The sequence below is a fragment of the Trinickia caryophylli genome (assembly GCF_034424545.1).
GTDB lineage: Bacteria > Pseudomonadota > Gammaproteobacteria > Burkholderiales > Burkholderiaceae > Trinickia > Trinickia caryophylli.
Window position 1 is genome coordinate 1774243 of sequence record NZ_CP139970.1, and the last position, 115343, is coordinate 1889585.

Sequence of the window (115343 nt, forward strand, 5' to 3'; positions counted from 1 at the left end):
GTTGCCGGTATCGACGCCTTCGGCAAAACCCAGGACGTTCGAAACGATGGGCGTGTTGTCGAGCCAGTGACCGAAGTTCCCTCCGGTCCGTGCGTCGTTCTCCCTCACGAAACGCATGGCGCACCCGTAGGTGTTCGCCATGATCTCGATCGGCGAGCAATGGTCGAAACCGCCCGGGTCCGCGGGTGTCGCCGTGGGCCCGGTATCGCTCGTCTTTGCTTCGTTCTGAAGCTTTTGATACTCCTTCGCGAGTTCCGCCGCCTTGGCCTGCACGGCCGTATCGGTCTGCGGGAGCCGATCGATGCGCAGCCGCAGGCGGGCCCATGCCATGAAGTAAGGGGCGCTGGACTGGTCTTGATCCTTGAACGCCGACTCGGCAGCGATCACGCGATCCGCAACCGGCGGCATCGATATTCGCGTACCGTTATCCGTGGCGACGAACCCGTCCGGACGCGGCCCCTTTTTGCGCTGATCGAGGAAGGTATCGAGCACGCTCTTGCCGGTTGCCCGCAACGGCACCGTGAGCTGCGCCCTGCTCAGCCCGCTCTCTTGCACCAGGCTATCGAGCGCCGCCGTGCGCTCGTCGAAGCGCGGAGGCCCGCCGTACTCGGTCAGGACGTCGTTGACAAAGCGGCTCAAGTCGGCGAGCCGTTCTTGCGGGGTATTACCGGAGAAGACAATGCCGGCTGCTTTGGCGAGGTTGAGCCCGAGAAGTATCCGCGGGTCGATCACGCTCCCGTGCGCGCCCTCCCAATCGTGCACCAATGCAACGAAAGCCCGACACAGCTCGGCATCGCTGAGGTATCGGTTCGGCGCCGGTTTGCCTCGCGCGAGCAGCGAGGCTTTAAGCACGCTGGCCATGGCGTTATTGACGCTGCCGAACGTGTATTGGCTGTCCAGCCCACGCTCGTCCAACCATTTCGTGACCAACGCGAGCCGCTCGGGCGCATTCAACTCCGCATACCCGGGCAAGCGCATGAGCGACGGCTCCTGCGCAAGATCCTCGACGCGTTTGCCGAGGACATTGACGAGCGCGTTGCCATCGAAATAGATGGCGCCTTGCTGCGTTTGTTCCGGTTGGAGGTGACGATCGAACATGGAGCGTCTGAGCGCTTCGCTCTTGAGCTCGGCGGCAAACGCCTGGAGCGCGGCATGCAAATTGAACGACATCTGCGTGGTCGAAGGCCTCGCATGGCGGCCGACGAGGTACAGCATGCCCGCCCGCTCGAGCATGGAGCCCATTTCGCGATTGACGATTTGCGAGATTTCGGGTGCAAGTGGCGGCTTTCGCTCAGAGCCGGGGTTGGCCAATCGCTCGACGATCGCCTCGGCAACGAGCGTACCTTTCGATTTATGCTCCGCGACCGCCACCGCCAGCAAGGCCTGTGTCGCCGTGCGAACGGTCTGGCGCACCCTGTGCAAGTCGTCCGGGCGCATACGCTCCGTCAGCCCCTTGAGGCGTTCTGCCCCATCAACTGGCTGATCTTGCCCTTCGCCGCCGATGAGGGTCAATAGCGCTTCGGTTGCCCGCAAAAGCAAGGGATGCGGCCCGACGCTCAAGGACAGACCACCAACGTCGCGCTTCGTGCGCAGCGACATCTCCGCGATATGTGTCTTGATCCTCGTGTCGTCGGTGGCGAGATGCGTGAACCCGGCGGGATCGGATGGGTCCTGCTTCGAATCGGTGGAGCGATGCTCCGCGTCTTCGTTGGCTTGTTCGCTCAACGAATGGGTTTCGCCCTCATTGACTTCGAGGTAATCAACTCTGGGGGACGGTTGGGAAATTCTCATGGCAGCAATCTTGAGTTAGTGCGTCGTTTTGACGACTGCGTACCATAATCGAGCGATAGCGTGGATGCTTTCGGGAATCGGTTCTTGCTTCCGATCTTCAGCCGAGAAGCAAGACAGAAGGGCTTTGGGGGGGCTGCGTTGAACCGATGCGATTACGCACGGGCTTCGGGCGGTGCGTGATCTCATCGGACCTGCCGAGCGCAATCGGCCAAGGGGGCAGCCAATAAGCCAGGCCCCTGCCACACCCCCTGACATGCGGGTCGGCACCGGGCCGTTCGAAAAGTTGTAGTCAGAGACAGGGCATGCCGAGGCAGTCGCCTACCTAGACTCTCCGCGGGTCGAGCACGGCGAGAACCCGTTCGAATTCCGCTCTTTGGGCTGCCCCATTTCCGATGCTTTCGGCAAGGCTTGTTCCATTCGAGCGAGACGCGGCAAACAGTGAGCTTTCGAGCTTTCTACAAAGGCTCAGACGATCGTCGTGCCCGAGCACCTCCGGAAGAAGCTCCAACAACTTGGAAAGGACGACCGCCCTTGCGGCCAGCGATACCGAGTCAGACACAAGCAAGCTGATCGAATACCCCGTTGAACCTGTGCGTCTTCTCATCTCTCTGACACCTTGCAACGCGCATCCAGAATTCTCCTATCGATGCCGTACGGCGGTTCCATCGAAAGAGCCCATTGCCTCACGGCTTCATAAAGATAATCTCCGATGCGAAGGCGGCTACTGATCGGAATCAAAAAGAGAGGTCGGAGGGGCCTGGCCTCGTGGCGCGTCCCTTCCTCTCGCTCGACAACGCGGGAGAACGACGGGGCGCGGCACGTTGGACAAAGAACGGCGATCTGCCTTACCAAGCAATGGTGATGAGGTGGGTGCAAAAAAAACGCGCCCCTTGCGGGGCGCGTTTTCCGGGGAGGTGTCGGCGGCTCACGCCGCCCGCACTTACTCGGTCGGGTGCTGCTGATGCGGCTCCTCGACAGGCGCGTCCGTGGCCGGCGACTCTCCCGCCGGCGTACCGAACTCGAATGCCTCTTCGGCCGCGATCTGATCGTAGCGCTCGCGATCGGACGCTTCCTTCGTCTTGCGGGCCTTGTGGAACGCGAGACCCGTACCGGCCGGAATCAGACGGCCGACGATCACGTTTTCCTTCAGGCCGCGCAGATCGTCGCGCTTGCCCATGATCGCCGCCTCGGTCAGCACGCGCGTCGTTTCCTGGAACGATGCCGCCGAGATGAACGAGTCGGTCGACAGCGACGCCTTCGTGATACCGAGCAGCACGTTTTCGTACGACGCCGGGCGCTTGTCGTCCGCGGTCATCCGATCGTTCTCGTCGAGCATGTCCGACCGCTCGACTTGTTCGCCCGGAATGAAACGCGTATCGCCGTTGTCGGTGATCTGCACACGGCGCAGCATCTGACGCACGATGACTTCGATGTGCTTGTCGTTGATCTTCACGCCCTGCAGACGATAGACGTCCTGCACTTCGTCGACGATGTAGCGCGACAGCGCCTCGATACCTTGCAAACGCAAGATGTCGTGCGGATCGGCCGGGCCGTCCACGATCATTTCGCCCTTGTTGACGACTTGACCATCGTGGACGAGCACCTGCTTTTCCTTCGCGATCAGGAACTCGTGCTGGTTGCCCTCGAGATCGGTGATGACGAGACGCTGCTTGCCCTTCGTGTCCTTACCGAACGACACGGTACCCGTGACTTCGGCGAGGATGCCCGCATCCTTCGGCGAGCGCGCTTCGAACAGTTCGGCCACACGCGGCAGACCACCGGTAATGTCACGCGTCTTTTGCGATTCCGTCGGAATCCGCGCGAGCACCTCACCGACTTGCACTTGCTGGCCATCCTTCACCGTGATCAGCGCGCCGACCTGGAAGCCGATCTGCACCGAATGCTCGGTGCCGGGGATCTTCACTTCCTCGCCGCTTGCGTCGAGCAGCTTCACCTGCGGGCGAACGCTCTTGGCCGCCTGCGAACCGCGGCGCTTCACGTCGATCACGACGAGCGTCGAAAGACCCGTCACGTCGTCGATCTGCTTGGCAACCGTGACGCCTTCCTCGACGTTCTCGAACTTCACCGTACCGCCGTACTCGGTGATGATCGGACGCGTGAGCGGATCCCACGTCGCGAGCTGCGTGCCCGCCTTGATCTGCGCACCGTCGAGCTGCAGCAGCGTCGCGCCGTACGGCACCTTGTGCCGCTCGCGCTCGCGGCCGTGATCGTCGGTGATCATCGCCTCGCCCGAACGCGAGATGACGATCTGCTCGCCCTTCGCATTCGTCACGTAACGCATCGTCGACGTGAAGCGCACCGTACCGTTGCTCTTCGCTTCGACCGACGAAGCCACCGCCGTACGCGATGCCGCGCCACCGATGTGGAACGTACGCATCGTGAGCTGCGTGCCCGGCTCGCCGATCGACTGCGCGGCGATCACACCGACTGCCTCGCCGACATTCACGAGCGAACCACGGCCGAGGTCGCGGCCGTAGCACGAGGCGCACAGGCCATAGCGCGTTTCGCAGGTAAGCGGCGTACGCACGCGCACTTCGTCGATCCCGAGGCGCTCGATCTCTTCGACCGCCACTTCGTCGAGCAGCGTGCCCGATTCGTACAGCGTTTCCTGCGTCTCGGGGTTGACGACGTCCGCCACCGCCACGCGGCCGAGAATCCGGTCGCGCAGCGCTTCGACGACTTCACCGCCTTCGACGAGCGCCTTCATCGCCACGCCGTTCGACGTGCCGCAATCGTCTTCGGTCACAACGAGATCCTGCGTCACGTCGACGAGACGACGCGTCAGGTAGCCCGAGTTTGCCGTCTTCAATGCCGTATCGGCCAGACCCTTACGCGCGCCGTGCGTCGAGATGAAGTACTGCAGCACGTTCAGGCCTTCGCGGAAGTTCGCCGTAATCGGCGTCTCGATGATCGAGCCATCCGGCTTGGCCATCAGGCCGCGCATACCGGCGAGCTGACGGATCTGCACCGCGGAGCCGCGCGCACCCGAGTCGGCCATCATGTAGATGGAGTTGAACGACTCCTGGCGCACTTCCTTGCCATCGCGATCGACGACGGGCTCCGTCGAGAGCTGCTCCATCATCGCCTTGCCGACCGCTTCCGACGTGGCCGACCAGATATCGACCACGTTGTTGTAGCGCTCTTGCGAGGTGACGAGACCCGACATGTACTGACGGTCGTACTCCTTCACCTTCTTCGCGGCGTCGCCGACGATCACTTCCTTCTGCGGCGGCACGAGCATGTCGTCGACGCAGATCGAGATGCCGGCGCGCGTGGCGAGGCGGAAGCCCGACTGCATGAGCTGATCGGCGAAGATGACCGTTTCGCGCAGCCCGCAACGGCGGAAGGCCGTATTGATGAGGCGCGAGATTTCCTTCTTCTTGAGCGGCTTGTTCAGCACCGAGAACGGCAGCCCCGGGGGCAGGATCTCGGACAGAATCGCGCGGCCGACCGTCGTCGCGTAAAGCGAGATCTTCGGCACGAACTTGGGCGCGCCCTCGGAGGTGTCCTCGTTGGCCACCATCTCGGTGATGCGCACGTTCACACGCGAAGCGAGCTCGACTTCCTTGTTCTCGTACGCGCGCAGTGCTTCCGACACGCCCGTAAACGACATGCCCTCGCCCTTGCCGTTGACGGCTTCGCGCGTGGCGTAGTAAAGACCGAGCACGATATCCTGCGACGGCACGATCGACGGATCGCCGTTAGCCGGGAAGAGCACGTTGTTCGAGGCGAGCATCAGCGTGCGCGCTTCCATCTGCGCTTCGAGCGACAGCGGCACGTGAACGGCCATCTGGTCGCCGTCGAAGTCGGCGTTGAACGCCGCGCAAACGAGCGGGTGCAGCTGAATCGCCTTGCCTTCGATCAGCACGGGCTCGAACGCCTGGATGCCGAGACGGTGCAGCGTCGGCGCACGGTTCAGCATGACCGGGTGCTCGCGGATCACCTCTTCGAGGATGTCCCACACCACCGGCGTCTGGTTCTCGACTTCCTTCTTCGCGGCCTTGATCGTCGTGGCCACGCCCATCACTTCCAGCTTGTGGAAAATGAACGGCTTGAAGAGTTCGAGCGCCATCAGCTTCGGCAGACCGCACTGGTGCAGCTTCAGCGTCGGGCCCACCACGATGACCGAACGGCCCGAGTAGTCGACGCGCTTGCCGAGCAGGTTCTGACGGAAGCGGCCGCCCTTGCCCTTGATCATGTCGGCGAGCGACTTGAGCGGGCGCTTGTTCGCACCGGTCATGGCCTTGCCGCGGCGGCCGTTGTCGAGCAGCGAGTCGACGGCTTCCTGCAGCATGCGCTTTTCGTTGCGCACGATGATCTCGGGCGCCTTGAGCTCGAGCAGACGCTTCAACCGGTTGTTACGGTTGATGACGCGGCGATAGAGGTCGTTCAGGTCGGAGGTCGCGAAGCGGCCGCCGTCGAGCGGCACGAGCGGACGCAGCTCGGGCGGCAGCACGGGCAGCACCTCGAGCACCATCCACTCGGGCTTGATGCCCGAGCGCTGGAACGCCTCGAGCACCTTCAGGCGCTTGGCGATCTTCTTGATCTTCGCTTCCGAGCCCGTGTTCTTGAGCTCGGTGCGCAGTTGCTCGACCTGCTCGTCGATGTTGATCGCGCGCAGGAGCTCGCGCACGCCTTCCGCGCCCATCTCGGCGCGGAATTCGTCACCGTACTCCTCGACCTTGTTGTAGTAATCCTCTTCGGTCATGATCTGCCGCGCCTTGAGCGGCGTCATGCCCGGTTCGATCACCACGTACGCTTCGAAGTACAGCACGCGCTCGATGTCGCGCAGCGTCATGTCGAGCACCATGCCCAAACGCGACGGCAGCGACTTCAGGAACCAGATGTGCGCGACGGGCGAGGCCAGTTCGATGTGGCCCATGCGCTCGCGGCGCACCTTGGCGAGCGTGACTTCCACGCCGCACTTCTCGCAGATCACGCCGCGGTGCTTCAAGCGCTTGTACTTGCCGCACAGGCACTCGTAGTCCTTGATCGGGCCGAAGATCTTCGCGCAGAAGAGGCCGTCCCGCTCGGGCTTGAACGTGCGGTAGTTGATCGTCTCGGGCTTCTTGACTTCGCCGAACGACCACGAACGGATCTTGTCGGGCGAAGCGAGACCGATCTTGATCGCGTCGAAAACTTCTTCTTGTTGGACTTGCTTGAATAGATCGAGCAGAGCTTTCATTGCCTTCTCTCCGTAGTCCGATTAGTTGCGGTCGAGGTCGATGTCGATGCCGAGCGAGCGGATTTCCTTCACCAGCACGTTGAAGGATTCCGGCATGCCCGCGTCGATCACGTGGTCGCCCTTCACGAGGTTCTCGTACACCTTCGTGCGGCCCGTCACGTCATCGGACTTCACCGTCAACATTTCCTGCAGCACATACGAAGCGCCATACGCCTCGAGCGCCCACACTTCCATTTCACCGAAGCGCTGACCACCGAATTGCGCCTTACCACCCAGCGGCTGCTGCGTGACGAGCGAGTACGGGCCCGTCGAACGCGCGTGCATCTTGTCGTCGACAAGGTGGTGCAGCTTCAGGTAGTGCATGTAGCCAACCGTGACCGTGCGCTCGAACGCCTCGCCCGTGCGCCCGTCGTACAGACGCACCTGGTTCTTCGACGGCGTCATGCCGAGCTGCTCCGCGATCTCGTCGGGGAACGCGAGGTCGAGCATCTTCGACATTTCCTCTTCCGTCGCCCCGTCGAACACCGGCGTCGCGAACGGCACGCCTTCACGCAGGTTCTTCGCGAGTTCGAGGATCTCGTCGTCGCCGAAGCCATCGAGCTCCTCGGCGTGGCCCGACTCGTTGTAGAGCTTCGTCAGGAATACACGCAGCTCTTCGATCTTGGCCTGACGCTGCAGCATTTCGCCGATACGCCAGCCGAGACCCTTCGCGGCCCAGCCCAGATGCACTTCGAGCACCTGACCCACGTTCATCCGCGACGGCACGCCGAGGGGGTTCAGCACCACGTCCGCGGGACGCCCGTCAGCCATGTACGGCATATCCTCGATCGGAACGATCTTCGAGACCACGCCCTTGTTACCGTGACGGCCGGCCATCTTGTCGCCAGGCTGCAGACGGCGCTTGACGGCGAGATAGACCTTGACCATCTTCAGCACGCCCGGCGGCAGTTCGTCGCCTTGCGTGAGCTTCTTGCGCTTCTCTTCGAAGGCGAGGTCGAACTGATGACGCTTTTGCTCGATCGAATCCTTGATGGCTTCGAGCTGAGCAGCAGCTTCCTCGTCCGCGAGGCGGATGTCGAACCAGTGATAGTGGTCGAGGTCCTCGAGGTAGGCCTGGTCGATCTTCGTGCCCTTCGCGAGCTTCTTCGGACCACCGTTGGCCACCTTGCCGACGAGCATGCGCGCGAGACGCTGGAACGCATCGCCTTCCACGATACGCAGCTGGTCGTTGAGGTCCAGGCGGTAGCGCTTCAGTTCATCGTCGATGATCTGCTGAGCACGCTTGTCGCGCTGGATGCCTTCGCGCGTGAACACCTGCACGTCGATGACCGTGCCGCTCATGCCCGAGGGCACGCGCAGCGACGTGTCCTTCACGTCCGAGGCCTTCTCGCCGAAAATCGCGCGCAGCAGCTTCTCTTCCGGCGTGAGCTGCGTTTCGCCCTTCGGCGTGACCTTGCCGACGAGCACGTCGCCGGCTTCCACTTCCGCGCCGATGTAGACGATGCCCGACTCGTCGAGGCGCGAGAGCTGCACTTCGGCGAGGTTCGAGATATCGCGCGTGATTTCCTCGGGTCCGAGCTTCGTGTCGCGAGCGACGACGTTGAGCTCTTCGATGTGGATCGACGTGTAGCGATCGTCGGCCACGACCTTCTCGGAGATCAGGATCGAATCCTCGAAGTTGTAGCCGTTCCACGGCATGAACGCGACGAGCATGTTCTGGCCGAGCGCGAGCTCGCCCAGATCGGTCGAGGCGCCATCGGCCAGCACGTCACCGCGCGCGACCTTGTCGCCGACCTTCACGATCGGACGCTGGTTGATGTTCGTGTTCTGGTTCGAGCGCGTGTACTTGATGAGGTTGTAGATATCCACACCGACATCGCCGGCCACGGCTTCGTCGTCGTTCACGCGAATGACGATACGGCCCGCGTCGACATAGTCGACCACGCCGCCGCGCAGTGCCTGCACGGTCGTGCCCGAGTCCACCGCGACGGTGCGCTCGATGCCCGTACCGACAACCGGCTTTTCCGGGCGCAGGCAAGGCACGGCCTGGCGCTGCATGTTCGAGCCCATCAATGCGCGGTTCGCGTCGTCGTGCTCGAGGAACGGAATCAGCGAGGCTGCGACCGAGACGATCTGCGACGGCGCCACGTCCATGTACTGGATACGGTCCGGCGTGACCATCAGCGTTTCGCCGGCTTCACGCGACGAAACCAGTTCGTCGGTGAGCGTGCCGTCGTCGGCCACCGCCGCGTTCGCCTGCGCGATCACGTAGCGACCTTCCTCGATCGCCGAGAGGTAATCGATCTGATCGGTGACCTTGCCGTCGACGACCTTGCGGTACGGCGTCTCGAGGAAGCCATACTCGTTCAGGTGCGCATAGAGGGCGAGCGAGTTGATAAGACCGATGTTCGGACCTTCCGGCGTTTCGATCGGGCACACGCGGCCGTAGTGCGTCGGGTGCACGTCGCGCACCTCGAAGCCGGCGCGTTCGCGCGTCAGACCGCCCGGGCCCAGGGCGGAGACACGGCGCTTGTGCGTGATCTCCGACAGCGGGTTCGTCTGGTCCATGAACTGCGAGAGCTGCGACGAGCCGAAAAATTCGCGAATCGCCGACGAAATCGGCTTCGAATTGATCAGGTCGTGCGGCATCAGGTTCTCGCTCTCGGCCTGACCGAGGCGCTCCTTGACCGCGCGCTCCACGCGCACGAGACCGGCGCGGAACTGGTTTTCCGCGAGTTCGCCAACGCAGCGCACGCGCCGGTTGCCGAGGTGGTCGATGTCGTCCACTTCGCCCTTGCCGTTGCGCAGCTCGACGAGGATCTTGATCGTCGCGAGGATGTCGTCGTCCTGCAGCGTCATCGGGCCCGTGATTTCGTCACGGCCGACGCGGCGGTTGAACTTCATGCGGCCGACCTTCGAGAGATCGTACGCGTCTTCGCTGTAGAAGAGACGATTGAAGAGCGCCTCGACGGCTTCTTCCGTCGGCGGCTCGCCCGGGCGCATCATGCGGTAGATCGCGATGCGCGCGGCGGTTTTGTCGGCGGTTTCGTCGATGCGCAGCGTCGACGAGATGTAGGGACCTTGGTCGAGATCGTTCGTGTAGAGCGTCTGGATGTCCTTGACCTTCGCCTCACGCAGCTTCTCGAGCGTGCTTTCCGTGATTTCGTCGTTCGCGTTGGCGATCACTTCGCCCGTCTCGGCGTCGACGACGTTCTTCGCGAGCACGCGACCAAGCAGATAGTCCTCGGGCACCGAGATGAACTTCGTCTTGGCGTTGTCGAGGTCGCGGATGTGCTTGGCGTTGATCCGCTTGTCCTTCTGGACGATGACGTTGCCGTCGCGATCGGTAATGTCGAACCGCGCGACTTCACCGCGCAGACGCTCGGGAACGAACTCCATCTGCGCGCCTTCGCCCATCAGGGTGAAGTTGTCGAAGACGAAGAAGTTGGCGAGGATCTGCTCGGGCGTGAGGCCGATCGCCTTCAGCAGGATCGTGACCGGCATCTTGCGGCGACGGTCCACACGGAAGTAGAGGACATCCTTCGGATCGAACTCGAAATCGAGCCACGAGCCGCGGTAGGGGATGATCCGCGCCGAGAAGAGCAGCTTGCCCGAGCTGTGCGTCTTGCCCTTGTCGTGCTCGAAGAACACGCCGGGCGAACGGTGCAGCTGCGAGACGATCACACGCTCGGTACCGTTGATGACGAACGAGCCCGTCGGCGTCATGAGCGGAATTTCGCCCATGTACACTTCCTGCTCCTTCACCTCCTTGACGACCGGCTTCGTCGGCGATTCCTTATCGAGGATAACGAGCCGCACTTTCGCGCGCAGGGCCGAGCAATAGGTGAGGCCACGCTGCTGGCATTCCTTGATGTTGAATGCCGGCGGCGACAGCGCGTAGCTCACGAACTCGAGGCGAGCGAAGCCGTTGTGCGAAACGATCGGAAAAACGGACGTGAACGCGGCCTGCAAACCTTCGGGTTTGCGCTGAGACGCGGACACCTCGGCTTGCAGAAACGTGCTGAATGATTCAAGCTGGGTGGCCAGCAGGAAAGGTACTTGGTGAACGATGGGGCGCTTCGCGAAACTCTTGCGAATACGCTTCTTCTCGGTGAAGGAATATTGCATACGATCTCCGAATCACGGCGGGCAGGTGGTCGAGGCAGGGGGCCAAGATCTGGAAAACCCGAGTGTTCACCGACTGAGACCCGATGGCCGTCCTGAGGCTTGAACGAGCCTAGAAGCTTGGTGGTTGGCCGCTACCAACCGCTGGCTGACGGCAGCAGATGCCTGTGTTGCCTGCTGCCCGACCAAACTTGCCTTCTGCAGTCGCTTCAGAAGACAAAGAAAAGTGCGCCTCGCCGTTGCTGAGGAGCCATTTCTTTGGCCTCTGTTCCAAGCTTTGATGGGACCGTATCCACTCGCCGCAGCGTAGCAAAACACGGGCCCCACAAAGCACAAAAAGGCCGGCGGTGGAAAAACCGCCAGCCTTCGCCGAGCGAGACGGATATTACTTGATCTCGGCCTTCGCGCCAGCGTCTTCCAGCTTCTTCTTCGCCTCTTCGGCAGCGGCCTTGGGCACCGCTTCCTTGACGGGCTTCGGTGCGCCGTCGACGAGGTCCTTCGCTTCCTTCAGGCCCAGGCCCGTCAGTTCGCGAACGGCCTTGATGACGGAAACCTTGTTCGCGCCGGCTTCGAGCAGGTTGACCGTGAACTCGGTCTGCTCTTCAGCAGCGGCAGCAGCGCCGCCGCCCGCCGGGCCCGCGGCGACTGCGACAGCCGCAGCCGACACGCCGAACTTCTCTTCGAACGCCTTCACGAGGTCGTTCAGTTCCATCACCGACATCGTGCCTACGGCTTCGAGGATGTCTTCTTTTGCGATTGCCATTTGAAATACTCCTAAATTGAATTCGGATACAGCCAGCGATCGGTTACGCCAGGCTGAAGTGCGCCATGCGCGGCCTGTGTGAAATCAGGCCGCTTCGCCCTGCTTCTTCTCCGCGAGCGCGGCGAGCGCGCGAGCGAAGCCCGAAACAGGTGCCTGCATGACGAACAGCAGCTTGGAGAGCAGTTCTTCGCGGCTCGGGATGCTGGCAAGCGCTTGCACGCCGGCCTTGTCCATCACCTTGCCTTCGTAGGAACCGGCCTTGATGACCAACTTATCGTTGCCCTTGCTGAAGTCGTTGACGACTTTAGCGGCAGCGACGGCATCTTCCGAGATGCCATAGATCAGGGGACCGGTCATCTGCTCAGCCAAAGGAGCGAACGGGGTACCTTCGACGGCGCGACGCGCCAGCGTGTTCTTCAACACGCGCAGATACACCTGCTGCTCGCGCGCTTTCGCGCGCAGCTTCGTCAGATCGCCAACCGCGATTCCACGATACTCGGCCAGCACGATGGTCTGAGCTTTCGCGACTCGCGCGGAAACCTCAGCCACGACCGCCTGCTTACCTTCTTTGTTGAGTGGCACGGTTAGCCTCCAGATTCGACACGCCTGACTTCTCGCCCTGCGTGCCGCGTTCAACAACGGCGTCCGAGCTGTTAGGAGCATTTCGACCGCCTGCCCCTGCGCATCGCTGCACCGGGCAAACCATCTCATCACTACTAAACTTTTTCGGGTTCGCCATCTGCGTTGGCTTCATTAAGGGGTCACCCAACTACGGCGGCCCCACCAACGGTCTTTGACAACCGGCCGCGAGAAGCAACTGCCTTCTCGCGACCGCCCAAAGCACTTGAAACCGCGCCGGCGAACCGACGCGGTCGATTCATTACTGCTGTGCGGCGAGCGAGGCCTGATCGACGCGAACGCCGACGCCCATCGTGCTCGACACGGCGACCTTGCGCAGGTACACGCCCTTGCTCGTCGCCGGCTTAGCCTTTTGCAGCGCTTCGATCAGCGCCGACAGGTTCGTACGCAGCGCGGTCGGCTCGAACGAAGCACGGCCGATCGTTGCGTGGATGATACCGGCCTTGTCGACGCGGAACTGCACCTGACCAGCCTTCGCGTTCTTGACCGCGGTGGCAACGTCGGGCGTGACCGTGCCGACCTTCGGGTTCGGCATGAGGCCGCGCGGGCCGAGGATCTGACCAAGCGTACCGACGACACGCATCGTGTCGGGCGACGCGATCACGACGTCGAAATTCAGATTGCCGCCCTTGATCTGCTCGGCGAGGTCTTCCATGCCGACGATTTCGGCGCCGGCGGCGCGAGCTTGCTCAGCCTTGTCGCCTTGCGCGAACACGGCGACACGCACCGACTTGCCGGTACCGGCGGGCAGCACGACGGAGCCGCGAACGACCTGATCCGACTTCTTCGCATCGATGCCGAGTTGCACGGCAACGTCGATCGACTCGTCGAACTTCGCGGTTGCGCATTCCTTCACGAGCGCGAGTGCGTCATCGATCGGGTAGAGCTTCTGACGGTCGACCTTGGCGGCGAATGTCCGCAGACGCTTAGAAAGCTTGGCCATTTACACGCCCTCCACGGTGATGCCCATCGAGCGGGCGCTGCCTGCGATCGTACGAACAGCTGCGTCGAGATCCGCAGCGGTGAGATCGGGCATCTTCGTCTTGGCGATTTCTTCGGCTTGTGCGCGCGTGATCTTGCCGACCTTGTCGGTGTGCGGCTTGCTCGAGCCCTTGTCGAGCTTCGCAGCCTTCTTGATCAAAACCGTTGCCGGCGGCGTCTTGAGGATGAACGTGAAGCTCTTGTCCGCGAACGCGGTGATCACGACGGGCACGGGCAGGCCCGGCTCCATCGATTGGGTCTGCGCGTTGAACGCCTTGCAGAACTCCATGATGTTCAGGCCGCGCTGGCCCAGCGCCGGACCGACCGGCGGCGACGGGTTGGCTTTACCTGCAGGGATCTGCAGCTTGATAAAGCCGATGATTTTCTTTGCCATTTCGACAAACCTCTTAGGAACGCATGAAGCGTTCGGTGAGTGATAACGCACGTTCGCCTACGAACTTCGACGGCTACTGGCGCTCCTCAACGGTCAACGATGCGGACCGTAAGCGCAGAAAACGGACCGCCCGCTGTTGGGCGATCCGCCATATTTCGATCAAAGCTTTTCGACCTGGCCGAATTCCAGCTCGACGGGCGTTGCACGTCCGAAGATGGTGACGGAGACGCGTACGCGCGACTTCTCGTAGTTGACTTCTTCGACCGTGCCGTTGAAGTCCGTGAACGGACCGTCCTTGACACGCACCATCTCGCCGACTTCGAACAACGTCTTGGGGCGCGGCTTTTCGACGCCCTCTTGCATCTGCGACATGATCTTTTCGACTTCCCGGGGGGAAATCGGGCTCGGGCGGTTGCGTGCGCCGCCAACGAAGCCGGTTACCTTCGCCGTGTTCTTCACGAGGTGCCACGTCTCGTCGGTCATTTCCATTTCGACGAGCACATAGCCCGGGAAAAACCGACGCTCGGTCACGGACTTGTGACCGCCCTTCACTTCGACCACTTCCTCAGTCGGAACGAGGATCTGGCCAAACTTGTCCTGCATGCCTGCGCGCTCGATGCGCTCCTGAAGCGCGCGCTGGACGCTCTTTTCCATGCCCGAGTAGGCATGGACGACGTACCAACGCTTACCGCCCGGAGAGGCTGGAGTATCGCCGCTCATATCATTTCCAACCCAGAATCGCCGAGAAAATGGCCCACTCGATGGACTTATCGCTGACCCAGAGGAACACAGCCATGACGAGCACGAAGCCGAAGACCACGAGGGTGGTCTGCGTCGCTTCCTTGCGAGTCGGCCAGACGACCTTGCGGACTTCCTTGTACGACTCTTTGGCGAATGCGATAAACCCCTTGCCGGGGGAGGAGAAGAGACCGACCACCACACCTGCGGCAACACCGACCGCGAGCGCGGCTCCGCGCACATACCACTGCTGGCCACTCAGCCAGAAGAACGCAACGAATCCGGCCAAGACCAGCAATACACCCGCGATGAGCATCAATTTGTCGCTGGAAGTATCCACAGCTTCGACGGAAGGATTCGCCATAACACCTTAACTTACGCGCAACGCGCGCAGAAATTTTGGCAGGGGCAGAGGGAATCGAACCCCCAACCTTCGGTTTTGGAGACCGACGCTCTGCCAGTTGAGCTATACCCCTAAACCATTTGGGGTTGACCGTCAGGCCAACCCCGAAACCGCTGACCACCGAGTACTAACTGGCTTACTTTACTCGATGATCTTTGCAACGACACCTGCGCCGACGGTACGGCCGCCTTCACGGATAGCGAAGCGCAGACCTTCTTCCATGGCGATCGGGGCGATCAGCTTGACCGTGATCGACACGTTGTCGCCCGGCATCACCATTTCCTTGTCCTTCGGCAGCTCGATCGAGCCCGTCACGTCCGTCGTACGGAAGTAGAACTGCGGACGGTAGTTGTTGAAGAACGGCGTGTGACGGCCGCCTTCGTCCTTGCTCAGCACGTACACTTCAGCCGTGAAGTGCGTGTGCGGCGTGATCGAACCCGGCTTGGCCAGAACCTGGCCGCGCTCCACTTCTTCACGCTTCGTGCCGCGCAGCAGGATACCCACGTTGTCGCCTGCCTGACCTTGGTCCAGCAGCTTGCGGAACATTTCCACGCCCGTGCAGGTCGTCTTCAGCGTCGGCTTGATACCGACGATTTCGATTTCCTCACCGACCTTGATCACGCCACGCTCCACGCGACCCGTCACCACCGTGCCGCGGCCCGAGATCGAGAACACGTCTTCCACCGGCATCAGGAACGCACCGTCCACTGCGCGCTCCGGCGTCGGGATGTACGTGTCCAGCGCGTCGGCCAGGTTCATGATCGCCACTTCACCCAGCTCGCCCTTGTCGCCTTCCAGCGCCAGCTTCGCCGAGCCCTTGATGATCGGCGTGTCGTCGCCCGGGAAGTCGTACTTCGACAGCAGCTCGCGCACTTCCATTTCCACCAGCTCGAGCAGTTCCGCGTCGTCCACCATGTCGCACTTGTTCAGGAACACGATGATGTACGGCACGCCCACCTGGCGCGCCAGCAGAATGTGCTCGCGCGTTTGCGGCATCGGGCCGTCAGCGGCCGAGCACACCAGGATGGCGCCGTCCATCTGCGCCGCGCCCGTGATCATGTTCTTCACGTAGTCCGCGTGACCCGGGCAGTCCACGTGTGCGTAGTGACGGTTGGCCGTCTCGTACTCGATGTGCGCCGTGTTGATCGTGATGCCGCGCGCCTTTTCTTCCGGTGCCGCGTCGATTTCGTCGTACTTCTTCGCTTCGCCGCCGAACTTCGCCGACAACACCGTCGCGATCGCCGCCGTCAGCGTCGTCTTGCCATGATCGACGTGACCAATCGTGCCGACGTTCACGTGCGGCTTGGTCCGCTCAAACTTCTCTTTAGCCATGTTCGACTCCTAAGAGGATTACCGTATGTTGCGCCGCACGCAAACTATCACAGACAAACTTGCTGGTGCCCATGGGCAGGATCGAACTGCCGACCTCTCCCTTACCAAGGGAGTGCTCTACCACTGAGCCACATGGGCGCTACTTCTTGGCATATTGGAGCGGGTGAAGGGAATCGAACCCTCGTCGTAAGCTTGGAAGGCTTCTGCTCTACCATTGAGCTACACCCGCTAAGGCTTCACGATCGTGCCTTTACGATTCCTGCCGCACCACAGCTTGCATATTCTGGTGGAGGAGGTTGGATTCGAACCAACGTAGGCGTAAGCCAACAGATTTACAGTCTGCCCCCTTTAGCCACTCGGGCACCCCTCCGCAGAGAACGGATGATTATGAAGGCGACGCTTCACAATGTCAAGCACCGTGTGCAAGCCGCCTCGATCAACCCTCTCACTTATTAGGGGCGGACGGCAAAGCAAAAACCCCCGCGAGCTTGGAGCTGGCGGGGGTTTTCAGAAGAAGGGAGCCTGACGATTACCTACTTTCACACGGGCAATCCGCACTATCATCGGCGTGGAGTCGTTTCACGGTCCTGTTCGGGATGGGAAGGGGTGGTACCAACTCGCTATGGTCATCAGGCATGACTTGTTGCTGCGCAGCGGTGTGGGCTGCGAAGCCAATCTGGGAAGAAGTATCGCGTAATGTTTGCTGTGCCTTGACCGGCGTGATGCGCTGAAGCGCACACTCTGGCGGGCGGGGTAGTGCTTGTACGGCACTGAATCGCGAGTCAACCTGAGCGCGCCTGTCACACACTGAACGCGGTGCGGGGCACGCGCGATCAGAGCGAAGACGCTCCGGTTATAGGATCAAGCCTTACGGGCAATTAGTATCGGTTAGCTGAGTGCATTACTGCACGTACACACCCGACCTATCAACGTCCTGGTCTTGAACGACCCTTCAAGGGGATCGAGTCCCCAGGGAAGTCTCATCTTGAGGCGAGTTTCCCGCTTAGATGCTTTCAGCGGTTATCTCTTCCGAACATAGCTACCCGGCGATGCCACTGGCGTGACAACCGGTACACCAGAGGTTCGTCCACTCCGGTCCTCTCGTACTAGGAGCAGCCCCCCTCAAACTTCCAACGCCCACGGCAGATAGGGACCAAACTGTCTCACGACGTTTTAAACCCAGCTCACGTACCTCTTTAAATGGCGAACAGCCATACCCTTGGGACCGGCTACAGCCCCAGGATGAGATGAGCCGACATCGAGGTGCCAAACACCGCCGTCGATATGAACTCTTGGGCGGTATCAGCCTGTTATCCCCAGAGTACCTTTTATCCGTTGAGCGATGGCCCTTCCATACAGAACCACCGGATCACTATGACCTGCTTTCGCACCTGCTCGACTTGTCGGTCTCGCAGTTAAGCACGCTTATGCCATTGCACTATCAGCACGATTTCCGACCGTACCTAGCGTACCTTCGTACTCCTCCGTTACACTTTGGGAGGAGACCGCCCCAGTCAAACTGCCTACCATGCACTGTCCCCGACCCGGATCACGGGCCAAGGTTAGAACCTCAAACAAACCAGGGTGGTATTTCAAGGACGGCTCCACCGAAACTAGCGTTCCGGTTTCATAGCCTCCCACCTATCCTACACAGATCGGTTCAAAGTCCAATGCAAAGCTACAGTAAAGGTTCATGGGGTCTTTCCGTCTAGCCGCGGGGAGATTGCATCATCACAAACACTTCAACTTCGCTGAGTCTCGGGAGGAGACAGTGTGGCCATCGTTACGCCATTCGTGCAGGTCGGAACTTACCCGACAAGGAATTTCGCTACCTTAGGACCGTTATAGTTACGGCCGCCGTTTACCGGGACTTCAATCAAGAGCTTGCACCCCATCATTTAATCTTCCGGCACCGGGCAGGCGTCACACCCTATACGTCCACTTTCGTGTTTGCAGAGTGCTGTGTTTTTATTAAACAGTCGCAGCCACCAGTTTATTGCAACCCCTTCACCCTCCTGGCGCGAGCCAGTCAAGCTACAAGGGCGTACCTTATCCCGAAGTTACGGTACCAATTTGCCGAGTTCCTTCTCCCGAGTTCTCTCAAGCGCCTTAGAATACTCATCTCGCCCACCTGTGTCGGTTTGCGGTACGGTCATCGTGAGACTGAAGCTTAGAGGCTTTTCTTGGGACCCCTTCCGATTGCTTCGCGGCTTATAGCCACTCGCGCCACACCCTTGAATTACGCGCCCGGATTTGCCTAAGCGCCTTCTCCAATGCAGCGACCGGGACTTCCAACACCCGGACAACCTTCCGCGATCCGTCCCCCCATCGCATCTCACGACGGTGCAGGAATATTGACCTGCTTCCCATCAGCTACGCATTTCTGCCTCGCCTTAGGGGCCGACTCACCCTACGCCGATGAACGTTGCGTAGGAAACCTTGGGCTTACGGCGAGGGGGCCTTTCACCCCCTTTATCGCTACTCATGTCAGCATTCGCACTTCCGATACCTCCAGCATCCTTTACAAGACACCTTCGCAGGCTTACGGAACGCTCTCCTACCACACGTACTTACGTACGCATCCGCAGCTTCGGTATATGGCTTAGCCCCGTTACATCTTCCGCGCAGGACGACTCGATCAGTGAGCTATTACGCTTTCTTTAAAGGGTGGCTGCTTCTAAGCCAACCTCCTGACTGTTTTAGCCTTCCCACTTCGTTTCCCACTTAGCCATATTTGGGGACCTTAGCTGGCGGTCTGGGTTGTTTCCCTCTTGACACCGGACGTTAGCACCCGATGTCTGTCTCCCGTGATTACACTCTTTGGTATTCGGAGTTTGCTATGGCGAAGTAATCCGCAATGGACCCTTCAACCATGACAGTGCTCTACCCCCGAAGGTGACACACGAGGCACTACCTAAATAGTTTTCGGAGAGAACCAGCTATTTCCAAGTTTGTTTAGCCTTTCACCCCTATCCACAGCTCATCCCCTAACTTTTCAACGTTAGTGGGTTCGGTCCTCCAGTACGTGTTACCGCACCTTCAACCTGGCCATGGATAGATCACTTGGTTTCGGGTCTACGCCCAGCAACTGAACGCCCTATTCGGACTCGCTTTCGCTACGCCTGCCCTAATCGGTTAAGCTTGCTACTGAACGTAAGTCGCTGACCCATTATACAAAAGGTACGCCGTCACCCCTTACGAGGCTCCGACTGTTTGTATGCATGCGGTTTCAGGATCTATTTCACTCCCCTCCCGGGGTTCTTTTCGCCTTTCCCTCACGGTACTGGTTCACTATCGGTCGATCACGAGTATTTAGCCTTGGAGGATGGTCCCCCCATCTTCAGACAGGATTTCACGTGTCCCGCCCTACTTGTCGTACACCTAGTTCTTCCTCGCTGTTTTCGCCTACAGGGCTATCACCTGCTATGGCCGCACTTTCCAGAGCGTTCGGCTAACAACAAAGATAAAGAGTACAAGGCTCATCCCATTTCGCTCGCCACTACTTTGGGAATCTCGGTTGATTTCTGTTCCTGCGGTTACTTAGATGTTTCAGTTCACCGCGTTCGCTTCGCATGGCCTATGTATTCAGCCATGGATGACCCATACGGGCCGGGTTTCCCCATTCGGACATCTCCGGATCAAAGCTTGTTTGCCAGCTCCCCGGAGCTTTTCGCAGGCTACCGCGTCCTTCATCGCCTGTGATCGCCAAGGCATCCACCACATGCACTTGTTCGCTTGACCCTATAACGAGAGCGTCTCTCTTCGAGCCGCTTGCGCTACAGGTTGAGTTCTCGCGCTTGTGCCGTATTCCAAGGGCATCTTTCGATTCCCTTTTCATACTTCGATACAATCACTACCCATTGATATCTTCCACGTCCATCTCATCAGACGCTTCCAATATCCATTACTACTTCTTCCAGATTGTTAAAGATCGACAGCCGACTTGTTCAGTCGCTCTGACTGGCTCTATCGCCAATGACAAAGGCTCGAGCGGATGCGCTCACGCACTTGTCATTGGGGACCCCCCTTCGGCGATCGCACCCACGTACGCGCTAAAGCGCCAACGTGGGCGGGGATGGTGGAGGCAGACGGGATCGAACCGACGACCCCCTGCTTGCAAAGCAGGTGCTCTCCCAGCTGAGCTATGCCCCCAGGCACAACCAATTTGACACTCAGATAACTCCGTCGCTTATCACCACCGCTTAACTCCCTTCGGGAGTGAGATGCTCGTAAGTGCTAAAGCACTAACGATCATCGCAATTGGTGGGTCTGGTTGGATTCGAACCAACGACCCCCGCCTTATCAAGACGGTGCTCTAACCGACTGAGCTACAGACCCCTGAGTCTGTCAATCTTCACAGCCGATAAGCGTGAGTACTTAATCTTGAGCGCGCAAGCTCTGGAAAGGAGGTGATCCAGCCGCACCTTCCGATACGGCTACCTTGTTACGACTTCACCCCAGTCATGAATCCTACCGTGGTGACCGTCCTCCTTGCGGTTAGACTAGCCACTTCTGGTAAAACCCACTCCCATGGTGTGACGGGCGGTGTGTACAAGACCCGGGAACGTATTCACCGCGGCATGCTGATCCGCGATTACTAGCGATTCCAGCTTCATGCACTCGAGTTGCAGAGTGCAATCCGGACTACGATCGGTTTTCTGGGATTGGCTCCCCCTCGCGGGTTGGCGACCCTCTGTTCCGACCATTGTATGACGTGTGAAGCCCTACCCATAAGGGCCATGAGGACTTGACGTCATCCCCACCTTCCTCCGGTTTGTCACCGGCAGTCTCCTTAGAGTGCTCTTGCGTAGCAACTAAGGACAAGGGTTGCGCTCGTTGCGGGACTTAACCCAACATCTCACGACACGAGCTGACGACAGCCATGCAGCACCTGTGCGACGGTTCTCTTTCGAGCACTCCCACCTCTCAGCGGGATTCCGTCCATGTCAAGGGTAGGTAAGGTTTTTCGCGTTGCATCGAATTAATCCACATCATCCACCGCTTGTGCGGGTCCCCGTCAATTCCTTTGAGTTTTAATCTTGCGACCGTACTCCCCAGGCGGTCAACTTCACGCGTTAGCTTCGTTACTAAGGAAATGAATCCCCAACAACTAGTTGACATCGTTTAGGGCGTGGACTACCAGGGTATCTAATCCTGTTTGCTCCCCACGCTTTCGTGCATGAGCGTCAGTATTGGCCCAGGGGGCTGCCTTCGCCATCGGTATTCCTCCACATCTCTACGCATTTCACTGCTACACGTGGAATTCTACCCCCCTCTGCCATACTCTAGCCCGCCAGTCACCAATGCAGTTCCCAGGTTAAGCCCGGGGATTTCACATCGGTCTTAGCGAACCGCCTGCGCACGCTTTACGCCCAGTAATTCCGATTAACGCTCGCACCCTACGTATTACCGCGGCTGCTGGCACGTAGTTAGCCGGTGCTTATTCTTCCGGTACCGTCATCCCCGCCCGGTATTATCAGGCAGGATTTCTTTCCGGACAAAAGTGCTTTACAACCCGAAGGCCTTCTTCGCACACGCGGCATTGCTGGATCAGGGTTGCCCCCATTGTCCAAAATTCCCCACTGCTGCCTCCCGTAGGAGTCTGGGCCGTGTCTCAGTCCCAGTGTGGCTGGTCGTCCTCTCAGACCAGCTACGGATCGTCGCCTTGGTAGGCCTTTACCCCACCAACTAGCTAATCCGCCATCGGCCGCCCCTTGAGCGCGAGGCCCGAAGGTCCCCCGCTTTCCTCTCCCGAGCGTATGCGGTATTAATCCGGCTTTCGCCGGGCTATCCCCCACTCCAGGACACGTTCCGATGTATTACTCACCCGTTCGCCACTCGCCACCAGGGTTGCCCCCGTGCTGCCGTTCGACTTGCATGTGTAAAGCATGCCGCCAGCGTTCAATCTGAGCCAGGATCAAACTCTTCAGTTCAATACCTGTTACTGTTTTCGACTCTCTCGAGTCGGTCGCTCACTCAACGTACTGACAGGATTCATCCATCTCTCGACGGACAAACCTTACTCTCAATACAGCGTGAGACTTGATACTTTCGCTTCATCGAACCCCGAAGGATTCGACTGCGCTCGCCATCAAGTACCCACACTTATCGGCTGTGAATTGTTAAAGATCACGTCGCTCAACACCGCGGCACCTACCTTCCGTACCGCCCGTCTTGCGTTGCTGCATCAGCAGCAGAGAAACGAGATTATGCAGAGCGTTTCGCTTTTCGTCAACAGGTTTTTTCGCACTCCGCTTAAAACTTGTTGCCGCCGCTCCCGCTACGACTTCCTCGTCGCCCTCATTCCAAATGAGGAAGCGAATAGTAGGCCAAACACCGCGTCGTGACAAGCGCATGACGCCACTTTATTTTTGCGCTCGGCCCATACCTCCCGTCACCGCCTCGAGCGGAACCGCCCGGGCCATCGCGGCATAGCCTTCGTCGCCCGGATGAATGTGGTCGCCGCTGTCGAAACGGCGGTCCAGCCGCTCCGGATGTGCCGGATCGCGCAGCGCGGCGTCGAAGTCCACTACGCCGTCGAACGCTCGGCTCGAGCGGATCCAGTCGTTCACAGCCTTGCGCGTCGCTTCTCGCTCCGGCGGCAGCGACGCCGGCGTAAGCGTCGCACCGAAGATGCGCACGCCCCGCCGATGGGCTTGCTCGATCAGCCGGCGGTAGCCATCGATCAGATCGCGCGCCGTGACGGCGGTGTGCGGGAAATCGCAGTCTAGCCCGGCGCGCGGCGGCATCGCCGCGAAATTGATGTCGTTGATACCGATGAGCACGATTGCGGCGCGCACCCCGCTCACCCCGAGCGCGTCGCGCTCGAAGCGCCGCTCGAGCGCCTCGCCGTAGCATGGCGAATCGCTCAGCAGGCGATTGCCGCTGATTCCGAGGTTGACCACCGCCGTAGGCGCGGCGCCGGCAGCCGCGAGCCTGCGTGCGAGTGCATCGGTGTAGCGCCGGTTGCGCTCCAGGCTCGAGCGCATGCCGTCCGTGATCGAATCGCCGATCGCGACAATGGCGGCGGCACTCGGCGCCCGCACGTCGAGCGCGCTGACCCACACCGATTCGGTGAACTTGCGTGGGTATTCGAGCGCGGCCGCGTCCGCAGTGTGATCGCCGGGGGTCGACACGTAATTGAGCTGGCTTGCCACACGGTGCCATGCGCTCAGCTTCTGGCGAGCGCCCGTCGCAAGGCTGATCGCGTATGGCTCGCCGGCGCTCACCGGCACCTCGATCGGATCGCTCTCGGTTTGTGCTCCTGGACCGAGCGTGACCGACGCGCGCCCGCCGAACGTCACCCGGACCGACGTGCCAGGGCGTATCGCCGCTCCGCCCGCGGAGCGCGCGAACGCGACGCTGGTCAGCGTCAGCGGCCCACGCCCGTAGGCGTTGCTGATGCGAAGCCGAACGCCTCGCCCCGAGAGCGTCGGATAAACGATCTGCCGCACGGTGCGGCCCGCCACATCCGGCCCGCTATAGAGCGGCGGCGGCGACTCGATCTCCGGAATCGATTGCATGGCCGTTGCCCAGGCGGTCACCCAGCCACCGGCATCGGGCGCCGCGGCCTGCACAGGTGCGCCGGCGACAGTCGCGGCCATCAGCATCGATGCGATAAAAGCGCGGCGGGCGCGCGAAAGAAGACGAGCGGACATCTGTGGTCGAAAAAGGGAACGCGATGCGGCGATTTTGCCCGACGAATCCGACACGTGTCGAAAAGGGCCTCCGTCTCGTTCGCGCGCTTGTCCTGCTCGTCCCGCTCCTCCCGCTCCTCCCGCTCCTCCCGCTCCTCCCGCTCCTCCCGCTCCTCCCGCTCCTCCCGCTCCTCCCGCTCCTCCCGCTCCTCCCGCTCCTCCCGCTCGTCCCGCTCCTCCCGCTCCTCCCGCTCGTCCCGCTCCTCCCGCCGGCTGCTCACCCGGCATGCGAAGCCCCGTCGGTGTTTTCCCGGTATTCGCTTTCGTCGGTTTTAATCATCGGCCCCTGGCTGCCGATAAGGCATTTTTCGGGTGATGGAGACCGACTTGAAAGCACTCGTGAGTCTGCTTGTCGTGGCCGCCCTCTCGGGGTGTGCCCAGTTACAAGCCCTGCAGTCGAACAGGCAGCCTTCACCGGCCGCGTCGCCTCAGCCGCCCGCCCCGCTCGTCGACATTACGATTCCCGCCGATGCGCTGGGCGCCCGCGACCCTCGCTTGACGGACGTGCTTGCGAAGGTGGGCATGCTCGCTTCGAAGCAGCCGCAGTCCACCACGGTCGTAATCGCGGCGCTCACGCAGGATTTCGCGTACCTGAATCAGTCGGTCCGGCGCGGTATCGCGCCCTCCCGAGCCAGTTCGGTGCGGCTCGAGAACATCGCCGCGGGCAGTTGCCAGCCCTACAGCGTGCAGGTCAAACCCGCCGAGTAGCCCATGGAAACCGTCATGATTCCGCGTTTCGCCCCGGCCACGGCCGGCGTCGGCCTGTTCGTCCCTTTCGTCCCTTTCGTCCCTTTCGTCCCTTTCGTCCCTTTCGTCCCTTTCGTCCTTCTCGCGACCGCGCTGCCCGCGCGCGCCGAGACGAGCCGATCCGGAGGCGCATTCACCCCGCCCGCCAAGGTCGCCACGGAAACCGCAGGCCCCAGCCAGCTCTTTCCGCCGCTGCCGCCGCTTGCGTCGCTGCCGCCATCGGCCGCCCAACAGCTGGAAGAAGGCGCCCCGGCCGCCGGCGAGCGCAAGCCCGGCAAGAAGACGCACCGGGGCGCGCCGCGCAGGACTGCGGAGACGAGCGTGCGAATGGTCGTCAGCGACGATTCGATCGCCTACCTCGCCGCAGTAGACCGCAAACTCGACGACGCCCTGCGCCATGCGCCGCGCGATCCGCACGCAGCGCCCGGTGTTGTCTCGGTCGCGCTGTCGCGATAGCGCGGAACACGGATACCGGAGCCGACGACGATGCCCTTGTCCCCCACCGCCCTTCCCGCTGCCCGCCTGTGGCGTCGGACCGCCGTGCTGGCGCTCCTCGGGGCGTCGCTGGCACCTTGCCTGGCCCGTGCCGACGACGATTGCTTCGCTCGCGCGGGAAGCTACCAGGGGGTGAACCCGCTCGTCTTGCGGGCGATTGCCTGGTACGAGTCGAAGGGCAACCCCAATGCGATCCACCGCAACGCGGACGGCAGCATCGACATCGGCCAGGCCCAGATCAACTCGGTGCACTTCGCTGAGTTGCGCCGCCATGGCGTGCCGCCGGCCGCGCTCAAGGATCCCTGCGTCAACACCTACGTGGCCGCCTGGATGCTCAAACAAAAGATGATCCGCCACGGCAACACGTGGCAGGCGATCGGCGCCTATCACTCCGAGACACCGGCCCTGCGCGATCACTATGCGCGCGGCATCCACGCCGTGCTCGTCTCCTGGGGCGTCGCGCCATAGGGGGCGGCTGGCGATTGCCCGAAGGCAATCATGAATAAGACGAAAGACGAACGGCCGCCTGCCCCGGCCGGGGCCAGGGCACTCCGCGTGCGCTCCTCCATTCGACCCGATAAATTTATTTATTAACCGACCGGTCGGTTGATTTATACTGACGTCCACGCCAATCCCCTGTCAGGACGACCCGGTTCGCCATGTACACGCAATCTCTGGATCTCCCCGGCAATGTCGCGGCCGCCGAAGCCGGACCAGCCACGCCCGAGCAGGAACGCTTCGATGCGGTGATCGCGACCGACGGCAAGATCGAACCGCGGGACTGGATGCCGGAGGCCTATCGCAAGACGCTCGTGCGGCAAATTTCGCAGCACGCGCACTCTGAAATCGTCGGCATGCTGCCCGAGGGCAACTGGATCAGCCGCGCGCCGAGCCTCAAGCGAAAAGCCATCCTGCTCGCCAAGGTTCAGGACGAGGGCGGCCACGGGCTCTATCTCTATAGCGCCGCCGAGACGCTCGGTGTCGCGCGCGATGCGCTCGTCGATGCCCTTCATGCCGGCCGCGCCAAATACTCGAGCATCTTCAATTACCCGACGCCTGCCTGGGCTGACGTCGGCGTCATCGGATGGCTCGTGGACGGCGCCGCGATCATGAACCAGATTCCGCTGTGCCGCTGTACCTACGGCCCCTATGCGCGCGCGATGATCCGCATCTGCAAGGAGGAATCGTTCCATCAGCGCCAAGGCTTCGATGCCCTGCTCGCGATGATGCGCGGCACCGACGCGCAACGCGCCATGGTGCAGCAGGCCGTGAACCGCTGGTGGTGGCCCGTACTGATGATGTTCGGCCCGAGCGACAAGGATTCCGTGCACAGCCAGCAGTCCGCCCAATGGGGCATCAAGCGCATCTCGAACGACGACCTGCGGCAAAAGTTCGTCGACGCCACCGTCGAGCAAGCCAAAGTGCTGGGCGTGAGCCTGCCCGATCCGGATCTGAAATGGAACGAGGCGCGCGGCCATTACGACTATGGCGCGATCGATTGGGACGAGTTCTGGCGCGTCGTGAACGGCGACGGGCCGTGCAACAAAGAGCGTCTTGCCACGCGCGTGAAAGCGCACGAGGAAGGCGCATGGGTGCGCGAAGCCGCGCTTGCGCACAGCGAGAAAGTGCGCGCACGCGAGCGGCAGCGGGCAGCCTGAGGCCCGCCGCTTCCTACACCGTCTTCACGAGGGAGAGAATTTCGATGAACAAGGAATGGCCGATCTGGGAAGTCTTCGTGCGCAGCAAGCAGGGGCTCGACCACAAGCACTGCGGGAGCCTCCATGCGGCGGATGCGTCGATGGCACTGCGCATGGCGCGCGACGTCTATACGCGGCGCCAGGAAGGCGTGAGCATCTGGGTCGTTCCGGCAGCGGCCATCACCGCATCGGACCCCAACGAAAAAGGCGAGTTCTTCGATCCCGCCGGCGACAAGATCTACCGCCACCCGACGTTCTATACGTTGCCCGCAGAAGTCGATCACATGTGAGCCGCTCATGACCATTACCGCGGAACACATCGCCTACGTGCTGCGGCTCGCCGACAATGCACTGATCCTCGGCCAGCGCAATGCCGAATGGTGCGGGCATGGGCCCGTGCTGGAAGAAGACATCGCGCTCGCCAATATGAGCCTCGACCTCATCGGGCAGGCGCGCCTGCTCTACACGCATGCGGCGGCGCTCGAAGCGCAAGCTGGCGGCGCGCCGCGCACCGAGGACGACTACGCCTACTTTCGCAGCGAGCGCGAATTTCGCAACTACACGCTCGTGGAGCTGCCTCACTGCGGCCCGCTCTGTGCCACGGCCCGAACCGAGCGCGACTATGCCGTCACGATCGTGCGCAACTTTTTCTACGCGGCGCTGATGGCACACCTGTGGCCGGCGCTCGAAGCGTCGCGCGACGAAACGCTCGCCGCGATCGCCGCCAAAGCGATCAAGGAGACACGCTACCACTTGCATCATGCGCGCGAATGGCTCGTGCGCTTCGGCGACGGCACCGATGAATCGCATCGCCGCGCACAGGCAGCGCTCGACTATCTGCTGCCGTATACGCGCGAGTTTTTCGCCTCCGATCCGATCGAGCAGGCCGTCGCGCGCGCCGGCATCGGCGTGGAGGCGGCCGATGTCGAAGCGGCGTGGTCAGCCGATCTCGCCAGCGCACTCGACGAAGCGACCCTCGCGCGGCCAGAGCCCGCGCAGTACGTGACGCAGGGCAAACTCGGCGAGCACTCGGAGCACATCGGCTTCCTGCTCGCCGAAATGCAAAGCCTCGCGCGTCAGCACCCCGGCGCGACCTGGTAGGCGTGGGCACCGTGCCACCTCAAGCCCCTGCGGCATCGGCAACATGTTAAGCACTCCACAACTTCAGGCCGACGAGCGCCTCGCGCAGGCGTGGGCGGTGCTCGAATCGGTGCCCGACCCGGAGATCCCCGTCGTCTCCATTCGCGAACTCGGGATCCTGCGCGGGCTTGCTCGCGACGAGGATGGCCTGCTGCACGTCACGATCACGCCCACCTATTCCGGATGTCCCGCAATGGCGCAGATCGCCGAGGATATCGGCGCGGCACTCGATCAGGCAGGACTCGCGCCTTATCGCATCGAGACCGTGCTCGCGCCGCCCTGGTCGACCGATTGGATCAGCGAAAGCGCTCGCGCGAAGTTGCACGCCTACGGCATCGCGCCGCCTGCCGGCCATTGCGCCAGCACGCCCGCCGCCGAGCAACCGGTCCGTTTCGCTGCGCCCATGGGCGTGGCCCCGGCCTGCCCGCGATGCGGCTCCGCGCAAACGGAACGACTGGCGCAGTTCGGCTCGACTGCCTGCAAAGCGCTTTACCGATGTCTTGCCTGCCGCGAGCCGTTCGACTACTTCAAACCGTATTGATCAGATTGGATATGGCGATTATGGCGACCCCGCAATTTCATTCGCTGCGCATTCGCGAGGTGCGGCCCGAAACGGCCGATTCGGTCTCGGTCTCGTTCGAGGTGCCGCCCGCGCTGCGCGAGCACTATCGCTTCACGCAAGGCCAGTTCGTCACGCTGAAGGCCCACGTCGACGGCATCGAGTTGCGGCGCTCCTATTCGATCTGCGTCGGCGTGACCGATTACGAGCGCGACGGCGAACTGCGCATCGGCATCAAACGCGTGCGCGGCGGGCGTTTTTCCAACTTCGCCTTCGATACGCTCGAACCGGGGCATACGATCGACGTCATGACGCCCGACGGGCGTTTCTTCACGCATCTGAATGCCGAGCACGGCAAGCGATACCTCGCTTTCGCCGGCGGTTCGGGTATCACGCCCGTGCTCGCCATTGTCAAGACGACGCTCGAGCTCGAGCCGCGCAGCACGTTCACGCTCGTCTACGGTAACCGCGACGTGGCCTCGATCATGTTCGCCGAAGCGCTCGAGGATCTGAAGAACCGTTATATGGATCGCTTCGTCCTGTACCACGTGCTCTCCGACGATCTCCAGGATGTGGCGCTCTTCAACGGCGTGCTCGACGAGGCCAAATGCACGGCCTTCCTCCAAACGCTCGTACCCGCCGACTCGGTCGACGAGGCATTCATCTGCGGTCCCGCGCCTATGATGGACGCCGCCGAAGCCGCACTGAAGGCCGCCGGCCTGGCCGAAACGAAGATCCACGTGGAGCGCTTCGGTACCCCGCTGCCGCAAGCAGGCGCCCCCGTCATCGAGATCACCGATGCGACACCGGCGGCCGAACTCGAAATCGTCCTCGACGGTAAGCGCCGCAAGCTGCGCCTGCCCTACGAAGGCGCGAGCCTGCTCGACGTCGGCCTGCACGCCGGCCTCGCGCTGCCTTACGCCTGCAAGGGCGGCGTTTGCTGCACCTGTCGCGCGAAAGTGCTCGAAGGGCAGGTGCGCATGGACAAGAATTACACGCTCGAGGACCATGAGATCCGCGATGGCTTCGTGCTTACCTGCCAGTGTCATCCGGTTAGCGAACGCGTGGTCGTCAGCTACGACGAACGGTAAGCCGTAACCACAGACCGGCCCGATTGCAGGACAGTCCGGACAGTCCGGCCGGTCGAGCCGGCCCGGCCGCGTTGGTTTCGCGTAAACTAGCGCCGCGCAGCCGCCGCACCTCTTACGGGCGGCAGGCCGGCGCGGCCGCAGGCCCACGCCATCGCGTGCGGCCGCACCTCGCGGCAAAACGACAAAAACGCTTTCCTGATCGACCGACGCCATGGCCCGCACACGAGCCCCCGACCACGAAATCCAGCGCGACCAGATCCTCGAACTCGCCGCCGCCAAATTCGCGCAAACGAGCTACCCGAGCACGTCGATGGCAGACCTCGCCAATGCGAGCGGCACCTCCAAAGCGCGGCTCTATCACTATTACGACAGCAAGGAGGCGATTCTTTTCGATCTGCTCGACCGCTACACGAAGCGGCTCATGTTGATCATCGCCGAAGTCGAAGGCTCGAGCCAGCGCCGCGGGCTCTCGGAGCGCGAAACCTTTGCGGAACTCGTGCGCGCGTTCCTGACCGAGTACGAAACCTCGCACAGCCGGCACGTGGCGCTGCTCAACGACGTGAAGTATCTGGTCGACGCACAACGTGAAATCATCCTCGACCGGCAACGGGACATCGTGGCCGCATTCTCCCGCCAACTTGCCCGCGCTTATCCGGAGCGCGTCGACAAGGACAACCAGACTCCGCTCACGATGATGGTCTTCGGCATGATCAACTGGACCTTCACCTGGCTCAAGCCCGGGGGCCAGCTCGGCTATCAGGATTTCGCCCGGCAGGTGGTCGACGTGCTCGAACACGGGCTCGCTCAGGGCGCTCCCCCGAAATAGCACAGCGACATTGCGCCGCAGCATCGGAAATGGGGCTACCCGCTCCGCCGAGCGGCCGTTTGCTCAAATGCAACACCCCCGACATCTCCTTACAGATCAGTCAGTTAGGTAGCAATTTTCTGGCCATTAGAGGCAGTCCTCAGCCATAGTACGGGTTTTCCCTAGTGCGCACGATGCGTTTCGGATAGAATTCGCACTGCATTGCAGCAGAATCGTGCAGCAGGCAGCACACAGGAGAACCACATGAACGACCACCGCCCCCGGGCCGCCGCACCGATCGACCTCGGTACCCGGCGCACGCACGACGCGAACGGTCGGGAACCGGCTCTCGCCCGCGAATTGACGGCGCGCGACCGCTGCAAGCTGCTCGATCACTTCCTCGCGCTTGGCGAGGACGACCGCTTCCTGCGCTTTGGCCAGGCCGTTCCCGATCACGTGATCGAAAACTATGTGCGCACGATCGACTTCGATCGCGATACGGTATTCGGCGTCTTCGACGAGGCGCTCGAACTCGTGGGCGTCGGTCACCTCGCCTACCTGCCCGACAACGGCGGCAAGCGCACGGCCGAGTTCGGGGTATCGGTGCTCGAACGCTCGCGCGGCAAGGGCATCGGCACGAAGCTCTTTGAGCGCGCCTCGATGCACAGCCGGAACACGCACGTGACGCAGCTCTATATGTATTGCCTTTCGCGCAATACGACGATGATGCACATCGCCAAGAAGGCAGGCATGCGCATCGAGTACGCCTACGGTAGCGCCGACGCCTATCTGTCGCTCCCGCCAGCGGATCAGGCCAGCATCCTGACCGAGATGCTGCTCGAGCAAGCCGCCGTATTCGACTACGCGATCAAGCGTCAGGCGCGGCGTACGACGCAGATCATCGAAGCGCTGATTCCATCCGACGCCGTCGCCTGAGGGTGTGCGGGGCGAACGGCGGTCGAACGCCATACCGAAGGGGTCCAGGGCGGCGAAAGCCGCCTTTTTTTTCGCCGTCGCGCCGGCGCGGGCCCCTGGCCGATCCGCCTCGAGGCGTCAGAGGATCGGCAGCGCCGTCGTTTCCTTGAAGCTTTCGAGCGAGAAGCTCGTCTTGACGTCGATTACCGACGGATGGTGTAGCAACTGATCCTGCACGAAGCGCGAGAAGTGCACCATGTCCTTCACCTGAACCCGCAGCAGATAATCCATCTCGCCCGTCATCGCGTGGCAGGCGACGACTTCGGGCCACGCCTGCACGGCCGCCCGGAACAATTCCGCATGCGTCGTGCCGCCGTGCCCGGTCGTGCCGCCGCGCTTTTCCAATCTGACGTTGACGTAGGCAAGCAGGCCCAGCCCCAGCTTCTGCGGATCGAGCAGCGCTACGTAACGCCGGATCACGCCCCCTTCCTCGAGCCGGCGAATGCGCCGCAGGCACGGGCTCGGCGAGAGATTCACGCGCTCGGCGATCTCCTGATTCGACGCGCGCCCGTCCTCCTGAAGGATCGCGAGAATGCGCCGGTCGACGGCATCGAGTTCGATCTCGGCCATTTTCCCCACCTTGTAGGCCACACATTGGCAGCAAATTGCGTCATCGTAGGACAGCGCGTTTTAGTTCGCAACATTTTGCCGCACCCCGCGCTATACACTTGCGTAATTGTTCATCGAGACGTGGTGCACGCCCGAGAAGGAGACACGCATGCAATTTCAGACGTGGGACAACCCCGTCGGTACCGACGGGTTCGAGTTCATCGAGTACACGGCGCCCGACCCGAAAGCGCTCGGCAAGCTCTTCGAGCGCATGGGCTTTACCGCCATCGCGCGCCATCGTCACAAGGATGTGACGCTCTATCGGCAAGGCGGAATCAACTTCATCGTCAACGCGGAACCCGATTCGTTCGCGCAGCGCTTCGCGCGGCTGCACGGTCCGTCGATCTGCGCCATTGCATTTCGCGTGCAGGATGCGGCCAAGGCCTATCGGCATGCGCTCGAACTCGGCGCCTGGGGCTTCGACAACAAGACCGGGCCGATGGAGCTCAACATTCCCGCGATCAAGGGCATCGGCGATTCGCTCATCTATTTCGTCGATCGCTGGCGCGGCAAAAACGGGGCGGCACCCGGCAGCGTCGGCGACATCGACATCTACGATGTCGACTTCGAACCGATCGCGGGCGCCGCGGCGGACCCGGTCGGGCACGGCCTCACATACATCGACCATCTGACGCACAACGTGCACCGCGGCCGCATGCAGGAGTGGGCCGCCTTCTATGAGCGGCTCTTCAACTTCCGCGAGGTCCGCTATTTCGACATCGAAGGCAAGGTCACCGGCGTGAAATCGAAAGCGATGACCTCGCCTTGCGGCAAGATCCGCATTCCCATCAACGAGGAAGGCTCGGAAACGCCTGGGCAGATCCAGGAGTATCTCGACGCCTATCACGGCGAAGGCATCCAGCACATCGCACTCGGCTCGGGCGATATCTACCGCACGGTCGATGGGCTGCGCGCCGCCGGCATCAAACTGCTCGATACGATCGACACCTATTACGAACTCGTCGATCGGCGCATACCCGGGCACGGCGAGCCACTCGAGGCGCTGAAGGCGCGCAAGATCCTGATCGACGGGGCCCACGACGATTTGCTGCTGCAGATCTTCACCGAGAACCAGATCGGGCCGATCTTCTTCGAAATCATCCAACGCAAGGGCAATCAAGGCTTCGGCGAAGGCAACTTCAAGGCGCTCTTCGAATCGATCGAACTCGATCAGATTCGCCGGGGCGTCGTGCACGACAACGTCTGACGCATTCCGGGCCGCCCCAAATGCAAAGGGCGAACCGTGGTTCGCCCGCGTGGTTCGCCCTCTTGCTCCTTGTGGCCGGCCGCGCTCGCATTCGGCGGCGCGGCAGCGTTCGATCAACGCTTGACGGAGAATTCGTCGCCCTTGGTTGCGGCCGTGTCCGGCTCGTTGCCAACCCCTGCGGAGGCGATCCGCGCCGCATGCGAAACCGCGGCGGCCATTCTATCCGCGGTCGCCGCCTCCGCAGCGCGAACCGGCAGGTTCATGGCGAAAAAGGCAGCGGACACCATCAGAAAGCTCTGAACGTTGCGCTTGTTCATCTGTACTCCTTATATTGCTGTCGCGCCCGGTCCGGCGGCGCGTGATTACGACGCTCGCTTCGTCAGCGAGAACGACATTAGACGATACCTGCCCCGCGGGTTCCACCTTCCGAACAACGCGTTACCTCGGTTACAGATCGATACGCCTGGGCAGGCCGCCGTTCAATTCGCGTTCCCGGCCCCGCGGCAGACGCGCGGGCGCCCAGCCCGCTTGGGCGTGCGCACAGGTTCGACGACATTGCGCCACCATCTTTCACCCCGATGCGGTTCGGCGAGGCTCAGCCGCTCACCCATGCGGGGCGTACAAAGCGCGATGCTCTGCGCGACGCTCAGCGACGTCACGCGTTCGAATGGTTCATGCCAGTGATGCATCGCAAGATCGAACGTGCCGTTGTGAACCGGCACGAGCCATCGCCCTTGCAAATCGATATGCGCCTGTACCGTCTCTTCGGGTTGCATATGGACGTACGGCCACTGAGCGTCATAGGCTCCCGTTTCGAGCAGCGTGACGTCGAACGGACCGAGACGTTCGCCGATGGCCTTGAAGCCCTCGAAGTAGCCCGTGTCTCCGCTAAAAAAGAGACGCAGGTCGTCATCGACGATCACCCACGATGCCCAAAGCGTGCTGTTTCCGTCGAACAGGCTGCGCCCGGAAAAATGCTGCGCGGGCGTAGCCGTGAGTTCGAGCCCGTCGATCTCGGTGCCCTGCCACCAGTCGAACTGGCGCACCTTCGCGGCATCGATGCCCCACTCGATCAGCCGATCGCCCACGCCGAGGGGCGCCAGGAACACGCCCGTCGTCGCCGCGAGCGCCAGCACCGAGTCGCGATCCAGGTGATCGTAGTGGTCGTGAGAGAGAATCACGCCCCGCAGCGGCGGCAGTTCTTCGAGCGCAATCGGCGGTGCGTGGAAGCGCTTCGGGCCGAAACGCCGAAACGGCGACGCCCGCTCGGCAAACACCGGGTCGGTCAGCCAGAACTGCCCGCGCAGTTTCAGCAACATCGTGGAATGCCCAAGACGGTACAGGCTGCGTTCAGGCGCGGCTTCGAGCTCCCCGCGCGTCAAGGCGTCCACCGGTACGGTGCCTGCAGGTACGGTGCCGCGCGGCTTGTTCAACAGGACGTTCCAGGCGATCCTCAGCATCTTGCCGATGCCCTCGACGGGACGCGGCTTGACGTTGCGAAAGCGCTCGCCGTCGTGTTGCGGCGAGGAACGCGACAGCGCCCGCCCGCGGTTCGCCGCCGCAACGCCGAGCGTACGGCCAAGAAAATCGGAGATAGATGACATGCGGGCGGCCTTCGGAACCAGAAGTAGACTAGCCAGTGTAGTTTATTTTCAATCAAAGTAAACCGCCCGGTGTAAAATTTCGCGATGGAACCCGCCACACCCGCTTTGCGCCTGACCGACCGGAAGCACGTCGCCATCATCGATGCGGCGATCGAGGAGTTCCGCGCCGCTGGCTTCGAGGCGACGAGCATGGACCGTATCGCGGCCCGTGCGAACGTCTCCAAGCGCACGGTCTACAACCATTTCCCGAGCAAGGAAGCGCTTTTCGCGGCCATCCTTCGCCAACTGTGGGAAGCCAGCCAGAAAGGCACGCCGCTGGCCTACCGTGCCGACGAACCGTTGCGCCCGCAGTTGCTGGCACTGCTGACGCGCAAATTGCGCCTGCTCGATGACGAAGCATTCCTGTCGCTCGCGCGTGTGGCGATCGCGGCCGGCATTCACTCGCCCGAACGCGCGCGGGACATGGTCGCGCGCATGGGCGAACGCGAGGAAGATCTGACGACGTGGGTGCGGGCGGCCGCGGCCGATGGCCGGCTACGCGCGCCGGACCCGGTCTTCGCCGCGTTGCAGTTGCAAGGGCTCGTCAAGGCGTTCGCTTTCTGGCCCCAAGTCACGATGGGGCAGCCGAGGCTGACGGAAGACGAGCAACGCCGCGTGGCCGAATCCGCCGCCGACCTCTTCCTCGCTCACTACGGCTGAGCGGTGGGCACCCAGCCCCCGGGCGCAAGATGCACCGGTCCTTCGCCTGCGCAGCCGACAGAAAAGTGAAGCGCCGCAGCGCCAGAAACGACCGGTACCCCGTCGACACACCAAAACAAGATAAGCCTTGCGCCGACGGGCGGCTTTCGCGTTGATTTCCCGCGATTTTTGACAGCCTGCGGCGGGTTTTTACCAGTGCTACCATCCCAAAAAAACAGTCAATATGGCAAGCCAAGGCGGACGCGTCCATAAGACGCCGACGCCAGCAATGTTTTGGTGATCCCAAACAGGGTTGGAGGAGTCCCCCAATGAATGCCCCGCTAGACGCTGGTCAGCGTGCTTCGCTCGAAGCCGCCTTGTCTTCCGTCACGCTCGACGATAAATACACGCTTGAACGCGGCCGCGCCTATATGAGCGGCATTCAGGCACTGGTCCGGCTGCCGATGCTGCAGCAGGCGCGCGATCAGGCGCAAGAACTGAATACGGCCGGCTTCGTGTCCGGCTACCGGGGTTCGCCGCTCGGCGGTCTCGACCTCGCCCTCTGGAAAGCCAAGAAGCACCTCGCGGCGCATCGCGTCGTCTTTCAGCCCGGCGTCAACGAAGATCTCGCCGCCACGGCCGTCTGGGGCACGCAGCAGGTCAATCTCTACCCGAGCGCCAGGTACGACGGCGTTTTCTCGATGTGGTACGGCAAGGGTCCCGGCGTGGACCGCTCGGCCGACGTTCTCAAGCACGGCAATTCGGCCGGTTCCTCGCGCCACGGCGGGGTGCTCGTGCTGGCCGGCGACGATCATGCCTGCAAGTCCTCCACGCTCGCGCATCAGTCCGAGCACATCTTCAAGGCCTGCGGGTTGCCGGTGCTCTTCCCCTCGAACGTGCAGGAGTATCTCGACTTCGGCCTGCACGGTTGGGCAATGAGCCGTTACTCGGGCCTTTGGGTGGCGATGAAGTGCGTGACCGACGTGGTCGAATCGTCGGCCTCTGTCGATATCGATCCGCACCGCACGCAGATCGTGCTGCCGACCGATTTCATCATGCCCGACGGCGGGCTCAACATCCGCTGGCCCGATCCGCCGCTCGTGCAGGAGGCGCGGCTGCTCGATTACAAGTGGTACGCGGCGCTCGCCTATGTGCGCGCCAACAAGCTCGACCGCATCGAGATCGATTCGCCCGAAGCGCGCTTCGGCATCATCACGGGCGGCAAAGCCTATCTCGACGTACGCCAGGCGCTCGTCGACCTCGGGCTCGACGACGACACCTGCGCGCGCATCGGCATCCGCCTCTACAAGGTGGGCTGCGTCTGGCCGCTGGAAGCCCAGGGCGCGCAGGCGTTCGCGCGCGGCTTGCAGGAAATTCTCGTCGTCGAGGAAAAACGCCAGATCCTCGAATACGCGATCAAGGAAGAGCTGTACAACTGGCCCGACGGTCAGCGCCCGCGCGTATTCGGCAAGTTCGACGAAAAGGACGGCGCGGGTGGCGAGTGGTCCGTGCCGATGGGCAACTGGTTGCTGCCCGCGCATTACGAACTCTCGCCTGCGCTCATCGCCAAGGCCATCGCCACGCGGCTCGAGAAATTCGACCTGCCCTCGGACGTGCGCGCGCACATCGCGGCTCGTATCGCCGTGATCGACGCGAAAGAGAAAGCGCTGGCAAAGCCGCGCGTCGCGGTCGAGCGCAAGCCCTGGTTCTGCTCGGGCTGCCCGCACAACACGTCGACCAACGTGCCCGAGGGCTCGCGCGCCATGGCCGGCATCGGCTGCCATTACATGACGGTCTGGATGGACCGCAATACGAGCACGTTCAGCCAGATGGGCGGAGAAGGCGTGGCCTGGACAGGCCAGGCGCCGTTCACGAACGACCGCCACGTGTTCGCGAACCTCGGCGACGGCACCTATTTCCACTCGGGCCTGCTGGCGATTCGGGCCGCGATCGCCTCGAAGGTGAACATCACCTACAAGATCCTCTATAACGACGCGGTGGCGATGACGGGCGGCCAGCCGGTGGACGGCGTGCTGAGCGTGCCGCAGATCACGCATCAGCTCGCGGCCGAAGGTGCGACGAAGATCGTCATCGTGACCGACGAGCCGCACAAGTACGACGGCTCCAATGAACTGGCGCCCGGCGTCACGATCCATCACCGCGATACGCTCGATGCCGTGCAGCGCGAGTTGCGCGAGATTACCGGCACGACGATCCTGATCTACGACCAGACCTGCGCGACCGAGAAGCGCCGGCGCCGCAAGAAAGGCGAATTCCCCGACCCGGCGCGGCGCGTCGTCATCAACGAGGCCGTTTGCGAAGGCTGCGGCGATTGCTCCGTGCAGTCGAACTGCCTGTCGGTCGAGCCGCTCGAAACCGAGTTCGGCACGAAGCGGCAGATCAATCAGTCCAGCTGCAACAAGGACTTTTCGTGCCTGAAGGGCTTCTGCCCGAGCTTCGTCACCGTCGAGGGCGGGCAACTACGCAAGCCGAAGCCGCTCGATGCCAAGGCCAGCGACGGGCTACCGCCCATTCCCGAGCCGGCGCTGCCAGCCATTGCGCGCCCCTATGGCGTGCTCGTCACAGGCGTGGGCGGCACCGGTGTCGTGACGATCGGCGCGCTCGTCGGCATGGCCGCGCATCTCGAACAAAAGGGCGTGACCGTACTCGACGTAACCGGGCTCGCGCAAAAGGGCGGTGCCGTGATGAGCCACGTGCAGATCGCCAATGCGCCGGGCGACATCCACGCCACGCGCATCGCCATGGGCGAGGCGGACCTCGTCATCGGCTGCGATGCGATCGTGACCGCCAGTGACGAGTGCACGTCGCGCATGCAGTTCGGGCATACGCGCGTCGTCGTCAACAGTTCGAAGACGCCCACGGCCGATTTCATCCGCAATCCCAACTGGACCTTCCCCGGCTCGAGCACGGAAAACGACGTGCGCGCAGCAGCAGGCGACGGCGTCGAACTCGTCGATGCGAATCACTACGCCGTCGCGCTGCTTGGCGACGCGATCTATACGAACCCGTTCGTGCTGGGCTACGCTTGGCAGCGCGGCTGGCTGCCGCTTGCGCACCGCTCGCTCGTGCGTGCGATCGAGCTGAACGGCGTGCAGGTGGAAAAAAACCTCGCCGCGTTCGAGTGGGGGCGGCGTGCCGCGCACGATCCTGCGAGCGTGAAGCGTGCCGCCGAGGGCGGCAGCAGCGCCTCAGAGAACCGCGCCACCGTCATCGCGCTGCATACGAAGAAGGCCGTCGATGCGCTGATCGGCAAGCGCATGGAGCACCTCGCCGCGTACCAGAACGCGGCCTATGCGGGGCGCTACGAAGCCCTCGTCTCGCAGGTGCGCGCGGCCGAGCGGGCCCTGGCACAGGGCGATGCCGCACAGGAGCCGCTGACCGAAGCGGTTGCGCGCAACCTGCACAAGCTCATGGCGTACAAGGACGAGTACGAGGTCGCCCGCCTGCAAACGGATCCGGCCTTCCTGGCACGGCTCGGAGCGCAGTTCGAAGGCGAATGGAAGCTCCACTTCCATCTCGCGCCGCCGCTTTTCGCCAAGAAGGACGCAAACGGCCATCTCGTGAAGAAGCAGTATGGACCGTGGATGCTTTCGGCGTTCAAGCTGCTCGCAAAGGTGAAGTTCCTGCGCGGCTCGGCGTTGGATCCGTTCGGCAAGACCGAAGAGCGCCGCACCGAGCGTGCGTTGATCGGCGAGTACGAAGCGCTCGTGCGCGAACTGGTGGCGGGGGTGAAGGCAGACAATCTGCCGCTCGCGATCGAACTCGCCAACCTGCCGGACGGCATTCGCGGCTTCGGCCACGTGAAGGAGCACAACCTGCGGGCCGTACGGGCCAAGTGGAGCGACCTGCTCGCCAAATGGCGCCAGTCGGGCGGCGGCGGCACGGCGCGGCACGCGGCGTAGGAGGCCGACGAAGCGAAAAAGGCGGGACGGGCCACTGCGGCCCTCCAACGCCAGCCAAAAGAAAAAGGCGGCTGCACCGAACGAACGGGCAGCCGCCTTTACTTTGCGCTGCGGCGAAGCTTTGAGCGCTTACAGATGCTTATTGCGCTTATTGCGCGCGCACGACGTTGGCCGCGGCAACGGCCGTCATGTTGATGATGCGGCGCACCGTGGCGGCCGGCGTGAGGATGTGCACGGGCTTGGCGGCGCCGAGCAGGAACGGACCGACCGTCACCCCTTCGCCGCCGATCATCTTCAGCAGGTTGTAGGTGATGTTGGCCGCCTCGACGTTCGGCATCAGCAACAGGTTCGCCTCGCCTGACAGCGTCGTGCCCGGGAACGCCTGCTTGCGGATCGCTTCCGACAGCGCGGCATCGCCGTGCATTTCGCCATCGACCTCGAGATGCGGGGCGCGTTCGGCAATCAGGCGGCGCGCAGCCGCCATGCGCTGCGACGATGCCGACGGCGTGCTGCCGAAATTCGAGTTCGAGAGCAGCGCGACCTTCGGCACGATGCCGAAACGCTCGATTTCGCGCGAGGCGAGGATCGCCATATCGGCGAGCTGCTCGGCGCTCGGCACTTCGTTCACGTAGGTATCGCAGATGAAAAGGTTGCGGCCCGGCAGCATCAGCAGGTTCATGGCCGCATAGTGTTCGGCGTGCACGGCGCGCCCGAGCACCTGGTCGATGAACTTGAGGTGGCTGTGATAGGTGTCGATGAGGCCGCAGATCATGCCGTCCGCATCGCCGAGGTGAACGAGGATCGCGCCGATCAGCGTGTTGAACTTGCGCATCGCCGCCTTCGCCACCTCGGGCGTGACGCCTTCGCGGGCGCCGATCTCGTGATACGCCTGCCACGATTGCTGATAGCGCGGATCGTCCTCGGGATTGACGATTTCGAAGTCGACGCCGCATTTGAGCTTCGAGCCCATCTTCTTCAGGCGCATTTCGACGACGGCCGGCCGCCCGATGATGATCGGGCGAGCGATCTTCTCGGTCAGCACGAATTGCGCGGCACGCAACACACGCTCGTCCTCGCCTTCCGCGAACACGATGCGCGCGGCCTTCGTCTTGGCCGTGGCAAAGACGGGGCGCATCACCATACCGGTGCGGTAGACCGTGGTGCCGAGCTGCTCGCGGTAGGCGTCCATGTCCTGGATCGGCCGCGTGGCCACACCCGAATCCATCGCCGCCTGCGCGACGGCCGGTGCGATCTTGATGATGAGGCGCGGATCGAACGGCTTCGGAATCAGGTACTCGGGGCCGAATTCGAGCGAATGGCCCTCATAGGCCTTCGCGACTTCATCGCCCTGATCGGTTTCCTCCGCGAGTTCGGCGATCGCGCGTACGCAGGCAAGCTTCATTTCCTCGGTGATCGTCGTCGCGCCGACATCGAGCGCGCCGCGGAAGATGAACGGGAAACAAAGGACGTTGTTGACCTGGTTCGGATAGTCCGAGCGGCCCGTGGCGATGATGGCGTCGGGGCGCGCGGCCTTGGCGTCTTCGGGGCGGATCTCGGGCTCCGGATTGGCCAGCGCGAGGATGAGGGGCCTCTCGCCCATCTTCTTGACCATTTCCGGCTTCAGCACGCCGGCGCTCGAGCAGCCGAGGAAAACGTCGGCGGCTTCGATGGCGTCGTCGAGCGTGCGCGCTTCGGTCCTGGCGGCGTAGCGGGCCTTCGAGGGATCGAGGTTGCCGCGGCCTTCGTAGATGACGCCCTTCGAATCGGCAACGAGGATGTTTTCCTTCGTCAGACCGAGCTTCACGAGCAGATCGAGACAGGCGATGGCCGCGGCGCCCGCGCCCGAGCAGACGAGCTTCACGCGCGCGAGATCCTTGCCCACGACCTTGAGGCCGTTCAGGATGGCGGCCGACGCGATGATCGCCGTACCGTGTTGGTCGTCGTGGAAGACGGGAATCTTCATGCGCTCGCGCAGCTTCTGCTCGATGTAGAAGCACTCGGGCGCCTTGATGTCCTCGAGGTTGATACCGCCGAGCGTCGGCTCCAGCATGGCGATGGCTTCGACGAGCTTGTCCGGATCCGATTCCGAGAGTTCGATGTCGAAGACATCGATGCCGGCGAACTTCTTGAAGAGGCAGCCCTTGCCTTCCATCACCGGCTTGGCCGCGAGCGGGCCGATGTTGCCCAGGCCCAGCACGGCGGTGCCGTTCGTGATGACGCCGACGAGGTTGCCGCGCGACGTGTACTTTTGCGCGTCGAGCGGATCGGCGTGGATCGCCTCGCACGCCGCCGCCACACCGGGCGAGTACGCGAGCGAGAGATCGAGCTGGTTCGACAGCGGCTTCGTCGGCGTGACCGAGATCTTGCCGGGCTTCGGATTCTGGTGGTACGAGAGGGCGCTTTGCTTCAGTTGTTCGTCCATGTTTTGACCTGCGAGACGTAATGAATTCGGGCCGGCGTGCTCGATGGCGGCGGTGCGTGCGGGGTGCAGCCGCGCTACGGCCGGTGGCCGCGCCAGAGCGTTTTTCGGGGGTGCTAGTGTACACCCGCGGTCGATGTTGCCCGCGGGTAAAAAAGGGCGCTGACCGTTTGGCAGAGGGTGCGGGGGGTGCCGGTAACGCGGCGTCGGCGATTGCGCTGACGCACCGCTGAATTAATCGGCAGTACCGGCTGCACCAGCGATTGCGCGTTGGACCAGTGGATTTTCGGGCAAGAAAATGTAATCGCCCCGGCTGGCTTTTTGATATAGCGAAGCCGCTAGAATCGTCCTATCAGAAAATCAGATGAACCGAGGGCCATGTCGAAAACAGTCCGAAATGTTCAGGTGCCGCCTGAATCGACGGGTATCGGCGTGTAATTTCGCGAACTTCGCCACCCACTTCTGCGAGCGTCCACCATTGAACGCGGCTCTCGCGATGGGTTGTGTGGAACGGGAGAACCGCCAAAGCAGTCGCGCCCCGGCCGCGCGACTCTTCGCTATCGCACGGCGAAGGCCCGCTATTTTTTCAGATTCAGCCGATGACCGAAGACGACACGCTGCGTTATCACTACGAAAAGGAACTCGCCCTGTTGCGCCGCTCGCTACGGGCGTTCGCAGACCGCTATCCGAGAGCGGCCGTGCGGCTGTCGATCGTCGGCGAGCATTCCGAAGACCCGCATGTCGAGCGGCTTTTGCAATCGTTCGCGTTTTTGGCTGCGCGCATCAGCGCCAAGTTAGGCGACGACTACCCGGAGTTCACCGAGGCGCTGCTCGGAACGCTGAACCCGCTATACCTGCGGCCGTTTCCCTCGTGCGCGATCGCGCGGTTCGGCACGTCCAGTCAGTTCGACAGCCAAACCGCGCCCGCCGTCATCGACCGCGGAACGGAACTGCTTTCCAACGTCGGCAAATGCAGCTTCCGCACCGTGTACGACGTCGTGCTGGCCCCGTTGCGGATCTCGGCGGCGAAGTACGCACATACGCCTACCGCGCCGAGCCATATTTCGTTACCGCCAGATACGAGCGGCCTCCTTTCCATCACATTCAGCTCGTCACAGGCCGGCAAGCGGCTGGATAGTACCGCCCTGCCCGTATTGCGCGTACATCTCGCCGGTACGAGCGAAACCGTGGCATCGCTCACCGATACGATGCTGCTGCGCAGCGCGATGGCATTCGTCGAGGACGGCACGGGCCGCTGGACACCATTGCAAGCCGTGCCGATCAAGGCAGCCGGCTTCGGCCCGCGCGAAAGTCTTCTCGAATGGCGCAACCGTCACTTGCCGCCGTCCGAACTGCTGGCCGAATATTTCTCATTTGCAGACCGTTTCCATTTCGTTGATATCGATTTGGCGGCAATCGTCGCGGCAGGCGAGCCGAGCGCACAATTGACATTGCACCTGGCCATAGCGGATGTTCATCGCGACTCCTGGGCCGCACAGCGGCTCGCTCCGGTATCCGCAGAGAATCTGCAACTGTTCTGCACGCCGGTGGTCAACCTGTTTCCACTCGCGAACGTACCGCTCAAGTACGACAACGCGACCGGGGCATGGCCCATCGAGGTCACCCATACGAGTGGCGCGCTCACCGAGGTCTGGGCGCTCGATCTCGTGCGCACGGACGATGGCCGGCGTGTGCCGCCCTTCACGTCGCTCGCGCACGGAAGCTCTCCCGGGCTTGCCGGCCCTTGGTGGACGTTCATGCAGTGGCGGATCCCCGAGTCGCCGGAGAAGACTCGGCCCGCGTCGCTCACGCTCGTCGATCTGAACGGGCGCGAATCCAACGCCGGCATCCTGGCATTGTCCGTCGACGCTACCTGCTCGAACGGCGATGTGCCGCGTTCTCTACCTGTCGGCGCACCCGGCGGCGATCTGCAAATGGAGGGCAATCCGCTCGTCGGCCGCATCGCACTTCTACGACCGCCCACACCCGTCGCGCGGCTGCCACGTGGCGACGGCGCGCTCTGGCGCCTCATCTCCCAACAGACGCCGCACGCAGTCAACCTCAGTCTCGAAGGGCTCGCCGCACTGAAAAGTCTGTTTCGCCAATTCGCAGCCCTTTCCGCCACCCACTCGCCCCATATCGAAGGAATCATGCATCTTGCATGCAAGCCGATAATGGAATGGATCGTGATGCAACCTCAGCCGATCTTCGTGCGGGGTCTCGAAATCACGCTTACTGTGGATGACAGCGCGTTCGCGTCGACCAGCATCGCAACCTTCGCGTCCGTAATGGAGCGATTCTTCACCCCCTATGCGCCGGAAACCAGCTTTGTAAAGCTGATCGTGGCTTCCGCAAATAACGGCTGGGTCATTCGACGCGGCGAACCTGTTGCGGGGAGCGCACCTATCGTCTAAGCCGCCTCTGCCCTCGCCGCAAGTATCTCGCTCCCGGCGGAAACGCAACAATTACCGAATTAAAGAATTCGATTGCCGAATTCGTAAATTTTTCCATTCCCGTCGATGAAATCGTTTTAATTTTGTTTTGAGAAGCAGGAGCCGGTAAAATCCCGCGTTCAAGAAAATCCAAGAATTGCCGAGGGGCCATGCCGATCACCGCACGGGACATTCAATCGCTCGCGTTGGCCATCACGTCGGGCCGGCAGCGCAATCGCCTGCTGCGCCTGAGCTTTCCGGACAATGACGCGCCCCACGACGTTCTGCTGCTCAATGGCCTCGTGGGCGAGGAATTTCTGTCACGGGATTTCGAATTCGCGCTCGAAATCCTTTCCGACAACGCCCGGCTGGATCCGAAAGACTTCGTCGGCAAACGGCTTACGGCTCAGTTGGTACGCGCCGATGGCAGCCTGCGCTATATCAACGGTTATATCTTCCTGTTTCGTCTCGTCAAGACCGACGGCGGTATCGCCTCGTACGAAGCCGTGGTCGGCCCATGGCTGCGCTATCTGAAGCTGCGCAAGAACAGCCGCATTCTGCTCAACCAGAGCGTGCGCGCCCAGAGCGCCACGCTCTTTCAGGACTACGGCACGCTGCCCGCCTGGGAATGGCAGGTGCGGGAAGACGACCCGTCGATGACGATGGCCTGCCAGTTCGAGGAGGACGATCACAACTACGTCCACCGCCGCTGGGAGCACGCCGGATTCGCTTACCGGTATGAACATACGGCGGATGGGCACAAGCTCGTCGTGTTCGATCCAAGCTGCGCCGAGCCGGCCATCGACGGCAGTTCGCCCGAGATCCGCTTTCAGAGCGAGGCCGGCTCGCAGGAAGCCGACGGTATCGCGTCGTGGTCGCCGGTTCAGCAGGCCGTGCCCACGCATACCGCGCTTTCGCGCGCCGATTTCAAGAACCCCGGCATCGCGGCGAATACCGACCTCGGCGTGGCAGACGCACACCTCGACGGCTGGGACGGCACGCGCAAGCTCGAGTGGTACGAATACACGGGCGCCTACGGCTACCGCAACGTGCGCGACGGCCAGGCGCTAGCGGGCCGCCGCATGGAGGCCATTGCGGCGTCGGCCCGCCAGTATGCGGGCCAGGGCAACAACCGATTCGTGCTGCCCGGGCGCTGGTTTCGCCTCACCGACCACTTCGGTCTGGGGCTCGGCCGCTCGCGGCAGGACGATGAATATCTGATCGTCTCGGTGCGCCACGTTGCCTCGAACAACTACCTGCAGGGCGTGGATGCGGCGGCAACCTATCATAACGAGTTCACCTGTGTAAGCCGCACCACGCGGTGGCGGCCGGCGCTCGGCTACAACTGCGTGCACACGCGCATCCTCGCACCGCAAACGGCCACGGTGGTGGGGCCATCGGGCGAGAGCATCTTCACGGATGAATACGGCCGCTGTCTGGTGCGATTTCACTGGGACCGGGAGGGCAAGTACAGCACGTGGGTACGCGTGGCCAGCGGTTGGGCCGGCGGCAGTCAAGGCATGGTCGCCCTGCCGCGCATCGGCTCGGAGGTTCTGGTTCACTGGCTGGATGGGAACCCGGATCGTCCCATCATCATCGCGCGTACGACCAACGCCCAGAACCTCGCGGGGTGGCAACTCCCGCAGCAGCGCATGATCACCGGCATTCGCAGCCGCGAGGTCACGGGGGCCGACGGTAATGCGGCGTCCGGACGCAGCAATCACGTGCTGCTGGACGACACGGCGGGGGCGATTCAAGCGCAGATGCGAAGCGACCATGGCAACAGCCAACTCTCGCTGGGCAGCATCACGCGCATCGAGAATTGGCAGGGGCGACAGGACGCACGAGGCGAGGGGTTCGAGTTGCGCACGGACGAGGTGGGCGCAATTCGCTCCGGTCGGGGCCTGCTCGTGAGCACGGAGGTGCGGCCGCAGGCCAAAGGGCATATCTCCGACGTGAGCGAGCCGGCCACGCGGCTCACCAAGGCGCAGACGCTGCATGGGCAGTTGGCCAAGCTTGCGCACAAGCACGAGGCGCAGGATAGCGGTGCGGACCAGAGCGGCGTGGCCGATGCGCTGCGATCCCAGGTGGACGGTATCAAGGGTACGGGCGGGGCGAGCGGTGACGGCACCTTCCCCGAACTGAACGAGGCGCATCTGCTGCTGGCGGGTGCGGCGGGCGTGGAGATGACGACGCCAGCCAGCGCGCATGTGACGGGCGGCCAACATGTGGCGGTGACCTCGGGCGAGCATGTTTCGCTAGTGGCGGGGAAATCGCTCCTGGCGAGCGTGTCGGAGAAGTTCTCGGTATTCGTGCATCGGATGGGCATGAAGCTGATCGCCGCCAGCGGCAAGGTGCAGGTGCAGGCGCAAAACGATGACCTGGAGCTATTGGCGAAGAAGGTCGTCGCGATCATCAGCACGACCGATTGGATCACGCTGACGGCGAAGCAAGGCATCAGGCTGAACGCCGGCAACAGCGAATTGGTCATTAGCGCTGAAGGCATCAAAGGGTTCACGCCCGGCGAGAACGTCATTCATGCCGGCAATCACAACACGATGGGCCCGCAAAGCGTGCCGGCGAGTTTTCCGGGTGCCGATCTTTGCGAGTCGCTATCCAGCTCGGCGGCACAGACCGGCGCTGCGTCGGTTGCCCTCTCGTAAACTTTTTCGATCGCATGAGCACGCCACTGCTGCTACAAGCCGCCCCTGAACTTTCGTCACCGCTCGAACACGGCTTTTTGCTGATCGAGCCGGCGACGATCGGTCACGAGCCGTTTCTGCAAACGCTGCCAATGCGTGCGTGCACGCCGCGAGTGCTTGCCCATCGGGAAGAACTGATGCCGCGGCTCGTCGACTTGGCAGCGCTCGAACCGGACGCGCGCGCCAAGGCTTCGGAGGCGTGGCGCAGAGAGGCGGCGCGCGAGAGTCCGCCGGTGATCTGTGCCCGGTTCGACAGCGACGCGGATGGCGATGAAATCGCAGCGCATATCGCACAGCATCTCGTCGGCCCGGGTGAAGACGGTCAACCCGTTTTCTGGCGCCACTACGATCCTCGAGTGCTGAGCCTGACGCTGGCAGTCTTCGACCCTGCACAGCGTGCCGCGCTTCACGGCCCGATAAAGCAATGGCAGTTCGCGTGGGCGGGGCACCACTGGAGTATTCCCAATCTGCGCGCAGTGCCGAATGACGCCGATCGGGATACCTCCGCCTGGCCGCGTCCCGAGCAATGGCCACGCATCAATCGCAGCGAAGCCGCCGCGCGAGTCGCGGAGCGGCTGCCGGCGATGGCGGCCGAAGAGGCTGTGCACCTGCCGGCGGAAATGGACCGGATCTTTTGTGAAGCCGAACGCCGAGGCGGGCTGCCCGGGGGCATAGACGTGCTCGTCGACTATGCGTGGCATTGCGTGCGGTACGGTCGGACCTTCGAAGACCACCCTGGCCTGCTGGAGGCGTGGCCTGCACTTGTTCGGCGGGAACTGGGCTGGGCCGATGCGCTCAACCAACTCACGGCAGATGGCTTCGATGCCGTCAAAAAGGCGCCCAGCGCCCTGACAACGTAAAGGAACAGATCGTGTCCGCAACCTGCTCCCTCTGCGATCGGAAATCGCTACTGTTCTACCCGGTTCGGTATGCGATTGCTTGCCCGCGTGGCGCTGCCAAAGCGCCCGGGCTGACCGGCAATTTCATTATCGACGGCCGTGCGCCGCAATCGGCAGGTACGGCGAAGATGACATTGCGCGCCCTGCGCGCGGGCTATCTCTACACGTACGACGAGAAGCGTCGGCGCTTGCGTGCCTATATGGTGCTGGAAAACGGCCTTCTGTGGAATTTTCCGCCGGGCGCGCGGCCCCCGGCGGACGAAGGTGCGGTAAATCAATTGGCCTCCGGGTGTGCGAGCCAGGGGGATTTGAAGTTCATGTCGCTCGGCCGGTGCATCGACGTCGAACATACGCCCGGGGTGGATGAGGCGACGAATCTGTGGATCGGCTGGTCGAACGTCATGTGGACGAAGGGCCTCGTCGAAAAAGCGCTCGATGCCAAAGGCGGCCCCCTGTGGCGGGCTCAGCATATGCAGTGCATCGATATCAAAGCGCTGATGGCGGGCGATGCTCCGCATACCGGCGAGTTCGAGGCAAGCAAGAAGAACGTAGCTCACTTTTCGATGGATGATCGAGCGCTGAAAGACGCGTTCGAGTTCAGCAATACGCCCACCCGCGAGGAAAGCCGGCAGCGAAACCTTGCGGACCGGATCGGTCAGGCGATGGCGCAGACGCCTCATAGGAAGGGGTTCGTTGTTGCAGTTAACGATCCGGTTGGTGTGGCAAACGATCTCGCGGAGCTGACTGTACCCAACGTAAACAATGGGTTTGACGAGCAGATCTATTGGAAATGGATGTCGGCGCAGTTGCTGGAACGCGCGGAGGCTGGGATTCGAGCAAATGCGGAGGGCATGACCGGCCTCAGTTACGGCCTGTCGAAGACGATCAATGACGTCAACGCCTTCAACTCTCAGGCACGCGTTCCAGTCGAACCCAGTGGCGACATCGTCGGTTTTTTTCGAACCGCCTGGAAAGCTGTCCAGATGGGTAGCCTTGACAAAGCGCTCAAGGACGAGGACGAGAAGATTTCCAACATCCCAGCCGCGCAAGCGAAAGCCAGTGACGAGGCGTGGCAAGATGCGTCTACCAAAGTCGGTCCTGATGGCATTCGGGTAAGCATCATTGATGAAGCAGCGTTGAAACGCTTTCCACATGAGTATGAGCAGACGCTCACCGCCTTCAAACCTAAGTGGCAGCCCCTCGTACAAGCCCATGCCGACTGGTTGAAATCGGAACTGCTCGCCCACTGGATGGCCGGTAACCACGACACGAAAGACCTTCGGAGCGGGTATGCATACAGCGAGTCGTGTGCACAAGCGATCGGCGCGGCAGTCGGCACCGACGCCTGCAAAAAAGTGCTCGATGATTGGCTCAATAGCAAGACCGCCGATATTCGGAATATGTATGCACGAGCCCTGATGTTCAATCACGATGACCTGATGAAAGCAGCCGACGCTCAGGTTCATGGCTCCGATATTCAGTACGAGAACTTTCTGAACATCTATAAGGGAGCGCTTCAGCAGCTCGAAAAACTCGGTAATTCGGCGAAACTACGCGATCGACTCGTCGTTACCACCGCGAATCACATCGTCAATGTGCTCACGAAAGGAGCGCGAGGCACAGCAATCGGTTACGTCACGATCCGTTTGTCACTGCATGCCGGGGTTCGAATAAAGCCGGCACAAGTCTCGAAGGTGGCACTTAGAAACTGGCTACTCGATCAGGGTCGATCGCTGGGCCTAGAACTCGACGGCGATCGGACCGAACAACGCGCGACGGCCACGCGCGTCAGCAAGGAGGTCATCAAGGCGGCGCCCCCATCCGATCCGAACGTCCTCATGTATGAACTTGATACAGATGCGCTGGTACAGTCAGGCAAACTCGATGCGAGCGAGGTCAAGGCCATTAAGGTTCCAGGCGTGGACGCTGCTAAAAGGTGGCTTGGTTCATCCCAAGAGTTCAACCTGGGTATCGCAACGGCGATCTTTCAAATGGCGACGCTTGCGTTCGCGACAAAAGATCTCTCGAGTAGCGATCAATTCAACAAACGAGAAAATGTAATGAAGTTCACCGCATGTATTGCATCGGTGATCGGAAACGTTGTCGAAACTGCAGCCGAGACAATTGCCAAGGCACCGAATCACCCATTGTCGGCCTTCATGACAAAACAGTGGACGAACGCCGAACGCTATTCCAAAATTGGGAAGTATGGTGGCCGTGCGCTGGGCTCTATTGCGGGACTCGTGCTTGCCGGCTATGACTTGCTCAAAAACGCGCCGGAGGCGTGGGCAAACAACGACAAGGGTTTGGCAAGGTTGTATGTGGCGAGCGGGATTCTTGGCGCGTACGTTTCAGTGTCTGCATTCTTCGGCGCAATCCCGTTCTTTTGGCCCACCCTAATTGCGTCCATCTTGGTTGGCATCGCTATCGCAATGTACAAGGCATCGCAACTCAAGGACTGGGTATCCAAATGCAAATTCAGCAATGGCGACCAATACGATTCACTAACCGCCGAACTTAAAGCATTCCAATCAGCCGCAGGGATTAACTAATGGACGAGAGACTCATAAAGAAATGTGTCGGTTATCCCGTGCCGGCGTGGGATCTAGCACATCGCCTACCGATCGATCGGCCTGTCGGGCCAGACATGTGGGATACTGGGACCGTGTTCAAAATAAATTCGACTTACATGGATGTAACCGAACCATCGTTTCTCGAAAAGCAATGGTTTGCCACAGGAGTCATTCTCGCCGCCATCTTTATGGGGATGGGCCCCTACATTTACGGCTTCACGCACGCCAACGGCTCATCTGGCGATTTCTTAATGGACTGCCTCGCCATTCTAGCTGTAGTTATTTTTGGGGCAGTTGTATTCAAGCTAGGCCAGGGCCTATTCTTCGGTTTGCGCTTCCGCCCCATCCGCTTCCATCGCAATGCAGGAACCGTATACGCAATCCGTAGCCGTAGGTTCTTCGCCAAACCCGGCGATGGCGATCCCGTATGGGAAGCACCCTGGAATACGGAATCGATTTTCTGTCTGCACAAAGAAGTAACCCAGTTCAACACGGTCTATCACATCCGTCACTATACTGTTGATCAGAAAAATAATGTAACAAGGGTATTCTCGATCGGCCGCGAATGGACTGGTGCATCGGAAGTGGAGTTAGCTCTCGCACAATGGAACTACTGGTGCAAGTACATGAACGACGGCCCCGCGACTCTTCCGAAGCCGATGCTCTTTCATACCGAGCGCGAAACACCTCGGGAGTCGTTCTTGTTCTCATTGTATGGCATGGGCCTGCGCGCGCCCATCGCGTGGCGCATCATCACGATGCCATTCATTCTCGTCTTCACGGTGTCGCGTATTCTGGCAAATGCCACATGCCGAGCGCCGATCTGGCCAGAATCTATCGAAAAGCAATCGATGCTCGAAGCAGAGGACCCATATGCAGAACCCAGCAAGGGTACCCCGGTTGGATGGGGAGAGACAGTCCTCGCTCAGCAGCGCGGCGACTATCCGAACGATCCCAAAGGCAGGGTCGAAGGGTGGAACGGTGAACCCGATGGCCGCTTGCATGCAGCGGAGTGGCTGAAGAACCCCTCAGTCAAACGCACTCGCCACCCTGTCCAAGCAACGTTTTGATGACGCGGGCGCCCTGACAACGTAAAGGAACCGATCGTGCCCGCAACCTGCATCACTGCACGCCATGAAGTGGCTCAAGAGCCCGAGCAGCATCACACACCGCGCAGTCGAGCCAGCGCGATGAATGATGAGCACAGCTGTGGCGCGAGTCGCCCGCATGACAACAGGACACACGGTTGCGAAGTCGTCACCGATAGGCGGCATCATGACCGCGGCACGCGTCTTGACGAACGCCCGCCCAACTTAACACGAATGCAGTAATAAGCGGCTCGGAAGAGCTTATCCCCAATGACAGCACAACCAAGCCACAACGCCATCTCTCTCAACACGCTGTGGGGCTTGCGTCTCATTGACGACGAACTCTATGAGTCAGCCAAGGGACGTACACCTGACAGCCCTGATTTCGAGACTCCCGACCGCGTCCCCGCTATTGGCGGCCCCGCCGCGGCGATGGTCTGGCTGCTCGATAGCGGACTCCTGTCACGAGACGAATTCGAGGCGATTACTCGGGCGACTCTTGAAGAATTCGCGCAGAGGCCGTCCAAGGAGGCGCGCGCCCTGCAACGGCTGCACATCTTGGAGGCCGTCGATTCGGAATTTTATAACGCTGCCTGCTCTAATGCCGACGAAGACATGCGAAGAAGTAACAAGCGTCGGAATTGGGCTTTTGTTGGTGTGGGCGCGGCCGCCGTGGGAATGATCTGGTATGTCTTCGGTCCAGACGCGGTGCCGGCATGTCAATCGGCCAGCGTAGAGACAACCGTAATGCAGCTAATAACGAAATCACGCGTGATCTCGAGTTCGTCCGACGATGAGCGTACGGCGGCGCTGGTAGACACGCCACTCCTAAGCGAGATACGAGAAGTCGGCTATGACCGATCGAAACGATTGCGTGGTTGCGTAGCAGCATTGAACTACGGCCGACTCAAAGGTCCGATCGGCTATTTCATCAGCCCTTCGTCAGGCGAACCTCTCGCAAGCAAAGATGACGACCGCATAACCGTGCGTGGTGCCACAGCCGACGAAGTTCACGCACGATTCAAATCCGATTGACTCGAGAAGGGAAGCCGCCCGAGGCCGCGCGGACGACTCATACAATCTCGTTACGGTGAGACGGCCGAGTGAACACTGCGGCGTGGTTCGACAACCCAACCGCTCACGCCGCGCGATGGCCACTGAGAAACGCCTGAAAACGACAGGGAAGCGCTCCAGGCGAAGCAGAGCGCTTTACCATCGCCGCACGGCTAAGGTGCACCGCGCCGGCCACCTCTCTGATTTTTCGATAAACCATGAGTCCGCTACATCAGACCTCTCAGCAATCGCCTTTGCTAACCGTGCGCGGCAGCCGGTTCGCAATGCCGGCCTTTGTCCTGACGCTGGTTGCCATTCCCGTTACTTTCGTTTGGGCTGTGCAATCCAATCCGTTTTTCAGCTTCAGTTCTTTCATCTTGCCGTTCGTCGTACCGCTGGGCGCACTGATACGCCTAAGCATGACGACGCGCGCCAAGTTTTTTGAAGAACATTTCGAAGTCCAGCACACTCAGGTCTTCTATCGAGACATCATCCGCGCAGACCGCGGGCGGTTCACCTTGACGATCCGTTACCGGCGCCACAACGACGCGCCGAACGCCAAGCCGCGCCGGATAAAGCTTCCGTTTGCCGAGATGCGGTCCACCGAGCAGCAGCAATGCTTGGCGATCTTGCGGACTCATGCCACCGCGGAAACCGTATCGGGGCTCCAGGGATAGCAAGCGCCGCCGTGCATCGCGATGCCGAACGACGCCGCCGATGTCACCGACACACCAGGGAACTCCACAGCCATGAAAGACGAAAACGGACGCGGCGTCATCCGTCTGCACGACAAAACGACCCACGGCGGCGAAGTCATCACCGCGAGCGACGATATGAACGCAATGGGCATCCCGATCGCGCTGGAAGGCGACATGACGTGGTGCCCGCAATGCAAAGGCCAGTTCCGCATCGTCCCGGAGAACAGCACGCGCACCCATCACGGCAAGGCCGTCGCCTTCCATAACGATCCAACCGAATGCGGGGCGCGGTTGATTTCCTCGTTGTAGCCACCGCGCGGCAATGGACGCGGCCAGGGAGCCCCCCCGCCTCTCCCGTCTTTGGCTGCCCTCACTCCCAACTCGGGTAAAATAACGGGCCTTTCGGCGCACCCGATGCGCCGGCACGAGCTTCGACGGCAGCGATCGGGCGCTCTCGCCCGGTGCACAGCCCCCTACCCCCAAGGATTTGCCCCATGACAGGCTTCGATCGCCAAACGATCTCCGATACGACCGCCAAAATCCTGCTCGAAGTGCAGGCGGTGCACTTCAACGCCGATAAGCCCTTCATTTTCACGTCGGGCTGGGCGAGCCCGGTCTACATCGACTGCCGCAAGCTGATCTCCTATCCGCGCGTGCGCCGCGCGCTGATGGAGATGGCCGAGACGACGATCCTGCGCGACGTCGGCTATGAGCAGATCGACGCGGTGGCGGGCGGCGAAACGGCCGGCATCCCGTTCGCCGCGTGGATCGCCGATCGCATGATGCTGCCGATGCAATACGTGCGCAAAAAGCCGAAGGGTTTCGGCCGCAACGCGCAGATCGAGGGCTTTCTCGAGGAAGGCTCGCGTGTGCTGCTCGTGGAAGACCTCACGACGGACAGCCGCAGCAAGATCAACTTCGTCAACGCGCTGCGCACCGCCGGCGCACGCGTGAACCACTGCTTCGTGCTCTTTCACTACAACATCTTCAAGGAAAGCGTCTCGGTGCTGAAAGACATCGACGTCGATCTGCACGCGCTCGCCACCTGGTGGGATGTGCTGCGCGTCGCCAAGGCATCGGGCTACTTCGATACGAAGACGCTCGACGAGGTCGAGAAATTCCTGCACGCGCCGGCTGAGTGGTCGGCCGCGCACGGTGGCGCCACCGCCGCACCGCAATAAGCCGCACTCGGACACCCGAACCGGCGCACGCCGGCTGCCGGCAAGCCGCCCCTCCTGCCGAACGGCAACGGGCGGCTTTTTTTCGTCCTCTTCGGCCTCTTCGTCCTCTGTAAGCCGTCAGCCTCCGGGCTGCGCCGACGACAGATTCGCAAGCCCCGCGCTCTGCGCATACTGGAAAAGCTCGGAATCGCGTTCAAGGCCCAGCTTGCGCAGCGCCGCCGTCTTCTGCGAGCTGACCGTCTTCACGCTGCGATTGAGGCGCTCGGCAATCTCGGTCACCGTCAACCCCGAGACGAAGAGGCGAACGACTTCGACCTCGCGCGGGGAAAGCGAGACGTCGTCGCGCCGTTCGTCGCGCCGGCCCAGCGTACAGGTATGCACGGCATCGAGAATCGCCCGCACGGAAGGCCCCGCATAAGAGCGGCCCCGCATCACGCAGCGAACGGCCTGCCCGATGTGCGCAAGGTCGTCGGACTTGCTCACGACGCCCGCCGCGCCAAGTTCAGCCAAACGCCGGATCAGCGCCGCGTTTTCGATCATCGTCAATACCACCACGCCCAGGGCCGGAAAATGCCGGCGCACATAGCCGATCAGCGGCAAGCCGTCGCCGTGCCGGCCGCCCGGCATCGCCAGGTCGGTCACCACCACGTCGCAGGGCACGCTCGCAAGTACTTTGACGAGATCGGTCGACTGCCGGGCCTCGGCCACGACCTCGATGTCGCGAAACTGCGCGAGCGCATGCCGTGCTCCGAGCAGGATGACCGGATGATCGTCCGCGATCACGACGCGAATCGCTCTCCCATTCGCTCTCCCATTCGCTCTTTCATCGATAGTGGCGCCTATGGGCGCCTGCAGCGCGGGCTCGTTCATGCCTTTATTCGTTCGAGTTCAATTGATCGGCGAGCGCTTCGCCGCCTGCCTGCGGCGTGCGCCCGCACCGTCGCGCGTATGAACGGCGCGACAGCACCGTCCGTCAAAGAGCTGCAATGTTAGACTCGATTCCGGTTCCCGACACCGATTCGGGAAATCGTTGCCGCAACGTACGCGGCGCTCGCCGCTTCGCGAGGAGATCCGGCTCATGCCCAGGCCATGTTCGGTGGCTGTATCGGTGTGGTATTCGCTTCGTCGGCGGCTCGGAGCCGCCCTTATCGCTCTGGCAACCGCGGGCCTCGCCGCCTCGCCAGCTTCGTCGCAGGCGCAGTTCCGCCTGACGAGCAAGGACCTCTCGCCAGACAAGCCTGTTCAGTCGGCCCAGGTCTACGACAAGGAAGGCTGCCGTGGCCAGAATCGCTCGCCGCAACTGCAATGGAGCGGCGCCCCCGCCGCGACGAAGAGCTTCGCCGTCACGGTGTACGACCTCGATGCCCCCGGCCGCGGATGGTGGCACTGGGTCGTCGCCAGTATCCCGAAAAACGTGACGAGCCTGCCCGAAAACGCGAGCGCTTCGGGCTATCTGAAATCGATCCATGCCATGGAGGCGCGCAACGACTACGACGCCCCGGGCTACGGCGGCCCATGCCCGCCTTCGGGCAAGCCCCATCGCTATGTCGTGACGGTCTATGCGCTCGGAACGAACGATCTGCGCCTCGCACCGGGGCGGCCCGCGCTCATGTTCGATCACGAGATCAACACCACCGCGCTCGCCAAAGCCAGCATCACCGTCACCTACGGTCGCTGAGCTGCCGCGCGCCCGCGCTCGGGAAGCATCGGGCCGCCGGCGCGCAGCCTCTGTCACACGAAAGCCGTAAAATGGCGGTTTTCGGTGCGAAGCTGCGCCGCCCCCCATCCGATGCAACGAGCGAGATCGAAATGAGCACCAAAGTTTTTGTCGACGGACAGGAAGGCACCACGGGTCTGAAGATCTATGAGTACCTGTCGCGACGTGCCGACGTCGAAATCCTGCGCATCGACGAAGCCCGGCGCAAGGACATCGAAGAGCGCCGTCGGCTCATCAACGCCTCCGATGTCACGTTCCTTTGCCTGCCCGACGTCGCGTCGCGCGAATCGGCGAGCCTCGTGGAGAACGATCGGACCGTCGTCATCGACGCGAGCACGGCTTTTCGCACGCATGCGGATTGGGCATACGGCCTGCCGGAGCTCACCCGCACGCAGCGAGATCGCGTGCGCCAATCGAAGCGCATCGCCGTGCCCGGGTGCCATGCCTCGGCATTCGTGCTCGCCATGCGCCCGCTCGTCGAAGCCGGCATCGTCGGCCCCGAGTTCGCGGCTCACGCGTATTCGATCACGGGCTATAGCGGCGGTGGCAAGAAGATGATCGCCGACTACGAGGCGAGCCCGCCGGATGCGAAGCTCGCCAGCCCACGGCCCTATGCGCTCGCGCTCGCCCACAAGCACCTTCCCGAAATGACGATGCACGGGGGCTTGCGGGCCGCGCCCGTCTTCACCCCGATCGTCGGCAACTTCCTCAAGGGTCTGGCCGTCACCACCTATTTCTCGCCCGAACAACTGGCCAAACGCGTCACGCCACGCGACGTTCAGGCCGTGTTCGCCGAGTACTATGCCGGTGAAGCTTTCGTACGCGTCGCACCGTTCGATGCCGAAGAGAACCTCGATAGCGGCTTTTTCGACGTGCAGGCCAACAACGAGACGAATCGTGTCGATCTGTTCGTGTTCGGCAGCAACGAGCGCTTCGTGACCGTCGCACGGCTCGACAATCTCGGTAAAGGCGCCTCGGGTGCCGCGATCCAATGCATGAATCTCAGCATCGGTGCCGAGGAACACTCCGGGCTCGTGCGCTGAAGCGCTCCCCTCGTCACGCGCCGCCAGGGCTGCGCCACTAAGTGGGATCCGGCGCTATCGCGCAATGACCGCCCATCGATCGAAGCCGGCTGAATCAGCCGGCTTTTTGTTTGCCTTTTGTTTTTCCATCGTCGCGCAGAAAGGCCATCGTCAGATTTATAGCATTTCGTAACTTGCGTAACGAATGCTTTCAAATTCCCGTATTAGCAGACAATTAGCGAATCAATCCGGGCCTCCCAGGGCAAGCCCGAATTGCCCAACCGGCCCGCATACGCCTCGCATTATCGCCTGTTGCCCGCAGGGCGTACAGCGTGGCCTCGTGCGTGCCCACCGTACATTTCGTCCTTTCGCTTGAAACGTATTTTTCGTTTCAATTCCGGCGCCATCCCGCAGCACGCCGTCGCTTCCCCGATCCGGATCGTTTGAATTAATTTTTTTAGACACCTTTATCAATTGACATGGACAAAATGCGCGGCGACATTACGCCGCATAACGAGATCAGGGAGACAAAGGCATGCAAGACGCCATTGCAAAGGGCTTGGTATTGGCGCTCGCCACCGCCCCGTTCATTGCCGCCTGTGGAGGCGGTGGCGGCAGTCCGACTGCCGCGAGCGCATCGCAATGTTCCGGCAGCAGTTGCGGTACGCAAGGGCCGCCCACGTCGACGCCCGTCTCGCCGTTGTGCCCCACCGAGGCGGAAATCGCGCAGAACACGTACCTTGGCGGCGCCGGTAGCGGAGAGATCGCGAGCCTCCGGATCGATGCGACTTCGATGACCTACACGCTCAAGTGGCTCGAATCGCCGGTGCCGCTGGCTGCGGGCCAGGTCACGCCGACGCGGGCCGGCACCACGATCACAGGCTCCGTCACCCATCGCACCGATCTGGCGAGCGCGGAGCAGAACCGCTGCGCGTTCGTGCTCCAGCCCGGTAGCGGCACGGCGTCCGACGGATCGGCCTACTCGACCACGGGGACGTTCAACGCGAACAATCCGCCCACGGTATTCGTGGGCTATGGCGTAGCCGGCGGCGGCATCCCCGGCGCCGAGTTGCAGTACCCCGGCATCCTGGGCCTCTTCGCCGTACCCGACCGCAAGTTCGAGTTCTATCCGTTCATCGGCTTCTCTCAGGTCAGCACCAGCTTGTCCGATCTCAACGGTACCTATAACGCGCTCGTCTATCACACCAAGCCCACGAGTTCGTATCAGGCAGTGGGCACCAATGTCACCGAGACCTTCGACGGCAGCGGCAACTGCACGGTCAGCTCGGGCAGTTGCACGACGACGGGCGGCGCCTGGGCCGCAAGCACCAATGGCAGCTACTTCACGAGCAGCAGCCCGCCGCGCATCGTGAGCGGCGCCACACTCGGCAACGGCGCCCACGCGAACATGGTCCTCGGCAAGTTCAATGGCGCCATCGTGCCCATCGTCGTGCGCACCGGCTATGCCAATCCAGGCTCGCTGAGCGTCGACGACGAATCGGGCATCGCCATGCTCGCCGCCGCGAGCCCCATCGCACAAGGGGCAATCGATGGCGGCTACATCGGCGCCGATTCGAACATCAAGTACACCGCGTCGATCCTGCAGGGCACCTCGGGCAAGTTCGTGAACCCCACCACGAGCACCGCGCAAAGCACGTTCACGCTCACCTATCCGGCGTCGAACCAAGGGCTGCTCACGGTGCAGGACAGCGCCGGCAACGGCGGCTACGCAATCGCCACCGGGTTCTCGCCCACGGCCACCACCGGCGGCCTGTACGCCATCGTTATTCAGGGCGAGGAAAACGGCGGCATCTCGCCGTCGTCCGCAATCGTCGGGCAAACGACGAGTTCGGTGCCTTACTTCTCGATCGGCGCGTACGTCGGCGCGCGCTGAGCGGCACACCGGCGCCGGGCATCGTTTCGGCGCCGGACTGAAGGCGGGCAATGTCGCGCAATTAGTCAGGAGAACGAATCATTCGGTTCGAGACAGGATAAAAGAAGAGGCGGCTGACAGGGAGCCAGCTGCCCAATAACGACAAACGAGACAAACTGGAGGAACAGCATGACTTGGAAAGCCCTTCTGGCGCTGGCCCTGGCCGCGCCCATCGTCACCGCCTGCGGCGGTTCGGGCGGGAACTCGCCGGCCGCGGTGGTCGAGCGTCTTTGTCCGGCCTCGCTCGATTACAACACCGTGTTTACCGGCGGTGGCGGCGACGGCGAACTCGTGAAGATGCAAATCGATACGACCAAGATGACCTGGCGCGTCAGCTATGTCGAATCGCCGGTCCCGCGGACCACCGGCACCGCCACGCCCACGCGGGCCGGCACGACGCAGGAGGGGACGCTGACGGCCGAGACGAAGCTGCCGACCACGAAGCAGAATCAGTGCACCTACTACCTCAATGGCGCGAGCCTCGATTCCAGCCGGCCCGCGCGCATCTTCGTGGGAGAAGGCGTGCTCGGCGGCACGATTCCCGGCAAGGAGATCCAATACAACGGCATGGCGGGCGTCGGCGCCATCGCCGATACGACGTTTCCGTACTATCCGTTCATCGGGTTCTCTTCGCTCGAAACCGACCTGACCAAAGTCGCTGGCGTCTACAACCAGCTCGGCTACCACCAGGTACCGTCGCAGAACTTCCTGCCCGTCGCCGTCGACTCGGTCATCACGATCAACGCGAACGGCACCTGGACCGAGTGCGACAACACCGGCGTCAATGCCGGCAAATGTCAGCAGCCGGGCACGAACTGGGCGCAGTCGTCCGATGGCAGCGGCGCCTTCGAAACGGACAATTTCCAAGGTCAGGCCACCGCCACGCTCGCGGCCACGCCACAGGCCAAGGGCTTCATGATCGTCGGCAAGCTGCGCAACCAGCTCGTGCCGATCCTGATCCGCACGGGTTATGCGAACCCAGCCCTGCTCGTGGCCGATGACGAATCGGGCATCTCGATCCTGGCGCCACAGACGGCAATCGCCAACGGCTCGCAAAACGGGCAGTACATCGGCGTGGACAGCGAGTTCAACTATCGGGCAACGGCACTCATCGGTACCCAGGCCACGCTGCTCGACCCGTATCAACCCTCCCAGGCCTCGCTCGCGACCGCGCTCGATCTGGACTACGCGCAAAGCGTGCCGGGCGTCGTTCGATCGACGAAGGTGGGCGCGTCCTCGCCGAGCGGCAAGCTCGTGTTCACGGGTGGCGTGTTCGGATACCTCGATCAATCGAACGCCTCGTCGCCGTACTTCACGATCAACGCGTTCGTGCAGTAGCCACGGCATCGAACCGTGGGAATGTCGCGCCGCGCGAAGCGCACGTTGCGCCAGCGGCGCGGCCCGTCATATTCAGGACTGGGAGAGTCGACAATGAAAAAGCTCTACGCCGCGGCGTGCGCCGCATCGGCCGTCGGCGCGATTTCGGGCGCAGCGCATGCGCAGCAGGCCGGCGACAACGTCGTGACGCTCGGCTGGTTTCACGTCATGCCGCAGGACTCGAGCACGCCGCTCACGACGAACGTTTCTCCGCAGCCGATCGACACGCCGCTGCGGCTGCCGAGTTCGTTCACCTCGTCGGGGACGGGTCTCTCGACGAGCAAAGCCGATACGGCCGGGCTCGTGATCAGCCACTTCTTCACCGACCATATCGCACTCACGACGGTGGCCGGCGTGCCGCCGACGTTCAAACTCTACGGCCGCGGCAAGATCGTGCCGCCGGGCCCGGCCGCCGCCCTCGGCACGCTCGACCTCGACGCACCGTCCAACGAGCCGATCGTCAAGAGCGTGCGTCAATGGAGCCCCGCCGTGCTGCTGCAGTACTACTTCGCTTCGGCGACCGCGCGCTTTCGGCCGTTCGTGGGCGTGGGTGTGTCGTACAACTGGTTCTCGAGCATCCAGCTCAATCCCAATTTCGTCGCGGCAACCCAGAATAACCTCGGCGCCGTGCTGGCGGCGGGCGCCAATAAGCCTGGCCCGACAACCGTCGAGGCGAAAGCATCGCCATCATGGGCGCCCGTGTTCAACCTCGGCGGCTCGTACAGCATCTCGAAGCATTGGGGCGTGACGGCGTCGCTGACCTACATTCCGCTCAAGACGAAGTCCACCGTGACGATAAAGGCCGCCGACGGAAGCGTGCTCGGGACGACCGAGGGTCAGCTCAAGGCCGATCCGCTCATTAGTTTCCTGGCGGTGTCGTACCGGTTTTGAGCGGAACGGGGCCATGCCCCTGCGCCGTTATGCCGACGAACTGCACGTACAGGTCCGACAGGCGGGTGTCAATCGGCGGTTTCTGCACTTGGATCGCACTTGCCGCCCGCCCGAACCGCATCCGCACCGCACCCGCACCGTACCCGCACCGCCCTTGGATCGCGCCTGGATCCGGATCCGGCATTGCCGCTACCGGCCTTGCGCCCCCGTGGGAGCCGATGGAGCCGACAATGGCCAAAAAAAAGCCCGCCAAGTGGCGGGCTGAATCCATATCAGAGGAGACATGGAGGAGACAGTTCCTACTCTAGCAAACCGCTTGGTGCGTTGCAACAGACCCCACTTCTACGCCAGCATTCGTTGCTTACTTACAACAGTCATACCAGCGTCATCGACAGCAGAAAATTCAATTGATCGGCACTGACCGGCTTGACCCAATGAACGTCATAGCCCGCGGCGAGCGCCATGTCGCGGTACTGCGGCTGGCCCCATCCCGTCATCGCGATCAGTAAAAGAGCGTGCGTGCCGAGCCTCTCGCGCAAGGCGCGCGCCACGGCGAGGCCTTCGAGCTGCGGCGCGCCGATATCGACGAGGGCCGCATCGGGGGTAAGCCGCCCGGCCATCTCAAGGGCCTGTTTCGCATCGCTGGCCACGAGTGCATCGTAGCCCATGCTTTCGAGCAGATTGGCGAGGCCGGCGCGCGCATCGCCGTCCCGGTCCACGACCAGCACGCGCTTGCGCTGCGGCACGGTTGACGCCCCGACGGCGCGGGCCTCGGGTGGTTCGGTGGGGTTCGCCGTCGCTGTCTCGTTTCGACCGACGCCCGGCCAATGAGATTTCATCGTTTGTCATACCTCGTGTTACCGCCCGCGCACCGGTGCGCGGCGTGTCGTACGAGCGATCGGCCGGCTGAGCTCAGCGTCCCGTTAAAAATAGAGGTTTTTCAGACGCGCTGGCAAAGTTTTTTTCAGAATGTGCGACGAACGGCACGGCGGACCGGTTCGGAGCGCTTCGTACACGAGCGCTCCCGTTTCGAAGACGCAATTTGCGTGCAAACCGGTGCGTCCCATGATCGGCGGCCAAGCATGCACGGCAAAGCACGTCCCGCTCACGCGTTGGCGGGCTCTGCATCGGCCAGCATCGAGCGGCAAGCCTCGCCGCTCAGGCAGGAGTCCCGATTACCGCCGCGGGGCGCTCGCAGCCCGTCGCGGCCAACACCTCGCCCAGCGTCTCGCGCAGCAGCGCGACGGGGCGCGCCAACCGCCCCGGCAACGACCCATGCACGAGCCACACATTGAGTCCGCCCGAGAAATCGCTCACGTCGAGCGGCTGCAAAGCGTCCCGGTAAGGGCTGCGCTCGAGCACGGCAGGCGTCGCAATCCCCAGCCCCACACCGCGCGCCACCAGGGAGAGCTGCAGATCGGAGCCGAAGGCCTCGACGGCGACATCGAATGGCAAGCCTTCGCGATGCAATGCGCGGGAAAGTGCGGAACGCATCCCGCAGCCATCCTGATTCAACACCCATGGATAACGCGAAAGCTGCGCCAGCGCGAAGCGTGGTTTGGTCATGCCGCCCGGACCGTCCGGCATCAATCCGAGCGCACGTCCCGCGACGATCACCGTGGGTTGTCGGGCCAGCAACGTCGTGCTCAAGCTCTCCGGCAACGCGACCGACTCCGGCATCATGACCACGGCCGCATCGACCTCCGCCCGTACCGCGCGCTCGAGCAGCGCGGGCGACCACGCCGCCGTCACACGCAGCGTGAGCCGCGGAAACGACCCGCGCAGGCGGTCGATCGGCGTTTCGAGCGAAAGTTCGGACAGGAACGGCGGCACGCCGATGCGCAGCTCGCCCGTCGGCTCGCTGTCGGACTTGCCCAGCGCGAGAAGATCGTCGAGCGCGCTCAACACGGTGCGAGCCAGCGCGTAAGCCTCGCGCCCCGCCACGGTAGGCTTGAGCGGCTTGCTTTGCCGATCGAGCAACGGCATGCCGAGCGAGGTCTCGAGATTTTGGATGCGCCGGGTGAGCCCCGGCTGCGTCAAGTGCAGTTGCGCTGCCGCTCGTACAAGCGAGCCATGGTCGACGACCGAGACGAACGCTTCCAGATCACGCGTATTCACAAACTTCTCCGCATAATCAATATCGACATAATTCAATTGTCGCATAACGCGAGCCACCCTACGATAGACCCACCCGTTAATCGAGGGAAACGCTCCGATGAACCACACTGCCGATTTGTGCCCGGATCGCCGCTGCGCCACCGGACTGCATGCCGCACCGGCGGCGGCCGCTGCCGCAGCCGCCGCCGCTATAGATAGCCTAGATAGCCGCCCGGCACTCAGCGCCGCGCTGACCGGGTTGCTCGCCGCCGCGACCGGCGTCATGGTCATGAATCTGTTCGCAGCCCAACCGCTTACCGGGCCAATCGCGCATGCGCTCGCCTTGCCGCCCGGTCTCACGGGTTCCGTCGCCATGCTGCCGCAGCTCGGCTATGCGCTTGGCCTCGTGCTGCTCGTGCCGCTTGCCGATCTCGTGGAGAACCGCCGGCTCGTCGTGCGCACGCTCACAGCCTGTGCGGCGCTGCTCGCCGTAGCGGCCTGCGCACGGTCGAGCGGGCTTTTCCTCGCCGCCGTGTTCCTCGCCGGCGCCAGTTCGAGCGCGATCCAGATGCTCGTGCCGATGGCCGCGTCGATGGTGCCCGAGGCGGAGCGCGGCCGCGCCGTCGGCAATGTAATGAGCGGGCTCATGCTCGGGATCTTGTTGTCGAGGCCGCTCGCGAGCGCCATTGCCGGGTCGCTCGGCTGGCGCGCATTCTACGGTCTCGCGGCCACTGCCGACGCAGTGCTCGCCATCGTCCTGACCATGCGGCTGCCACGGCGCTCGCCGCCTTCATCCGCGCCCTATCGCATTCTGCTGCGCTCGCTCTGGACCCTATTGCGCACCGAGCACGTACTGCAGCGCCGGGCCTTTTCGGCGGCTCTCGCAATGGGAGCGTTCAGCGCATTCTGGACCGCCATCGGTCTGCGGCTCGCGCAAGCACCGTTCGGGCTGAGCTTTTATGGCATCGGCACCTTCGCGCTGGCCGGCGCGGCCGGCGTCGTCGTCACGCCGCTTGCCGGGCGAGCGGGGGACCGTGGCTGGGGCCGCACGGCCTTGTTGCTCGCGCACTTGACCATGCTGGTCGCGCTCGTTGCGTGCGGCGTGGCCGGCGCCGGCTGGTTCGGCTTCGATGCGGCCGCCCACCGTCATCTGGCGCTGGCGCTGCTCGTCGCAAGCGCCGCGCTGCTCGATGCCGGCGTGGTCACCGACCAGACACTGGGCCGGCGTGCCGTGAACCTGCTGCAGCCGGCGGCGCGCGCGCGGCTCAACGGCCTCTTCGTCGGCGTGTTCTTCGTGGGCGGCGCGCTCGGTGCGTGGCTGGCCGGGACAGCCTGGAGCGGATATGGATTCAGCGGCGTATGCGCGGTCGGACTCGCCTTTGCAGGCGCCGCCTGCACGCTGGGGATAGCTGGCCGCGCGCGTCGCGTCGTCCAGTAACAGCCAAGAGCCGCGTGGCGGAAGCCGACAAGTGGCCGCGCGCCGCTGCGGCCGGGACGGCCTCGGGCAGACAGCATCGCGTGCGAATCATGCAGAACCGGGCAGCCGCCCGCAGGCGGCTGCCGATGGACTCGAGCCGGAAAACCGGAGGGGACCGGAAGAGAAAGAAGTGAAAAGCGGGCCGGACGGGCTCAGTGCCGCACGAGTGCCATCATGGCGCCGAAGCCCACGAAAATCCCGCCGGTCAGTCGGTTGAATGCCTTCGTCACCCGGTCACTGCGCAGCGTGGCGCCGACGCGCACGCCAAAGGCCGCATAAACGAGATACCAGCTGACCTCGATGACGGCAAAGGTGGCGACGAGCACACCGAATTGCGGCAGCGTCGGGCGGCTCGCGTCGATGAATTGCGGCAACAAGGCCGCGGCGAAGAGAATCGCCTTGGGGTTGCTGGCGGCCACGAGAAAGCCGTTGCGGTAGAGCGCGGCGGGCGTGCGAGCGGCGCCGGCCCGGGGCGTATCGGGTGCCGCTGTGGAGTCGGCGGAGGCGGCGGAGTCCGCCGTGGGTACGGCCCGCCAGGACTTGACGCCGAGATAGATCAGGTAGGCCGCGCCGGCGATGCGCAAGGCATCGAACATCGCGGGCCACGCTTGCAGGAAGACGCCTAGCCCCGCAGCCGATATCGACAACATCGCGATCAGCGCGCTGAGACAACCCGCCATCGTCGCAAACGCCCGCCGATGGCCGTATTGCGCGCTATGGGTCATGACGAGCAGCATGTTCGGCCCGGGAATGGCCGAGACGACGAAAACGGTGGCCACGAAAAGCCACCACGTGTGCATGCTCATGAACGCCGCCTTTGACGAAATCGAAATCGAAACGAAAGCGTCATTATGCGTTGGGCGCGTGCGCGGCGCCCGGTTCAGTTTGGTCTCTTTTCGCCGTCACAGCTGCGCCGGGCACCGACGCGCCATGCCGCGCGCCGCTTTGCCAAGCCCGCCCAAGCGCGCCCGGCATGCCGCGCCGCTCGCGCACTGGCGCCGTGCGCGCTCAGCGCCCCGCACGGCGCGCGGCCACGCGCCCGAGCACGGCAAAGTCCATGTCGCCTTCGCCATGAGCGAGTGCATCGAGCAGGCTGTCGCGCACGACGCTGGCCACCGGCAACGGCGTCGTGCACGCATCGGCCGCGGCCAGCGCGAGGCGCACGTCCTTGAGCCCCAGCCGCGCCTTGAACTGCGCCGGCTCGTAGCTGTCCTGCGCAATGAGCTTGCCGTAGCCCGCATAGACGGGGCCCGGGAACGCGCTCGAGGTGATGACGTCGAGGAAGTCCGTCATCGCCACGCCGTGCCCCGCGAGCAGCGCGGACGCCTCGCCCAGTGTTTCCACGGCTGCGGCGAGCGTGAAATTCGCCGCCAGTTTGACGACGTTCGCGTGCTGCGGCAGCGAGCCGAGCCGCCACGTCTTTTGTCCGATTGCGTCGAGCACCGGCTGCACCCGGTCGATCGCCTCCGCCGGGCCGGCCGCGACGATCGTCAGCTTGGCGGCCGCCGCCACGTCGGGCCGCCCCATCACGGGTGCCGCGACGTAGTGGATGCCGCGCGCCGCGTGATCGTGTGCGAGCGCTTCGGCCAACGCCACCGACACGGTGGCCATGTTCACGTGAACGAGATCGCGCGGCGCCTGCTCGAGCAGGCTGGCGTCGAAGACCGCGCGCGCCGCGGCGTCGTCCGCCAGCATCGAGAACACGGCATCGCCGGCGAACGCCGCGGCGGGCGTGTCCACCACTTGCGCGCCAAGCGCCGCGAGCGGTTCGGCACGCTCGCGCGAGCGGTTCCAGACACGCAGCCGATGCCCCGCTTTCAGAATGTTTTCGGCCATTGCGCGACCCATGCCGCCCAGGCCAATGAACCCGATATCCATGCCTTTCCCCCTCGAGAAGAGCGCAGTAAAGCACGATCCCGCTCGCCGTGCAGGCCGGCCGGCATAGGCGCGGGAAAGCACCGGCCGGCGGTGCGATACTGGCGGTATGCCGTCCGTTACCGCCACGTTCCGCTTCTACGAGGAGCTCAACGACTTCCTGGCCCCGCCGCTGCGCCGGCGCGCGTTCGCGTGCGCCTGTGCGCGTACCGCGACCACCAAACATATGATCGAAGCGCTAGGCGTGCCGCATACCGAGGTGGAACTGATTCTCGTGAACGGCGAATCGGCCGGCTTCGAGCGTGTGCTGCAGGATGGCGACCGGGTGTCCGTCTATCCCAAGTTCGAATCGCTCGACATCACGCCGCTCCTGCGCGTGCGCCCGCAGCCGCTGCGCACGATCCGTTTCGTCGCCGACGCCCATCTGGGAGGACTTGCCCAATTGCTCCGGCTCGCAGGCTTCGACACGCTTTACGACAATCATTTCGCTGACGACGAAATCGAAGCCATCGCCGCCGCCGAGGGCCGCATTGTGCTGTCGCGCGACCGCGAGCTGCTCAAACGCCGCACCATCACGCATGGCTGCTACGTGCGCGCACTGAAACCGCAGGCTCAGTTGCGCGAACTCTACGACCGGCTCGATCTTGCCCGCAGCACGCGTGCATTCCGGCTCTGCCTTTTGTGCAACGCGCCGCTTCGCCGCATCGAGAAGCCGGAGGCGCACGGCCGTGTGCCCGACGGCGTGTACGAGCGGCAGGCCCGGTTCGTGACCTGCGACGTCTGCAAACGGATCTTCTGGGAAGGCTCCCACTGGCAGCGCATGCGCTCGCTGGTCGACTCGCTCGTAGGCGAGCTGGGCAATCGGGCCACCGGCGATACTTCGGACTGCTGAGTATTGCGGCCCCGTGCGAGGGCCACCCTCGATCGCCATTGCATCCGCGGCTGAAACCCTTAAGCCCAAAGCGGGGGTTTGGCGCCCAGCCAAGGCGGGCATCGTAAGGACGACGAACCATGGGCGATCGGCCGTCGTCGTTCTTCCCTTCTGGGTTTCCCCTTTGGGTTCGGACTGTGTGGCTCCGCCGCAACGCCACAATCGCGGCCAAGTGCCGACCGGCGCACGGTCGGCACGCAAAATGCACGCATGCGCGGCATTTCGTGTTGACTGTGTTTTCAACCGGCAACTAAAATGCATGTAATTTCACAGATGGGGGCATCCGCCTTGGACAGTTGCAGTAGTCGACCTTCGAACTGTTTTTCCGCCTGACCGGCACGACTTGCGCTGATCCTTCCCATAGCCACCGTCCGTGCCGAAAGGCAGACGGTGCGCGTCGCGGTTTCATGCCGCAGCTTCTTCCCGTATTTCCTCGCGCATCGATTCGAATGGCCGCCACACGCCGCCGTGCGTAACCGCGTGCGTGCGATCCGCTCGAGACGCCAGACGCGCTCGATGCGTTCGCTCCGCCGCCGTGTCACGCCCGGCCCGGGTCGTGTGCGCGCCGGCGCGTTGCGAGCCTGGCTCGCACGCGTCACGCGCGCCCGCACGGTGTGGACGCAACCTGGACGAGCCGTGCCGTTTCGCTACACCTGCTTCACCGAAGGGGAAAAATAATCATGTCCACACCCGCACGCGTTTCTCCGCCACGCAGTGCCGTGCTCGACGAGGCGCACGTCGGCGACATCAAGGGCGCCTTCGGCACCATCGCGCATCACGACACCGCCCCGCGCCGCAGTTGGGGGGCACGCATTCGTACGCTCCTCGCGATCCTCGGACCGGGTCTCATCGTCATGGTGGGCGACAACGACGCGGGCGCGTTCGGCATCTACACGCAAGCCGGCCAGAATTACGGCACCACGCTGCTCTGGACGCTCGCGCTGCTGATCCCCGTGCTCTACGTCAATCAGGAAATGGTCCTGCGCCTCGGCGCCGTGACCGGCGTCGGCCACGCGCGGCTCATCTTCGAACGCTTCGGCAAGTTCTGGGGGGCCTTCAGCGTCGTCGACCTCTTTTTGCTCAACGCGCTCACGATCGTCACCGAATTCATCGGCATCACGTTCGCGCTCGATTTTCTCGGCGTGCCGAAGGTGGCCGGCGTAGGCATGGCAGCGGTTCTGACGATGGCCGCCGTCAGCACCGGGGACTTCCGCCGCTTCGAGCGCTTCGCCATCGCCCTGTGCGTGGCGAGCCTGATACTCGTGCCAGTGCTGGTGTCGGTTCACCCGCCGCTTGGCGTCATCGCGCGCGACTTCGCCGTGCCGCACTGGCCGGCGCATGCGAAGCTCGCCGACGTCATGTTGCTCGTGATCGCGATCGTCGGTACGACCGTGGCGCCCTGGCAGCTCTTCTTCCAGCAGAGCTACATCATCGACAAGCGCATCACTCCGCGCTTCATGAAGTACGAAAAAATCGACCTCTGGATCGGGATCGTGTTCGTGCTCGTCGGCGCCATCGCCATGATGGCCTTCACGGCCGCGCTGTTCTCGGGCCGCCCCGAAGCGGGCCAGTTCACCGATGCGCGCGGCGTGATCGCGGGGCTTCACCAGTACGTGGGACGCGTGCCGGCCACGATCTTCGCCGTCGCGCTGCTCGACGCCTCGATCATCGGCGCGGCCGCCGTCTCGCTCTCAACCGCCTACGCGATCGGCGACGTCTTTCGCATCCGCCATTCGCTGCATCGCGGCGTGGCCGATGCAAAGGGCTTTTATCTCGTCTATTTCGGCATCGTCGCGCTCGCGGCCGCGCTCGTGCTGATGCCCGGCACGCCGCTCGGCTTGCTGACCGAGGCCGTGCAGACGCTCGCCGGCGTGCTGCTGCCGAGTGCGACCGTGTTCCTGCTGATTCTCTGCAACGACCGCGCGGTGCTCGGCCCGTGGGTCAATTCGAGCAGGCTCAATCTCTTCACGGGCGCAGTCATCGCGGCACTCGTCGTGCTTTCGATCGTGCTGACGGCCGCAACCATGTACCCCGGCATCTCCGGTGAAGCGATCGTCTTCATCCTTGGCGCTGGCACCGCCGTCTTCGCACTCGGTTATCTGGCCCTGCAGTTCGTGCCGCATGCCCGCCGCGCCGCGGCCGCGCACGCCGTGGTGGACCATGCCGAAGCCACAGCCGAGACGGCCGTGCCTCGCGAGGAGTGGCGCATGCCGCCGCTCGAGACGCTGCCGCCGCCGCGGCTGAGCGCGTCCACGCGTGTCTGGATGGGCGCGCTGCGCGGCTACCTCGTGATCGCAGTGGTGCTCGTCGTCGTCAAAGTCGTACAGATGGCTCTGCACTGACGTATCGGCCAGCGAACAACCACGCCGGGCGGAAGCGGACGAAGCGGCCGAAGCGGCGAACACCAAACGACCAAAGGGGCGGCCCGTTGCCGGGCTCGCCCCTTTTTATATTCGCGCCCTCCGCGGTGTGATGGGACTCAGGCCGGCACTGCCTCGCGCGCGAACCGGAACCGCGCCAGCGTGTGCTGCAGGCGACGGGCCTGTTCCGCGAGCGACTGTGCCGCCGCGGCCACTTCCTCGACGAGCGCCGCGTTGCGCTGCGTGGCGTGGTCCATCTGCGAAATGGCCGTGCCGACTTGGCCGATGCCGCGGCTTTGCTCGTCAGACGCCGATGCGATCTCGGCAATGAGCCCGCTCACGCGCACGACGTCCGCATGAATGCCCGCCATCGTGTCGCCCGTGGTGCGCACAATGTCCGCACCGGCACCCACGCGCGAAGCGGATTCGGCAATCAGATCGCGAATTTCGCGCGCGGCGGTGGCCGAGCGCTGCGCAAGCGTGCGCACCTCGCCTGCGACCACGGCGAAGCCCCGCCCCTGCTCGCCCGCACGCGCCGCCTCGACAGCCGCGTTCAACGCGAGGATATTGGTCTGGAACGCAATGCCCTCGATGACGCTGATGATGCCTTCGACGTTGCGCGAGCTTTCGGTAATCCCTTGCATCGTCACGACAACCTCTTCCACGGCGCTCGTTCCCGCACCAACGTCGCGCGACATCCGCTCCGCCATCTCGTTTGCGTGATGCGCATGGCCGGTGTTGTTGCTGACCGTGCTCGTGAGTTCCTCCATGCTCGCCGCGGTCTGCTCGAGTGCAGCTGCCTGTTCTTCGGTTCGCTGCGACAGGTCGAGATTACCCGAGGCGATTTCCTGCGAAGCCGAGGTCACGGCAGCCGAGACGTTGGCGACTTCGCGCAGGACGTCGGCGAGATTTTGCGTCATGCGATTGAGCGCATGCAGCAGATCGGCAATCTCGTCGCGCCCCTCGGCCGTAAGCTGCGTCGTGAGGTCCCCCGACGCGACGCGATTGGCGGCCGATACAGCGCGTGCCAGCGGCCCCGTGATGCGGCGCGTGACGGCCCATGCGAGTGCCGCACCGATTGCGGCGGCAAGCAACGTGGCGACGATCATGATCGTGCGCGAGAGCGACGCGAGACGATCGTTCTCGTGCATCGTCTCGCCCGCGAGCTTCGCCTGGTACTGGCTCAGCGCACGCAGTTTGTCGGCGAATGCGTGCAGCTTGTCGTATGTATCGCCGTATGCGAGCTTTGCTGCCTCATCGCGCCGGCCCGCATCGACGAGGGCGATGATCTGCATCATCGATGCATCGTAGGCTCGGCCCGCTGCAGCCGCATCCGCAAGCGCGGCCTGGCCCGGTGCATCGAGCATGTAGGGCCCGAGCTTCTTCAATGCATCGTCGTACTCGATCTGATTGTCGCGCGAACGCTCGCGCGCCTCGCGCATGCGATCCGGGGACGGATCGGAGACGATCTGGAACACGCGTGCGATGCTGCCCCGCTCGTTGTCGATGGCTCGCGTGACCTCCTTGTCGGCACGCCAGTCATGCGAAACGAGCCAATCCGTGCCGGCGGCCATGCGCGCCATGTTGACGACGGCAACAGCACACATCGCGAAGATCAAAAAGATTAGGACTGCGAAACTAATTGCGAGGCGATGCCCGATTTTCACGGCGGCTCCGGTAAGAAATCACATGCGCCGCATCGGCGCACGTATCCCTTAACGGCAACCCGCCTTATTTCTTTACGGCTCACTTACATGCGCGGCGGCGCGTACGTTATCGGCCGCGCGTCTCGTCTTCAGGGTCGTATCGCCCGAGCGAGGCCGCCGAATTGAGCCGGGCCCGCATCAGCAGCGCCTGCTGCGCCGCTTTCACGTTCCCGGGCTGACCACGCCATACTTTCAGCGGCGGCTCCTGCAGCGCGCGACCATACGAGAAGCTGAGCGGCCAGGGCCGCCTGCCTGTGCGATTGATCGCATCGAGATGCGCGGTGGCCTCTTCGGGTGTCTGGCCGCCCGACAGGAAGAAAATGCCGGCTACCCCAGGCGGCACGGTTCGACCGAGCACCGTGACCGTGCTCGCCGCCGCAGCCGTCACGCTCGCCTGCCGCGCATGCTCCTTGCCCGCCACCACCATGCTCGGCTTGAGCAGCATGTGCTCGAGCACGACCGCATGCCGATGCAGCGCGTGGAAGACTTCGTGCAGCACGGCTTCCGTCACTTGCGCGCAGCGCTCGATCGAATGATCGCCGTCCATGAGCACCTCGGGCTCGACGATCGGCACGATGCCCGCTTCCTGGCAGATCGCCGCATATCGCGCGAGCCCCTCGGCGTTCGCCTCCATCGCCAGCCGGCTCGGCAAGGTATCGGAAACGTTGTACACGGCGCGCCACTTCGCGAAGCGTGCCCCCTGCTGTTTGTAGCGCTGCAGCCGCTCGCCCAGGCCGTCGAGCCCCTCCGTGATTTCATCGCCGCTCGCGTGCGCCAGCGCGATCTTGCCCTTGTCGACCTTGATGCCGGGCACGATGCCCTGGCGCGCGGCCAATTGCGGTAGCGGTTCGCCGTCGTCGGCGCACTGGCCGAGCGTTTCCTCATAGAGAATGATGCCGCTCACGAATTCTCCCAGGCCCGCCGTGCCGAGCAGCAGGGTGCGCCACGCGCGGCGGTTTTCCTCCGTCGACTCGACGCCAATCGTCTTGAACCGCTTGGCGATCGTGGGGCTGCTCTCGTCGGCGGCCAGCAGTCCCTTGCCAGGCTGCGCGATTGCGTCGATCGTTGCCTGCAATTCGCTGAATTCGCTGCTTTGCGTATTCATCGTCAGATCCCTCCGCGATGGGCCGCGCCAATGGCGCTACAAGCTACTGCGCAGTAGTGTGCGCGGACCCGATGCATTGCGCCAGCCCGTCTGCGCGAGCAAAAGCGGTGCCTGACACATAGCGGCTGAAATCGGCAGGCGGTACCTGGGCCCGCGGGTCGCCTGAGCCGCCCGAGCTACCCGGGCTCGCTACAGAGCGGAACAGTCACGACGGCCCGCGTCTCCGATAGGGTACATACCGCCGCTTCAGCTCGAAGCGCCATCGGATACGGCCGGCCCTGCCACAGCGCCGATACGGCGGCGCAGCGCCGCCAGCCGGCCAGCGATTGCCGCCACCCCGCGGGTGGCGAGTTCGTCGCGCAAACCGTCGCAGCGCATCGCGACGTCGTGCTCGCCAAGAGCCAGCAAAGCGCCTTTGACCCGGTGCAGCGTCTGCAGCAGCGCCTCGCGATCGGATGCCTGAATGGCCGCCGCGAGCCTCGCATCGTCGTCCTTCCAGGTGGCCGCAAACACATTGCGCAGCGCGGCGGAAAACGCGACAGCACTGCCGATGGCCCCGGTGGTTGCCCCGCTGCCGGCGAACGCATCGCCGAGCACGCCCTCGAGCGCCGCGCGCAAGCACTCCAGCGTAAGCGGCTTGTGCACGAGACGCGCAAAACCCTCGTGCTCGGCCAGCGCCGGATCGTAGGGCGCGGCGGTATGCGCAATGACGGGCATCGTCATTCCCTTGCCCCGCAGCGCCGCGAGCAATTCGCGCCCCCCCATCGTCGGCATGCAGAGATCGGCGAGGACGAGATCGTAGGCCTGCCGCAGGCAACGCGCCAACGCCTCCTCGCCATCGCCCGCGAGGTCGATGTAACGATATCCGAGCACCTCGAGCTGGTGAGCAAGCAGCGTGCGGCTGACCGGATCGTCTTCGACGACGAGAATCCGCGCCGCGCAGTGTACCGTGCGCGCAGGCGCCGGATGCGCATAGTCCGGCGGCGCCGGCACCTGCCCCTGGCCAGCCTGCCTGCCGCATGCCGCAAGCGCGAGCCGCAGCTTGGCTGCGGACAGCGCCGTGACATGCAATGCCTCGAAGCGCCGCTGAGGATGCAGCGGTCCACGCTCGGACACGACGACGATATCGAGATAAGCGGCACGCAGGTTGCGCCATGCGGCCGGCAGGACATCGGCGTGCACACCTAGTATGAGGACCGAGCGAGCGCAGCCGGGCGCGACGGCTTCGGCGAAGCCGGCCTCGACCACGCGCACGGCGGGCTCGAAGCGCTGGCGCAGCTGCGCGACGAGGTTCGCCTGCCACGCGGCGCTCTCGCAGGCCACGACGAGCGCATCGAAAGCCGGCGGCTCGACAGGCGGGAGCGGCATGGCGGATTCGGGAGCCGGTTCCCGCGGCAATTCGAGCCGGACCGTAAAGATCGCGCCCCGGCCCTCGGCGCTGTTCACCTCGATGCGCCCGCCCATCAGCTCGACGAGCCGGCGGCACAGTGAAAGCCCGAGGCCGGTGCCGCCGAAGCGCTGGCCGATCGAACCGTCGGCCTGGGTGAAGGGCTCGAAGATGCGGGCCTGCTGGCTCGATGCGATGCCGATGCCCGAATCGGCCACGGAGACGACGATCGACTCACGCCCGTCCGCTCCCGCCGCCACGCTCGCGCGCAGTGTGATCGCGCCGTGCTGCGTGAACTTGCAGGCGTTGCCGAGCAGGTTCGTGACGACCTGCGTCACGCGGCGCCCGTCGCCGTGCCAGGTGCCGGCCACTGCCGGCTCGACGAGGCACGAAAAGCGCAGCCCCTTGGCCGCGATCGCCGGCGCAAAGGTCTGTGCGCATCGCTCGATGAGCTCGTCGACGCGAAACGGTTCGACATGCAGATGCAGTTGCCGCGCTTCGGCCTTGGAGACATCGAGCACATCGTCGACGAGCGCGAGCAGCGCATCGAACGCGCGCCGCACCGACCCCACGCGGGCGGCCTGCGACGGCGCAAGGCGCTCCAACGACAGCAGCTCGAGATTGCCAAGCGCGCCGTAAAGCGGTGTGCGGATCTCGTGGCTGATCGTCGCCACAAGCATCGATTTCGCGCGGCTGGCTTCGTCCGACGCGTGCCGCGCGCGGCGCAACAGGCGCACCGTCTCTTTCTGACGGCTGATGTCGGTCAAGCTGCAAAGCACGACTTCCTGCTCGCGGTAGCGCGCTCGCGCGAGCGCCACCGACAGCTCGCGGCGTCGCCCGTCCGCCGCGGCCACCGTTACTTCGACCGTACGCACGGCGTCGCCCGGGGCCGGCCACGCGTGACGCCGCATCTGCCGGCGCGCGGCGCGGCGCCGGCGTGGCGGCCCTTCGACCAGGCGCCGGTAAAAGCCCGCTTCGTCGCCCGATCCGGCGAGCAGCGCCCGCGCGATGCCGTTTTGCATGACGATGCGCTGCGTCGACGGGTCGAACACCGTCAGCCCCACGGGTGCCGTTGCAAGTACGGTGCGGCTGAACGCTTCGCTTTCGAAGACGCGCCGCGCGCGCACTCGCAGCGGTGCGAGCACGAGCCGGTCGATCAGCACGATGAAGGCCCATTGCACGGCCAACACGAGCGAGGTGAGGGCCACGGTCCAGCAGACGGGGCCACTCAGGTTCGCCAGGATCGTGCGCCAGTCGAAGGCGGAAACCGCGATCCACTGCGGCCCCGCGATCCGCTGCACGAGGAAGAAATCCCCGCGCCGCCGCACGAACCGCACCCGTTCGTCGGCCATATCGAAAACGGAAGGCGTTTCGAAGAGCGCCGACACCCAGCGCCGCTTGCGCGGATTCGACTCGTCGAGCCCCAGCAGATGCCGGCGATCGCGCGACACCATGAAGAAGTCGGGATCGTGCACCGCCGGCTGGAAGAGCCGGGGAATCTGCGTGGCCGGCACCGTCACGACGAGCACGGCGATGCGCGCATTGTCGCGGTAGATCGGCGCCGCGTAGTGTTTGACCAGCGTGCCGTACATCGGCGAATCGTAAAGCGCGACCCAGAACACGCGGTCGCGCCGCAGGTCGGCTTCCGAGTGCTTGCGCAGCTCGGCATCCACGCTCGCGACGTAATGCGCGATCGTGGGCTCTATGCCGCCCGCGCAGGCGTCGGCTGTCCTTGCCGCGCCGAGCGGTGGCCAGGCGGCAAGGAAGCGCTTGTCTTCCGTGTAGAGAAAGCCGCCGATATCTTCGGTTGCGCGGCGCTGGCGCAGCAGCGAGCCCGGCGAGATCTCGCGCACGAGCCTCAGCAGCATGGCCAGACGGTCGCTGTCGCCGTCACCCGTGAGCGTGGAAAAGAGTGTGAACGGCGCCGCGCCCACGTCCTCCTCGGTGACGACGACGCCGTTCGTGCGCTCGAGCAGCCGCCGATAACGCTCGGTGGGAACGGCATCGCGCTCGTGGACGTGCGCGAGCGCTTCGTAGGTTTCGACCATGTGACGCAGGCGCGCCTGATTGCGCTCGACCGACGCGTTGACGAAATCGCGTTGTGCGAGAAATTCGGCGCGCCAATCGTCGATGCAGCGCTCGAAGCGGTGCGCAATGCCGATCGAGGCAACGGCCAGCGCCAGAATCGTCATGACGACACCGCCGCCGAAAAGCAGCATGCGGTCGTAGCGGCCAGGCAGCGTGGCGCCGCGGCATAGCGAGCGGCATAGCCGCAGGCGCCGGGCCATGAGCCTGCGCCGCACGCGGTTTCGAGTCATCGGGCGACGTCCTCGCGGCGCGTCGCGCGCCGCTTTCGCTACGTAAAGGCGCTTACGCTAGCGAAAGAGGCCGGCCGCGGCGCATGCCGCGAAAAAGTTCGGACGATTCGCCCAATACCGGGATGCGCTCGGCTCCGGTTCAGATGCGGGCCGGATCGGCGTGCCGCCGTTCCCGTGCGCGGCGGCCCAGCAGATCGAAGGCGACGAGATTGCCGGCGACGACGAGCAGCAGGCCGAGCACGGCGGACGCGGACCAGCGGTAGCCCTCGAACACGGTCGAAACGGCCAGCGCCACGAACGGGAACAGCACGGTGCAATAGGCGGCGCGCTCGGGCCCGATGCGGCCAACGAGCATCAGGTAGGTCGTGAAACCGATCACCGACCCGGGGATGGCGAGGTAAAGCATTGCGCCGACGTATCGTACGCTCGGCTCCGGCGCGAACGGCAGCCCGGCGGCAAGGCTGCCCACGGTCAGCAGCGTGGCGCCGATCAGCATCGCCCAGGTATTCGTGGTGGTGGGATGCAGCCCCATCGCCTGCATCCGGCTCGAGAGCAGATTGCCGGCCGAAAACGCCATAGTTCCGACGAGCGCGATCGCAAGGCCCGTCCACATCCCCGCCTCGCCCGCATGCCCGGCCATTTCCGGCGCGAACAGGCAAACGATGCCGGCCAGCCCCAGCACGGCCCCGGCGATGGCGGTGCGCTGCAGGGGACGGCGGAGGAAGAGCCGGCCGTTGACGGCGTTGAAGAGCGGCGCGGTGGAGAACACCACGGCGACGAGCCCGCTCGGCACGATCCGCTCGGCGTAATAGAAACAGAGGAAATTGACGCAAAAGAGGGCGACGCCTTGGCCCGCCAGCAACGGCCAGGCCGCACGGGGCGCCGCGAGCGGGCGGCGGGCGAGGCGCATGAGAACGAACATCGCCAGCGCCGCCAGCCAGAACCGGTAGGCGATCGAGACAGGCGGCGGAACGACGCCGAGTTGCCATTTGATGGCGATCCAGGTCGTGCCCCAGATGAGCACGGTTGTGAAGTAGAGCAGCAGGTTCATGGCTCGCGCGTTCGTATGGATAGGTGCCGATATGCATGGATGTGCACCGATGTCCGCCAGGCGGGAATGTCGCCCGCCCCGGCAAAAACCGATGACGGAACCGCAACTATGCGGCCGGCGAAGCGGCGCCGATTGTCTGGGCTTGCGGTTTTCCGGGCTGCGATCCCGGCAGCCGCGGCGGCACGCCCTTATACTCGGGGTTCGGCGAGGGCTCCGCGCCACGGTAAAGCCGTGAGGCCGAAAGGGTGAAGCGCCGTTGCGCTGCGTTTCGCGGTGGCTGCGGGGCGCACGGCACGCACCGACCGGGCTGCGCGGCAAGTCTGGCCTGCATTTCGAGCCAACCCAAGCCGACCCCAAGCCGATAAACCGCCCGATTGACCGATTTCGCCCGTGGACACCCCGCTGAACCCCTTTCTCAACGCCGACGCCGCCAGCGCCGAGCCGCCGTTCGGGCTTCACTCGGTCGTGCGGACGCTGGCCGAGGCGCAGGCGACGCTCGAGCGTTTCTGCTGGCTCGGCGACCACCTTGCCCTGGCCGAATGGCGGCGCGAGACGGTCGAGGAGGAAACGGCCTACGACCGGCCCGGACACCACACGCTCTCGTGCTACATCGACGGCGGCTACCGGACGGAACGACAAAAGCTGCCCGGCCAGTATGGCGCGCCCGAGCGCCTGTGCGCGCTGCCGGGCGAGCATGAATCGCGCTGGTGGGTGCGCGGCGAGATGCACTTCCTGCATCTTTACTTCCTGCCCGAGCATTTCACGCGCCGAGCCGTGCACGAACTCGACCGCGAACCGCGCGAGCTTACGCTCGCCGACCGCACCTATTTCGAGGACATCCGCATCGCCGCGCTCTGCCACCGGCTCGCCACGAGCTCCTGGGAAGGCGCCGACGCGCGCCTCGCCGCGAACGAGACCGCACACGAGATCCTGAGCCAGCTGCTGCGCTCGCAGGCGGCGCGCCGTGGCGACGCCCCGGCGACAGGCGGACTCGCCCCGGCCGTCCGGCGGCGGCTGCGCGAGTACATCGACGCCAACCTCGCCCGCACGATGACGCTTGGCGAACTGGCGGAGCTCGCCTGCCTGTCCGAATATCACTTTGCGCGCATGTTCCGCGCATCGTTCGGCATGCCGCCGCACACCTGGATCGCGAGCGAGCGGCTCGAACGCGCGCGCACGCTGCTGCGCACGACCACGCTCAGCGCCGAGCAGATCGCCGCCGCCTGCGGGTACGCCGATGCAAGCCACTTCGCGCACCGCTTCCGGGCGGCGCTCGGCGCCGCGCCGCTCGCCTTCCGCCGCGCCACGCGGGCCTGACTCCGGCCGGCCCCTCCCCGCTTTTCGCCCTTCTTTTTTTCTATCGCATCGATAGCGGTCAGGCGGCGTCTGGCCCTTATCGCCCCGATGGGAATGTTCAATTGTCCTTGCGACGGCGCGCGGGGCACTATCGTCGTGACCGCGAACAAGCAGGCAACGAGAGAGGTGGGCAATGACGACCGCGCAAATGTCACTGGGCATGACGCAACGGACCACGCAGGCGATAGGCGAAGTGCTCGCCGGGCGCCGCCTGGATCCGCGCTCCATGCTGCTTTTCGCCGGCCCGGCCGTGGTCGCCTCGATCGCCTACATGGATCCGGGCAACTTCGCCGCCAACATCGAAGCGGGCTCGCGCTACGGCTATTCGCTGCTGTGGGTCGTCGTGATCGCGAATGCCGTCGCCATGCTGTTCCAGGGGCTTTCGGCCAAGCTCGGCATCGTCACAGGGCGCAATCTCGCCGAAATGAGCCGCGAGCAGTTCTCGAAGCCCGTGGTCTACGCCATGTGGGGCGTGAGCGAGATCGCGGCGATGGCGACCGATCTCGCCGAATTTCTCGGCGGCGCCATCGGCCTCTCGCTGCTCTTTCATCTGCCGCTCATGGCGGGCATGGTCATAACCGGCATCGTCACCTACGCGATCCTCGCCGCGCAAAAGCGGGGCTTCCGCCCGATCGAAATCATCATCGGCGCGCTCGTGGCCGCCGTTGCGCTCTCCTACGTGGTCGAGCTTTCCATCGTCGACGTGGACTGGGGTGCGGCCGTGCACGGCACCGTCACGCCGCAGTTGCCCGGCGAGGGGGCGCTTGCCGTGGCCGCCGCCATGCTCGGCGCCACCGTGATGCCGCACGCGATCTATCTGCATTCGGGGCTCACGCAGCATCGGGCACCGGCGCGCAACGACGCGGCCCGCTCGGCGCTCGTGCGCTTTTCGAACCGCGAAGTCGTCATCGCGCTTTCGCTCGCCGGGCTCGTCAACATGGCGATGATCGTAATGGCCGCCGGCGCGTTCCACGAAGGGCATCCCGAGATCGCGCAGATCGAGACGGCCTATCGTTCGCTCATCCCGCTCTTCGGCGTGGGGGCGGCCGCCGTGTTCCTCGTCTCGCTCATCGCCTCGGGCGTGTCGAGCTCGGTCGTCGGCACGATGGCCGGCCAGATGATCATGCAGGGCTTCGTCGGCTTTCGCATCCCCGTCGGCATCCGCCGCCTCGCCACGATGGCACCGGCGTTCGTCGTCGTCGCGCTCGGCGTCAATGCGACGGATGCGCTCGTCTACAGCCAGGTCGCGCTGAGCTTCGCGTTGCCGGTGCCGATGATCGCGCTCGTCATCTTCACGAGCCGGCGCGACATCATGGGCCGCTTCGTCAACAGCCGCGCCGTGACGGCCAGCGCCGTGGCGGCCACCCTCGCGATCGTTGCGCTCAACGCGGTGTTGATCCTGCAAACGCTCGGCATGCCCGTGCCGGGGCTCGGCGGCGCATGAGCGCCGGCCAACGCATCGGCCCGCAGTTGCCGGTTCGTATGTAAGGGAACGGAAGGCCACGCGCGGCGCTTCATGCGATTTCCCGTTGCGGCCAATCGCGGCAAGCAGGTTAAATAGCGGTGTGTCGCGCGTTGTATCGATCGTCGCAAACGATCGATTGCATCACGGGTCACAGTGGAGAACTTCCGAAAAAAGGCAGTCGAAGGCCCGCGTCGAGCGGGCCTTTGGCTTTGTGGCAGCACTATGTGCGCGCTCAGAAGCGATAACCGACCGAAGCGAACGTCACGATCGGGTTCACGTGGATCTTCGCGCTGCTCGTTACCGTTCCCACGCTCGAATGAGTCGTGAGCGTCGCGCGCGTGGAGAGCCACATGTAGGAGATCGATAAACCCGCCGACCAGTGTTTATCGAAGTTGTAGGCAAAGCCGGCGTTCACGACCGGTGCGAACGAGCTGCTCAGCTTGGCCGTAGTCGTGCCTTCGAGCGCCGTGCCGTACGTCGACGAGTAGAGGAAGGCGCCGCTCGCGACGGCCGAGCTCAGCTTCACCCCCGAGTACCAGACATACGAGCCGCCCGCGCCCACATAAGGGCGAAAACGGCTTTGCGCATCGTTGAAGTAGTACTTCAGCAGCACGGTCGGGCTCCATTCGTAGGCCGTACCCATCTGCCCGAGCGACGAAAGCGTGCCCGAGCCCGACAACGTGAAGCGCGGCGGAATACCTAGCACTGCCTCGGCCGCGATATGGTCGGTCACGAAGTACGTGGCCGTGAGGCCGATCGTATCGGCACTGTCGAGCATCGCACCCGATCCCGATACCGTCGACGTCGCCCCGAGCGCGGTAATGCTGATGGGCTGACTCGACACTTGCGGCGCGAGATGAAACCACCCCGCGTTCAAAACGATGTCGCCCGCACTTTGAGCGTGTGCGGCAGCCGCGAACGAACACGCCGCAGCCAGCGCAATGACGCGCGCCTTTTTCATGTCTCCTCCTTTTCGAATAAGTGAAGCCGATTCTATGGGCACGGTCGTTCGATTTGGGGTGCGCGCGATAGTGGATTGATTCTGGAATTTGGTAAGGATTTGCGCGGGCAAAAATACGACAGCCGCGCCGGCGTCCGGCGGTTCGTGTTACATGCCGGCCCTGCTCCCGCCCGATGCTTCCTGTCGACGCTTCCTGTCGATTCTTCTTGCCGATGCTTCTTGCCGATTCGGCATCCTTACCGATCGTTGCCGACGAAGCACCGCACGTCGATGAATCGAACGCGAGGGATGCGGGAAAGGGCACCGCGCCTGCCGGTTCCGGTTGCCGTTCACGGCGGCAAGCCGAGGTATGCGCATTGCTCGCCCTCCATAGGCCTCTGACGTGCAGCCGGCCCCCGCGCAGGCGACAGGCGCCCCGATCGACCTTCGAGCGAGAGATATCCATGGTTTCGGACAGTTCCGCCACGCGCTTCGCGCGAGCGCTGAAATCGCTCGTGGAAACGCCGGAGGAGATCGCCGTCAACGTCACGTTCGTTCTCGGCTCCGGCTTTTCGAATTCGTGGGACAAGCGCTATCCGATCGGCAACGACCTCTTTGATTTCTCTAGCGACGAGTGGGCCGAGCGATCGCCGATCCTCGCGAACTTTCTCGAATCGGTCAGCCTTTGCCCCAAGGACCTTCGCATCGATCGCTCCATGTTTCTCGATCTCGTTTATCAGGTCGGCATGTTGCGCAAATACCCGCCTATCCGGCATCGGTACGTGGACGACTACGGCCTCGAGATTGTCGAGCGCGAACTGCGCTATCTCGTCTACCGCAAATTCCGAGATTGCATCCGGCACTCGCCGATAAAAGACTGCGCACCGGCGTTACCGGATCCGCTGGACGACGCGCAGCATGCGATTCTGGCTTTCTTCGCCAGGCTGCTGTCGTGGGATCGGCCCGCTCACGGGCATGATGCGGGCGACTGTATCCGCCTCAATTTTCTGACGACCAACTACGACTATCTCGTGGAGGCGCTCGTGGCACGTGCCGATCTATGTAACGCAAGCACGCAAGCGCGGCGCTATTACCGCGGCTTCACGCCCGCCGCGCTGAGCGGCAGCGGCGACGTCCAGCGCGCGATGCCCATTGCCTCCACCGGACATCTGCTGAAAATCAACGGCGGCTTCGAGATCTTCCGCACGCGCGAGCATTTCGAACTCGACTACCGCGAGCGCGATGAGGCGAGGCTACGCGCAAACCCGCCGCAGATCATGCTGCCCTCGCGCGCCCAGGACTACGAGCAGGCGTACTTTCAGGCGCTCTTTCCCAAAGCGGTGCGCCTTTTGCAGGAGTCGCGCGTGGCCGTGCTGATCGGTTATGGCTTTCCGGAGGAAGATGCACTGTTGCGGTTGTTGCTGCGTCAGTTCGCGGAGGCGCCTCGCGACGGGCGCCGGCGGGCGCTCTACTACATCGATCTGGAAACGGAGAAGACGCAGCTCGCCCGCGTCACCCGCGTGTTTCCGCACGCGAGCGACTCGGGCGGACTCGCCGTCATGCCTTATCAAGGCAGCTTCAGCGACTGGTGCGACGCCGTCTTGCAGCAGATCTGACATGCGCGGCCGACTCGCTCCACTCGCCCGGTCAATGCGAATGCCCGCCGCGCGGTGGGCTCGATTTGCCGCGCTCGCCCGCGCTACCGCCAGCGGCGGGCTGCTTGCCCGACGTGCCGGGCCCAAGACTGTTGCCGCTCCCGCTTTGCGGCGAGCGCCCGGAGAACTCGGTCTGCCGGCGGGCTTCGCGGGCGGCGTCGCGTTCGGCGTCGCTCGGCTCGCCGTTGCCCCCGCCGCCTTTTCTTTCGCCGGACGATTGCTGATTACGTGAACCATGGCTCATGATTCCTCCCGGATCGCTCATCGTTGCCATGCCGTAATCGGCAGCACGGCGGATGCCAGGGCGGCCTCGTCGCCGTTGCGTCGCTCGCGCCTCATTGTCGATTTCGCAGGGCTTCGTTCGTCGTAGTAATCGGAGGGCCGTCCTCTATTTCCTTTTCCCGGAGCTCGATCATGCCGACCAACACCGTCCGCCTTCATCGCGTGCTGCGCGCCACGCCCGAGCGGGTCTATCGTGCGTTCCTCGATGCCGATGCACTCGCCAAATGGCTCGCCCCGCATGGGTTCACCTGCAAAGTCCACGAGATCGACGCCCGCGTGGGCGGCCGCTATCGCATGTCGTTTACCAACTTCACGACCGGCCACACGCATTCGTTCGGCGGAACCTACCTCGAACTCGCGCCGCACGAGCGCATCCAGTACTCCGCGGAATTCGACGATCCGAACCTTCCCGGCCAGATGCGCACGACCGTCACACTGCGCGCCGTGAGCTGCGGCACCGAACTCACGGCCGTGCAGGAAGGCATTCCCGAGATGATCCCGGCCGAAGCCTGCTACCTCGGATGGCAGGAGTCGCTCGAACTTCTGACCCTGCTCGTGCAAGCCGAAGTCAGGCAATGAAGCGCGCGTGAGTACCCCGGCCGACGGGAAAACCGTAGTGCTTTTGCGCTGCCCGGCACCGGCACCCGCACCGACTACGAGTCTTCCCGCCGCGCCCGCGCACAGGCACCCATAAAATCGCCTGACCGGTACGCGCTGAGCGGCCGGGTGGATGTGTTTTTCCGATACTTTCCGCCAACCCGCCAATCGACCGATCCCGCCGTGCATGCGCTGTCTTTCCCGCGAGCCGACGCTGACGACCGAACGGATCAGGTGATGGACGACGAAGCCTCGCCCCGCCGGACCGACCCGCGCGCGACACCCTCGCCCGCCGCCACGCCGCTCGCCAGTTCGCCGTTTCTGCCACGTCTGGCCGCCGCCGCAGCCAGCGGTCTCACGCACGCCTATGCGCGGCGCGAGCCGTTGCGCTTCGCGCTCGGCGACGCCGAGTACGAAGCGAACTGGCGCATCGACGCGGCGCCGGCTCCAGGTGCGCGCGGCTATCGCTTCTCCATCGCCGGCCTCGCGCACGGCACGCTCGTCATCGACGCCGCCGCCGAAGCCGCCTGGCTTGGCGATGGCGCCGACCCGGCCGTGCCGCCCGTCGTGCGCTGTGCGTTGCTCGCCGACGTTTTCGCCCCGCTGCTCGCCGCCATCGAGTCGCTCACGCGCCTGCGCGTCGAGTTGCTGCCGCCGTCCGCCGATACGGAGATCGACCACGCAGCCGCGGCTGCTTCGCCCGCGGCGCTGCGCTTCGCGCTGCGGCGCGCAGCGTCGGACTGGCGCTGTCACGGCGCGCTGCTTTTCGACGCGCCCGACGTGCTCGGTGTCTTCTTCCCCTCGCCGCCCGCGGCATCGAGCCCGCAGCAGGCCACCGATGCCGCCGCGAACACCACCGCCGCCTTCGCCACGCTGCCCGTGCCGCTCGCCTTCGAACTGGGCCGCACGAGCCTCACCGCGCGCGAGCTCGCCGACGTGGAGCCGGGCGACATCATTGCGATCGAGCACTGGCTCGCGCAAGGCAAGAATCTGCTGTGCACGGCGCGCGTGCGCGCCTCGCCCGCCTGGGAAATCGTCGGGCGGCCGTCCGGCAACCAACTCGTCGTCGAACGCATCAGGGAGCTGCCGTTGGAATCAACCCAATCGAACGATCCGCCGCTCGCGCATGCGGGCGACACACCTCAAGGCGCCGCCGATGCCTCGCCGCGGCGCCTCGATGGCCTGGCCGTCGATGTCGCCTTTCAGTTGCCCTCGTGCACGATGTCGCTCGGGGAGCTCGGCGCGCTGCAGCCAGGCGCCGTGATCGAACTTCAGCAAGGCATCAACCAAAGCATCATCGACATCGTCGCCAACGGCACGCGCATCGGCGAGGGGCACCTCGTCGCCGTCGGCCAGAAGCTCGGCGTGCGCGTAACCGCGCTCACGCCGCCCGCCACGAATGCCCCACGCGAGAGGCAGGATGGGTAATCTGCCGAATCCCGTCGCGCTGATCTCCGTCATCGTCGCGCTCGGCATCGCGCCGTTCGCGGCGCTGATGGTCACGAGCTACACGAAGCTGGTAGTCGTGCTCGGCCTGCTGCGCTCGGCGCTGGGCATTCAGCAGGTGCCGCCGAACATGGTGCTCAACGGCATTGCGCTGATCCTCTCGCTCTTCATCATGGCGCCCGTCGGCATGAATATCCGCGATGCGCTGCAAGCCCGCAACTTCACGCCCTCGGGCTCGTTCTCGACAGCCGATGTCAGCACGATCATGGATGCCGCGCTGCCGCCGATCAAGGACTTCCTGACCGCGCACACGCGGCTGCGCGACCGCGAGTTCTTCGTAAAAACGGCCACGAGCGTCTGGCCGAAAAACCGTGCGGACGGTCTCAAGGACGACGATCTGCTCGTGCTCGTGCCGAGCTTCACGCTCGCCGAGCTCACGAAGGCGTTTCAGATCGGCTTCGTGATCTACATCGTCTTTATCGTCGTCGATCTGCTCGTCGCGAACATTCTGCTCGCGCTCGGCATGCAGATGATCGCGCCGACCACGATCTCGGTGCCGTTCAAGCTACTGCTTTTCGTCGCCCTCGACGGCTGGTCGCTGCTCGTGCACGGCCTCGTCCTGTCCTACCGGGTGGCGGGATGAACACGGGGCTGCGCGTGCGCCGGATGCTCGCATTCGGACTCGCCTGCGCGGCGCTCGTGCTCGCAAACCCGAGTGCCGACGCACGGGCGGGGGCCCCCTCCGCGCAAAGCCCGGCCTTCGTTTTACTCGCCCGCACCTGCGCGCCGAACGTCGACGCGAGCACGCTCTCGGCGCTCGTGCGCACCGAGTCGGGCTTCAATCCTTTCGCGATCGGCGTGGTGGGCGCGCACCTCTCGCGCCAGCCGGCCTCGCTCGCCGAAGCGCTCGCGACCGTGGCCGAGCTCGAAGCGCGCGGCTACAGCTACAGCGTCGGCCTCACCCAGGTCAACAATCGCAACTTCGCCAAATACGGCGAAACGGCGGCTTCGCTCTTCGAGCCGTGCCGCAATCTGCGTGTCGGCGGCGCCATCCTCACCGAGTGCTTCGCCCGCTCCAGCCGCGCCGCGGCAGGCACGCAACTGGCGTTGCGCGCGGCCCTGTCCTGCTACTACAGCGGCAACTTCACGACCGGGTTCTCGAGTGGCTACGTCGCTCAGGTCGTCTCGAATGCGCGGCGCGATGCGCTGCGCTCGGGTGCCGAGCCGATCCCGCTCGTGCGCGACCCGGGCGGTGCGCCCGTTCGCCCCCGCCCCGCCGTGCGTCCGGTCGCGGCGCCCGGCCCCGCCGCCACGGCCGCGGGCGATGCTCCCGCCGCGTTGCCGATCGCGCCCAAAGCGACACCGGCGCCGGTCCGCAGCAGCTCGCCGTCATGCCATGGCCGGCCGCTCGTCATGGTCTGCCGCGGCCTGAGCGCGGCGCGAATCCGCTCGCTGTGCGTGCGCTGCCTCGACGCAAACTGACGCGCGCCGGGGCCAGCCCGATGCCCCAGGGAAATCGCGAGGCACGGCGCTTGCTCCACGGCGCTTGCTCATTAGGCTCACCTATGCCGAGCGCGCCGATGCGCGAAAAGCCCCCGCTCCGCGCTCTTTCGTAGACTTCGCGGCAAGCCGCGCACGCATGCCCCACCCCCCTACGAAACACCCGTGTCTGGCGTCCTTTCCGGGTCCTTACACTCGCAGAGTGTGCCTAGGCGGCGCGCGGGTGGCGTGCACCCGGCCAAAGCCGAGGCCGGCTCGATGGCGGAGGCTTGCATGCTGGAAATCGATGGCGTCGGCATGGGCGTCAACTGGATGCATTTTCTCGAAGCGACGCTCGAGAAGCCCAAACCCCTGCCTCCGCAAAACACGTCGACGCAAACGAGTTCGCAGCCTCCGGTCCTGCCGCCGCAGATCACTGTGAACGTCAATGCCAACACGGATCCGTCCAAGCCGACCAACGGCGACATTTCGGCCGCGACCACGCTGATCCAGACGCTCGCCGAGCAATACCGCCCGCCGCCGCCCGAAATCACGGTGACGGACCCGACGACGAAGGCGGCCCAGCAGGCGATTCAGGGCGCACAGACTCAATACGACAACGCCTACGGCGATCTGCAGAAGAAGTACACGACGCTCACGAGCCTGCAGTCGGACCCGACGGCGAGTCCGGCCGACGTCAAAAAGGCGCAGACCGAATTCGACAACGCGCAGACGGCGACGAACAAGGCGGCGCGCGAACTGGAGGTCACGACCGACGCCGGCTACATGGTCGCCTATGCCCAACAGGCGAAGGAGGACGGGAAGGCCGTGCCCGGCGCGAAGCAGGCCGCGGCGGACGCGCTCAAGGCGCTGCAGCAGCAGATCCCCGGCTTCGATCCGAAGACTTCGCAGTTGCCGAAGAACATGACGCCGCAGCAACTCGGCGCCTACGACGCCTGGCAAAAGGCCGATGCGGCCTATGCGAAGGCGCAAAGCCGCGAGAATGCGGACATCGCCAATTCGAACCTCGCCTACGCGCAGTTGCAGGGATACGCGTCGGACAAGACCTACGCGGGCGCGATGGATGCCGGCATCCAGAACCTGAACGACAAGCTCGCGCCGCTCGGGCTCGAAGTGCAGGCGCCCGAGGCGATCGACAGCGCCACCGCGCAAGGCAACATCGCGAGCGCGGCCGACGACGCGAACTATGCGAACGCCTGCCTGAGCGCCGCGAGCGACGCCTCGAACGTGGCCGATATTCAGGTGACCTACGACGCGGTGTCGGGCAAGTTCGGACCGACCGTGATGAACACGACCGTGGGCGCGCAGAAGGATCTGCTCACGCGCGCGCAGACGGCCGCGGCCACGAGCGGCGGGTATCTGCAGATGCTCGCCTCGGACCGCAACGCGACCAAGCTGCAGACGTCGTACAACAACGCCGTCACGACATCGAACGCGTGGCACAAGGCACATCCCGATTCGCTGCTCACGAACGCACCGGTCGACACCGACGTGGCGAACGCGTATCAGGCATTGACCGACGCGAAGACGCAGGCCAGCCTGATGCACGACAGCTTCGTCGCGGCCTATGGCAACTCGCTCGCCGCGCAATACGACGACGCGGCCAACGGCTTGCAGAACAAGTACGACCATCGCACGATGTGCACGGTCAACGACCCGACGCCGCTCGAGATCAAGGGGCTCAAGGTCGTGGCTTCCGCGCTGCACGCGGCCGACGGGCGCCTCACCGATTCTGTCAACGACAAGGCGACGAAGACGGCGCTCGACAAGGCGCTCACCACCCAGGCACAGAACAAGAGCACGCTGCAGACGGTGCAGCAGCAGTACGACGACTGGAACAAGCAGCACGGGCAGACGTCGACGCCCTTCGACAACGTCGTCGCGCACGGCTCGCCGGGTCACGTGATGCTCACGGCGTCCGGCGGACCTTATCTCGTCAATCCGTACTCGCAGCAGCTCTCCGATGCGCGCGACGCGCTCGATCGCTCGAACGCCCAGGTGGATCAGCTGCAGTTGCTGTCGAACAGCGCCCACGCGCAGGTGCTCTTCGATCAGTTCTACAGCGGCCTCAGCGACAACCTGCTCAATCCCGTCACCGACGACGACAAGGCCGATTTCGCCAAGGCGCTCGATCAGTTCTATGCGTCGCACCGGGGCCAGTTGTCGAACTCGATGCTCAATCAGGCCAGCGAAGCGACCAACAAGGGCGCGGCGTACGACTTCCACGGCATGAGCGACAACGAGCAGAAGAATCTGATCGGGCAGGCGCTGCAGTTGAAGACCACGCCGAGCGCGAACAAGAACGACCTCCAGTACAGCGGCGACGCGCTCGATACGATCGACAAGGTCTACAACGAGATCCACGACGTCGGCGGCGACCACGCGAAAGTGAGCGTCATGCCGATGGTCTACGCGTCGAAAGACAGCGGCATGACGACGACGGCGCTCTTCAAGGTGACGAGCGGCGACGGCAAGACCGAGTATGTCGACGACACCGGTGCCCACTACTCGAGCGTCGACAACTTCATCGACGACAATCAACTCTCGTCCGACGGCACGCTCGACATCGCGACCGGCTACGAGAACGGTACGCTGAAGGTTCGCCAAAGCAGCGCCCACCATGACGACTGGTGGGACAGCACCCTGCACACGCTGGGCGCGAGCAATCTGAACCTCGGCACGCTGCTGGGCGGCATCGGGCTCGAAGTGATCGGCAGCGTGCTCGATTTCACGGGCGTGGGTCTGCCGCTCGGCATCTCGCTCAATGCGATCGGCGGCGGCATGATCACCGGCGCGACCATCGCCGCGGCCACCTATTCCGCGAACGATCTCGTCAACCGCGGCATGCACGACCAGTCGATGAGCATCATGGATGCCGGCGCGCGTGCCGATTACATCAACCTCGTGCCGCTGGGTGCCTCGGCCGCGGCCGAGAAGGTCGTGCCGAAGCTCACGGCCACCAATCTTTTCAAGGGCGGGGTGGAGGCGGTCGGGCTCGATGCCGGCAAGGCGGCAAACGTCGTCAACAAGACGGCCCGCTACACCGCCTTCACCACGGCGATGGGCGGCGCGGGCGAGGCAGCCGGCCAGCTCGTGTACGACGCGGTCACGGGCAAGGGCAACATCGCCCGCGATGTCTCGTCGCTCGTGCAAAACGTCGGCCTCGTGTTCGGCAAGAACGCGTTGACGGCCTTGTCGAAAGGCGTCGTGCGCAATTACGGGCAGTTCGCCGCCCGCAACCAGGCCGGCAACGGCAACCTGTTCATCGGCGGGCAGCAGGTCGGCGTGCGCGGTGTCGACGGCTCGCGCACGAATGCGCTGACCCTGGACCGCTCGCTCGCGACGATCGACGGCAAGTCCGTCACCGTCGACCCGGCCGACGGCACGCTGCGCGTCGGCAATCGCACCCTGACCTACGAAGGCATGCCCGTGCGCGTGCTGACTGGCGCCAACCGCGTCAATACCGGGCACGCCCGGCAAACGGGGCTCACTGCGGTGCTCGGCGACGACGGCAGCATTTCGATCGTCGCGCCCGGACGCGACGGCCGCTTCAGTCGAACCCGGCTGAACGCCTACGACACGGGCGCGCGCGTCACGATCGACGAATCGGGCGGCCTCACGCTCTCCGATGGCCTGAACCTCTCCCGTCCCGGCAAGGTGCTCACGCCCGAGCAGATACCTGAGCGCGTGCAGCAGATCGTCAATCGCAACGCGCCGCCGGCGGCAGCGCCCCAGGCACCGGCCGATCCGGTCGACGCGACGCGCGACACGCCCGTCGACACCACGCAGTCGGACCCTGTGGTGCGCCAGGCAACGCAAGATGCGAGCGCGCGGATTTCGCAGGCGGCGGCCGATTCCGCCCGCATGACGAGCGAGCAGATTGCCAACGCGTCGCGCGGCCACGAACGCCGGGCGCAAACCGAGCAGGAATCCATCGACACGCGGCGCGCCGAACGCCGTGCCGCTCAGGCGCGGGCGGTAGACCTGCGTCGCGTGGACGACCCGCGCGGCACCGGCGCCGACGAAGCCCGCCCCATGACGTTCCGGCAGCGCGTGGCATGGACCGCGGCCAATGCCACGGAACTGCCGCCCGAGGCACTCGACCACCCGGGCGGCCTGCCCCTCGGTAGCCGCGAGACGAGCCCCGCCTTCATCGACGAGCATCAGTTCGAGGGGCACACGCTCTACGTCGTACGCAACGACGCCCGCTCGCAGGGCGTGCCGCAGCCTGCCGAAGAGGCGGCGCCGCTCGATCCGGCCAGCCCGAATCGGCGCGCCGCGACGGCCCTGCCCGACGAAAGCCCGATCGTGGTGCTCGAAGGCAGCGTGGAAGCCGAGCGCGCACCCGAGATCGCCAATACGTTGAACCGGCCGGTACTCGTCGCCCAGCGCGGTGTGCTCGCCGCGGACGGCGCCATCGACGCGCCGAACGGGTTCGTACGCTTCGATCCGGCACCACGGGCAGCCGCACTCGCGGAAACGGCCGCGATGACGGAAAGCGGGCTTTACGTCGTCACCGACGAGATGCTGACGGGCGCGCAAAACGAACGCGTGCACGACGAACCGATGGTCTATCGCAATGGCCTTTACGTGCCGAAGGAGGTGGCCGAGGCCAAGTCGCGCAGCGAGGAGACGCAAACGCCCGCAACCGACAAAACGCAGGCAGCCAGACCGCGCGTGGCGGAGCGCGCCGACACCGAGAACCCCGAAATGGCTGCGCCGGACATGCGCGAGGAGCCGGCGGCGACGGCAGGCGACGGCAAGGTCGGCTTGCTGACGAGACTGCAGATGCGCTTCGGCGGCGCCCCGTTGCCGAACGAGGTGAGCGCGCTTGCGCAACAGTCGGGCACGCTCGCGCAGCAGATGCGTCAGCTCGAGGCGAACGGCTGGACCGTCAAGGTGGGCCGCGAAGGCCGCGGCAGCCGCATCGACGCCAGGAAAAAGCGCGTGATGCTCGACGGCGGCCTGCGCGAGACGGGCAGCATGACCTACGCGCTCGCGCACGAAACGAAGCACGCGGTCGAGGCGATCGACGGCACGACCGGGCTCGACTACAGCGGCCGGCGCGCGTTCACGCGCAAGGCGCTCGAAGCCGAGGCGCGTGCGCAGATCAACGCCTTCGAAGCGCGCTACGAAATCGAGATGGCCGGTGAGGGCAACATCGCGGCGAACGTCAGGTTGCCCGATGCGATCGAGAAGATTGCCGGGCAGTGGAAGCCGACCGACGACTACGCGGGCACCGTCGAAAAGCTCGCCGATGCATTCGGCGAAAGCCCCGTCTCCGGAGAGGGCGGCAAGACGTATGCGGCATTCTACGGCGAGGCATTCGACCGCGTGCAGGCCGGCCGCGGCCGGCGCGGCGCCGATCCGGGGCGCGTGATGCCGGCGCCCGACGGCACACCGAGGAGCGAAGGCGGGCACGACGCACGGGTGCCCGTCGATCCGGCCGTGCTCGAGGCCGGCTTCGAGCAGGCGGTTGCGCGCTCGCCCGTGAACGAGGCCACCCCGCTCTCGTTCGCCGACGATCTGGAGCAGGTCAGCGCGCACGAGTTCCTGCTCGACGATCGCTATCAATACGAGCGCTCCGGCTATTCGACGCATGCGATCGGCCTGCCGTTCTCGCGGCCGACCGAGCTCACGCGCGCCCGCGCGCAGGAGCTTGCCGACATCAGCGGCCTCTATGTCTTCACGCCGCGTGTCGATGCGCCCACCGTCTGGGAACAACTGACACCGCGGCCGCGCAACGCGTCGCTGGACGGCCGCGTCGAACTGGACGCCGATACGCAGACGCTTCACGTCGTGGGCGACGACGGCGTGCGCCGGCCGATCGACCCGGAAGCGCATCTGGGCCGCATGCTCGGCGAGGGTGCGTACAAGACCGCGTTCGAACTCGGCAACAAGACCGTTGTCGTCTATCGCGATCTGATGCCGCTCGAAGTCGATCCGACGGAGACGCCCACGCCCGTCGACGAACCGCACGCGATGATCGCGAAGACGGATCGACTCAAGGCGCTCGGCGCACCTTACGTGGCCCGGATCGACGGCGTCGCGCGCGTTCACGGCCACGATGCGCTCGTCATGGATACCTATGCCGGCGCCGACCGGCTTCTCACGCGCGATATGGCCGTGACGGGGCCAGGCAGCGGGCAGCACATGCCGTTCTACGACCTGACGCTCTTCAACGAGCGGTCGATCGAAAGCCTTTCGGCCACGCGGGACTGGATGGTCGACAACAACGTGCAGATCATCGATCTGCAGTTCCTCGTCGGCCGCGACGGGACGTTCCATCTCGCGGACTTCGAGGAGATCAACGAGAACCGGCCACCGCGCCCCGTCTCGCTGAAAACGATCGACGATTACATCGCGCTCGCGCAGTCCCAGGTCGAGCGCAGGAGCGGGGCAACCGCCCCCGCCCCGGGCGAGCCGGTCGCCCCGGCCGCTCCGGTCGCTCCGGTTGCAGTGGCGCCCGGCCACACGTCCGGCAACCAGGCGGGCGAAGGTGCCTCGTTCGCGCAACGGGTGGAGTGGACGCGCGAGCGAGCGCGGCCGGATTCGCCGTTCGCCCCGGGCACGCCGGACGTCGAACAGCTGCAATACGACAGAACCAGTCGCGCCTGGCGCACGCCCGAGCGCGACGCGACCATCGTGCAAACGGAGACCGCCGAGGACGGCTCGCTGCTGCTCGACGGTCAACCGATCAGCGTCAGCGAGTTCACGCTGCAGCTCGGCCATGACTTCCGCGAGCATGGCGGCGAGATCGTCTTTACCTCGCCATACATGAAGCCGGAAATCGCCGCGCAATTCGCGAATCTTTGGGGGCGCCCGGTCTACGTGCCGCACGAAAGCACCTACGCCGCCGACGGCTCGATGGTCGATCTCAGTCATTTGCAGCGCTACGATCCGTCGCCGCTCGGCGGTCCCGATCTCGGGCAATTGGCCGCCGACAGCCGCGGCGTCTATCGCAACGGCGACCCGACGCAGCGGCTCTCGGCCGAGCAGCACATGGGCACGCTCCTCGGCTACGGCGGCGAAAAGATGGTGTTCGAGCTGGGCCACGACGCCGCACTCGGGATCTTCGAGCGCGGCCCGCGATTCGACAACGCTTACCATCTGCGCACCGCGCGCGAGGAATTCGACGCGCTCGCCCATCTGCGTGCGCTCGGCGTGCGTACGGTTTCGATGAGCGGCCCGTTCTCCGTGCACAACCGGGTCGGTGTGCTGTACCGTCCGCTCGGCATCATGCACACGCACGACATGGTGAGAAACGGCGCACTCCCGGAGCGGATCTCGCGCGCGGGCCTCGCCAATCTGAAGCATGCCGAGGATGTCGCGACCCGGCTGAAACTCGATTACGACTTCCAGGGAATCGTCACGCGCGACGGCGACTTTCTCGTCAACGACCCGGGCCCGATCGGGCGTGCGGACCGGCCGATGAGCGAGGCCGAGCGCGCACAGCTCGAAATGCGCCATGCCGATACGCTCTTCAAGATTCAGGAGGTTCGGGGCATGATCCGCGGCGGCATGCAAAGCGGCCGCATCGAGCTCGCCCACCCGGAGGCGCAGGAGGTTTATCAGCCCGGCGAATACGGGCAACAGCGTGGGCAAAAGCCGTCGATCATCACGCGCATCCGCATGCGATTCGGCGGCGCACCGCTGCCCAAACAGGCGCTCGACATGATCGGCCATTCCGATCTGCTCAACGCGCAGATGCGGCTTTGGAAACAGGCCGGATGGAAAGTCGTGCTCGGCCGGGAAGGCCAGGGCAGCAAAACCGACGTCGCCCGGCGGCGCATCGTCATCGACGGCAAGTTCCGCCAGCCCGGCGCGATCGTCTATACCCTCGCTCACGAAGCCGGCCACGCCACCGAGGCAATCCAGGGCAAGCTCTCGCTCGATTACAGCAGCCCCGAAGCCTACGCGCGAAGCCTGCTCGATGCGGAGGCGCGCGCGCAGATCAACGCGTTCGCGGTGCGCGACGAGATCAAGGCCGCCACCGGCGTCGACATCGGCGCGCAAGTGCGTCTGCCCGAGGCGATCGAACGCGAATACGGCCGAGCGAGGGCCGACGATCCGCAGTCCGTCGCACGTCTGGCGGATGCGTTCGGCGCGGCGCGGCCATCGCTGCCGGGGCACGCCGACTATCGCAGCCTCTACGAGGCACAGGCGCGCACGGTGCGCGTAGGCGAAGCGCCGCCCGCCATGGCGGCACCCGATCCGTCCAACGCGCCGGTGCCCGCCGGCGGCGCCAACGCGAACGCGGCAGCAGGGGCCGGCAACCGGACGAGCCCCGCCACGCCCGAGGAACGCGCCGCGGCGCTGCTCGACGAGCACGGCAAGCGCACGCTGCGCCGCCTGGACGGCGCGCGCGTCCCGCGACTCGACGTGCTCGCCAAGGAAGCGGGACGCGACTCGCACGTGCTGATCACCCAACATACAGCCGCGCCGAAATCGAAGAACGCGCTTCATTCTCAACCGAAGGTCATCGCGGAAGTGACCGTCGACGAGCACGGCGCGCTCGGCAAGCCGCAACCGGTCGACCGCAGCGGCCTGCCGCGCGACCTCAAGCGCGCGATGAGCCGCAACTCGGGCTCGCGTGGCCTCTCGGCGCGCAAGGGCTTCGACTTCTACATCTCGCCGGTAGGCGCCGAGGAACTGGCCAATTTCGGCGGCGCCTCGAAGATCGAGGTCGAGAACGACCGCACCAAGGTTTCGTGGCAGACGCAGCCGTCGAACCGGGGCCTGCATCCCGACGTGGTGCGCGACGCAGACGCACTGGCGCAGGCTCCGCATTTCAAACGGCCGAAGCAGGCCGGCGAGGCGGCGGCCACCGGGCAACGGATCTACGCCGTGGACGACGAGTCGGGCAAGGTGCTCGGTCACGCGAAGCACGTGTCGGGCGACAAGTGGCGCTACTACGAGAAAGCGAAGGTGGACGGCACGGAAATCGCGCCGACGGATCTTCGCGAGGCGTTCCGCCGCCATATCGGCCGCCTCGGAGTCGGCCCGACCGGCCGCCGCGGCGTCTCGTTCTTTCTCAGCGATCTCGAACCGGCCGACGTCACGCGCCTGGGCGGCTTCGACCCGGTCAAGAAGAAAGATCCGGACGAGGCCGAGCAAAAGCCGCACAGGAAGATCAGCGACATCACCCAGGTGCAGATCGAGCGCGGCAGCGCCGCGGCACGGCGCGGGCTGGGCCACGTGAGCGATGCCGCGCGCCGCAGCGCGGCGCTGCTGCGCCGGCAGCAAAGCGCGACGCAGGCCGTGACGCAGGCTACGGCTCGCGCGGCGGTGACGGCCGGCACGAGCGAGGCCGCGTCGAAACCGCTACTGCCGCCGAACATGCTGCCCAAGGGGACGAAGGCAACCGATCCGCTTGCGGTAATGGACTTCGGCGGACACAACGCGCTGCATCTGCTGCGCGCGCTCGACCAGAAGAGCATCGGCGACGAGTATCACATTTACGTCTACGACGACGTGAAAGATTCGCTCGCGCTCTCGCTCGGCGCGCCGACGGCCATCATCGCGCCGCGCGACGGCGGCCATCGCTGGTTCGATACCCGCAAGGAAGCCGAGAATCCACGCGACAAGGGCGTGCCGCTCGACGAGATGCCCATCGGCCGCAGCCATTACGGTGCGAACATGCACTTCGTGCTTACGCGGCTCGAACCCGCCGAATTCCTCGACCATACCGGTCCGACGCGCCTGAAAGCCCTCGAAGCGCGCCGCAAGGAACTCGATGCGCAGTGGCGCGAAGCGAAGGAAGGCGCGAAGACGTGGTCGAGCTATTCCGCGCTCGCCGATCACATCAAGTCGAGAATCGACGGCATGAAGACCGACATCTCGAGCTTGCGTCGACGGGTCGGCACGGCTCACGCCACCGAAACGCTGGACATCGATATCTACCAGCCGGCCATGTCGACGTCGACGGTGGTCGAGGCCAAAGTGCGCAACGGCGCCCCCGATCCCGAACAATGGTTCGGCGAACAGGAACGCATCGCGGCCTACAACGGCCGCAAGACCGGCGAGGGACGCCTGCGCTTCTCGGGCCGTGCGCAGACCGTCATGGCCGACTTCCTCGAATGGAAGGGGCTCGGCAACAGCGGCTATGTGGCGCGCGACGTGACCTCGACGTCCCCGCGCTTCGCGCCGATTCCGCGCAAGACACTCCTGCGCATCGACGGCGAACGTATCGCACGCCATTTCGGCATCGCCACCACAGCAGATCGCCGGGCGATCGGCGCCTTCGTGGATTCCCCGTGGCAGGTGCAGCGGCGCGTGGCGCTCATGTCCCGCTCGTTCTCCCTGCGCGACGATCCGGCGCTCATGACGCAACAGGTCGAACGATTCGGCGGGGTGACGCCGGTGGTCACGCTCGTGGTCGACCCGCATTCGCTCGCGGCGGCACTCGGGCAGCCGCACGATCCCGACTTTCTGCGCGACGTCAAAGCGCTCGGCGAACAGGAGCACGCCACCTTCAACGCCGACGAAGGCATCATCGAGCCGGCCCAGGATTCGAACGGCAAGCCGCTTTACATCGACGAGCTTCACCATCTGCACAAGTGGCTCACCGAAGCGTCGAAGACCGGCTTTGCGATCCGGCTCGAAACGGCACCGTCGCGCGCGCTCGTCTCCGACGAGGACATGCGCTTTCAAGCGGGCACCGACGACACCTACATGAACCACGTGCGTACGTTGAGCGCGCTCGACCGGTGGGCACAGCAGCATCCCGACACCCCCGCGCCGTCGGTGATGGTGACGTTCCACGGCTGGGACTCGGTGCTCGAATCGGTGCCGGGCGCCGGCCACGCGCGTCTCTTGCGCGAAATGCTCGACCGGCCGACGCTCGAATGGCTGCATGTGGGGCTCTCGTACGGCACCCACGGCGCCGACTTCATCGCCAACCAGGATCTGACGACGGCGCTTGCCGATCTCATCGTCGAATACCGCGGGCAACCGGAGAAGCTCGCGCGGCTGCACGGCGCCGACGCGCTCACGCGCGTGTTCGAGCGCGTGGACCGGCAAACGCTGGCCGACCAGCAGGCGCTGCTGTTCGCCGAGGTGGAACGCATCGGGCGCAACAAGGGGCTCAAGCCCGAAGATCTCGATGCGCTGCGCGAGCAGCTCTATCAGGGCAACACGACCGAGTTTCTGAACGCGGCGCGCAAGCGCACGATCGATTACGCCCGCACCCAGTGGACCGACGACAACCCCGCTCGCGGCCGCGTGCAGGAGCGCGCACGCTCGTTCTCGATCCGCTGGCACGATCAGTACGGCAATGCCGTCGTGGGCCGCCGGTTCAGCACCCCGTCCGCGCTAAGCGGCACTGTCGAGGATCCGTTCGGCTACTGGAGCTCGGCGGTGTCGAAGCCGGAGTTGCGCAACAACGACAGCAAGCCCATCAGCTTGAGCCGCAAGACGGCGGCACAGCTCGAGACCAAACCGATCGACGCGAAGGACCGCGCGAAAGCCGAGCTCACGGCGTTGCGCGTGCATGAGCCGCTGCGTCACTGGTGGAGCCCGAAGATCCTCGGCTGGACGGTGGCGGGCGGCACGACATCGGGCTTCCTCGGCGCCAACGCGGTGAACCTGCTACACACGTTCGGCAGCGAGGGGCTGCACCGCACCAGTACGTCGCTCTTTGTCGGCACCCGTGCCGGCCGCGTGTTCCAGGCCCTGCATCAGGGTGCGGTGACGAGCCTGAAGAACGGCGACCCGCGCGTGTTCGACTCGGTGGTCGACCGGATCGAGCGCAGCTTGCGCGTGCAGCTGGGCCCGCAGAGCATCAATGAGGCACGGCTCGCGCAACTCGATCTCATCGCGAAGGAAGGCAAGGCGAAGGCCGCGCAGTTTCGCAAGATGAACGAGGACGGCCTGCTTTCGTTCGACGATGCAGTGAGCCATACGAAGGCGATCGCGGTGGAAACGCTTCTGCAGATGCAAGGCGTGATGGGCGGCACATCGCTCAAGCGCCTGCACCGCGGCAGTCCGCGGCATTGGATCGGGGTAGTCGGGCGCAGCGGCGCGATGATCGGCTATTCCGTGACGGCCGCGACCAACGTGGCGACGGCATGGTCGCATCCCGCAGCCGCGCCGATTCTGACGACGCTCGGCGCCACGCTCGGTTTCGCCTATACGAGCCGCGTCTTTTACGGCGGCTTGCGGCACATCAATGCGGAAAAGCGCAGCATGTTCGTGCGCTTCACGAGTTCGGCCGGTGACTTCGTCACGTCCGCGGCCGGTTTCGCGAACGGCATCAACCAGTTGGGCATGGACAATCCGATGGGCTGGCTGTCGATCTCGTCGGCCGCGATCCTCGGAGCTGCGCAACTGCACGCGCGCTTTCCGAACGCGACGCCCGGCGTGAGCCGCTTCCCGACCGCGCTCGCCCTGGCGCCGGTGGGCATCTACGCCGCCACGCTGCTGAACAATATCTTCGGCGATTCGGGCGGCAGCAGCGCGAATCAAAACAACACGCAGCACATGCAGCCGCCGGGGGCGACCGGCAGCCCGTCGCCACAACCAACGAGCCCCTCGTCGCAACCGGGCACGCCGGGCGCGCCCCCCACGCCCGGTACCAGCGCGACACCGACGACCCCGGGCGCTCCGCCGACGAACCAGCCGGGACAACCTCCTTCTCAGCAGCCGACGCAGCCGACGCAGCCGCCCGCGAAGCCGAAACCGTATCTCGTCGTCGACGGAGACTCGCTGTGGGTCATCGCCGATCGACACCGGCAGACGCTGCTCGATGCCGCGCACGTGCCGCAGGACAAACGTGCGCACATGTCGCGCGGGCGGCAGGACCAGGTCGCATTCGAGGAAATCCTCCAATTGAACCCGGGCCTCGCGAGACATCCGGGGCACATCAATCCGGGGGACCAGATCGTCGTCGGATGACGGGTCGCTGTTGCAAGACACGCCCCGACAGCCCATTCGCAGAGGCCGTGGTCCCCGTCGCCACACTGGTGGCGCAAGCAGTGCATCCAGGTTGGGCGGAGGTTCGGCGACCTGGACGGTCCGGCCGGACCAAGCCGGACCGGCGTGCCGAAGCCCGGCCCGCCGGTTCGCGCGGGTCTGCGCAATTTCGCCGCCCTGACGAATCATCGCGCGCCGCACGGCTAGCATCGGGAGCCCTGTCCATCTCCGAAGCGGTGCCCGGCGCGTTCCTCCGACCGGAGCAGCCTGAGCCGTTGCATTGCGCATCGGATCGATGTAGCGCCGCGCCCCCTTCGCCATGAAACTCCCGTCACTACCGGGGCTGTCCGCCAGCACGTGCGCGGCAAATGCCGCCGAGCCCCCGGCCCGCGCGTTGGGCGAAGGCGAGCGCCCCGGCAACCACGCGCGGGAACGGCCTGCGACGAAGCCGCGCAACGGGTTGCTCGAAGGCTTCAGGCGTCTCGTGCGGCCCGCCGCCATCAGCGTGACCATAGCCCCCGGCTATACGCGCACGACCATCGATCCGCTGCCGCCGAGCACGCTGCCCGAGGGAAAGCCATCGCCCGGGGGCCATCGCCGAGCCGCTGCGGCCAGTGCCCAGACAGGCATCGGGCGATGGATCGCGAAGCGCACGCAGGCGCTGCCCTACAAACTGCACCCGCCCTCGGCGCCGGCTCCGCCGCCACGCGCCGCGGAAGCACCCGATGCCGAACAAGCCATGCTCAGCGAATCCGCTTTCGTGGCGACCGTCGCCAAGCTGTTCCCCGATGGGCTCGAGGCGCCTTCGGCTGCGTCCTCCGCGGTTACCGAACTCGCCGCGGGATTCGCGCACGCGGCCGACGCGCGCCCCACCGAAGCACCACCCGCCCACTATGCCGGGGTGCTGCAATGCGCACGCGCGCTCGCCGCGGCCACGCAGGGCGACGCGGCACGGGCCGTGCGCGCCTTGCGTCATCTGCAGCACCATGCATTGCTCGGCTTCCTCGGCAATGGCGACCGGCGTACCGGCACGCCCCGCGCCCATGACGCCGCCGCCGTGGACAGCGCAGCCGAGCGCGACGCGTGGCATGCCGCTCGAATTCTGAGTCATACGACGGTGGGCTTCGATGCGCTCGTGGCTTTGCGCGACGACGAGACGCTTTCGTCCGCCACCGTCGACGGCGCCATGAAGCGCGAAAGCTTGCGCACGTTCCTGCAGGCCGCCGACCATCTCGCCGCGCACGTTCGCGAGGAGGCCGCCGCGCACCGCGGAGCGTCCGTACCGCGAGAAGCTTCCGCCCCCGCGAGCGCCGCTTGCCCCGACGATGCGGCCTCGCCGAGCGACACGTCCGGGCCCCGCGGCGCCGCGATGTCCGATAGCCCCGATAGCTCCGATAGCCCCGAGGCTGCGTGGCACGAAGCGCTCCGGCGCCTTGCGGTGGGCCACGCCGGGCCGGATTCGCGCGACACGATGGCATTGAACGCGCTGGCGTGCGCGGCGAAAGTCTATGCGGCGCCGCATGCGAGCGCTCAAGCCATCGGCGACGGCGCGCAGCTTGCGGCCTACGTGGCCTGGCGCAGCGGCTACCGCGAGTCAGGCGCCGGCTCGGCTCTCGCGCGCACGCAATCGCGCATCGCGAAATTCCTGACCTGGGTTGCACGCTCGGAACGGCGGGCCACGCACCGGCGCCACGCTTTCGACCCGCGCCGCGCGCTCGGCCAACGCAAGTCGCCGTTGACCGCGATGACCTACAACGCGGCCGGCGCCAATCTCGGTCTCGTGAGCCGCGAGGCGCAATCGTTGCGCGATGCCGTCGATACCGCGCTCGCCGGCGTGCTCGACCACCTCCAGGCATGCCGGCAGCGCGGCCACCTCTCGCCCGAGCAGCGGGGCGTGCTGCTGCTGCGCGAGCAGTATCTGAAGCGGTGGCGCGCCAGCGTCGGAGAACTCCGAAACCCGACCCGCCTGAAGCTCTCGCACCGGGATCGCGACACGATCGCAACGGCGGTTCGCGTACTGGCTCCGCGCGCGGGCCTGCAAGCGCATGCCGTTCTGGCGGCGCGCATGGTCTCCGATCTGAAACACCTGGACCTGCGCACGCTCGAGGCGTGGTTGCACGAGGCCGGCATGCCCGGTCCGAGGCCCGACGAAGCCGGCGATGCGCTGCCCGCCATCCGCCTGGCGGCCGCGATCGCACGCGGTCGGCCGATCAAGCCGGCCGATACCACACACAGCGCTTTTCGCGAGGCCCTGCGCGACATCGTCGCGAAGACGCCGCTCGGCAACAACGTGCGGTACTTCGACGGCGGCACCTGGGGCCTCAACGTGAACACGTCGCTGAACATGCGCGATTTCACCGTGCACAAGGCCGGCCTCGGCGTGTCGCTCGGCCCCGGCATCAAAGCACTGCAGGGACGGCACGCCTTCCTCGAAATCGGCTCGTCCTCTTACGGCGGCGAGATCTTCATGGGTACCGATACGCGCTATTCGACCGGCGCCGCGATCGGTCTGTTCGGCGGCGCGGCCGTGGGTGTACACGGCCTGCATTTCGCCTTCGGCGCCGGCGGCGGCGTGGCCTATTCGCATGACCGCAGCGCGCCGTCCGGCGTCATCGTGCGCACGCGCTTGCGACGCGACGAAGGCGGCAAGGTCACCGACTCCTGGCGCACGCATGCCAGCGCCGTCATCGATTTTCTCTATGAACAAGGCGCACTGGCCGCAAGCGCGCGGCGCCCGTCTGCCGAGACGCTCTGGGAACGGTTCAGCGAACGCTTTTTCCGCGAGCCCGATATCTCCGTCAACTGGCGCGAGCAGCGGCGCAGCAGCCACACCGTCTCCGAAAACGCCGGGATCATGGCGCGTCTCGCGCTGAGCGGCCTGCGCATCGGCCCCGCCCTCAACGCCACGCGCGATACGCTGCTCGCGGGCAAGAACGAGCGCATCGACGCCAATGGCTGGCTGCGCGGCGTCGAGCGCACCCGCACGCGCTCGCGCGCACTGACGGGCTCGGCCGCGCTCGTCGGCGCGGTCGCGAGCGCGGGCCACTTCTCGGGCCATGCGGGGTACCCGGAGTCGGTCAGCATCCCGAGCGTGCCGATCGTTGGCGCGATGTCCACATTCGCCCCCCATGGCGCGAGCGTCGTGCTGCGAATCGTCGACGAGCATGGGCGCCTGAACGCGAAATACATCCGCAGCCTCGTCGAATTCGTCGATCCGCGCGCGTTCGCCGCGCATGTCGAACGGCGCCGCGGGCAGATCGCGCGCACCGATGGCAGCAACGCCCGGCTCGACGCGTTCCTGCGCGAAGTCAAGGCATGTGCGATACGCGGCAATCAGGCTTATGGCGAAAGTCTGAAAATCCGGCCCGACGTGGCCGATACGCTGAGCGCCTATGAAGCCGAGATCGAAACGCTTGCACGATGCGCGAACGGCTCGCCGCGCGGGGCCGAGCGCGACGAGATCGCGCGCCTGCGCCAGCGGATCGGAGACTTGCTCGCCGACCCGCAAAGCTGGAAGGTGTCGGGCTACTATACCTACGAGATCAATACCCGCGGCTACGCGGCGGGCCCGGCCATGATCGTGCAGGCCACGGCGGCCACCTCCACGGCCGGCGAGCGCGTGCTGGCCGAACTCGCCGTGAGCGAGCTCGAGGCGCTCGACGATCCGGTGGGCGCCGCGCATGGCGACGCCGACGGCGTGCATTGACGCGCCAGCCGCGCGTGGCGCATTCCGCTCAGGCAGCGCCCCTCGCCCACTTGAGCAGCCTCGCGACCTCCTCGAAGTGACGCTGCTCGATCGTCCCGTTTTCCGGGGTGGACTCGTAGAGCGCCTGCGCGAGGCCGATATTGGCCAGCGTCGGCCGCAGCTCCACCTGCGCGAGCTTGACGATGCGCTCGGCCGCTTCGCCTTCGCCGCGCGCGAGCACCCACGGCAGGGTGCCGAGCCCACCGTAGTAAAGCGCCACCGCCACGCGCGGCGAATATACGACGACCGACGCATGGCCGATCTTGTCGGAGAGCGAGGCGAGTTGCAGCTCGGTCGCGATCATGCGGCGGCGCGAGCGAATGTGCGGATCCCCCTGGTCTTCCTTGTGCTCGCGGCGCACCTCTTCTATCGACATGCGCATCTTGCGGTTGTGCTCGAAGCGCTGGTGGACGATGTCGATGATCGCCATCACGATGAAGACGAGCGCGGCCCAGCCGAACAGCATCAGCAGCAGATGGGCGAGCAGAGCGAGAATCCCCGCGGGGCGCGTGAAGCCCGACTGCACGGCCGGATCGAGCGACGTATAGATGAGCCAGCCGAACACCGCGACGAGCAGCACCGTCTTCACGAGCAGCTTCACGAGGTTGACGAGGTTGCGCAGCGACCAGAGATTCTTGATCCCCTCCGCTGGATTGATGTTCGAGAGCTTCGGCACGATCCGGCTCACGGCGATCACACCGCCCACCTGCACGAAACCGGCAAGCAGCGCGACGACGAGGCCCACGCCGATGAAGCCCAGCGACGGCGTGAGCAGGGTGCGCGCGCCGCCGTCGATGAGCGAGGCGATGCGTGCGCCCGGGTCTGCCGCGCCGGCCGCTTCGAACACGAGTAGAAAAAGGGCCTGCAGGTGCCCGAAGATCTGCGCGATGCCGCCCGCGATCGCCACGCCGGCGCCGACGAACATCGCCGTCGATACGGTCTCGGCGCTTTTCGGTACGTCGCCTTTTTCGCGCGCCTCTCGCAAGCGCCGCGCGGTGGGCTGCTGTGTCTTCTCTGCCATGGCCTAATGCGCCCCGCCCATCAGCGCACGCAGCATGCCGACGAGGCCCGTATCGGGGTTGAGCTGCGCGTGCAGCGTCTGGTAGACGAGCGGCATGAAGAGCACCATCATCAGCATCGCGAGCGCGCTCTTCACGGGCTGCGAGAACGTGAAAACGTTCAGTTGCGGCACCGCGCGGCCGATGAGGCCGATGCCGGCCTCCACGAGCACGAGCACGATCACGACAGGAGCCGAGAGCTTCACCATCCAGACGAAGACGGTATCGGTCTGGCGCACCACGAACGTCGAGAGCATCGATGAGAGATTCGGCGCCATCTCGGCCACGGGCCACCACGTATAGGACTGTGCGAAGAGCTGCACGATCATCTGCAGGCCGCCCGCCGTCACGAACAGCACGATGGCCACGTAGTTCAGAAAACCCGAGGTCGGGCCGCTTTCGTGGCCGCCCATCGGATCGAAGAAGGCGGCGTTGCCGCTGCCGGTCTGAAAATCGATCAGGTAGCCGATGCCCTGGATCGCGAACAATACCGCGCCCATCGCGCCGGCGAGCAGCAGGCCGATCACCGCCTCCTTCGCCGCGAGCACGCACCAGACCAGGAACGGCAGATCGACGACCGAGGCCGGATCGATGACGGGCGCGACGAACGCCGCAATGACGACGGCCAGCCCGTTGCGCACGAGCCCCGTCACGATCTGCTCGTTGAAGACGGGCATGATCAGCATGATCGGCAAGAGCCGCGGCATGACGAAGAGCAGAGGCCGGGCGCTCGCCGCAATGTCGGCGAAACTGTGAGCCTGCTCTAGCATCGGCTGTCCGGGTGAAAGGCGGGCCATGCTTCGTGGCCGCCCTCGGCTTCGCGGGCAGCGCCGTCGGCACCGCCCGCGCCGGCCAACTCGGCGAAGCGGCGCACCGCGTGGCTGTCGGCCACTTCGTCGGCGGCACGCTCGAGCCGCGCGGCCCGTGCGCGCTGCGCCTTCTCGCCGGCTTTCTCGAGCTTGTCCTCGGCGGCCTTCGCGCGGCGCGCGGCGCGCTGCAGTTGCGCGAGTTGCGCCTCGTGGCTGTCATGGCGCTGGCTGGCCTCGGTAACCGAGCGCGTGGCCGTGCCGATGCGCATGTTCACCGTGCGCGTATCGGCGGCCGCTTCCTGCAGCGCACGCGCCGAATTCGCGGCGTCGGCTCCGGACCCGCCAGCCGCGGCGAGCCGCTGCTGGATCGCCGCCTTGATCTGCGCCTGCGCGTTCAGGTGCGCGACAGCCTGATCGAGCGCACGGCGGCTTTGAGCGGCAATGCTTTGCTGGCGCGCGGCCGCCACGCGCGCGATCTGAGCGCGCATCTCGCGCACGCGGCGCAGCCGCGCGAGTGTGGCGAGCACGGCGGCGTCGTCGGCGTCAGACATGATCGTTCGCCAGGCGAATGAGACGCGCGAGCATCGCATCGAAGCCGACGTTCTCGGTCGCGGCCTGCGTGCAGAAAGCCATCAGCGGCTCGCGGGCGTGCAGTGCGAGATCGCCGAGCCGGTCGCTGCCCTCCCGGTACTCGCCGATCTGCACGAGCAGCTCGATCTCCTGGTACTTCGCGAGCAACTCTCGCAACCGGCCCGCCGCGCGCTGATGCACCGGCGACGTCACGAGCGGCATCACGCGCGAAAGGCTCGCGAGCACGTCGATGGCCGGATAGCGGTTGGCCAGCGCGATCTTGCGCGAGAGCACGATGTGGCCGTCGAGAATCGAGCGAACCTCCTCGGCGATCGGGTCCGACTCTTCGTCGCCTTCCACGAGTACCGTATAAAGCGCCGTGATCGAGCCGTTCGCGCCCTGCCCGGCACGCTCGAGCAGGCGCGGCAGCACCGCGAAGGTCGAGGGCGGAAAGCTGCGGCGCGTCGGCGGCTCGCCGCTCGCCAGCCCCACCTCGCGCTGCGCGCGCGCAAAGCGCGTGAGCGAATCGACGAGCAGCAGGACGCGCTTGCCCGCATCGCGGAAATGCTCGGCAATGGCCGTGGCCACGAGCGCCGACTTCACGCGCTCCATCGCGGGCCGGTCCGACGTGGACACGACGAGAATCGAGCGTGCGCGCACCTCGGGCGAGAGCGAATGTTCGATGAACTCGCGCACTTCGCGGCCGCGCTCGCCGACGAGCGCAATCACGTTCACATCGGCCTTCGCGCCGCGAGCAATCATGCCGAGCAACGTGCTCTTGCCGACGCCCGACGGCGCGAAGATACCGACGCGCTGCCCTTCGCCGAGCGTCATCAGCGAATCGATCACGCGCACGCCTGTAGCGAACGGCTTGTCGATCATGCGCCGCGCGAGCGGATTCGGCGGCTCCTGCTGCGTCGATACCCAGGCCGTCGCCTGCACGGGGCCGCGCTCGTCGAGCGGCTGGCCGAGCCCGTCGAGCACGCGGCCGAAGAGCGCCTCGCCAACGGGAAAGACGTGCTCGCGCCCCGAGGGGACGACCGTCGTCTCGGGCGAGAGTCCGGCGACATCGCCTAGCGGCGTGAGCAGCGTCGTCTGGCGCGAGAAGCCGACGACTTCCGCGAGCAACGTGGGCCGGTTCGGCGTGCGCAGCTCGCAGATCTCGCCGAGCCGCGCGCGAATGCCCGTGGCGTTCAGGATCTGTCCGACCGCATGGTTCACGCGCCCTTGCACCGACACCGGCGAAAAGAACGCGAGGCCCGCGTCGAGATCGCCGACGAGCCGCCCGCTGTCGAGCGAGGCGGATTCGCCGAAGCGCTCGTCGTCGCCGGCCGGCGCTGCGCCGAATGCGCTCATCGCGGCGCCCCCGGCAAGTGCTCGCGTCGAATGGCCTGGCGCAACGCGTCGATCTGCAGATCGAGGCTCGCGTCGATGCGGCCCGACGGCGTTTCGACCGTGCAGGCATGCGCGCTCAGTTGCGCATCCTCGACGATCTGGATCTTCTGTGCGCGCGCGGGGCCTGCAAAGGCGGCGGCGAGCGCCTCCTGCATCTCTTCCTTTCGGCCCGGCGCGACATGCACGACGAGAAACGGCTCGTCGCGCACGAGCGGCACGATCCGCGCGAGCGCCGCTTCGTAGAGCCGCTGCGGATGCATCTCGCCGACTATCGTGCGCACGGCCTTCACGACGATCTCGGCCATCGACTCCTTCATCGACTCCATCGTCTTGGCCGCCAGCAGCGCCTGACTGTAGGTGCGCGCCGCGTACTCTTTCTGCGCGCGGCGCAGCCCTTCCTCGTAGCCCGCGGCCTGGCGCGCCTCGAACTCCGCCTGAGCGGCGGCGACGATGCGCTCCGCCTCCTCGCGCGCGGTCGCGATGACGGCGGAGGCATCGAGCAGCGTCGCGTACTCGCGCTCCTTGAGCACCTTGCGCTCGGACAGCAGCTGCAGGTTGTCGCTCGTGATCAGAAAAGCCAGTCCCATACCGCAAACCTCTCGGGAATCAGAAACAGGAACAGCAGCTCGCCGAGCTGGTCGCGCTGCGAGCGGTTGAGCAGATACGGCGCCGCCTCGTCGATCGCGCGGTTGAACTTGAGCGGCACGCGCCGCTCGACAGGCGTTCCCGCGGCCGCCATGAAATCGGCAAGCAGCCGCCCGCCGCGCGCGCGAATCACGGCCGGCAGCGCCGCCGGCTCACCGCGCCACGGCTCGAGCGTATCGCCGAGCGCGCTGAACGCGGGCGCCCGCTCGAGCGTCAGTTCCAGCGCGTCGGCGCCGACTTTCGCCGTGACCTCGGCGCGAATGCGCCGCACCGGCAGCGCCTCCACGAGCCACGCGCGATGCAGCAGCAGCCCCGCGTAGGTGGCGAGCTGCTCGAGTGCGGCGCCGGGCAGCAACGCGAGGCGCGCGAGCGGCGTGGCCACGTCGAAGTCGGCCAGGTCCGCCACCCCGTGGCGCTCGAGCAGGTGGCGCGCGATCACGCGGCGCCCGGCCTCGCCGAAGCGCGACAGTTGCCGGTACGCCCCGGGCCAGTCCTCGGGCAGGCGCGTGACGTGCAGGTACGCATCAGGCCGCAAGTTGAACTCGCAGACCATCCGGTAGAACGGCACGCGCCGCGGCGGCGCGGGCGGCTCGAGCGGCTCCGTCCACGGCAGGCTCATGGCGCGGCACTCATGCGGCACTCCCGCAGCATCAGGCGCCGTCGCGCGCGCTGTCGGCCACGCGCATCGCGCGCGAACCCGACGAGGCCGCCCCACCGCGGCCGTTGCCGAAGAGCCCGGCGAGCCGGGCGCCGAACATGCCGCGACGAGCGGCGGAGAGCGCGATGACCGCGAGCGTCATCAGCAGCAGGGCCGCAACGAGCCAGCCGAGCGGCGAGCGCAACCGCAGCGCGTCGACGAGCGCATCGCCGATCGCATTGGCCTGCACGGGCTTGGCCGTGGTCGGCTGCAGGAACAGCGAGACGTTGTCATACTGCAGCCCCTCGATGCTGTGGGTGACGAGATCCTTGACCATCGGCGCCATCGCGCGCAGATCGACGCCGGGCTTGTAGCGAATGTAGACGGCCGCCGAAGACGGCTTGATCTTGTCCGCGAGCGGGTCGTTCTCGGGAATCACGACCTGCACGCGCGCGACCACCACGCCTTCGATCGACTGCAGCGTGCGCGTGAGCTCCTGCGAGAGGCCGTAAAGGTAGCGCATGCGCTCTTCGGCCGGCGTCGAGACGAGCCCTTGCTTCTGAAAGAGTTCGCCAATGCTTGCGTAGTGCGGATGCGGCAGCCCGTTCGCGCGCAGCACGGTCAGCGCCGGCTGCAGATCGTTCTCGGCGACTTCGACCTGCCACGCGGCGCGATCGGAAGCGTCGCGCGCGTCGTTGTCCTTCGAGGCCGCGATGCCGGCCTCGCCGAGCACGCTGATCATCTCGTTCGCCTCGGCTTCGGTCAGGCCCGAGTACAGCTCTTTCTGGCAGCCCGCCAGCAGCACGAGCGCACCCGCGAGCAGCACGCGCGCAAGCACGCGCCGGCCGCGCCGCGCGCCGTCCCGGCCGGGCAATGAAAATGAGCTCACCGTCATTCCTGGTTCTTGAGGATCGAATGGGTGAGCCCGTTCGTCGCCTGCGCGACGGCGAGGCTCAGCTGGTACTCCGAAATCGTCGTCGTGGCGCTCCACTGGAAGTCCATGGCCTGCGCCATGGCCATCATCGGGTCGTTCGCGTTCTGCCCCATCGACTGCAGCATCTCCACCTGATGGGCCTGCAGCTTCGAGTAGCGCGTATCGAGCTCGCTCGTGTAGCCGCGCAGCCGCTCGGCGAGCGACGACGGCGCGAACTGCGGCTTCATCTGCACTTCCATGGCGCCGGGCTGATACGCGACGACTGGTGCGGCCTGCGTGGCCTGGGCGGTTTGCGCGACTTGCGCGGGTGCCTGCTGCGCACTGCCGCTCGCCTGCGCCGCCTGCCCCGGCGGCGACTGCATCAGGCCGTCGAACTGCCGGACCTGCGCCTCGTTGTGCGCGCCCGCCGGCGCACCCTGCGCGGCCTGCGCGAGCGTGGCCGCCACGGCGGGCGGCGCGGTGCCGGAAACGTTCATGTCTGTTCTCCTTGCCGATCTGGTTTTCAGGGCTGGCTCGCGCCGGTCGCTGGCGCGCGAACATGCCCTAAGGCGAACGCCACCCCGGAGTCCGCGCCTGCGCGCTTACTCCGATCGTCATCGCAACCGCATCGGATGCCGGCGGACGCAAGACGCCGAAGCGCTTGCACCCGCCGGGCACCGGCACGCTCGCGACGAACCGGGGCGGACAGCCGCCGCCGTCAGGCGCGGCCGGCGGAGCCGATATGCTCCGCAGCCTGCGAAGCCGCCGTGCCGGCAGCCTGCGTGACCGCACCGGTCGTCTGAAACGTGCTCGTCGAACTCTGGACCTGGAATTGGATCTCGGTCAGCTTCGTCTGAGCCTCGATCAATTGGTTGGCCTGGTTCTGAACTCCACTGGTATCGGTGACGTTACCGCTCATCGCTCGCTCCTTTACGTTGACAAACATCTCGGCGACGCAGCCCCATGCCGCTACCGCCATGGCTTACCGCTGCGCGCGGGCGGCCCCCATGGCCGCTCTCGCGCCTCGGCTGCGCGGCGCGTGCTCTCACGCGCGCCGCAAAACGATTCTCCGCGCCGTCACGGCGCGTGCCCTTGCGACGCACCGGACGGCACCGGTCCGAGCACCGGCGCCGAGGCGCCGCCCGCCGTGCCACCCGCATGTACCGCGCCCGCTCCGTCGGTCGATGCCGATGCGCCGACGGCAGCCGCCGACGCCGGCACCGGCACCGGCATGGCGACACCCGTTGCCGCGCCGCGCGCGACGGTGCCCGGCGTTGCCGCATCGGCGGCGGCCGTGGCCGTGCGATTGCCGCCCAGCGGCATCACGATGCGCCGGCCGTCGTTCTGAAACACGACCTGATCGCTGTCGATCGAGACGACGGTCGGGCCTTCCTTCATCTTCGAGCCTTCGAAATAGCGGCTGCCGTCGGCCGTTTCGACATAGCGATCGTCGTCGCTCACGAATACGGTGACGATCTCCGGAATGCCCGCCACACCGCCGAGCACGCCGATGCTCGCAGGCGTGTTCGGATCGCCGTAGTTCACGTGGTCCACCACCTCGAGCGCGGGCCGCGCATCCTTCGTGTAGTTGCGGATGCGATCGGCGATCTGCGCGTGCGGCGCCGTGCCGGCGAGTTCGATCCTGCCGCGCCCCAGGTACGAAATCGCGAGCGGCGTATCGCTGAAATAGGTCTGCGCCGTGGCGATCAGATCGCTGACGACGTAGACGGTGCCGAGCGCCGCGCTTTCGACGCCGGCCACGATCTGCGCGACTTTCTCGCGCTCCGCCTCGTTTTTCACGTAGCCGGTGACGACCGCGCCGTCGTCGCGCGGCGTCACCGTGAGTTCGGGGTACGGGCGCAGCGCCTGCTGCAGCCGGTGCACGCGCGAAACCGCCGATTCGTGCTGCCACGGCAGGCTGCCCGACCACGCAATGAGGCCGTAGCCGAGCGCGCCGAGCGCCACGCCGCCCCAGAGCGCCAGCAGCACGAGCATGAAGCGGCGGCTGCCGACGCGGCGCACGGCTGCCGCGAGCCACCCGAGCCACGCGGTGTCGTGTTCGGCGAGCGGCTTTTCGCTCTCGGCCGGCAGCGCGGCGGCGGCCTGCGCGTTGCGCGCGATGCCAAGACGCATCGAGCCGATCGTCAGCACGTCGCCCGGCGCCAGCGAGCGGCGTCCGGCCACGAGCGGCTCCTCGTTGAGCAGCACCGGCGCGCCACCTTCGGCGCCCGCGTTCTGCACGGTCACCGCGAGCGCGCCCACTTGCAGGCACACCTGCTTCGGGCCGATCTCGCGGTCGGGGAGGATCACCTCGCAGTCGGCCGCCGTGCCGATCCAGTTCGCACCGCGCGCGAGCGACATCGTGCGGCCGTACATCGGCCCGCTCAGAAAGCACAGATTCCAGGGCGAGGCATCGACGGCCTGGCCAGACGGCGCCGAACTCATCGACATGCCCGCGCCGCGGGAATCAAGGATTGACGCCATTTCCCTTTACTCCTTGCGCTCCTTGCGCGCCTTGCGGCGGCGGCGCGGCCGTGAGCGCACCGGACGCCGCCGCGGCCGGCTCGCCGGGCGACGGCGCGGGCGCCCCCGCCGCCGACACCGCCGAGGCAGACGACGCGGGCGCCACGGGCGGCAGCGCCGGCGGCCCGAAGCGCGTGCCCGGCAGCGGCTTCGGCGTGAGCGGCACGACCACGTCGTTGTCGGGCGCCCGGTACATCGCTAGACCGTTCGCATCGGGCTGCACGTCGCTGCCCGGATTGACCGGCGCGCCGTCCGGTGCGTACATCGACGCCGTACTCACGACGCGCGGCGTGAGCAGATAGAAGCGCTCCATGTGCTCGCCCGTCTTGTCGGTGTACTTGAAGAGATTGCCGATCAGCGGAATGTCCGAGAGCCAGGGCACCCCGCTCTTGTTGATCTGCACCTGCCGGTTGTCGAAGCCGGCAATGAGCAGGCTTCTGCCCTCGTCGATCATCGTCTTCGTGACGATGTTGCGCTGCTGGATCACCGGCACGTTCGACACCGACTGGTTCGGCACGACGTTGCCGTCCTGGATGTCGACGGACATCATCACGCTGTCGATCGGGGAGCCTGCACGCTGCACCGCGCTGTCGTCGACGATCATCGGCGTGACCTTGATGCTCGTGCCCGTCGTCACGCTGTAGAGCGAGGAATCCTGGAACCCTTGCACCTGCACGTAGAACTGCGTGAGGTTTTCCAGAATGGCCTCGGTGTTGTCGAGCGCCAGCACCTTCGGCTTCGAATGCAGTTCGGCCTTGCCGGCCTGCGCGAGCGCGTTGATGCGCGTCAGCAGGTAGTCGCGCAGCGAGCCGCCGATCGAGGCCGTGAGCGCGATGCCCGTGGGCATGAACGTGCCGGTCTGCCCCGCCTCGGTCGTGCCGATGCCGAACGTGAGCGGCGGGTTGCCCGTGCCGTTGTATTGCGTGTTGCCGTTGAGCGACGAGGCCCCGTTGCCGATCTGGATATCGCCGTGCGACGTATGCAGACGCCAGTCGATGCCGAGGCTGTCGAGCGAAGTCTCGTCGATGTCGATGATCGTCACGTTGATTTCGACGATGCGCGGGCGCACGTCGAGATCGTGGATCAGCGACTGATAGCGGTACATGTTCTCGGGAAGATCGCGTATGAGCACGGCGTTGATGGCCGGATCCGATTCGATCTGCGGCAGCGTGTTGCTGTTGTCCGCGCCGTTGAGCGAGAACGGCATGCCGCTGTCCGGCTGCTGGCCCGAGTTGCCATAGCCATTCAGGCCGGCCGAACCGCCCGCCATGTCCGGAAACTCGATGCGCGGCACCGCGATGGTCACGCCCGAGCCGAGCTTCATCTGCCGCGCGGCCGCGCCGAGCGTGGCCGTGGAAGGCGCGTAGTTCGACCGCGAGCCGGCCTTGCCGTACAGGCGCCGCAGGATCGTGGCCACGCCCGGAATGACCACCTCCTTGCCCGAGCGGTTGATGGTGAAGTCGGAGGCCCATGCGTATTTGAGGCGGAACGCCCGGACGTCGGCGAGCTGTCCGTTCGTCGACGGGTTGCCGACAGTGCCCACGGCCTGCCGCACGAGTTCGATGTAGCGGCGCGGCCCCGATACGTAGATGCTGTTGGCGCGATCGTTGATGACGAGCGAGTAGCGCTTGTCGGGAATCTGCATCGATTCGAGCGCGCGCCCGATCTCGCCCGACGAATTCGGCGGAATGGGGATCACCTCGCTGCGCGATTGATCGGCCGGATCGACGTAGAGGAACGAGCCGTCGTAGTACCAGGTGAGCCCGTAGGTCGAGCAGATCGAATCGAGCGTCTGTTCCGGCGTGCCCGAGAAACGCCCGCTGATCGTGCCGTCCACCTTGGGATCGACGATGGCCGTCACGCTTTGCGACGCGGCGAGCTCGCGAATGAAATCGGCGATCTTGCGGCCCTTGGCCACGATCGTGAACGGCCGGTTGCGCCAGCGCAGCTCGGCCGCCCGCGAGGGCAGCGAGAGCGCGGACAAGATCGACACGGACAGCAGGGCCGTGACGACGAAGGCCGTTGCGGCGGTCTGCGCACGCCTTTTGTTGAATCGGAATCGAACCGCCATTCGGCGCATCAGAAGACACCTGTCGAAGAAGTGAACAAACGCGTCAGCGCTTGCTGCGCGAAGCGCAGCACCTCGCCCCCCAGCCATCCGGACAACACCACGAGCGCGACCATCACGGCGATCAGCCGTACGGCAATGCCGATGTTCGCGTCCTGCACCTGCGTGACGGCCTGCACGATCGCGGCCGCCAACCCCGTGACCGTCGCAATGACGACGATCGGCAACGAAAGCATCAGCACGAGCACGAGCGCCTGCTGGGTGAGATCGAGGATCGAGGAACTCGTCATTGCACGGCCCCCGCCGCCGGGCCGCGCGCCGGCCGCACCTCGGCTCCCGCGCCAACCGTGCCGTCGTCGGGCGGATTCTTCACCCATCCCACCGTATGCAGTTGAACGTCTTCCTCGACCTCCTGATACGAAAGCACCGGCAGATCCGGCAGCACCGGCTGCAGAATCGACTTTGCGTAACGGCGCGCGCCGAGCGCGATCATGACGGCGAGCCGCGCGTTGCCGTGCGGCCCCGGCGCCGCGCTCGCGGCATTGACGATCGCGCGCACCTGCTCGCAGATGTCCTGCTTCACGCCGCTCGACAGCGCAAGGAAATTGCCTTGCTTCGTGCGCATGACCGCGCCTTCGATGCGCTCCTGCAGGTTCTGCTCGAAGAGCACGACGCGCAGTTGGCGCGTGGCGCCCGCATAGCGGTCGGTGATCATGCGCCGCAAATCGATGCGCACGAGTTCGACGAGCGCAACCACGTCGTCGGGTTCGTTCGGTGCCCACGTGATGAGGCTCTCGAAAATCACGCGTAAATTGCGGATCGGCACCTGCTCGGCCAGCAGGCGCCGCAGCACTTCGGTGATCCGCTGCAGCGGCACGAGGCGCGTGAGCTCGCCGACGAGTTCCGGATGCTCGCGCCGCACGAGGTGCACGAGCG

The 115343-nt window shown here is 64.8% G+C and carries 79 protein-coding genes, 6 tRNA genes and 3 rRNA genes (2 of these 88 only partly in view); 39 read left to right on the plus strand and 49 right to left on the minus strand.

All coding sequences use genetic code 11. The features are described 5' to 3' along the window. The 21 genes from U0034_RS08150 to U0034_RS08250 all read right to left on the minus strand — a co-directional run. Positions 1-1791, minus strand: partial view of a hypothetical protein gene (locus U0034_RS08150; RefSeq protein WP_139831168.1) — the 5' portion only. Its footprint begins 1569 nt before the window's first position; only the first 1791 of its 3360 coding nucleotides appear in the window; its start codon is at positions 1789-1791; the stop codon falls past the left edge of the window. Positions 1792-2731: 940 nt separating this feature from the next. After that, positions 2732-6997 carry a DNA-directed RNA polymerase subunit beta' gene (rpoC, locus tag U0034_RS08155; protein ID WP_085228333.1) on the minus strand — a complete coding sequence of 1422 codons (4266 nt, stop codon included), beginning with the start codon at positions 6995-6997 and terminating at the stop codon, positions 2732-2734. Positions 6998-7018: 21 nt separating this feature from the next. Further along, complete coding sequence (rpoB, locus tag U0034_RS08160; RefSeq protein WP_085228334.1) at positions 7019-11125, minus strand: DNA-directed RNA polymerase subunit beta; 4107 nt, start codon at positions 11123-11125, stop codon at positions 7019-7021. A gap of 382 nt (positions 11126-11507) precedes the next feature. Further along, positions 11508-11885: a 50S ribosomal protein L7/L12 gene (gene rplL / locus U0034_RS08165; RefSeq protein ID WP_085228335.1), complete on the minus strand. Its 378-nt coding sequence runs from the start codon at positions 11883-11885 to the stop codon at positions 11508-11510. 84 nt (positions 11886-11969) lie between these two features. Next, positions 11970-12467: a 50S ribosomal protein L10 gene (gene rplJ, locus U0034_RS08170; RefSeq protein ID WP_085228336.1), complete on the minus strand. Its 498-nt coding sequence runs from the start codon at positions 12465-12467 to the stop codon at positions 11970-11972. 298 nt (positions 12468-12765) lie between these two features. Beyond that, positions 12766-13467 carry a 50S ribosomal protein L1 gene (rplA, locus tag U0034_RS08175; protein WP_085228337.1) on the minus strand — a complete coding sequence of 234 codons (702 nt, stop codon included), beginning with the start codon at positions 13465-13467 and terminating at the stop codon, positions 12766-12768. Continuing rightward, entirely contained in the window at positions 13468-13899 is a 432-nt protein-coding gene (gene rplK / locus U0034_RS08180) for a 50S ribosomal protein L11 (RefSeq protein WP_085228338.1), read from the minus strand. It abuts the gene before it with no gap. A gap of 159 nt (positions 13900-14058) precedes the next feature. Then, positions 14059-14619, minus strand: a complete 561-nt coding sequence (gene nusG, locus U0034_RS08185) for a transcription termination/antitermination protein NusG (RefSeq protein ID WP_085228339.1) — start codon at positions 14617-14619, stop codon at positions 14059-14061. A 1-nt stretch (position 14620) separates the two neighbouring features. After that, positions 14621-15001: a preprotein translocase subunit SecE gene (gene secE, locus U0034_RS08190; RefSeq protein ID WP_085228340.1), complete on the minus strand. Its 381-nt coding sequence runs from the start codon at positions 14999-15001 to the stop codon at positions 14621-14623. Between the two features lie 36 nt (positions 15002-15037). Continuing rightward, positions 15038-15113 (minus strand) — tRNA-Trp (locus tag U0034_RS08195). A gap of 68 nt (positions 15114-15181) precedes the next feature. Continuing rightward, positions 15182-16372, minus strand: a complete 1191-nt coding sequence (gene tuf / locus U0034_RS08200) for an elongation factor Tu (RefSeq protein WP_085228323.1) — start codon at positions 16370-16372, stop codon at positions 15182-15184. A 63-nt stretch (positions 16373-16435) separates the two neighbouring features. Continuing rightward, positions 16436-16510: transfer RNA gene (locus U0034_RS08205), tRNA-Thr, on the minus strand. A 17-nt stretch (positions 16511-16527) separates the two neighbouring features. Next, a tRNA-Gly gene (locus U0034_RS08210) sits at positions 16528-16601 on the minus strand. Between the two features lie 55 nt (positions 16602-16656). Further along, positions 16657-16742 (minus strand) — tRNA-Tyr (locus U0034_RS08215). Between the two features lie 150 nt (positions 16743-16892). Then, positions 16893-17006 (minus strand): 5S ribosomal RNA (gene rrf / locus U0034_RS08220). Positions 17007-17229: 223 nt separating this feature from the next. After that, a 23S ribosomal RNA gene (locus U0034_RS08225) occupies positions 17230-20113 on the minus strand. A gap of 335 nt (positions 20114-20448) precedes the next feature. After that, positions 20449-20524, minus strand: a tRNA-Ala gene (locus U0034_RS08230). 109 nt (positions 20525-20633) lie between these two features. Beyond that, positions 20634-20710: transfer RNA gene (locus U0034_RS08235), tRNA-Ile, on the minus strand. 64 nt (positions 20711-20774) lie between these two features. Further along, positions 20775-22305, minus strand: a 16S ribosomal RNA gene (locus U0034_RS08240). The 16S, 23S and 5S rRNA genes sit together here with 5 tRNA genes alongside, the layout of an rRNA operon. Positions 22306-22737: 432 nt before the next feature. Beyond that, positions 22738-23976: an SGNH/GDSL hydrolase family protein gene (locus U0034_RS08245; protein WP_244142502.1), complete on the minus strand. Its 1239-nt coding sequence runs from the start codon at positions 23974-23976 to the stop codon at positions 22738-22740. Further along, a complete protein-coding gene (locus tag U0034_RS08250) occupies positions 23976-24290 on the minus strand; it encodes a hypothetical protein (protein ID WP_244951875.1) in 315 nt (104 codons plus the stop codon). Before U0034_RS08250 ends, U0034_RS08245 begins: the two co-directional genes overlap by 1 nt. Positions 24291-24396: 106 nt before the next feature. Here U0034_RS08250 and U0034_RS08255 point away from each other — a divergent pair, with 106 nt between their 5' ends. The 10 genes from U0034_RS08255 (at position 24397) to U0034_RS08300 (ending at position 31539) form a co-directional block, all read left to right on the plus strand. After that, entirely contained in the window at positions 24397-24777 is a 381-nt protein-coding gene (locus tag U0034_RS08255; RefSeq protein WP_233211860.1) for a hypothetical protein, read from the plus strand. A 3-nt stretch (positions 24778-24780) separates the two neighbouring features. Continuing rightward, positions 24781-25272, plus strand: coding sequence for a hypothetical protein (locus U0034_RS08260; protein WP_162801001.1), 492 nt, complete (start codon positions 24781-24783; stop codon positions 25270-25272). A 30-nt stretch (positions 25273-25302) separates the two neighbouring features. Next, positions 25303-25779, plus strand: a complete 477-nt coding sequence (locus U0034_RS08265) for a lytic transglycosylase domain-containing protein (RefSeq protein ID WP_085228718.1) — start codon at positions 25303-25305, stop codon at positions 25777-25779. A gap of 191 nt (positions 25780-25970) precedes the next feature. Further along, positions 25971-26969, plus strand: a complete 999-nt coding sequence (gene paaA, locus U0034_RS08270; protein WP_085228717.1) for a 1,2-phenylacetyl-CoA epoxidase subunit PaaA — start codon at positions 25971-25973, stop codon at positions 26967-26969. A 44-nt stretch (positions 26970-27013) separates the two neighbouring features. Then, positions 27014-27298: a 1,2-phenylacetyl-CoA epoxidase subunit PaaB gene (paaB, locus tag U0034_RS08275; protein ID WP_085228716.1), complete on the plus strand. Its 285-nt coding sequence runs from the start codon at positions 27014-27016 to the stop codon at positions 27296-27298. Between the two features lie 7 nt (positions 27299-27305). Continuing rightward, entirely contained in the window at positions 27306-28109 is an 804-nt protein-coding gene (paaC, locus tag U0034_RS08280) for a 1,2-phenylacetyl-CoA epoxidase subunit PaaC (protein WP_085228715.1), read from the plus strand. A 43-nt stretch (positions 28110-28152) separates the two neighbouring features. After that, the gene (paaD, locus tag U0034_RS08285; RefSeq protein ID WP_085228714.1) at positions 28153-28689 is read left to right on the plus strand and encodes a 1,2-phenylacetyl-CoA epoxidase subunit PaaD; all 537 of its coding nucleotides are present in this window, start codon (positions 28153-28155) and stop codon (positions 28687-28689) included. Positions 28690-28709: 20 nt separating this feature from the next. Further along, positions 28710-29798, plus strand: coding sequence for a 1,2-phenylacetyl-CoA epoxidase subunit PaaE (paaE, locus tag U0034_RS08290; protein WP_085228749.1), 1089 nt, complete (start codon positions 28710-28712; stop codon positions 29796-29798). Between the two features lie 211 nt (positions 29799-30009). Beyond that, the gene (locus U0034_RS08295) at positions 30010-30624 is read left to right on the plus strand and encodes a TetR/AcrR family transcriptional regulator (protein WP_085228713.1); all 615 of its coding nucleotides are present in this window, start codon (positions 30010-30012) and stop codon (positions 30622-30624) included. Positions 30625-30867: 243 nt separating this feature from the next. Beyond that, positions 30868-31539 carry a GNAT family N-acetyltransferase gene (locus tag U0034_RS08300; RefSeq protein ID WP_085228712.1) on the plus strand — a complete coding sequence of 224 codons (672 nt, stop codon included), beginning with the start codon at positions 30868-30870 and terminating at the stop codon, positions 31537-31539. 117 nt (positions 31540-31656) lie between these two features. Here the strand turns inward: U0034_RS08300 and U0034_RS08305 are convergent, their stop codons facing one another. Continuing rightward, a complete protein-coding gene (locus tag U0034_RS08305) occupies positions 31657-32148 on the minus strand; it encodes an Lrp/AsnC family transcriptional regulator (RefSeq protein WP_085228711.1) in 492 nt (163 codons plus the stop codon). A gap of 148 nt (positions 32149-32296) precedes the next feature. On the opposite strand from U0034_RS08305, the gene hppD reads away from it, so the two are divergent. Then, positions 32297-33394 carry a 4-hydroxyphenylpyruvate dioxygenase gene (hppD, locus tag U0034_RS08310; protein WP_085228748.1) on the plus strand — a complete coding sequence of 366 codons (1098 nt, stop codon included), beginning with the start codon at positions 32297-32299 and terminating at the stop codon, positions 33392-33394. 113 nt (positions 33395-33507) lie between these two features. Here the strand turns inward: hppD and U0034_RS08315 are convergent, their stop codons facing one another. Together U0034_RS08315 and U0034_RS08320 are read right to left on the minus strand one after the other, a co-directional pair. After that, the gene (locus U0034_RS08315) at positions 33508-33711 is read right to left on the minus strand and encodes a hypothetical protein (protein WP_085228710.1); all 204 of its coding nucleotides are present in this window, start codon (positions 33709-33711) and stop codon (positions 33508-33510) included. Positions 33712-33873: 162 nt separating this feature from the next. Continuing rightward, positions 33874-34998, minus strand: a complete 1125-nt coding sequence (locus tag U0034_RS08320) for an MBL fold metallo-hydrolase (protein ID WP_085228709.1) — start codon at positions 34996-34998, stop codon at positions 33874-33876. An 84-nt stretch (positions 34999-35082) separates the two neighbouring features. Here U0034_RS08320 and U0034_RS08325 point away from each other — a divergent pair, with 84 nt between their 5' ends. Together U0034_RS08325 and U0034_RS08330 are read left to right on the plus strand one after the other, a co-directional pair. Next, entirely contained in the window at positions 35083-35697 is a 615-nt protein-coding gene (locus U0034_RS08325) for a TetR/AcrR family transcriptional regulator (protein ID WP_085228708.1), read from the plus strand. A gap of 308 nt (positions 35698-36005) precedes the next feature. Continuing rightward, positions 36006-39599, plus strand: coding sequence for an indolepyruvate ferredoxin oxidoreductase family protein (locus tag U0034_RS08330; protein ID WP_085228707.1), 3594 nt, complete (start codon positions 36006-36008; stop codon positions 39597-39599). Positions 39600-39747: 148 nt separating this feature from the next. Here U0034_RS08330 and U0034_RS08335 read toward each other — a convergent pair whose 3' ends face one another. After that, on the minus strand, positions 39748-42021 hold the full coding sequence (locus U0034_RS08335) for an NADP-dependent malic enzyme (RefSeq protein WP_085228706.1): 2274 nt from the start codon (positions 42019-42021) through the stop codon (positions 39748-39750). Positions 42022-42617: 596 nt separating this feature from the next. On the opposite strand from U0034_RS08335, the gene tssF reads away from it, so the two are divergent. The 9 genes from tssF to U0034_RS08380 all read left to right on the plus strand — a co-directional run bounded on the left by tssF (position 42618) and on the right by U0034_RS08380 (position 54644). Continuing rightward, positions 42618-44432 carry a type VI secretion system baseplate subunit TssF gene (gene tssF / locus U0034_RS08340; protein WP_085228705.1) on the plus strand — a complete coding sequence of 605 codons (1815 nt, stop codon included), beginning with the start codon at positions 42618-42620 and terminating at the stop codon, positions 44430-44432. A 188-nt stretch (positions 44433-44620) separates the two neighbouring features. Continuing rightward, entirely contained in the window at positions 44621-47113 is a 2493-nt protein-coding gene (locus U0034_RS08345; RefSeq protein WP_085228704.1) for a type VI secretion system Vgr family protein, read from the plus strand. A 176-nt stretch (positions 47114-47289) separates the two neighbouring features. Further along, positions 47290-48012 carry a DUF4123 domain-containing protein gene (locus tag U0034_RS08350; protein ID WP_233211861.1) on the plus strand — a complete coding sequence of 241 codons (723 nt, stop codon included), beginning with the start codon at positions 47290-47292 and terminating at the stop codon, positions 48010-48012. A gap of 11 nt (positions 48013-48023) precedes the next feature. Further along, positions 48024-50603 carry a T6SS effector BTH_I2691 family protein gene (locus U0034_RS08355; protein WP_233211862.1) on the plus strand — a complete coding sequence of 860 codons (2580 nt, stop codon included), beginning with the start codon at positions 48024-48026 and terminating at the stop codon, positions 50601-50603. 137 nt (positions 50604-50740) lie between these two features. Then, complete coding sequence (locus U0034_RS08360) at positions 50741-51694, plus strand: DUF6708 domain-containing protein (RefSeq protein WP_244951874.1); 954 nt, start codon at positions 50741-50743, stop codon at positions 51692-51694. Between the two features lie 288 nt (positions 51695-51982). After that, complete coding sequence (locus U0034_RS08365; protein ID WP_085228701.1) at positions 51983-52747, plus strand: hypothetical protein; 765 nt, start codon at positions 51983-51985, stop codon at positions 52745-52747. Between the two features lie 236 nt (positions 52748-52983). Beyond that, on the plus strand, positions 52984-53442 hold the full coding sequence (locus U0034_RS08370) for a hypothetical protein (RefSeq protein WP_139831178.1): 459 nt from the start codon (positions 52984-52986) through the stop codon (positions 53440-53442). Positions 53443-53514: 72 nt separating this feature from the next. Next, the gene (locus tag U0034_RS08375; RefSeq protein ID WP_085228746.1) at positions 53515-53772 is read left to right on the plus strand and encodes a PAAR domain-containing protein; all 258 of its coding nucleotides are present in this window, start codon (positions 53515-53517) and stop codon (positions 53770-53772) included. Positions 53773-53957: 185 nt separating this feature from the next. Further along, positions 53958-54644: an orotate phosphoribosyltransferase gene (locus U0034_RS08380; RefSeq protein WP_085228699.1), complete on the plus strand. Its 687-nt coding sequence runs from the start codon at positions 53958-53960 to the stop codon at positions 54642-54644. A gap of 117 nt (positions 54645-54761) precedes the next feature. Here the strand turns inward: U0034_RS08380 and U0034_RS08385 are convergent, their stop codons facing one another. Next, positions 54762-55514 carry a response regulator gene (locus tag U0034_RS08385; RefSeq protein WP_085228698.1) on the minus strand — a complete coding sequence of 251 codons (753 nt, stop codon included), beginning with the start codon at positions 55512-55514 and terminating at the stop codon, positions 54762-54764. A 208-nt stretch (positions 55515-55722) separates the two neighbouring features. On the opposite strand from U0034_RS08385, the gene U0034_RS08390 reads away from it, so the two are divergent. The 5 genes from U0034_RS08390 (at position 55723) to U0034_RS08410 (ending at position 61584) form a co-directional block, all read left to right on the plus strand. Next, positions 55723-56322, plus strand: coding sequence for a YbhB/YbcL family Raf kinase inhibitor-like protein (locus U0034_RS08390; RefSeq protein ID WP_085228745.1), 600 nt, complete (start codon positions 55723-55725; stop codon positions 56320-56322). Positions 56323-56453: 131 nt separating this feature from the next. Beyond that, entirely contained in the window at positions 56454-57404 is a 951-nt protein-coding gene (gene argC, locus U0034_RS08395) for an N-acetyl-gamma-glutamyl-phosphate reductase (protein WP_085228744.1), read from the plus strand. A 514-nt stretch (positions 57405-57918) separates the two neighbouring features. Then, positions 57919-59277, plus strand: a complete 1359-nt coding sequence (locus tag U0034_RS08400) for a DUF2957 domain-containing protein (RefSeq protein WP_085228697.1) — start codon at positions 57919-57921, stop codon at positions 59275-59277. A gap of 168 nt (positions 59278-59445) precedes the next feature. Further along, positions 59446-60654 (plus strand): DUF2957 domain-containing protein, encoded by a 1209-nt coding sequence (locus tag U0034_RS08405; protein ID WP_085228696.1) that lies wholly within the window; start codon positions 59446-59448, stop codon positions 60652-60654. Between the two features lie 93 nt (positions 60655-60747). Next, positions 60748-61584: an OmpW/AlkL family protein gene (locus tag U0034_RS08410; protein WP_085228695.1), complete on the plus strand. Its 837-nt coding sequence runs from the start codon at positions 60748-60750 to the stop codon at positions 61582-61584. A 374-nt stretch (positions 61585-61958) separates the two neighbouring features. Here the strand turns inward: U0034_RS08410 and U0034_RS08415 are convergent, their stop codons facing one another. Further along, complete coding sequence (locus tag U0034_RS08415) at positions 61959-62423, minus strand: response regulator (protein ID WP_085228694.1); 465 nt, start codon at positions 62421-62423, stop codon at positions 61959-61961. A gap of 319 nt (positions 62424-62742) precedes the next feature. Then, positions 62743-63702, minus strand: coding sequence for a LysR family transcriptional regulator (locus tag U0034_RS08420; RefSeq protein WP_085228743.1), 960 nt, complete (start codon positions 63700-63702; stop codon positions 62743-62745). Between the two features lie 97 nt (positions 63703-63799). Here U0034_RS08420 and U0034_RS08425 point away from each other — a divergent pair, with 97 nt between their 5' ends. Continuing rightward, on the plus strand, positions 63800-65119 hold the full coding sequence (locus U0034_RS08425; protein ID WP_085228693.1) for an MFS transporter: 1320 nt from the start codon (positions 63800-63802) through the stop codon (positions 65117-65119). A 191-nt stretch (positions 65120-65310) separates the two neighbouring features. Here the strand turns inward: U0034_RS08425 and U0034_RS08430 are convergent, their stop codons facing one another. Both U0034_RS08430 and U0034_RS08435 read right to left on the minus strand, forming a co-directional pair. Continuing rightward, positions 65311-65964: a LysE family translocator gene (locus U0034_RS08430; RefSeq protein WP_085228692.1), complete on the minus strand. Its 654-nt coding sequence runs from the start codon at positions 65962-65964 to the stop codon at positions 65311-65313. A gap of 202 nt (positions 65965-66166) precedes the next feature. After that, positions 66167-67036, minus strand: coding sequence for an NAD(P)-dependent oxidoreductase (locus U0034_RS08435; RefSeq protein ID WP_085228691.1), 870 nt, complete (start codon positions 67034-67036; stop codon positions 66167-66169). Between the two features lie 106 nt (positions 67037-67142). On the opposite strand from U0034_RS08435, the gene U0034_RS08440 reads away from it, so the two are divergent. Beyond that, the gene (locus U0034_RS08440; RefSeq protein WP_085228690.1) at positions 67143-67925 is read left to right on the plus strand and encodes a Mut7-C RNAse domain-containing protein; all 783 of its coding nucleotides are present in this window, start codon (positions 67143-67145) and stop codon (positions 67923-67925) included. Positions 67926-68644: 719 nt separating this feature from the next. Next, complete coding sequence (locus tag U0034_RS08445; protein WP_085228688.1) at positions 68645-70306, plus strand: NRAMP family divalent metal transporter; 1662 nt, start codon at positions 68645-68647, stop codon at positions 70304-70306. Between the two features lie 137 nt (positions 70307-70443). Here U0034_RS08445 and U0034_RS08450 read toward each other — a convergent pair whose 3' ends face one another. The 4 genes from U0034_RS08450 to U0034_RS08465 form a co-directional block, all read right to left on the minus strand. Continuing rightward, the gene (locus tag U0034_RS08450; RefSeq protein ID WP_327197050.1) at positions 70444-71931 is read right to left on the minus strand and encodes a methyl-accepting chemotaxis protein; all 1488 of its coding nucleotides are present in this window, start codon (positions 71929-71931) and stop codon (positions 70444-70446) included. A 166-nt stretch (positions 71932-72097) separates the two neighbouring features. Beyond that, positions 72098-73135, minus strand: a complete 1038-nt coding sequence (locus U0034_RS08455) for a class I fructose-bisphosphate aldolase (RefSeq protein ID WP_085228686.1) — start codon at positions 73133-73135, stop codon at positions 72098-72100. A 246-nt stretch (positions 73136-73381) separates the two neighbouring features. Further along, positions 73382-76840 (minus strand): hybrid sensor histidine kinase/response regulator, encoded by a 3459-nt coding sequence (locus U0034_RS08460; protein ID WP_085228685.1) that lies wholly within the window; start codon positions 76838-76840, stop codon positions 73382-73384. Between the two features lie 139 nt (positions 76841-76979). Then, entirely contained in the window at positions 76980-77891 is a 912-nt protein-coding gene (locus tag U0034_RS08465; protein WP_085228684.1) for a DMT family transporter, read from the minus strand. A gap of 390 nt (positions 77892-78281) precedes the next feature. Here U0034_RS08465 and U0034_RS08470 point away from each other — a divergent pair, with 390 nt between their 5' ends. Then, the gene (locus U0034_RS08470) at positions 78282-79208 is read left to right on the plus strand and encodes a helix-turn-helix domain-containing protein (protein WP_233211863.1); all 927 of its coding nucleotides are present in this window, start codon (positions 78282-78284) and stop codon (positions 79206-79208) included. Positions 79209-79380: 172 nt separating this feature from the next. Beyond that, positions 79381-80691, plus strand: a complete 1311-nt coding sequence (locus U0034_RS08475) for an Nramp family divalent metal transporter (RefSeq protein ID WP_085228682.1) — start codon at positions 79381-79383, stop codon at positions 80689-80691. Positions 80692-80944: 253 nt separating this feature from the next. Here the strand turns inward: U0034_RS08475 and U0034_RS08480 are convergent, their stop codons facing one another. After that, on the minus strand, positions 80945-81673 hold the full coding sequence (locus tag U0034_RS08480; protein ID WP_085228681.1) for an OmpW/AlkL family protein: 729 nt from the start codon (positions 81671-81673) through the stop codon (positions 80945-80947). Positions 81674-82116: 443 nt separating this feature from the next. Between U0034_RS08480 and U0034_RS08485 the strand changes: the two genes are divergently transcribed. Next, positions 82117-83268 (plus strand): SIR2 family protein, encoded by a 1152-nt coding sequence (locus U0034_RS08485; protein WP_158243491.1) that lies wholly within the window; start codon positions 82117-82119, stop codon positions 83266-83268. Positions 83269-83299: 31 nt separating this feature from the next. Here the strand turns inward: U0034_RS08485 and U0034_RS08490 are convergent, their stop codons facing one another. Continuing rightward, positions 83300-83551 carry a hypothetical protein gene (locus tag U0034_RS08490; protein WP_139831177.1) on the minus strand — a complete coding sequence of 84 codons (252 nt, stop codon included), beginning with the start codon at positions 83549-83551 and terminating at the stop codon, positions 83300-83302. Positions 83552-83721: 170 nt separating this feature from the next. Between U0034_RS08490 and U0034_RS08495 the strand changes: the two genes are divergently transcribed. The 6 genes from U0034_RS08495 (at position 83722) to U0034_RS08520 (ending at position 103750) form a co-directional block, all read left to right on the plus strand. Next, positions 83722-84168 (plus strand): SRPBCC family protein, encoded by a 447-nt coding sequence (locus U0034_RS08495; RefSeq protein WP_085228678.1) that lies wholly within the window; start codon positions 83722-83724, stop codon positions 84166-84168. A 201-nt stretch (positions 84169-84369) separates the two neighbouring features. After that, on the plus strand, positions 84370-85614 hold the full coding sequence (gene sctQ, locus U0034_RS08500; RefSeq protein ID WP_386092199.1) for a type III secretion system cytoplasmic ring protein SctQ: 1245 nt from the start codon (positions 84370-84372) through the stop codon (positions 85612-85614). Then, positions 85607-86275, plus strand: a complete 669-nt coding sequence (sctR, locus tag U0034_RS08505; RefSeq protein WP_085228677.1) for a type III secretion system export apparatus subunit SctR — start codon at positions 85607-85609, stop codon at positions 86273-86275. The genes sctQ and sctR overlap by 8 nt, the downstream gene beginning before the upstream one ends. Next, entirely contained in the window at positions 86272-87114 is an 843-nt protein-coding gene (locus tag U0034_RS08510) for a lytic transglycosylase domain-containing protein (RefSeq protein ID WP_085228676.1), read from the plus strand. The genes sctR and U0034_RS08510 overlap by 4 nt, the downstream gene beginning before the upstream one ends. A 291-nt stretch (positions 87115-87405) precedes the next feature. Further along, on the plus strand, positions 87406-100026 hold the full coding sequence (locus U0034_RS08515) for an LWXIA domain-containing protein (RefSeq protein ID WP_139831176.1): 12621 nt from the start codon (positions 87406-87408) through the stop codon (positions 100024-100026). 337 nt (positions 100027-100363) lie between these two features. Continuing rightward, positions 100364-103750, plus strand: a complete 3387-nt coding sequence (locus tag U0034_RS08520) for a hypothetical protein (protein ID WP_085228674.1) — start codon at positions 100364-100366, stop codon at positions 103748-103750. A 28-nt stretch (positions 103751-103778) separates the two neighbouring features. Here U0034_RS08520 and U0034_RS08525 read toward each other — a convergent pair whose 3' ends face one another. The 13 genes from U0034_RS08525 to sctV all read right to left on the minus strand — a co-directional run. Continuing rightward, on the minus strand, positions 103779-104810 hold the full coding sequence (locus U0034_RS08525) for an EscU/YscU/HrcU family type III secretion system export apparatus switch protein (RefSeq protein ID WP_085228673.1): 1032 nt from the start codon (positions 104808-104810) through the stop codon (positions 103779-103781). 3 nt (positions 104811-104813) lie between these two features. Beyond that, positions 104814-105617 (minus strand): type III secretion system export apparatus subunit SctT, encoded by an 804-nt coding sequence (gene sctT, locus U0034_RS08530; RefSeq protein WP_085228672.1) that lies wholly within the window; start codon positions 105615-105617, stop codon positions 104814-104816. Next, positions 105611-106207: a hypothetical protein gene (locus tag U0034_RS08535; RefSeq protein ID WP_085228671.1), complete on the minus strand. Its 597-nt coding sequence runs from the start codon at positions 106205-106207 to the stop codon at positions 105611-105613. The genes sctT and U0034_RS08535 overlap by 7 nt, the downstream gene beginning before the upstream one ends. Beyond that, complete coding sequence (gene sctN / locus U0034_RS08540) at positions 106200-107582, minus strand: type III secretion system ATPase SctN (RefSeq protein WP_085228670.1); 1383 nt, start codon at positions 107580-107582, stop codon at positions 106200-106202. Before sctN ends, U0034_RS08535 begins: the two co-directional genes overlap by 8 nt. Further along, on the minus strand, positions 107579-108208 hold the full coding sequence (gene sctL / locus U0034_RS08545; protein WP_085228669.1) for a type III secretion system stator protein SctL: 630 nt from the start codon (positions 108206-108208) through the stop codon (positions 107579-107581). Before sctL ends, sctN begins: the two co-directional genes overlap by 4 nt. Beyond that, on the minus strand, positions 108190-108885 hold the full coding sequence (locus tag U0034_RS08550; protein ID WP_085228668.1) for a SctK family type III secretion system sorting platform protein: 696 nt from the start codon (positions 108883-108885) through the stop codon (positions 108190-108192). Before U0034_RS08550 ends, sctL begins: the two co-directional genes overlap by 19 nt. A gap of 31 nt (positions 108886-108916) precedes the next feature. Continuing rightward, on the minus strand, positions 108917-109792 hold the full coding sequence (sctJ, locus tag U0034_RS08555) for a type III secretion system inner membrane ring lipoprotein SctJ (RefSeq protein WP_233211864.1): 876 nt from the start codon (positions 109790-109792) through the stop codon (positions 108917-108919). A 2-nt stretch (positions 109793-109794) separates the two neighbouring features. Next, positions 109795-110313, minus strand: coding sequence for a hypothetical protein (locus tag U0034_RS08560; RefSeq protein ID WP_085228666.1), 519 nt, complete (start codon positions 110311-110313; stop codon positions 109795-109797). A gap of 221 nt (positions 110314-110534) precedes the next feature. Further along, complete coding sequence (locus U0034_RS08565; RefSeq protein WP_233211865.1) at positions 110535-110735, minus strand: hypothetical protein; 201 nt, start codon at positions 110733-110735, stop codon at positions 110535-110537. 158 nt (positions 110736-110893) lie between these two features. Then, positions 110894-112300 carry a type III secretion system inner membrane ring subunit SctD gene (gene sctD / locus U0034_RS08570; RefSeq protein WP_085228665.1) on the minus strand — a complete coding sequence of 469 codons (1407 nt, stop codon included), beginning with the start codon at positions 112298-112300 and terminating at the stop codon, positions 110894-110896. Continuing rightward, a complete protein-coding gene (gene sctC, locus U0034_RS08575) occupies positions 112284-114419 on the minus strand; it encodes a type III secretion system outer membrane ring subunit SctC (RefSeq protein WP_085228664.1) in 2136 nt (711 codons plus the stop codon). The genes sctD and sctC overlap by 17 nt, the downstream gene beginning before the upstream one ends. Then, positions 114419-114697, minus strand: coding sequence for a type III secretion system export apparatus subunit SctS (gene sctS, locus U0034_RS08580; RefSeq protein WP_085228663.1), 279 nt, complete (start codon positions 114695-114697; stop codon positions 114419-114421). Before sctS ends, sctC begins: the two co-directional genes overlap by 1 nt. After that, positions 114694-115343: the final stretch of a type III secretion system export apparatus subunit SctV gene (gene sctV / locus U0034_RS08585; protein WP_085228662.1), read on the minus strand. It continues 1558 nt past the right edge of the window; the window shows 650 of its 2208 coding nt (coding positions 1559-2208); its start codon lies beyond the right edge, outside the window; its stop codon occupies positions 114694-114696. Before sctV ends, sctS begins: the two co-directional genes overlap by 4 nt.

Excerpts from the sequence above, each read along its gene's own strand:
- rpoC (WP_085228333.1), bottom strand. The coding sequence starts at position 6,997 with ATGAAAGCTCTGCTCGATCTATTCAAGCAAGTCCAACAAGAAGAAGTT.
- rpoB (WP_085228334.1), bottom strand. The coding sequence starts at position 11,125 with ATGCAATATTCCTTCACCGAGAAGAAGCGTATTCGCAAGAGTTTCGCG.
- rplL (WP_085228335.1), bottom strand. The coding sequence starts at position 11,885 with ATGGCAATCGCAAAAGAAGACATCCTCGAAGCCGTAGGCACGATGTCG.
- rplA (WP_085228337.1), bottom strand. The coding sequence starts at position 13,467 with ATGGCCAAGCTTTCTAAGCGTCTGCGGACATTCGCCGCCAAGGTCGAC.
- rplK (WP_085228338.1), bottom strand. The coding sequence starts at position 13,899 with ATGGCAAAGAAAATCATCGGCTTTATCAAGCTGCAGATCCCTGCAGGT.
- nusG (WP_085228339.1), bottom strand. The coding sequence starts at position 14,619 with ATGAGCGGCGATACTCCAGCCTCTCCGGGCGGTAAGCGTTGGTACGTC.
- secE (WP_085228340.1), bottom strand. The coding sequence starts at position 15,001 with ATGGCGAATCCTTCCGTCGAAGCTGTGGATACTTCCAGCGACAAATTG.
- tuf (WP_085228323.1), bottom strand. The coding sequence starts at position 16,372 with ATGGCTAAAGAGAAGTTTGAGCGGACCAAGCCGCACGTGAACGTCGGC.
- U0034_RS08245 (WP_244142502.1), bottom strand. The coding sequence starts at position 23,976 with ATGGCCGCGACTGTCGCCGGCGCACCTGTGCAGGCCGCGGCGCCCGAT.
- U0034_RS08260 (WP_162801001.1), top strand. The coding sequence starts at position 24,781 with ATGGAAACCGTCATGATTCCGCGTTTCGCCCCGGCCACGGCCGGCGTC.
- U0034_RS08265 (WP_085228718.1), top strand. The coding sequence starts at position 25,303 with ATGCCCTTGTCCCCCACCGCCCTTCCCGCTGCCCGCCTGTGGCGTCGG.
- paaA (WP_085228717.1), top strand. The coding sequence starts at position 25,971 with ATGTACACGCAATCTCTGGATCTCCCCGGCAATGTCGCGGCCGCCGAA.
- paaB (WP_085228716.1), top strand. The coding sequence starts at position 27,014 with ATGAACAAGGAATGGCCGATCTGGGAAGTCTTCGTGCGCAGCAAGCAG.
- paaC (WP_085228715.1), top strand. The coding sequence starts at position 27,306 with ATGACCATTACCGCGGAACACATCGCCTACGTGCTGCGGCTCGCCGAC.
- paaD (WP_085228714.1), top strand. The coding sequence starts at position 28,153 with ATGTTAAGCACTCCACAACTTCAGGCCGACGAGCGCCTCGCGCAGGCG.
- paaE (WP_085228749.1), top strand. The coding sequence starts at position 28,710 with ATGGCGACCCCGCAATTTCATTCGCTGCGCATTCGCGAGGTGCGGCCC.
- U0034_RS08295 (WP_085228713.1), top strand. The coding sequence starts at position 30,010 with ATGGCCCGCACACGAGCCCCCGACCACGAAATCCAGCGCGACCAGATC.
- U0034_RS08300 (WP_085228712.1), top strand. The coding sequence starts at position 30,868 with ATGAACGACCACCGCCCCCGGGCCGCCGCACCGATCGACCTCGGTACC.
- U0034_RS08305 (WP_085228711.1), bottom strand. The coding sequence starts at position 32,148 with ATGGCCGAGATCGAACTCGATGCCGTCGACCGGCGCATTCTCGCGATC.
- hppD (WP_085228748.1), top strand. The coding sequence starts at position 32,297 with ATGCAATTTCAGACGTGGGACAACCCCGTCGGTACCGACGGGTTCGAG.
- U0034_RS08315 (WP_085228710.1), bottom strand. The coding sequence starts at position 33,711 with ATGAACAAGCGCAACGTTCAGAGCTTTCTGATGGTGTCCGCTGCCTTT.
- U0034_RS08320 (WP_085228709.1), bottom strand. The coding sequence starts at position 34,998 with ATGTCATCTATCTCCGATTTTCTTGGCCGTACGCTCGGCGTTGCGGCG.
- U0034_RS08325 (WP_085228708.1), top strand. The coding sequence starts at position 35,083 with ATGGAACCCGCCACACCCGCTTTGCGCCTGACCGACCGGAAGCACGTC.
- U0034_RS08330 (WP_085228707.1), top strand. The coding sequence starts at position 36,006 with ATGAATGCCCCGCTAGACGCTGGTCAGCGTGCTTCGCTCGAAGCCGCC.
- U0034_RS08335 (WP_085228706.1), bottom strand. The coding sequence starts at position 42,021 with ATGGACGAACAACTGAAGCAAAGCGCCCTCTCGTACCACCAGAATCCG.
- tssF (WP_085228705.1), top strand. The coding sequence starts at position 42,618 with ATGACCGAAGACGACACGCTGCGTTATCACTACGAAAAGGAACTCGCC.
- U0034_RS08345 (WP_085228704.1), top strand. The coding sequence starts at position 44,621 with ATGCCGATCACCGCACGGGACATTCAATCGCTCGCGTTGGCCATCACG.
- U0034_RS08350 (WP_233211861.1), top strand. The coding sequence starts at position 47,290 with ATGCCGCGGCTCGTCGACTTGGCAGCGCTCGAACCGGACGCGCGCGCC.
- U0034_RS08360 (WP_244951874.1), top strand. The coding sequence starts at position 50,741 with ATGGATGTAACCGAACCATCGTTTCTCGAAAAGCAATGGTTTGCCACA.
- U0034_RS08365 (WP_085228701.1), top strand. The coding sequence starts at position 51,983 with ATGACAGCACAACCAAGCCACAACGCCATCTCTCTCAACACGCTGTGG.
- U0034_RS08370 (WP_139831178.1), top strand. The coding sequence starts at position 52,984 with ATGAGTCCGCTACATCAGACCTCTCAGCAATCGCCTTTGCTAACCGTG.
- U0034_RS08375 (WP_085228746.1), top strand. The coding sequence starts at position 53,515 with ATGAAAGACGAAAACGGACGCGGCGTCATCCGTCTGCACGACAAAACG.
- U0034_RS08380 (WP_085228699.1), top strand. The coding sequence starts at position 53,958 with ATGACAGGCTTCGATCGCCAAACGATCTCCGATACGACCGCCAAAATC.
- U0034_RS08385 (WP_085228698.1), bottom strand. The coding sequence starts at position 55,514 with ATGAACGAGCCCGCGCTGCAGGCGCCCATAGGCGCCACTATCGATGAA.
- U0034_RS08390 (WP_085228745.1), top strand. The coding sequence starts at position 55,723 with ATGCCCAGGCCATGTTCGGTGGCTGTATCGGTGTGGTATTCGCTTCGT.
- argC (WP_085228744.1), top strand. The coding sequence starts at position 56,454 with ATGAGCACCAAAGTTTTTGTCGACGGACAGGAAGGCACCACGGGTCTG.
- U0034_RS08400 (WP_085228697.1), top strand. The coding sequence starts at position 57,919 with ATGCAAGACGCCATTGCAAAGGGCTTGGTATTGGCGCTCGCCACCGCC.
- U0034_RS08405 (WP_085228696.1), top strand. The coding sequence starts at position 59,446 with ATGACTTGGAAAGCCCTTCTGGCGCTGGCCCTGGCCGCGCCCATCGTC.
- U0034_RS08410 (WP_085228695.1), top strand. The coding sequence starts at position 60,748 with ATGAAAAAGCTCTACGCCGCGGCGTGCGCCGCATCGGCCGTCGGCGCG.
- U0034_RS08415 (WP_085228694.1), bottom strand. The coding sequence starts at position 62,423 with ATGAAATCTCATTGGCCGGGCGTCGGTCGAAACGAGACAGCGACGGCG.
- U0034_RS08425 (WP_085228693.1), top strand. The coding sequence starts at position 63,800 with ATGAACCACACTGCCGATTTGTGCCCGGATCGCCGCTGCGCCACCGGA.
- U0034_RS08430 (WP_085228692.1), bottom strand. The coding sequence starts at position 65,964 with ATGAGCATGCACACGTGGTGGCTTTTCGTGGCCACCGTTTTCGTCGTC.
- U0034_RS08435 (WP_085228691.1), bottom strand. The coding sequence starts at position 67,036 with ATGGATATCGGGTTCATTGGCCTGGGCGGCATGGGTCGCGCAATGGCC.
- U0034_RS08440 (WP_085228690.1), top strand. The coding sequence starts at position 67,143 with ATGCCGTCCGTTACCGCCACGTTCCGCTTCTACGAGGAGCTCAACGAC.
- U0034_RS08445 (WP_085228688.1), top strand. The coding sequence starts at position 68,645 with ATGTCCACACCCGCACGCGTTTCTCCGCCACGCAGTGCCGTGCTCGAC.
- U0034_RS08450 (WP_327197050.1), bottom strand. The coding sequence starts at position 71,931 with ATGTGTGCTGTTGCCGTCGTCAACATGGCGCGCATGGCCGCCGGCACG.
- U0034_RS08455 (WP_085228686.1), bottom strand. The coding sequence starts at position 73,135 with ATGAATACGCAAAGCAGCGAATTCAGCGAATTGCAGGCAACGATCGAC.
- U0034_RS08460 (WP_085228685.1), bottom strand. The coding sequence starts at position 76,840 with ATGACTCGAAACCGCGTGCGGCGCAGGCTCATGGCCCGGCGCCTGCGG.
- U0034_RS08465 (WP_085228684.1), bottom strand. The coding sequence starts at position 77,891 with ATGAACCTGCTGCTCTACTTCACAACCGTGCTCATCTGGGGCACGACC.
- U0034_RS08475 (WP_085228682.1), top strand. The coding sequence starts at position 79,381 with ATGACGACCGCGCAAATGTCACTGGGCATGACGCAACGGACCACGCAG.
- U0034_RS08480 (WP_085228681.1), bottom strand. The coding sequence starts at position 81,673 with ATGAAAAAGGCGCGCGTCATTGCGCTGGCTGCGGCGTGTTCGTTCGCG.
- U0034_RS08485 (WP_158243491.1), top strand. The coding sequence starts at position 82,117 with ATGGTTTCGGACAGTTCCGCCACGCGCTTCGCGCGAGCGCTGAAATCG.
- U0034_RS08490 (WP_139831177.1), bottom strand. The coding sequence starts at position 83,551 with ATGAGCCATGGTTCACGTAATCAGCAATCGTCCGGCGAAAGAAAAGGC.
- U0034_RS08495 (WP_085228678.1), top strand. The coding sequence starts at position 83,722 with ATGCCGACCAACACCGTCCGCCTTCATCGCGTGCTGCGCGCCACGCCC.
- sctR (WP_085228677.1), top strand. The coding sequence starts at position 85,607 with ATGGGTAATCTGCCGAATCCCGTCGCGCTGATCTCCGTCATCGTCGCG.
- U0034_RS08510 (WP_085228676.1), top strand. The coding sequence starts at position 86,272 with ATGAACACGGGGCTGCGCGTGCGCCGGATGCTCGCATTCGGACTCGCC.
- U0034_RS08515 (WP_139831176.1), top strand. The coding sequence starts at position 87,406 with ATGCTGGAAATCGATGGCGTCGGCATGGGCGTCAACTGGATGCATTTT.
- U0034_RS08520 (WP_085228674.1), top strand. The coding sequence starts at position 100,364 with ATGAAACTCCCGTCACTACCGGGGCTGTCCGCCAGCACGTGCGCGGCA.
- U0034_RS08525 (WP_085228673.1), bottom strand. The coding sequence starts at position 104,810 with ATGGCAGAGAAGACACAGCAGCCCACCGCGCGGCGCTTGCGAGAGGCG.
- sctT (WP_085228672.1), bottom strand. The coding sequence starts at position 105,617 with ATGCTAGAGCAGGCTCACAGTTTCGCCGACATTGCGGCGAGCGCCCGG.
- U0034_RS08535 (WP_085228671.1), bottom strand. The coding sequence starts at position 106,207 with ATGTCTGACGCCGACGACGCCGCCGTGCTCGCCACACTCGCGCGGCTG.
- sctN (WP_085228670.1), bottom strand. The coding sequence starts at position 107,582 with ATGAGCGCATTCGGCGCAGCGCCGGCCGGCGACGACGAGCGCTTCGGC.
- sctL (WP_085228669.1), bottom strand. The coding sequence starts at position 108,208 with ATGGGACTGGCTTTTCTGATCACGAGCGACAACCTGCAGCTGCTGTCC.
- U0034_RS08550 (WP_085228668.1), bottom strand. The coding sequence starts at position 108,885 with ATGAGCCTGCCGTGGACGGAGCCGCTCGAGCCGCCCGCGCCGCCGCGG.
- U0034_RS08560 (WP_085228666.1), bottom strand. The coding sequence starts at position 110,313 with ATGAACGTTTCCGGCACCGCGCCGCCCGCCGTGGCGGCCACGCTCGCG.
- U0034_RS08565 (WP_233211865.1), bottom strand. The coding sequence starts at position 110,735 with ATGAGCGGTAACGTCACCGATACCAGTGGAGTTCAGAACCAGGCCAAC.
- sctD (WP_085228665.1), bottom strand. The coding sequence starts at position 112,300 with ATGGCGTCAATCCTTGATTCCCGCGGCGCGGGCATGTCGATGAGTTCG.
- sctC (WP_085228664.1), bottom strand. The coding sequence starts at position 114,419 with ATGCGCCGAATGGCGGTTCGATTCCGATTCAACAAAAGGCGTGCGCAG.
- sctS (WP_085228663.1), bottom strand. The coding sequence starts at position 114,697 with ATGACGAGTTCCTCGATCCTCGATCTCACCCAGCAGGCGCTCGTGCTC.